Source organism: Devriesea agamarum, from assembly GCF_900070355.1.
Classification (GTDB): Bacteria; Actinomycetota; Actinomycetes; order Actinomycetales; family Dermabacteraceae; genus Devriesea; species Devriesea agamarum.
On sequence record NZ_LN849456.1, the window covers coordinates 2,710,563 to 2,825,905 of the forward strand.

The 115,343-nt window shown below is 58.3% G+C and carries 94 protein-coding genes, 2 tRNA genes, 1 pseudogene and 1 riboswitch (2 of these 98 cut by a window edge); of the genes and pseudogenes, 75 read left to right on the forward strand and 22 right to left on the reverse strand.

The genetic code is table 11. The features are described from left to right. From BN1724_RS11400 to BN1724_RS11415, 4 genes are all read left to right on the forward strand, one after another. Positions 1-527: the 3' portion of an Fpg/Nei family DNA glycosylase gene (locus tag BN1724_RS11400; RefSeq protein ID WP_058235457.1), read on the forward strand. It extends 478 nt beyond the left edge of the window; the window shows 527 of its 1,005 coding nt (coding positions 479-1,005); the start codon falls outside the window, past its left edge; its stop codon occupies positions 525-527. Positions 528-740: 213 nt separating this feature from the next. Continuing rightward, positions 741-1,721, forward strand: coding sequence for an Abi family protein (locus BN1724_RS11405; protein WP_197671797.1), 981 nt, complete (start codon positions 741-743; stop codon positions 1,719-1,721). 48 nt (positions 1,722-1,769) lie between these two features. Then, positions 1,770-2,819, forward strand: coding sequence for an alpha/beta fold hydrolase (locus BN1724_RS11410; protein ID WP_058235459.1), 1,050 nt, complete (start codon positions 1,770-1,772; stop codon positions 2,817-2,819). A 97-nt stretch (positions 2,820-2,916) separates the two neighbouring features. After that, positions 2,917-3,648 carry a GNAT family N-acetyltransferase gene (locus BN1724_RS11415; protein ID WP_172797126.1) on the forward strand — a complete coding sequence of 244 codons (732 nt, stop codon included), beginning with the start codon at positions 2,917-2,919 and terminating at the stop codon, positions 3,646-3,648. Between the two features lie 66 nt (positions 3,649-3,714). On the opposite strand, the gene BN1724_RS11420 is transcribed toward BN1724_RS11415, so the two are convergent. The 6 genes from BN1724_RS11420 to BN1724_RS11445 form a co-directional block, all read right to left on the reverse strand. Further along, positions 3,715-4,191 (reverse strand): ankyrin repeat domain-containing protein, encoded by a 477-nt coding sequence (locus BN1724_RS11420; RefSeq protein WP_058235461.1) that lies wholly within the window; start codon positions 4,189-4,191, stop codon positions 3,715-3,717. 4 nt (positions 4,192-4,195) lie between these two features. Further along, on the reverse strand, positions 4,196-6,742 hold the full coding sequence (locus BN1724_RS11425; protein ID WP_058235462.1) for an ATP-binding cassette domain-containing protein: 2,547 nt from the start codon (positions 6,740-6,742) through the stop codon (positions 4,196-4,198). A gap of 12 nt (positions 6,743-6,754) precedes the next feature. Beyond that, positions 6,755-7,435: an ECF transporter S component gene (locus BN1724_RS11430; protein WP_231928243.1), complete on the reverse strand. Its 681-nt coding sequence runs from the start codon at positions 7,433-7,435 to the stop codon at positions 6,755-6,757. A gap of 50 nt (positions 7,436-7,485) precedes the next feature. Then, positions 7,486-7,591, reverse strand: a riboswitch (TPP riboswitch). 53 nt (positions 7,592-7,644) lie between these two features. Further along, positions 7,645-8,226 (reverse strand): PH domain-containing protein, encoded by a 582-nt coding sequence (locus tag BN1724_RS11435; RefSeq protein ID WP_058235463.1) that lies wholly within the window; start codon positions 8,224-8,226, stop codon positions 7,645-7,647. Beyond that, a complete protein-coding gene (locus tag BN1724_RS11440) occupies positions 8,223-10,202 on the reverse strand; it encodes a M13 family metallopeptidase (RefSeq protein ID WP_058235464.1) in 1,980 nt (659 codons plus the stop codon). Before BN1724_RS11440 ends, BN1724_RS11435 begins: the two co-directional genes overlap by 4 nt. A 193-nt stretch (positions 10,203-10,395) precedes the next feature. Continuing rightward, the gene (locus tag BN1724_RS11445; RefSeq protein WP_058235465.1) at positions 10,396-11,277 is read right to left on the reverse strand and encodes a hypothetical protein; all 882 of its coding nucleotides are present in this window, start codon (positions 11,275-11,277) and stop codon (positions 10,396-10,398) included. Between the two features lie 350 nt (positions 11,278-11,627). Here BN1724_RS11445 and BN1724_RS11450 point away from each other — a divergent pair, with 350 nt between their 5' ends. The 19 genes and pseudogenes from BN1724_RS11450 to BN1724_RS11535 all read left to right on the forward strand — a co-directional run bounded on the left by BN1724_RS11450 (position 11,628) and on the right by BN1724_RS11535 (position 35,523). Then, positions 11,628-12,668: an ADP-ribosylglycohydrolase family protein gene (locus tag BN1724_RS11450; RefSeq protein WP_058235466.1), complete on the forward strand. Its 1,041-nt coding sequence runs from the start codon at positions 11,628-11,630 to the stop codon at positions 12,666-12,668. A 5-nt stretch (positions 12,669-12,673) separates the two neighbouring features. Next, positions 12,674-13,462, forward strand: a complete 789-nt coding sequence (locus BN1724_RS11455; RefSeq protein ID WP_231928296.1) for an endonuclease/exonuclease/phosphatase family protein — start codon at positions 12,674-12,676, stop codon at positions 13,460-13,462. A 253-nt stretch (positions 13,463-13,715) separates the two neighbouring features. Continuing rightward, positions 13,716-14,807: a hypothetical protein gene (locus tag BN1724_RS11460; RefSeq protein ID WP_157085876.1), complete on the forward strand. Its 1,092-nt coding sequence runs from the start codon at positions 13,716-13,718 to the stop codon at positions 14,805-14,807. Between the two features lie 339 nt (positions 14,808-15,146). Next, positions 15,147-15,296, forward strand: coding sequence for a hypothetical protein (locus BN1724_RS13005; RefSeq protein ID WP_157085877.1), 150 nt, complete (start codon positions 15,147-15,149; stop codon positions 15,294-15,296). A gap of 318 nt (positions 15,297-15,614) precedes the next feature. Beyond that, positions 15,615-15,857 (forward strand): hypothetical protein, encoded by a 243-nt coding sequence (locus BN1724_RS11470; protein ID WP_058235470.1) that lies wholly within the window; start codon positions 15,615-15,617, stop codon positions 15,855-15,857. Positions 15,858-15,906: 49 nt separating this feature from the next. Further along, positions 15,907-16,716 carry a hypothetical protein gene (locus tag BN1724_RS11475; RefSeq protein ID WP_157085878.1) on the forward strand — a complete coding sequence of 270 codons (810 nt, stop codon included), beginning with the start codon at positions 15,907-15,909 and terminating at the stop codon, positions 16,714-16,716. A 41-nt stretch (positions 16,717-16,757) separates the two neighbouring features. Next, complete coding sequence (locus tag BN1724_RS11480; RefSeq protein WP_058235472.1) at positions 16,758-17,030, forward strand: hypothetical protein; 273 nt, start codon at positions 16,758-16,760, stop codon at positions 17,028-17,030. Positions 17,031-17,692: 662 nt separating this feature from the next. Beyond that, positions 17,693-18,878: pseudogene (locus BN1724_RS13610) on the forward strand (IS3 family transposase). Between the two features lie 851 nt (positions 18,879-19,729). Then, positions 19,730-20,464, forward strand: a complete 735-nt coding sequence (locus tag BN1724_RS11485; protein WP_157085879.1) for a hypothetical protein — start codon at positions 19,730-19,732, stop codon at positions 20,462-20,464. Between the two features lie 535 nt (positions 20,465-20,999). Beyond that, positions 21,000-22,691, forward strand: a complete 1,692-nt coding sequence (locus BN1724_RS11490) for a hypothetical protein (RefSeq protein ID WP_157085880.1) — start codon at positions 21,000-21,002, stop codon at positions 22,689-22,691. 350 nt (positions 22,692-23,041) lie between these two features. Next, positions 23,042-24,283, forward strand: a complete 1,242-nt coding sequence (locus tag BN1724_RS11495; RefSeq protein ID WP_172797127.1) for a YcaO-like family protein — start codon at positions 23,042-23,044, stop codon at positions 24,281-24,283. 369 nt (positions 24,284-24,652) lie between these two features. Continuing rightward, a complete protein-coding gene (locus BN1724_RS11500; RefSeq protein ID WP_058235476.1) occupies positions 24,653-25,822 on the forward strand; it encodes a nitroreductase family protein in 1,170 nt (389 codons plus the stop codon). Beyond that, entirely contained in the window at positions 25,822-28,416 is a 2,595-nt protein-coding gene (locus BN1724_RS11505; protein WP_058235477.1) for a lantibiotic dehydratase, read from the forward strand. The genes BN1724_RS11500 and BN1724_RS11505 overlap by 1 nt, the downstream gene beginning before the upstream one ends. Further along, positions 28,409-29,470 (forward strand): lantibiotic dehydratase C-terminal domain-containing protein, encoded by a 1,062-nt coding sequence (locus tag BN1724_RS11510; protein WP_058235478.1) that lies wholly within the window; start codon positions 28,409-28,411, stop codon positions 29,468-29,470. Before BN1724_RS11505 ends, BN1724_RS11510 begins: the two co-directional genes overlap by 8 nt. Further along, the gene (locus tag BN1724_RS11515; RefSeq protein WP_058235479.1) at positions 29,463-30,554 is read left to right on the forward strand and encodes a hypothetical protein; all 1,092 of its coding nucleotides are present in this window, start codon (positions 29,463-29,465) and stop codon (positions 30,552-30,554) included. The genes BN1724_RS11510 and BN1724_RS11515 overlap by 8 nt, the downstream gene beginning before the upstream one ends. A 1,056-nt stretch (positions 30,555-31,610) precedes the next feature. Beyond that, positions 31,611-32,483 (forward strand): ABC transporter ATP-binding protein, encoded by an 873-nt coding sequence (locus tag BN1724_RS11520; protein ID WP_197671798.1) that lies wholly within the window; start codon positions 31,611-31,613, stop codon positions 32,481-32,483. Further along, positions 32,480-33,211: an ABC transporter permease gene (locus BN1724_RS11525; protein WP_058235481.1), complete on the forward strand. Its 732-nt coding sequence runs from the start codon at positions 32,480-32,482 to the stop codon at positions 33,209-33,211. The genes BN1724_RS11520 and BN1724_RS11525 overlap by 4 nt, the downstream gene beginning before the upstream one ends. 331 nt (positions 33,212-33,542) lie before the next feature. After that, positions 33,543-34,871, forward strand: a complete 1,329-nt coding sequence (locus tag BN1724_RS12755) for a YcaO-like family protein (protein ID WP_172797128.1) — start codon at positions 33,543-33,545, stop codon at positions 34,869-34,871. Positions 34,872-34,905: 34 nt separating this feature from the next. Further along, on the forward strand, positions 34,906-35,523 hold the full coding sequence (locus tag BN1724_RS11535; protein WP_058235483.1) for a hypothetical protein: 618 nt from the start codon (positions 34,906-34,908) through the stop codon (positions 35,521-35,523). 651 nt (positions 35,524-36,174) lie between these two features. Here BN1724_RS11535 and BN1724_RS11540 read toward each other — a convergent pair. Further along, positions 36,175-36,248 (reverse strand) — tRNA-Gly (locus BN1724_RS11540). A gap of 188 nt (positions 36,249-36,436) precedes the next feature. Here BN1724_RS11540 and BN1724_RS11545 point away from each other — a divergent pair. Then, positions 36,437-36,510, forward strand: a tRNA-Pro gene (locus tag BN1724_RS11545). Positions 36,511-36,644: 134 nt separating this feature from the next. Then, positions 36,645-38,216: a trigger factor gene (gene tig, locus BN1724_RS11550; RefSeq protein WP_058235484.1), complete on the forward strand. Its 1,572-nt coding sequence runs from the start codon at positions 36,645-36,647 to the stop codon at positions 38,214-38,216. A gap of 320 nt (positions 38,217-38,536) precedes the next feature. On the opposite strand, the gene BN1724_RS11555 is transcribed toward tig, so the two are convergent. After that, on the reverse strand, positions 38,537-39,367 hold the full coding sequence (locus tag BN1724_RS11555) for a C40 family peptidase (protein WP_058235485.1): 831 nt from the start codon (positions 39,365-39,367) through the stop codon (positions 38,537-38,539). A 764-nt stretch (positions 39,368-40,131) separates the two neighbouring features. On the opposite strand from BN1724_RS11555, the gene BN1724_RS11560 reads away from it, so the two are divergent. From BN1724_RS11560 to BN1724_RS11585, 6 genes are all read left to right on the forward strand, one after another. Then, positions 40,132-40,740 (forward strand): ATP-dependent Clp protease proteolytic subunit, encoded by a 609-nt coding sequence (locus BN1724_RS11560; RefSeq protein ID WP_058235998.1) that lies wholly within the window; start codon positions 40,132-40,134, stop codon positions 40,738-40,740. Between the two features lie 80 nt (positions 40,741-40,820). Further along, positions 40,821-41,483 (forward strand): ATP-dependent Clp protease proteolytic subunit, encoded by a 663-nt coding sequence (locus BN1724_RS11565; protein ID WP_084253167.1) that lies wholly within the window; start codon positions 40,821-40,823, stop codon positions 41,481-41,483. Positions 41,484-41,739: 256 nt separating this feature from the next. After that, on the forward strand, positions 41,740-43,038 hold the full coding sequence (gene clpX, locus BN1724_RS11570; RefSeq protein ID WP_058235486.1) for an ATP-dependent Clp protease ATP-binding subunit ClpX: 1,299 nt from the start codon (positions 41,740-41,742) through the stop codon (positions 43,036-43,038). Positions 43,039-43,097: 59 nt separating this feature from the next. Beyond that, positions 43,098-43,481 carry a chorismate mutase gene (locus BN1724_RS11575; protein WP_084253026.1) on the forward strand — a complete coding sequence of 128 codons (384 nt, stop codon included), beginning with the start codon at positions 43,098-43,100 and terminating at the stop codon, positions 43,479-43,481. A 1,072-nt stretch (positions 43,482-44,553) separates the two neighbouring features. Beyond that, a complete protein-coding gene (locus BN1724_RS11580) occupies positions 44,554-45,516 on the forward strand; it encodes a methyltransferase (protein ID WP_058235487.1) in 963 nt (320 codons plus the stop codon). After that, positions 45,500-45,718, forward strand: coding sequence for a hypothetical protein (locus BN1724_RS11585; protein WP_058235488.1), 219 nt, complete (start codon positions 45,500-45,502; stop codon positions 45,716-45,718). The genes BN1724_RS11580 and BN1724_RS11585 overlap by 17 nt, the downstream gene beginning before the upstream one ends. A gap of 228 nt (positions 45,719-45,946) precedes the next feature. Here BN1724_RS11585 and BN1724_RS11590 read toward each other — a convergent pair whose 3' ends face one another. The 5 genes from BN1724_RS11590 to BN1724_RS11610 form a co-directional block, all read right to left on the reverse strand. Then, positions 45,947-47,608, reverse strand: a complete 1,662-nt coding sequence (locus BN1724_RS11590) for an ABC-F family ATP-binding cassette domain-containing protein (RefSeq protein ID WP_058235489.1) — start codon at positions 47,606-47,608, stop codon at positions 45,947-45,949. A gap of 332 nt (positions 47,609-47,940) precedes the next feature. Next, the gene (gene valS / locus BN1724_RS11595) at positions 47,941-50,571 is read right to left on the reverse strand and encodes a valine--tRNA ligase (protein ID WP_058235490.1); all 2,631 of its coding nucleotides are present in this window, start codon (positions 50,569-50,571) and stop codon (positions 47,941-47,943) included. Positions 50,572-50,642: 71 nt separating this feature from the next. Further along, complete coding sequence (locus tag BN1724_RS11600) at positions 50,643-51,602, reverse strand: ABC transporter ATP-binding protein (protein ID WP_058236001.1); 960 nt, start codon at positions 51,600-51,602, stop codon at positions 50,643-50,645. A gap of 121 nt (positions 51,603-51,723) precedes the next feature. Beyond that, positions 51,724-52,581, reverse strand: coding sequence for an ABC transporter permease (locus BN1724_RS11605; RefSeq protein ID WP_231928244.1), 858 nt, complete (start codon positions 52,579-52,581; stop codon positions 51,724-51,726). Continuing rightward, the gene (locus BN1724_RS11610; protein ID WP_058235491.1) at positions 52,574-53,368 is read right to left on the reverse strand and encodes an ABC transporter permease; all 795 of its coding nucleotides are present in this window, start codon (positions 53,366-53,368) and stop codon (positions 52,574-52,576) included. The genes BN1724_RS11605 and BN1724_RS11610 overlap by 8 nt, the downstream gene beginning before the upstream one ends. A gap of 320 nt (positions 53,369-53,688) precedes the next feature. Between BN1724_RS11610 and BN1724_RS11615 the strand changes: the two genes are divergently transcribed. Next, positions 53,689-54,486 (forward strand): SDR family oxidoreductase, encoded by a 798-nt coding sequence (locus BN1724_RS11615; protein ID WP_231928297.1) that lies wholly within the window; start codon positions 53,689-53,691, stop codon positions 54,484-54,486. Beyond that, positions 54,486-56,291, forward strand: coding sequence for an ABC transporter ATP-binding protein (locus tag BN1724_RS11620; RefSeq protein ID WP_058235492.1), 1,806 nt, complete (start codon positions 54,486-54,488; stop codon positions 56,289-56,291). The genes BN1724_RS11615 and BN1724_RS11620 overlap by 1 nt, the downstream gene beginning before the upstream one ends. Positions 56,292-56,352: 61 nt before the next feature. On the opposite strand, the gene BN1724_RS11625 is transcribed toward BN1724_RS11620, so the two are convergent. Continuing rightward, the gene (locus BN1724_RS11625) at positions 56,353-58,179 is read right to left on the reverse strand and encodes a carboxylesterase/lipase family protein (RefSeq protein ID WP_058235493.1); all 1,827 of its coding nucleotides are present in this window, start codon (positions 58,177-58,179) and stop codon (positions 56,353-56,355) included. Between the two features lie 394 nt (positions 58,180-58,573). Between BN1724_RS11625 and BN1724_RS11630 the strand changes: the two genes are divergently transcribed. Then, a complete protein-coding gene (locus BN1724_RS11630) occupies positions 58,574-58,819 on the forward strand; it encodes a hypothetical protein (protein WP_157085882.1) in 246 nt (81 codons plus the stop codon). Positions 58,820-59,077: 258 nt separating this feature from the next. Here BN1724_RS11630 and BN1724_RS11635 read toward each other — a convergent pair whose 3' ends face one another. Then, entirely contained in the window at positions 59,078-59,350 is a 273-nt protein-coding gene (locus BN1724_RS11635) for a 2Fe-2S iron-sulfur cluster-binding protein (RefSeq protein WP_058235495.1), read from the reverse strand. Between the two features lie 324 nt (positions 59,351-59,674). On the opposite strand from BN1724_RS11635, the gene BN1724_RS11640 reads away from it, so the two are divergent. Beyond that, a complete protein-coding gene (locus tag BN1724_RS11640) occupies positions 59,675-60,415 on the forward strand; it encodes a response regulator transcription factor (RefSeq protein ID WP_058235496.1) in 741 nt (246 codons plus the stop codon). A gap of 80 nt (positions 60,416-60,495) precedes the next feature. After that, positions 60,496-62,013 (forward strand): sensor histidine kinase, encoded by a 1,518-nt coding sequence (locus BN1724_RS11645; RefSeq protein WP_058235497.1) that lies wholly within the window; start codon positions 60,496-60,498, stop codon positions 62,011-62,013. Positions 62,014-62,821: 808 nt separating this feature from the next. Here BN1724_RS11645 and BN1724_RS11650 read toward each other — a convergent pair. Then, the gene (locus BN1724_RS11650) at positions 62,822-63,355 is read right to left on the reverse strand and encodes a phospholipase A2 family protein (protein WP_058235498.1); all 534 of its coding nucleotides are present in this window, start codon (positions 63,353-63,355) and stop codon (positions 62,822-62,824) included. Positions 63,356-64,637: 1,282 nt separating this feature from the next. Here BN1724_RS11650 and ileS point away from each other — a divergent pair. Next, on the forward strand, positions 64,638-67,925 hold the full coding sequence (gene ileS, locus BN1724_RS11655; RefSeq protein WP_058235499.1) for an isoleucine--tRNA ligase: 3,288 nt from the start codon (positions 64,638-64,640) through the stop codon (positions 67,923-67,925). Between the two features lie 17 nt (positions 67,926-67,942). Here the strand turns inward: ileS and BN1724_RS11660 are convergent, their stop codons facing one another. Beyond that, positions 67,943-69,658: a WXG100 family type VII secretion target gene (locus BN1724_RS11660; protein ID WP_058235500.1), complete on the reverse strand. Its 1,716-nt coding sequence runs from the start codon at positions 69,656-69,658 to the stop codon at positions 67,943-67,945. Positions 69,659-69,894: 236 nt separating this feature from the next. Here BN1724_RS11660 and BN1724_RS11665 point away from each other — a divergent pair, with 236 nt between their 5' ends. The 26 genes from BN1724_RS11665 (at position 69,895) to BN1724_RS13015 (ending at position 94,519) form a co-directional block, all read left to right on the forward strand. Further along, positions 69,895-71,376, forward strand: a complete 1,482-nt coding sequence (locus tag BN1724_RS11665; RefSeq protein WP_231928245.1) for an S-layer homology domain-containing protein — start codon at positions 69,895-69,897, stop codon at positions 71,374-71,376. Positions 71,377-71,555: 179 nt separating this feature from the next. Then, positions 71,556-72,929, forward strand: a complete 1,374-nt coding sequence (locus BN1724_RS11670; protein ID WP_331709464.1) for a bifunctional folylpolyglutamate synthase/dihydrofolate synthase — start codon at positions 71,556-71,558, stop codon at positions 72,927-72,929. Then, positions 72,929-73,339, forward strand: a complete 411-nt coding sequence (locus tag BN1724_RS11675) for a DUF4233 domain-containing protein (RefSeq protein ID WP_058235502.1) — start codon at positions 72,929-72,931, stop codon at positions 73,337-73,339. The genes BN1724_RS11670 and BN1724_RS11675 overlap by 1 nt, the downstream gene beginning before the upstream one ends. A 155-nt stretch (positions 73,340-73,494) precedes the next feature. After that, positions 73,495-73,917 (forward strand): nucleoside-diphosphate kinase, encoded by a 423-nt coding sequence (gene ndk, locus BN1724_RS11680; RefSeq protein ID WP_058235503.1) that lies wholly within the window; start codon positions 73,495-73,497, stop codon positions 73,915-73,917. Between the two features lie 126 nt (positions 73,918-74,043). Next, on the forward strand, positions 74,044-74,274 hold the full coding sequence (locus BN1724_RS11685; RefSeq protein ID WP_058235504.1) for a hypothetical protein: 231 nt from the start codon (positions 74,044-74,046) through the stop codon (positions 74,272-74,274). Between the two features lie 2 nt (positions 74,275-74,276). Then, a complete protein-coding gene (locus BN1724_RS11690) occupies positions 74,277-75,524 on the forward strand; it encodes an Nramp family divalent metal transporter (RefSeq protein WP_058235505.1) in 1,248 nt (415 codons plus the stop codon). A gap of 256 nt (positions 75,525-75,780) precedes the next feature. Continuing rightward, complete coding sequence (gene ftsY, locus BN1724_RS11695) at positions 75,781-77,220, forward strand: signal recognition particle-docking protein FtsY (protein WP_058235506.1); 1,440 nt, start codon at positions 75,781-75,783, stop codon at positions 77,218-77,220. A gap of 141 nt (positions 77,221-77,361) precedes the next feature. Continuing rightward, positions 77,362-78,927 (forward strand): signal recognition particle protein, encoded by a 1,566-nt coding sequence (ffh, locus tag BN1724_RS11700; RefSeq protein WP_058235507.1) that lies wholly within the window; start codon positions 77,362-77,364, stop codon positions 78,925-78,927. 125 nt (positions 78,928-79,052) lie between these two features. After that, the gene (locus BN1724_RS11705; protein WP_197671800.1) at positions 79,053-80,324 is read left to right on the forward strand and encodes an amidohydrolase family protein; all 1,272 of its coding nucleotides are present in this window, start codon (positions 79,053-79,055) and stop codon (positions 80,322-80,324) included. A gap of 252 nt (positions 80,325-80,576) precedes the next feature. Beyond that, the gene (rpsP, locus tag BN1724_RS11710) at positions 80,577-81,032 is read left to right on the forward strand and encodes a 30S ribosomal protein S16 (RefSeq protein ID WP_058235509.1); all 456 of its coding nucleotides are present in this window, start codon (positions 80,577-80,579) and stop codon (positions 81,030-81,032) included. Positions 81,033-81,034: 2 nt separating this feature from the next. Then, positions 81,035-81,277, forward strand: a complete 243-nt coding sequence (locus BN1724_RS11715; RefSeq protein ID WP_058235510.1) for an RNA-binding protein — start codon at positions 81,035-81,037, stop codon at positions 81,275-81,277. A 139-nt stretch (positions 81,278-81,416) separates the two neighbouring features. Further along, positions 81,417-82,142 (forward strand): ribosome maturation factor RimM, encoded by a 726-nt coding sequence (gene rimM, locus BN1724_RS11720; RefSeq protein ID WP_084253029.1) that lies wholly within the window; start codon positions 81,417-81,419, stop codon positions 82,140-82,142. Next, positions 82,139-82,891, forward strand: coding sequence for a tRNA (guanosine(37)-N1)-methyltransferase TrmD (gene trmD, locus BN1724_RS11725; protein WP_058235511.1), 753 nt, complete (start codon positions 82,139-82,141; stop codon positions 82,889-82,891). The genes rimM and trmD overlap by 4 nt, the downstream gene beginning before the upstream one ends. A 303-nt stretch (positions 82,892-83,194) precedes the next feature. Further along, positions 83,195-83,545: a 50S ribosomal protein L19 gene (rplS, locus tag BN1724_RS11730; protein ID WP_058235512.1), complete on the forward strand. Its 351-nt coding sequence runs from the start codon at positions 83,195-83,197 to the stop codon at positions 83,543-83,545. A gap of 47 nt (positions 83,546-83,592) precedes the next feature. Then, positions 83,593-84,168: a signal peptidase I gene (gene lepB / locus BN1724_RS11735; RefSeq protein WP_058235513.1), complete on the forward strand. Its 576-nt coding sequence runs from the start codon at positions 83,593-83,595 to the stop codon at positions 84,166-84,168. Positions 84,169-84,175: 7 nt separating this feature from the next. Continuing rightward, positions 84,176-84,961 (forward strand): signal peptidase I, encoded by a 786-nt coding sequence (gene lepB, locus BN1724_RS11740; protein WP_058235514.1) that lies wholly within the window; start codon positions 84,176-84,178, stop codon positions 84,959-84,961. Between the two features lie 8 nt (positions 84,962-84,969). Further along, positions 84,970-85,776 carry a ribonuclease HII gene (locus tag BN1724_RS11745; RefSeq protein ID WP_172797129.1) on the forward strand — a complete coding sequence of 269 codons (807 nt, stop codon included), beginning with the start codon at positions 84,970-84,972 and terminating at the stop codon, positions 85,774-85,776. Between the two features lie 49 nt (positions 85,777-85,825). After that, the gene (locus BN1724_RS11750; protein ID WP_058235516.1) at positions 85,826-86,131 is read left to right on the forward strand and encodes a DUF2469 domain-containing protein; all 306 of its coding nucleotides are present in this window, start codon (positions 85,826-85,828) and stop codon (positions 86,129-86,131) included. A 157-nt stretch (positions 86,132-86,288) separates the two neighbouring features. Then, a complete protein-coding gene (locus BN1724_RS13510; protein ID WP_331709465.1) occupies positions 86,289-86,927 on the forward strand; it encodes a YraN family protein in 639 nt (212 codons plus the stop codon). After that, entirely contained in the window at positions 86,924-88,531 is a 1,608-nt protein-coding gene (locus tag BN1724_RS11760) for a YifB family Mg chelatase-like AAA ATPase (RefSeq protein ID WP_058235517.1), read from the forward strand. Before BN1724_RS13510 ends, BN1724_RS11760 begins: the two co-directional genes overlap by 4 nt. Then, entirely contained in the window at positions 88,528-89,919 is a 1,392-nt protein-coding gene (locus BN1724_RS11765; RefSeq protein WP_058235518.1) for a DNA-processing protein DprA, read from the forward strand. Before BN1724_RS11760 ends, BN1724_RS11765 begins: the two co-directional genes overlap by 4 nt. Before the next feature lie 176 nt (positions 89,920-90,095). Continuing rightward, positions 90,096-91,226: a tyrosine recombinase XerC gene (locus BN1724_RS11770; protein WP_231928246.1), complete on the forward strand. Its 1,131-nt coding sequence runs from the start codon at positions 90,096-90,098 to the stop codon at positions 91,224-91,226. A 26-nt stretch (positions 91,227-91,252) separates the two neighbouring features. Then, a complete protein-coding gene (locus BN1724_RS11775; protein ID WP_157085883.1) occupies positions 91,253-91,525 on the forward strand; it encodes a hypothetical protein in 273 nt (90 codons plus the stop codon). A gap of 157 nt (positions 91,526-91,682) precedes the next feature. Beyond that, complete coding sequence (locus BN1724_RS11780; protein ID WP_058235520.1) at positions 91,683-92,837, forward strand: acyltransferase family protein; 1,155 nt, start codon at positions 91,683-91,685, stop codon at positions 92,835-92,837. A gap of 175 nt (positions 92,838-93,012) precedes the next feature. Continuing rightward, positions 93,013-93,171 (forward strand): hypothetical protein, encoded by a 159-nt coding sequence (locus BN1724_RS13010; RefSeq protein ID WP_157085884.1) that lies wholly within the window; start codon positions 93,013-93,015, stop codon positions 93,169-93,171. Positions 93,172-94,096: 925 nt separating this feature from the next. Next, positions 94,097-94,519: a hypothetical protein gene (locus BN1724_RS13015; RefSeq protein WP_157085885.1), complete on the forward strand. Its 423-nt coding sequence runs from the start codon at positions 94,097-94,099 to the stop codon at positions 94,517-94,519. 646 nt (positions 94,520-95,165) lie between these two features. On the opposite strand, the gene BN1724_RS13120 is transcribed toward BN1724_RS13015, so the two are convergent. Continuing rightward, positions 95,166-95,813 (reverse strand): M23 family metallopeptidase, encoded by a 648-nt coding sequence (locus BN1724_RS13120; RefSeq protein WP_172797130.1) that lies wholly within the window; start codon positions 95,811-95,813, stop codon positions 95,166-95,168. Between the two features lie 1,162 nt (positions 95,814-96,975). On the opposite strand from BN1724_RS13120, the gene rpsB reads away from it, so the two are divergent. The 11 genes from rpsB to BN1724_RS11840 all read left to right on the forward strand — a co-directional run bounded on the left by rpsB (position 96,976) and on the right by BN1724_RS11840 (position 108,633). Further along, positions 96,976-97,911, forward strand: a complete 936-nt coding sequence (rpsB, locus tag BN1724_RS11790; RefSeq protein ID WP_058235522.1) for a 30S ribosomal protein S2 — start codon at positions 96,976-96,978, stop codon at positions 97,909-97,911. Between the two features lie 69 nt (positions 97,912-97,980). Next, positions 97,981-98,805: a translation elongation factor Ts gene (gene tsf / locus BN1724_RS11795; RefSeq protein ID WP_058235523.1), complete on the forward strand. Its 825-nt coding sequence runs from the start codon at positions 97,981-97,983 to the stop codon at positions 98,803-98,805. 267 nt (positions 98,806-99,072) lie between these two features. Continuing rightward, entirely contained in the window at positions 99,073-99,831 is a 759-nt protein-coding gene (gene pyrH, locus BN1724_RS11800) for a UMP kinase (RefSeq protein WP_058235524.1), read from the forward strand. A gap of 201 nt (positions 99,832-100,032) precedes the next feature. Continuing rightward, positions 100,033-100,590: a ribosome recycling factor gene (gene frr, locus BN1724_RS11805; protein ID WP_058235525.1), complete on the forward strand. Its 558-nt coding sequence runs from the start codon at positions 100,033-100,035 to the stop codon at positions 100,588-100,590. A 181-nt stretch (positions 100,591-100,771) separates the two neighbouring features. Beyond that, a complete protein-coding gene (locus BN1724_RS11810) occupies positions 100,772-101,626 on the forward strand; it encodes a phosphatidate cytidylyltransferase (protein WP_058235526.1) in 855 nt (284 codons plus the stop codon). Further along, positions 101,623-103,080: a 23S rRNA (adenine(2503)-C(2))-methyltransferase RlmN gene (rlmN, locus tag BN1724_RS11815; protein ID WP_084253031.1), complete on the forward strand. Its 1,458-nt coding sequence runs from the start codon at positions 101,623-101,625 to the stop codon at positions 103,078-103,080. Before BN1724_RS11810 ends, rlmN begins: the two co-directional genes overlap by 4 nt. 36 nt (positions 103,081-103,116) lie before the next feature. Next, the gene (locus BN1724_RS11820; RefSeq protein WP_058235527.1) at positions 103,117-103,671 is read left to right on the forward strand and encodes a DivIVA domain-containing protein; all 555 of its coding nucleotides are present in this window, start codon (positions 103,117-103,119) and stop codon (positions 103,669-103,671) included. 26 nt (positions 103,672-103,697) lie between these two features. Then, on the forward strand, positions 103,698-104,987 hold the full coding sequence (gene dxr / locus BN1724_RS11825) for a 1-deoxy-D-xylulose-5-phosphate reductoisomerase (protein WP_084253032.1): 1,290 nt from the start codon (positions 103,698-103,700) through the stop codon (positions 104,985-104,987). A 4-nt stretch (positions 104,988-104,991) separates the two neighbouring features. Beyond that, positions 104,992-106,338: a M50 family metallopeptidase gene (locus BN1724_RS11830; protein ID WP_058235528.1), complete on the forward strand. Its 1,347-nt coding sequence runs from the start codon at positions 104,992-104,994 to the stop codon at positions 106,336-106,338. A 182-nt stretch (positions 106,339-106,520) separates the two neighbouring features. After that, positions 106,521-107,687 carry a flavodoxin-dependent (E)-4-hydroxy-3-methylbut-2-enyl-diphosphate synthase gene (gene ispG, locus BN1724_RS11835; protein ID WP_058236008.1) on the forward strand — a complete coding sequence of 389 codons (1,167 nt, stop codon included), beginning with the start codon at positions 106,521-106,523 and terminating at the stop codon, positions 107,685-107,687. Positions 107,688-107,712: 25 nt separating this feature from the next. Further along, positions 107,713-108,633: a GNAT family N-acetyltransferase gene (locus BN1724_RS11840; protein ID WP_058235529.1), complete on the forward strand. Its 921-nt coding sequence runs from the start codon at positions 107,713-107,715 to the stop codon at positions 108,631-108,633. A 108-nt stretch (positions 108,634-108,741) separates the two neighbouring features. Here BN1724_RS11840 and BN1724_RS11845 read toward each other — a convergent pair whose 3' ends face one another. The 3 genes from BN1724_RS11845 to BN1724_RS11855 form a co-directional block, all read right to left on the reverse strand. Next, positions 108,742-109,701: a carbohydrate ABC transporter permease gene (locus BN1724_RS11845; protein ID WP_231928247.1), complete on the reverse strand. Its 960-nt coding sequence runs from the start codon at positions 109,699-109,701 to the stop codon at positions 108,742-108,744. Between the two features lies 1 nt (position 109,702). Then, a complete protein-coding gene (locus BN1724_RS11850) occupies positions 109,703-110,584 on the reverse strand; it encodes an ABC transporter permease (protein ID WP_231928248.1) in 882 nt (293 codons plus the stop codon). A gap of 140 nt (positions 110,585-110,724) precedes the next feature. Continuing rightward, positions 110,725-112,392, reverse strand: a complete 1,668-nt coding sequence (locus BN1724_RS11855) for a type 2 periplasmic-binding domain-containing protein (protein ID WP_058235531.1) — start codon at positions 112,390-112,392, stop codon at positions 110,725-110,727. A gap of 428 nt (positions 112,393-112,820) precedes the next feature. On the opposite strand from BN1724_RS11855, the gene BN1724_RS11860 reads away from it, so the two are divergent. Continuing rightward, positions 112,821-114,584: a proline--tRNA ligase gene (locus BN1724_RS11860; protein WP_058235532.1), complete on the forward strand. Its 1,764-nt coding sequence runs from the start codon at positions 112,821-112,823 to the stop codon at positions 114,582-114,584. 283 nt (positions 114,585-114,867) lie between these two features. On the opposite strand, the gene BN1724_RS11865 is transcribed toward BN1724_RS11860, so the two are convergent. Further along, positions 114,868-115,343, reverse strand: the 3' end of a protein-coding gene (locus BN1724_RS11865; RefSeq protein ID WP_172797131.1) for a DUF4439 domain-containing protein. Its footprint extends 607 nt past the window's final position; only the last 476 of its 1,083 coding nucleotides appear in the window; its start codon lies off the right edge, out of view; its stop codon occupies positions 114,868-114,870.

The window sequence follows — 115,343 nt, forward strand, 5'->3', positions numbered from 1 at the left end:
CAGATCCTCTGCGCGTGGATGCGGATCCGGCCCGGTTTGTTGACGCGGTGTTGCGTTCCCGTACCTCAATCGGTGTGCAGCTTATGAACCAGCAGGTCATCGCGGGGGTCGGCAATATTTACCGGGCGGAAACCCTATTCCGAGTAGGTCTTGATCCGGAGATTCCGGGGCGCGAACTCAGCCGGTCCGTCGTCACGGCCCTCTGGGATGATCTGGTTCCACTCATGCGGTATGGGGCGCACACCGGCAGAATCGTCACCACCGAACCCGACCATCGCGATATCGCCCCGTTCCTAGTTGAACGCTCCCGCGGCTCTCGGCAAAACGGTGACGAGGACGCCGGGGTGGTGCCGCGCGAAAAGTCGTTCTACGTCTACCATCGGCAGGGATTCCCCTGCCGGGTGTGCGGGGCGATAGTGCTCATGCGGGAGGTAGCGGGACGCACCCTGTTCTGGTGCGGCCGCTGCCAAAAATCGCGGGCGCGCAGGCGCGCCTGGCCGCATGACCCATCCTGGATGCAGGGTTGAGACGGTAGATGTCTGTCTGAGTGGCGATGGCCGGGGCGCTCGCCGATTGTCGGGTCCCCTTGTACTCCCGCTAGCGTTTCCCGGCGGGCGGTGACGGGAAAGCGATGGGCCTTCGTCACAGCGTGGGTGTGGGGGTTGTACGTGGGCAACACCTGACCTACAGTGAAACTGATAGATCCCCGGTCAGGCCTCTTGCCCTTAGGCAATGCACAAATGGCCGGGGCCTTTTATTTTCATGGGAGATGTGAGATGTCGAAAGACTGGCTCAGCTATGAAGATCAAGTAGTGCTCTTGAGCCGGCGAGGCATGCAGGTCGACGATGCGGGTGCTGCAGCCGACTTTCTCTCACGTGTGAGTTACTACCGTCTTGCGGGGTATTTCCGCCATTGGCAACAAGACCCGCAACATGGCGACAATCGGTTTATCGGTGGCATTTCCTTCGACACTCTCCGTGCTCTGTATGAGGCCGAGCTGCAGCTGGTGACCGTTTGTGACGGCTTGCTGCACTCGCTCGAGGTTTTGCTCCGGGCCAGATTCGCGCACGCCTATGGCCGCATCATTGGAGTGACCGGAATGTTTGCGCGAGGCGAGGGCTTCACCCAGCCTCCAAATCCAGGCGAGATGCGGGTCGAAGAACATCCGCTGGCGAATCTCGACCGCAGCAAAGAAGCATTCATTGTGCACTACCGTGACGAGATCAAACAGGGATCCACCTACAAACCAGAAGCGTATGACCGTATGCCGATCTGGGTAGCAGTCGAAGCGTTCTCCTTTGGTAGTCTCTCGCGTTTGATCGAGGCATCAGGACAATCAGGGGTTTTAGATGATATTGCTGACTCGATGAACACCTCTCGAAAGCTCCTGCCGGGGCAAGTCCGTTCGTTCGTGTATTTACGTAACCGAATCGCCCACTGTGCTCAGCTGTGGAACCACTCCGTGCTCGATGTGCCCGGTATACAGCCCAAAATGGTACGACGCGTTCGACAGCGCCATCGTGGATTTTCTAACCACTCGATCTACAAGATCCTTATCGCGCTTGACGACGTCGCTACCAGGTCAGGAATTCGCGCTAGCTGGCTACAGGATGTCGTTGAACCGATTCTCGCTACGCATCCGCTCTTGGCACACGGCATTGCTCAACCTGCCAAGTATGGCGAGATGCCGTGCGATGTACTGTGCCAGTCCTTCATGTAGGAATTGCACTCGGGTTTGTCCTCGCTCAGCACCCGCTAGGCTTATGCGATGGCGGATACGGTAACCCCCTTGGCCCCCTTTTCGACTGGAATGTTGCCAGTCAGCGACGGACATGAACTGTTTTATGAGTTGTCGGGAAATCCCGAGGGCATACCAGCTCTCTATCTGCACGGTGGCCCTGGGAGCGGGCTCGGCACGGGCAAGTACCGGGCAGATTTTGATCCTGACCGCTACTTCATTGTTAGTTTCGACCAGCGCGGATGTGGACGCAGCACCCCGCATGTGACTGATCCACGCCATCGGCTGACGGACAACACCACCCCGCATCTCATCGCTGATATCGAGGCGTTGCGATCCCATCTCGGTGTCAGTTCGTTCCTGGTTGCCGGGGTGTCCTGGGGATCGACCCTCGCCTTGGCATACGCGCAGGCGCATCCCGACCGTGTGGCCGCCCTTATCTTGGTCGCGGTCACCACCACCAGTCGTGAGGAAGTTGACTGGATTACCGAGGGGGTGGGCGCGATATTCCCCGAAATGTGGGATGAACTCGCGGAGTTCGCCCAGGAGCATGGCGGATTTGAGCCGGAGGATCGGTCACCTCAGCGAAAACGTCTGGTCAGCGCCTATGCCGACATGCTGACTGGCTCCGATCTTCAGCTGCGGGACCGGGCAGCTGCGGTCTGGTGCGTCTGGGAGGACGAACATATTCGCATTGGGAAAGCCGGAGTATACGAACGCCGAACGGCCCGGCAGATCACTGCACCCGATGCAACCGACTCGGAATGTGGTCCGGAGGTCTCGGCGGACCTGATCGCGTTTTGTACGCTCGTAACCCACTACTGGTCCCACGACGGGTTCGGACCGGAAGGCGGACTGCTTACCCGGATGGATCGGTTGCACGGTATCCCTGGCACTTTGATCCATGGGCGGCGCGATGTGTCGGGCCCAGCGGTGACGGCATGGAACCTGCATCGGGCGTGGCCGGGAAGCAGGTTGATCATCGTCGAGGAGGAAGGGCATGGCGGGCCGCGGATGATGGAGCATTGGCGGCGCGCCACGGATGCGTACGCCGATACGCACAGCGACTCGGACGCCTGATCCAAGACCTGGCACATACGTGATACCGGATATTGCGCACCGGTGCTCACACGATACCGGAGGCTTCGGAGCTTGTATGGTCCGATATGGTGGCCCCATGAGCGATTCCTTGAAGCCAAGAGACCAGGTGTCTAAGGCGGCGGGTGATTCTTCCTCATCATCAGCTGCCCTTCTCCTCAACCGTGACCAGGTGATCATCGGTGATGGCCCGCTCGCCCAGATGAACCCGCTCACCGTCTACGGCGTCTGCAAGCTTAGGGAGACGGTCTTTTCCATTGAGCAGGGAACAACGGAACCGGATCTCGACGGACGTGATCTCGACCCAGACACCCGGTGGGTGTGGGCTCTAGGCCCGAACGGCCCCGCCGATGTGATCGGTCATGCTCGGATCCTGGTGGATACACCGACCGGCTCACCGGCAGCAGGTGGCAGGGGCGGCGCGCCGACGACGCGATCGGAACCATCCGTTGCCGTGTCGGGATCAGCTGCCGTCGCTAGGTCGGAGCCAGCAGGTGGTATTGCCGAATCAAAACCAGCGGGCGCTGACCCCGAGCGTGCAACCGCAGGTGAAGGACCAGCTGAACGGACCGTGCACATCGGACGCATGGTGATCCACCCGCAGGCCCGCAGACTAAAACTAGGGCAGGCGGTGTTTCTGCGCGCCATGTCCGTTGCCGACAGCATCGGCGGTCCGGTCGAGATCAGCGCCCAAGCGTACTTACAGGATTGGTACACCTCGCTCGGTTTCCGCGCACACGGCGATATCTACATGGAAGCCGGTCTCGAACACATCCATATGACCTGGGAAGACCGCCAACACGTGCGCTGACGCCAAATACTTGCCCGCTAGCCCCAGCCCAGATAGCCCCGGCCCCGGCATTTTAGTGCCCCGTGTTTAGCTTGCGGGGCAGGAATCTTCGATCAGCGCGGCGAGCTCTGTGTGCTGGAAGAAAGCCGCCGTCTCGCGGGCCGAGGGAGTACCGAGATCAGGGTTTGCGCCAAGGTCCAACAGAGTTTTCACGGTCTGGTCGAAACCTTTAAACACGGCACCCGCGAGCGGGGTCTGGCCACGGTCATTCGCAAGATCCACATCGCCACCGCGTTCGGCGAGTTCCCGCACTAACTCCGCGTGATCGTAGTATGCGGCGAGCATGAGCAGCGAGTTGCCTTTTGCGTCCAGCATGTTCACCGGAGCGCCGCGATCCAGCAGCGGAAGAAGATCCTCGGCTTCGCCGTCGCGCGCCATGTTCAGCATCTTTTCGGCGAGGGCAATCGCTTCAGGGCTGGGCTGCGATGCGGTCTTGTCGCCCCCGCCCGGCTCAGAAGATGATGCGTTGACAGCAGCGGCCGAAGAATTGGATAGAGAAGTCACGGAACTAGGGTAGCCACCGCAGGGCCCAAGGGAGGACTAGAAGAACGAGCGCAATTAGGAACCCGATGATGTCGGCGCGAGTACATGGGCTAGGCAGAGCCCAGGTGCGGCGGTGTGCGGTCTGGAAACCGCGGGCATCCATCGCCATGGCTTGTAATTCGCTGCCTCGTAGAACGGACATGAGCAGGGCAAATGTCATTGCCGACAGGTAGCGGCAGATATCTGCGATGCTACGCAGCGGAGACCGCCACGACATGTTCGGCATGAGTCCGCGCAGACGCCGGATCTCTTCCATCGATATCCATTGGCGCCGCAGATGGCCGATGCGGACAATGCCCGCTATTGACGCTGCCACAGCGCGGGCCGGAAGGTGGAGGCGATTGCCCAGTGCATCGCCGAGACTTGTCGGGTTGATTGTTCCAAGTAGCAAAACCCCAGGCCCGACGAAGATAAGAATCCGCAGCCCTTCTTTGAACGCGACCGCCCAACCATGTCCATGGCCAAGACCATGCCCTGATAAAACGAGCGTCGAGTACACCAGTCCCAGTGCACCCAGCCCCAACGGCAGCAGGCGCAGCAGACTGCCGCGCACGGTCGGCATGGAGAGCGGTGCCAGGATGCCGCAGACCAGGAAGGCGATGAGACCTGTCTGCCAGGTGTTGATCCCAAACGATCCGATAGCCGCCCCTAGTCCGATGGCGAGTGCGGTCAGAGGGTTAAGCGCGTGGGCAGGACACGGGTGCACCGGTGGCGCCGGGCGCAGAATGTCCTGACCTTGTAAGGGGTGCTTGTTCGGCTCGGCGAGGGCTTGCATAACGTGGGTCTCGCTCGATCCCTGACATGGCTCATGCGCCTTGGACATTGTGCTGCCGTGGATGTCTGCGGCGGCGGTGCCGTACGCATTCCCGATGTCAGGGATGCAGTTCCCAGAATCAGACTTGGCATCCGTCTCGGCTTCAAGATCGAGCAGATCGTCGCACCAGGTGATCAGGTCGGGGTCGTGGGTGGCTAGGATCAACGCGGTGCCACGGCGGCGCACCTCCTCAAAAATCTCGACGATGGCGTGCCAGGAGATAGCATCCAATCCGACGGTCGGCTCGTCCAGGATGAGAACATCGGGATTCTGTGCGAGCGCGGAGGCTAGGGCGAGCCGTCGCTGTTCACCCCCGGACAGCGCAAACGGGGAGGCCCCGGCCAGGTGGGATAGCCCGCACTGTTCGATGAGCTGGGTTGCGAGGGCGGGGTCGGTGGCATACGGAGATGCCGAGACCTCTTCGCGGACCGTTCGAGCGACAAATGACAGTTCGGGATCTTGGGGGAGCCAGGCAATTCGCGACGGGTCGGGCCTGCGGATTCGTGGGAGCGGATTCGTGCCGCTGCCCGGCACACTGTCTGTGTCTGTGTCTGTGTCTGTGTCTGTGTCTGTGTCTGTGTCTGTGTCTGCGCCTATGCCCGTGCCATTGTCTTTGACTCTTCGCCTGCACGAACCTTCAACCCTGGGCTCGTCCAGGCCCGCAAGAACCCGTAACAGGGTCGATTTTCCAACCCCGCTCGGACCGGTTAATGCCAGCGCCCGACCCGAATATAGGCGCAGACATATCCCGGTGAGCAGCGGCTCGGCCTGGTCGCGGTTACGCGTGGGAATGTCGGCGTCCAGGAGTTCGAGGATGGGCTGAGGATGCGGACAGTCACCATCGCGAGCATGCTCTGGCACCCCCGCCATGCAATCCGGGGCCGATGCTTGGACGGATTTGGATTTTGTCTGCGGTCTCCAGCCCGCCCCGCTATCCGAGAACACTGCTTGTACAGAGTCCACCTGGAGAGGACCCAGGCGAAGCCCCGCGCGTAAACACACTTCTCGCTGTGTCGTCAGGACGGTGTCGATCGGGCCGTCGGCGAGAATCTGAGCCCGGGCCCCAAGCACCACGATGCGATCAACCTGATCGGCCCACATGTCGATCCGATGATCGGCAACCACTAGTGTCTTACCGCTAGTTGCGGCGAGAATCGCATCGCGCACCGCCGCAGCCCGCGCAGGATCCAGCATGGTCAGCGGTTCATCGAGCAGGAACGTGTCGGGGTCCAGCGCGAGAGCGCCCGCGAGAGCGAGACGCTGCTGCTGACCCCCCGAGAGAGCGAACGGTTCCTTATGCGGGGACTCGTCGAAATGTGCTTTGCTAAAGGCGGCGGCGACGCACCCGGGGATGTCATCGCGAGGCTGTGAACGGTTTTCAGGGCCGAAGGCGGTATCGCGGCCCGCCGTAGCGGCGACGATGGTGTGCTGGGGGTTTTGCATGAGCAGCCCGATTGAGGACTGCGCTGCGGCAGCCGAGGTGATCTGCCCAGAGAGGTGACCCACGGATTCGTCGAGCAGACCGGCGAGCGCCCGTAACACGGTTGTTTTCCCGCTGCCGCTCGCACCTGCAATCAAAACCTTCTGGCCGGGTTCGATGCGAAGGGTGAGGTCATCCAGGGTGGGCAGGCGCCGGCCTACTGGGGTCCAGGTCACCCCGAGCAGGCACGGCCCCTGCATGGTGGTCACAGTGGTCATGGAAGCAGCGATCTACACCAGGTTTTTCTCGGCGTGCGCCCGGCCTGCAGGGAAGGACGCGAGGGCACCGACCTTGGCTAGGGCGCGCACGATCAGGTGTCCGAGCAGCCCGCACAAAAACACGGTGCTTACCAAGAAGAATCCCAGCAGCAAAAGTTTCCAGCCGAAAGACCATTCGAGGTAGTACCCGGAACTCTCGTAAATCCACTCCAAGACGGCGGCACCGATTGCTGCGCAGATGGCAACCTCTGGGCGGAAGCGCCGGTACAGGAAGATTGCAAACCCGAGTTCGACCCCGAGGCCTTGAATCAGCCCTGATGCCAAGGTGCTCAGGCCCCATTGACCCCCCAGCAGCATTTCCACGGCGGCTGCAATGAGTTCGGCGAGCAGGGCTGCGCCCGGCCTGCGCACGATCAGGCCTGCGAGCAGGGCGGGTAAGAACCACAGCCCGGCGAGCAGGCCGGAGGCCGGTGGAAACAGCGTCGTCAGCGGTGTGATCAGCGAATACAGCGTTGAATAGCCGAGAAACGCGACCCCAAAGGCGATACCGATCATGACGGTGACCATCAGATCAACCGTGCGGTACTTCATGAGCGGGCCGGATGCCCGCTCGGAGGGGTGGCCTGGCGGAATCGTTGCGGTATCGGTGCTGTCGGACGTGGAGGGTGATCCCGTGGCGGGGGTGAATGTCATCGAACGGTCTCCTTCCGGTGGTGCGGAAGGGACGCAACCTACGGCAGGCTGCGTGAGAAATCCCGACTCCCTACGCCGGTGCTAACCGGATCAGGTTCGAGGGTCTGCGCGTCGTGCGCACTCTCAGCACCAGGCGGTGCTCCCCTGTCATGGATGACGACATCAGTCTAGTTCGTGGCGGTCGGCAAGGGAATTGCAGACCACCGGAGCTATTTACGGGTCCGAATCACTTCGGCAACGGCTTCACCCGTGGCCACCGGATTATCCGGCGAGATCAAGTAGACCCCGCCGTCGGTGGTGATGATCTCCACTTGAGTGCCCGGCCTGGTCACCAGCATACGAGCCTGGTCCTGTTTATTGCCGGTCGTGAAGATCTTGAGTCCGCCGACGGGTCGCAGCTGACTGATCTCGGGGGCCATCACCCGCCCGCGCCGCCAGCCCACTCCGCCAACCGTCACGCCCAGGATGCTAGAGGGAATCTCCCGTAAATGCACCGACCGGAATTGGGAGGCGGGCCAGGTTCTCTGCGGCCAGAACCCGCCCCAGCGCACCGTGATCCCGTGTTTATCGACGGTGAAGGTGGTGACCATGCGGATGTACGACCACATCGCCATGCCGGTGAAGATAGTCAGGGCGATCATGGCCCAGGCCGTTCCAAACTGCTCTGCGCGCAGAAGGCTAATGGCGGCGATGATGATGCCCGCGCCGAAGGTGACCCCGATGCGCGTCCAGCCGACGGCAGCGGGTCGGGTCGTTCCCCGGTAGGGAAGTTTTGAGGGTTCGGTGTTCACCAGATACGCACCCTCTCGTTGACCGGACGGAACAGGTCATCGCCTTCGCGGACATCGAATGCTTCGTAAAACTCGGGCACGAGCGACGCCGTGGTGTTGCATCGGAACTCGTTGGGCGAGTGGGGGTCCATTGCCAGGCGTTGGATGGCGTTTTCGTCCCGGTTTTTTCCTCGCCACACCTGTGCCCAACCCAAAAAGACGCGCTGTAGCGGGGTGTAACCGTCAATGACGGGTTCGGTGCGATCAGACAGGGTTGACAGGTATGCGCGAACAGCGATTGACAAGCCGCCGAGGTCGCCGATGTTCTCTCCGATGGTGAGTGCGCCGTTGACGGTGTGCTCACCGGAAAGATCTCGGGGAACAAGCCCGTCGAATATGTCAATCAGCTGCGCGGCGCGTGCTTCAAAGTTTGTCCGGTCGTCGTCGGTCCACCAGGAGATGAGGTTTCCGTCCCCGTCGTATTTACTGCCTTGGTCATCAAACCCGTGCCCGATTTCATGGGCGATTACCGCGCCAATCCCACCGAAGTTCACGGCATCGTCGGCGTTAGCATCGAAGAACGGAGGCTGCAAAATGGCTGCCGGGAAAACAATCTCGTTGGCGCTCGCGTTGTAGTACGCATTGACCGTCTGGGGCGTCATCAGCCATTCATCACGGTCGACCGGGCCAAGTGCTTTAGTCCACTGATACTGGGCTTCAAAGGCTAAACAGGCTTGGAGCGAGCCCACTAGGTCGCCAGGAATCAGGGTGAGTGCGGAGTAGTCGCGCCAGCGCACCGGATAGCCGATCTTCGGCGTGAACTTATCCAGTTTGGCCAGTGCTTTCTCGCGGGTGGCGTCGCTCATCCAGTCCAGTGAGCTGATCGACTCGCGGTATGCCTCAATAATGCGGGCCACCAGCTCGTCCATGCGCTGTTTGTGGGTGGGCGGGAAATAACGCTTCACATAAATCCGCCCGAGGGCATCCCCAAAGGTTTCTTCCACCAGCGAGATTCCTCGCTTCCAGCGCTCCCGCATAGTTTGGGTTCCGGCGAGCGCCGTTCCGTGGAACGCGAAATGGGCCTCGGCGAAATCGGACGACAGGTACGGTGCATAGTCGTCGATCACGTGCAGCGCAGCCCATAGGCGCCACAGCGGTAGCGGGGTCGCAGAGTACAGTTTCGCTACCCCCGCTACATAGGACGGCTGTTTCACATTGACCCGGGCAAAGACCGCGGGATCAGCGCCGGTGCCTTCAATAAATGCATCCCACGGGAACTCGGGGGCCAAAGTTGCCAGCTCGGAGCGCGTAGTTGGGTTGCGGGTCTTATCGACGTCGCGCGAGGTGACCGCATCCCAATGGAGGGCAGCAATGGAGGTTTCCAACGCCAGGACATCGGAGGCCATTTTGTCAGCGTCACCGGGGTCGCCCAGGCCTGCCAGGCGCGCCAGGTCCGCCAGGTAGGCCAGGTATGCCGCACGCGCCGGGGCGTAGGTGTCCTGGCGGTAGTAGGCCTCGTTGGGTAGACCCAGGCCACTTTGGTTCAGCATCACCTGGTAGCGGGAGGAGTCATCCTGGTCGATCCACACGTAGGGTGCGATGAGCTGCGTCCGGTAAGAAGGGGAGGCCAGGAGCCGCGCGAGATCTGCGTGGTCATGCGCATCGTTGATGGCGTGAACCATCGGCACGATTGGCCCGCAGCCGCGCTCATTGAGGGTCTGCTCGTCCATGAAGGCCGAGAACATGGTGGCGATGCGGTCACCGTCGGGGTTTTGGGGTTCCTCTTCCGTCCAGCGCATCGTGACTTCGTTGACGATTTCATGCACATCGCGTTCTGCCCGGTCGAACAGCTCCTGGAAGGATCCGTGGGAGGACCGATCGGACGGAATGTCAACATCGCGCAGCCAGGTGCCGTTCATGTAGCCGAACAGGTCATCTTGGGGGCGCAGGTTTGAATCGATCCATGAGAGGTTGAGGCCGCTGGGGCGTTGGGGCATTGTCTTGTCCTCAGATCAGTGCGATGTTGGGTGGTTGCAGTAGGTGGTGTGCTGTTGCAGTAGGTGGTGGCGGGATGCGGTGGGTAATAGCGGGCCAGAATACGAATCGTCAGGGTTGGTCCGCGATGAATTGGTTGATTGTGGGGTGAGGTCACGGCGGGGCCGAGGTGTGCGCGGGCATTGCTGTGCGGTGTTATCCGGTGACGGATAGGGGGAGGAGAACAAAAATGATGGCGAGAACCACGGTGAAGACCCCGATCCCGACGGGGGCGAACGCCCAGATGCTGCGCGGCCTGTCAGCGGGGCTGCGCTGCTGCATGATCAGGATCGACAACCCGGTGGCCATCGACAACACGGCAGTTGCCACCACCATCACCCAGCCGCCTGCGATCAGCAGCGATGCGCCGATCTGGAAGGCGAATACCCCGATCAGGTCGATGACGCGCATCCCCATGACCCGGCCCACCCGGCCCCCTTGGTCCAGTACGGTCTGGACCGTTTCACGGGACCACTCTGATGGCGTCTGGATACGACGTCGAGCAGAAACAAATTGTGCGGTGGCAAGAACAGCCCAGACAACGCTGGCTCCGATTCCAATCCAGAGCCCGGTCGCTGCGCGGTTAAGAACCGGGTGGAGGACAAGCACCAGACTGACCGCGCCAAGGCGTGCAAGTTCTTCCAGCACCGATCGCACCGCTGTGCCCGCAGGATGTCCGACAACAGAGATGCTGCGCTGCGTGCCATCGCGGTTGCCGTGCCGTTTGAGATGAATGCGTCCGGCGAGAACGCTGATCCCGACCGCGATAAAGAGCTGCACCCCGCCCAGCGCCAAACCGACGACCGGCGGCATGAATGACAGGGGGGTGTTGGTCAGGCCAATCAACACCAGCACGATAGCCAGCAGGGGAGTCACCAGCGCAAGGACCGCAAATCCTGTGCCGAGGCGTTGCACGATCTCGGCGCCGGTCGGGCCCTGGTGGGCGTGGTCATCACCGCAGTTTGAGCAGCAGCCGCTGTCGTTGTGTGCATCCGATGGTGACGACGTGTGGGGGGCGTGAGGCGCAGGGGTGGTCATTAGGCTCCTTTGTCGAACGCCACCAGGCTACTCGGTGAGGGCCATGAGCGGAGAGGGTGACACCGTAGCGGCGAGAAAACAGACGATGAAAGGGACACCGGACACGATGGTTGCAGAGATGGTGTAACGATGCATCGGTAAGGACAGGGCGAGGTGGCTCTGGGGCGGCGGGCCACGTTGCATCCGCAGATGTGGCGCGGCGCGGTGAGGATATGTCCTGAAGGACTGCGGATACGTGCGGATAATTATTGAGGAAACTGTCAGGTGTATCTCACATGTCCTTCGGATCGTTGTGATGCTCTATGCGAGAATGAAAAATGTAGAAACAAATATCCGGGTGGAGGTGGACAATGGAGCTCACCGAGCAACAACGCGCCCGCGCACAGGGCTGTGTGATTGCCGCCGCTGCGGGAGATGCTCTCGGCGCCCCGTATGAATTTCAACCTCCTATTCCTGAAACCGACGACGTGGCTATGCTCGGCGGGGGAATCCTGGGTTGGGACGAAGGCGAATGGACTGACGACACCTGTATGTCGATCATCGTGCTAGAGGCCGCCGCAGCACTGGCCGTGGGCGCTGATCTCATGCAGACTTCAGCTCAGAACAGCATTGCCCAGCACTGGTACTCGTGGTCCATCGGCACCCCGGATATCGGCTTGATGACGTCTAAGGTGATGCGCGGCGCGGCAGATGTCGCCAGCGCAGCGGGCCGGACCGTCCCGGTGGCCGAAGACTTTCGTCGGGCAGCGGCTCAGGTCCACGCCGATTCCGGAATGAGCGCCGGGAACGCGGCGTTGATGCGGACTCATGCCGTCGTGTTGGCCTACCTCACCCGTAGTGACGATGATCTAGAACAGGCCGTGCGCTCCATCTGTACCCTCACCCATCTTGATGAGGACGTGCAGGAAGCATGTGTGGTGTGGTCCTTTGCGATCCGCCACGCCGTGTTGACTGAGCAGATCGATGCGAGGGTGGGCCTGAGCCGTTTGGGACCGGAGCGCGCACAGGTGTGGGAACAACGCTTGATCGAGGCTGAGTCCGCGCCTCCGTCAGTGTTTTCTCGCAACGGTTGGGTGGTTCAGGCGCTTCAGGCGGCCTGGTCAGCGATCACTTCGGCTGGCCCGGTGCCGGATAACAAGTTTGAACGCCGACAGTATTTGTCCTCGGTTCTCGAACGGGCAGTGCGCGGTGGCTACGACACCGACACCGTGGCATGTATTGCGGGGGCGCTGGTAGGGGCTGCGCTCGGCCGTAAAGCAGTGCCCACCGAATGGCGCCGTGCCCTGTTTGGCTGGCCGGGCTACGAGGTCCAAGACTTGGTCAGGCTCGTAGATCGGGTGCTGGATGTTGCAGCAGCTAGTGACGCAGCGCGGGTGGAGGCCACCGCGTGAAACCCATGCGGGTGGTGTCGTGGAACATTCGTGACCTGCGCGATGACAGCGCAGCCGTTCGGGATGTGATTAACGATTTAGCTCCTGATCTGCTCATGCTGCAGGAAGCACCCCGGCTGCTTGCCCCGCGTGCTCGTCTTCGATGGCTGGCCCGCTCCACGAATCTTGATATTGCGCTCGCCGGAGGTTGGCACTGGGGGCTTGCCATTCTCACCTCAGCGTCACTACGCGATGCCGTCCAGGCACGTTCGCTGACCCCGGAACCGCTGAACTGGGGCGATGTGAGCACGTTGTATCTTCGCGCCACTGCCGCGGTGCGCCTGATGATCCCGGGGGTCGGGCCGCTGGTCGCGGCGACGACGCATTTTTCGCTTCACGAACACGTGCGGCTCGCACATGCGCACCGGATCCGCGGGTGGGCCTCGGGGTGTGGGATGCCGGTGATCCTTGGCGGCGACTTTAATGAAGCGGTCGATGGACCTGCGCTGCGACTCCTCGCGGGTGAGGGCATGCCGCAGACAGACTCTGCTGGGCTCTTCGACCCGGACTGCTCTGGACAAGGTGATCCACTCGCTCCCGCGTGCACGCTGCGAGATCCGCTTGACGGAAACGATCCTAAAATGTGGACCTACCCGGCACTGGGGCCGGTGCGGCGGATCGATGCACTGCTTGTCACGCCGTCTATTCCAGTGGTTCACGCGCAGGTGGTGCGTTCGACACCCTCAGTGACCGTCGAGCGTTTGCAGACAGCATCTGATCACTTGCCGACTTTGCTCGATATTGCCGCCAGTTAGCATATGTGGTCCTGTCTGGGTGCGCTGAATTTGACTCGACCAGGTCTGATACAGCCGGGCTTGGTCTGGCTGCGCCTGATTGAGCTGGGTGCTCGATGAGACCGAACAGGCTGCGAGCTGAGTCAGAAATATGTAGAGCGCGCGATGTGTGACCTGAATGATCCGGCGGGTGTACGCAATATCATTCCCGAGTTGGATATCCACTAGCCGTTTGATGAAGCGGGTAGTAATCGCGCGGTTGGATAATGGTGAGGTGACCAAGCGACAGCGAGCCGGAGGGGTATTGTCCCGACGATCAGTGCTTGCTGTTGCCGGAAGTATCGCCGCCGCAGCAGGCATATACAGTCTCGATGCGTATACCAGGCGTCGTGCGGGGGACGTTCATGATTCGACCCCGGATCGCCCCAGTGCCGAAGGTCACGGCGACCGCAAACCATATGGCGCCGGTAAGAGCCATCTTGCCCTGTGGGGTTCATCGTCCATGGCCGGTGGACTTGCTCACGAAGGCCTGCCGAGGCCAGTGACAATTTCCCATGTCTTAAGCAATACCTTGCCCTCACTCACCGTGAAAAACTATGCGGTGGGCGGCCAATGGTCGCGGCACGCCGCGATGTTGCGAGGGGCCAGCAGCGCACGTTTCCGGTTTCCGCGGGGTCAGGTGCCATCCTTCGGTCGAGTACGCGTGGAACAGGTGGGAGGCGAGCTTCCGTGGGATCACCGTTTCGATGCCCCCGTCACCGTTGCAGGGGTGCGCGGTCGTTTGACCTGCCAGCGACCTCGCCTCTGGATATTTGAACGAACACAGCCCGGTGATCCGGTCCCTGAAGATGCGGTGTGCTGCGATCTTGCCAAGGAAAGCGGGCCGCAATGGGGTCATATTGTGTGGACGGGTAAAAACAACGACTTTGAACCTGACCGGGTTATTTCAGATATTGAATCGATCCGTCGTGTGGGCATGGAGGATAAGCAGGACACGCTGGTGCTCGGAATGTGGCAGACCCGTCGCGATCAACCCGATCGGATCGCCCGTAATCGCGAGATCAATAAATGGCAAGAAAGTCGCTATGGCCGGCGTTTTCTGGACATGCAGGAAGCCCTCACAGAAGGCGTGAGTCAAAGCGCCCGCGTGTACGGGGTTGGCTATTTACTGGACCGCTCCGATGTGCGACGTGATCTCGCAGAAGGTCGGGTTCCTACTCCGCTGATCGGTAGCGACGGTATGCACCTCAATGCGCTCGGCAACTTGGTTGCCGGCCATGCCGTGCGTGAACGCATACATGAGCTGGGTTGGGTCAGTGCCAATACCAGTGCCGTTAGCAGCGTTCATCTCGACGCCATGCAGTAGCGGTCAAATTTTCTCTCTATTGAGCGATGTGTATTCTAATGCCGGTAACTTGAAGATCTTGACGTGCATCCATGAAGGGACGGCAATGATGCGGGCTTTGGGATGGAGCACCGCGGGTGTCCTTGTGGCCGGGGCGGTTATTTTCTCGGCTTTTCCTTTGGTCGTTGTGGTGCTGGTGGCCTGGGCGCTGGGCTCTGAGTATAGGTACGGACCGCCGGAATCTGTTGTCGCCGTGGTGCTCATGTGTGTCATATGTTCTCTAGTGGCACACTTTATTGAGCGGTTCGGCATAAGAATCTTTCCTGGGCACCGCCTTTGACGATTACGATCATAGGTGACGTGCTGGAAACGGTTGTTCTATTCCTCGGATACATCGCGGTTGTCGGCTCATGGTGGCAATCCCTTCTGATGGCTCTATCGACGGTCGTGCTGTATCTGATGATGCTCCCCGGGATTCGGGTGCTGGAACGACGCGCCGATGAGACCTAGCTTGCGGGATTGACCATCTGCGGTGGGGTCGCGATATGGCGTTGCTGATTTATCGAGTGGGGTTTCGGTGCGGCCTTTTAAAAAGAGAGGGCAAGGCGTTGTGTGGGAATGCGTCGAAGAAAATGGCTAGCATCTAGTCATCTACCTCTTATCTAGGTACGCTTGCTAAGGAAAACGGCATAACTGTTATTCAGTGACCACACGCAGGAGTATGGGCATGAAAGTACACGGCACCCGCAGAGGTGGGGTGATCCGCAAGGCCGCAGTTGCGTCATGGCGACCAGCGGCTTTTGGCTCGGAAGGTGCAGGGGATTGGTAATGACCTGGAAGCTGTGCCTTCGCGCCGCCTTAAGTTACGCCTGTGTGTCGGTGTGGCTCATGTGGATGATGACGTTTAACTCGGACCTCAGTGTGTTTGAGGGCTACGCCGATGCCCGACGGCTTACCGCTAATGTGACGGCGAGTTTCTTCCTCACCTTCATGATGATGTATGAGCCCCTTAAAGAGGTGTGGGGTCAGCGCCAGCAAAAATCTCAACGTGCTGATCACGCTGTGCACTGACAGGACGCGGATCATGTCGTTGTTCCGACTAAGCTCTAAGGATGTGGCTTTGAGAGATTTTCGTGTGGCCAGTGTTCTGGTCGCGGTTGGTGTGTTGGTGGCGGGGTGTAGTTCCGCGGATAAGCCGTCGGCAACAACCACGTCGCCAGCGTCAGCTTCGGTCTCGCCGTCAACAGCGGGTTCTCATGGGGTAACCGCATCGTCTGGTCCTCGGGTGGTGATGCCGCAGAGGCTGGCGACTGATCCGGCAGTGTTTGGGGATCAGGTTGCGGTGTCGCAAACCGTCACGGGTGATGATCTCAAGCCGGTGGATTTAGGGCCCTGTCGTGATCAGGCTGCGCAGGGGGCTGATTCCAAGACGATCACGGGGCATGTGCTGGGTGATCGGGCTCGGCAGGCTTATATTGATGCGGGTTTACCGCGTGAAGCGGCCGAGAAGATGCATTGGGCTGCGAGTGGCGCTGGTGCTGACACTGCTAAGCAGCAGTGTGAGGGCCAGATTGGTCGTGATTTTCAGGTCGTGGTTGGGTTGCGGCAGGTGGGCGAGAATATGCACGTGATGATGACCGTGAATCTGAAAGGGTCTCGTGATCAGCCGCCGCTTCGCGTGGATAACGCGCGTCCGATGCTGACCGCGTATGTGGGTGAGAATCATCGGCCGGTTCCTATTTCGGTGGGGGAGTTTCGGGAGGATGCGAATCCTGATGGGTCGCCTCTGTATCAGTGGACGGGTGTGGTCCCGGTCAAGGATTTAGGGCCGGTGAAGGATGTGGTGTTGCGGACGGATACGGGTTTCTTGCCCGAGTGGTTTAACGTGTTCACGTTTTACCGCATTCACGTCACCAACTGGGCATCCTGAACCGATGAGTACTATCGCAGCTGCTGCGGTGAGGATATTTTGTGTCTGAGCGAAAAACTAAATCATCTCCTTCTAAAAAGTTATCCGGGATAAGAGGAAAAGTTCTCGCCTGGTTGCTTATTATTGGTATCGCGCTCCTGGTAGCGATACCGAGCGCAATCCTTTTCGGTGCCGCCGACTTTATCTTCGGAACCCCTGAGAAAGGCCTGATCACCTTCTTTGGTTCGCTCGGCTTGGCTGCGCTTCTGTTCTTGTGGAGCTTTGGCTGGGATTATCTTCGCGATAAGTGGAAAGAGTCAAGAAAGAAAGACTAAACGCCGTCGCTGGTAGCCGGCTCGACTTTTGGCTTGGTGAAAAGTGTTGGCCAACTCTCAGGATTAAAGATCTAGATTCTCTGAAGCGAAGCTTTCGTTAAGTGGGGTTGTGAGACGTCGCGCTCACCTCTAAACTGTTGTGGAGATAATCCAATGTAAGAAGCGTGTCGATGCTATAGGTCGTCGTGTCGGGTCTCGATCCTCACTCACTTCCCGGCCTTAAGCCGGCCGGCGCGATGTGGAAGAAAAATTTGGAGCTGATCCAGAGGCGTGTACCCAAAAAACATGTACACACTGCGTGCATCGTATAGCCTTTCGATGTTGATTATGGCATTGTAAAAGGCTAGCGATCGATTTCGGTATCGATTCCCTAAAAGGGTGTTTCCGTGGTAGGAGTTTTACGAGGTTATGATTGTCAACGCCTTTGCCTATCTATCGCGCCTGGGAATCTGAGTAGCACGGTGTTCAAGCGTTCCAGGTCACCGCAAAAGGGCTGTCTCTGTGTTCTATATCAAGCTGCGAGGGTGGTTAACTTGGTTGTGGGAGCGGGTTGGGGTGGTGGGTGCCGTCGTGCAGCGTGGTGTAGACGATGTTGCAGCGGCGTCGGGTTGAAGCGTAGTGGGTTTAGTTTCGGCCTCACCTGTCAAAGGGAGAATCGGATTATGTCCAAGAAGTACTCAGAGGACGTCCGTGGCAACGCGATCCGGATGGTCTTTGACTGCCGCGTCCGAAGGTGGCTCGAAGATCAACTTGATCCGCGTTGTTGCGCACAGCCTCGGCGTCGGCGCTGAAACGCTGTGGATGTGGGTCTCGCGCCACCAACCCGGCCCGGGCTTTAGGCCTCATGAGAATCCGGAAGCAGACAATAAACGCCTGCGCCGGGACAACGCGGAACGATGTTGTGCGCACGAGATTTTGAAGAAAGCCTCAGCTTTTTTCGCCGCGGAACTCGACCTCCCCACCACGATATGATCCGGTTCATCGACATCTACTGGGCTCAGTTCGGGGTCGAGGCCATCTGCCGGGTGTGAGGCCAGGCAGAGTGTGGGTTCTTTACCTCGCGTGGCTACCGCGCCGCGAAAACCCGCCCGCGCTGTGCCAGGGCGGTGCGTGATGAGGTCAAGCGGGTTCACGCGCATAACTATGGCGTGTACGGGCACCGCAAGATGTGGCACACCCTTGCAGCGTGAAAGCTGGCAGACCGGGCCGGTCACACCGCCCGGATGATGCGTCAAGCCGGCCTGTAAGGTGTTCGAGAAGGACGTAAGCCCTTCACGATAGTGCCGACGAACCAGCCTGATCATCGCCGAGATGTGGTGACGCGTGAATTCACCGTGCCAGGCCCGAACCGGTTGTGGGTCGCTGACATCACCTACGTGCGGACCGTGTCCGGGTGGGCGTACACGGTGTTCATGACCGATGCCTGCCACGGAAGATCCTCGGTTGGTCGGTCGCCTCGTCGCTGAGCACGACAGCGTTGCCGATGTTAGCGTCAGAGCAGGCGTTGGCCTCCACGCTAGCCCATCTGGTCAATGGTCATTTGGTGTATCCACAACGACCGGGGCACCCAATAAGTCATCCTGGCCTACTCTGACGCGTTGGCAGAACAGGGTGTGAGGGCCTATGTGGGCACGAGGGATGATTCGTATGACAACGCCCTGGCTGAGACGGTCAACGGTTTGTACAAGACTGAGCTGATCTACGCGCGCGGTCGAACTCGCGACATCATTGGAGTGGGTGAGCTGGTGGAATCATCGGCGCCTTCCCGAGAATCTGGGCTATCACACCCCGGTCGAGGTGGAGGCCTCGTATGCTCAAGACGTGACAAAGGAGCTCATCCCGTTATGACACACGTGTCGGAACTACACCCAGAGCGCTTCAGTCTAGGATCACCTCAAGGTCGTTGCTACTGGTTTGACGCAGAGTATCAACAAGGCGATTCTAGTTGCCCACGTCTACACAGGACCATCCTGTTTCTCGGAGATAGCATTGTGGATGACCGGCACCTCGTGTTCAATTTCATCTTTAGCTGTGGCTGAGCGGTATCGGATGTTGTCTAGGTGTAGTTGGAACCACCCCGTTGAGCTTGGCCATGGGCTACTCGACACTACAACGCTCCATGGTTTTGGCTGGCCCAATGTCGCGGCGAGGCGGTGGAAGGTTGCCCTCGTCCATGACTATCGCCTCGTCAACGACTACGAAGTAGGTCGTTTGTGTTGCGCGATAGCGCTTGCTACCTCGTGAATGTATGTGTGTTTGGACATGAACCTGATATGTCTTGTCACCGCACCATCAGATATACTAATTCACATAAAGTGCTATCTGGAAATAACGGGATATTCGATACTTTTGTAGGCTGATAGGACTCAAAGCGAGGACTAGCAGAGAGCGCGTTCGTCAGATGCGGCTCCCGTAGCGGACGGGACATGTCGATGGGGTCCAAGCTAGAGGCACAATTTGCGTTACCGCTGCAAAGGAGACGGCGATGACGTAGACTGATTTCCTAGGAATTGATGGGAAACAGCCTGGACACCTTGTCCTATGCCATTGGAGGCACTTTGTGTATCTCGACTTATCGCATGGAATTCGTGAGAGTAGGTCGCCAGGGTATCCAAGGTTCGTAAGGTTTACAGTTTGAAATGAGGGCTATGACGTTGCAAAAGGGGCCTGACTGCCTCGGGGCTGGTACCTTACTTGTGATGAGCCAGGTGCCGCGATCCCGGTTGAAGGCGCCTGATATGGTGCCAGCCGCATTCGATGGGCTCAACGTATCTAATCTGCTCTCGAGTCTGATTCGAGCCGCTCAATCTGGTGTCTGGGCACTGACAGCGGCCAAGGCGGCGTGCCTGAAAATCGCCCAACTCTGGGTCTGTAAAATTATAGAACTAGCAGCCTGTCTGCCCAGTGGTGAGCATGATTCCACTGGCAGTCGCGACCGTGTAGTAGAAAAATGCCTTGCGAGGCTAACCTTTAAGTTATTGGAGATCTTGAGCCGAACAACTTCGACCATCGTTAGCCCCACCATCATCGTCACTGTAGACCATCCATTTGCATTCGGTGAGGACCGTCAAGGATTAACTCAAAGTGGGTTGCGGGTTAGCGAGCAGTTTTGCGTTGAGACACTGGTCTTGGCGGTCTGGAACTTCGACCATGGCCCCTTTATAATTCGGGAGGCGTGGAGCCCCACTTTCATTTCCTGCAGCTACAATTCCGTGACATGCAAGGCAGCCGCCGAAGAATATAATAGCAAGGGCATTTTGCAGGCGGAAGTCCTCGACGGCGGCGACTACGTTTGGAGGTGGCAGTGTGAATGCGAAGGGATTGAAAGGTCAGTAGAAGCTCAATCTGTAAACTGCAGCGTTATCACCAGCATCTATGGCGAGTTTGCCGCCATCAAATTCGGAAATTGCATGCTGAACGAGGTGGTTCAATAAAGAATCAACCAGATGTTTTGACGAACTGCCACTCCGGGTAAACAGCGCGGCGACGCCGACTTTATTTGGTGGATCCTGGTGGGTTTAGATTTGGCAACAGAAAACTGGATTAGCCTCGACGATATAGTCGACAGTAAAGACATCGTCCGCAGTGAATTGAGGAGAGGATGTGGCCTGCTTGTAAGGCTTAGAGTGTATGTGAGCATAAGCGGCCCCAAGTCGGTCAGTGGCTCCGTGACTGCAAACTAGGTAAAGGTGAATTATGCTCCAAACAGTGTATGCGAGGATCGCCTATGTATCTAATTCTACCTCAACCATTCGATGGAGCCGACCTAAAAGCAATGGACGTATCATGATTTCATATTATATGGCCTAATTAAATCAAAATATTGTGAGATGAGTTGGCGTCAAAAACGTTGAGCATGTAGAAAGTGAGCTGGACAACTTAAAGGAAATATCTCTGCCCTTGTTGATGTGATTTCGTGGTATTGAGCAGTCCGTAATTTGGAGTGCTAGTAGTCAAATAATTTGAAAGATGATAATCATGCGCGATACTGACCGTCCCTGGCTCCGACGGGACACAATTTTTGCTTCCACGCCTGGAGGGTTGCTCATCTCCAATGCAACTTCCGGATTTGAAATTACCGGACAGTCGGCGTATGAACTTTTCTCGAGAATCTATCCATTGTTTAACGGTGAATTGACAGTGGCCCAGATTAAGACAGCGGTTTCGGAGCGTAACTGGAAACTTGTCGAAGCCATGGCTCGCCCTCTGGAAGATCACGGTTTCTTACGCTGGATACCTACTGCCGATTTTGAGCTCATCAGTGAGGATTTGCGGACTCGGTTTCCAGATCAGATCGCATTTCTTGCTCAGTTCACCGATGCTCCAAATGAAGCGTTTCTAGCTTTCAACCACGCGAAGATCCTCGTGGTTGGTGATGATCAAGTTGTGGATTCGCTGAGTGCGAATCTTGACGATAATGGTGCTGAGCAGCTCATGAGGGTTGCAAACTTTGAGGAAGTTGATTATGAAGGCCTGTCGCCCGATTTGATCGTTCTGGGACCGTCGGCGCTAGCCGCAGTGGTGGATGCACAGAAGGTGGATATACCATTCCTTGGGATATGTCCTGCGGGAGACTATCTGTGGGCCTTGCCGGTGAAATGGGATGAAGGTAGTGCCAATTGGGATCTTGCGAATGACTCTATGAAGCGCGGATCGATAAGCGCTGAATGGACTGCGAGTATTGAGGCTGCGTACGCTGGTCATCCGATGTGGACGACGGCAACGTCTTCGCAGGCCGTTCAGCGGTTGTTTGGAGCCTTACTCGCTTACGATATCTTCAAAGGAATTACCGGTGCGATAGTTCCGGAAACAAGTAAGAGCATCCTAGGTTTCAATGCTCTCACTGGAGATACTTCAACCCACGATATAACACCGTTGTACGCCGAAATTAGTCGTGAAATGTCGGCCGGGTTGGAGGGTAATCTCATTGAGGTTACGGATTCGGAGAAACCGTCAGGCATGGACGAATCCAATGCGGATGAATATGACACTATATGGGCACCGATGGTTGATGCGTTTACGATGCCTGCTTTTAGTTTTGATGATATGGATCTCGATCAGGTGCCGGTCAAGGTATCACAGATCAAAACATCATTTGGAAGCGTCTTCGGAGCCAGCCCGTGGACTACTGCCGATGCGCGTATCGAGGCAATTGCTAAAGCCTATGGGAATAGCTTGAGTCAGCATTGCTCGAGGGACTCCCGGATGCCGCGGGTTGTTGGTGTTGGCACCTCACGCGCTGACGCGATTCGTCGAGCTGTCGAAATGGTAGTCAGGGGCGAAATTTCCACCGGCGAGGTCGAAGCCAAGGCTGTACCGAGTATCATTAATGGCCGACTGGGAGACTTCATCGCCGAAATCTCCAAAGGGAAAATCGTTTTCTACGACCATGAGCCAATGGCAGGTCAGTGCGTGGCGAGTGCTGAAATGGAGGGGCTTCGCATTGTAGGAGCGGGAGCCAACCGGAAGGATGCGCAGGCACGTGCAGCGATTGAGTTACTAGGGCGGCGCCAAGTTGGAATCGACGACGTGGACGTGAGTCTAAAAATAGGTACGGATATCTCTGCGGCAATTGTTCAGATAGGCCATTGGTACGTGGCCGTATGTAGCCCAGCATCAAAGGACGCTCCATTGCACAATCACGTAGCTGAGGTGCATTGATGACTGCCCGAATTCGAGGTTGGAGGCATATTGTGTTGCCAGGCAGTCGCACATGCATCCCATGCGTAAAGGAGCAGGTATCCCTGACAGACTCCTTCTTTATGCGTACTGGACGGCCGTTGAATGCCACTTCGCAACAGCGGTACAATCCCTTTCTTGAACGATGTCTCGCTACGGGCGCTAGTGATTACTTTCCTGATGGAATATCAATCGACTATTCCACATTGCAGGTGCGGAGTGCGGCAACAGTATGTCGACATTTGCCGGGTAAATTATCGGCTAGCTCAGGGCCTGGGTATCGGGCCCGTGAACTCTCCTCCTATTTTAAATCAATCCCGGTCGAACTGTTTGTGAGCCCAGTTCACGCAGTTATCGGCTCAGAAATTGATGTTGACGTTACAGGTTTAGTGACTGCCAAGGTGTCAGGTTATCTCGTCCTATATTTTGACGATGATTACTACACACGTCCCTGGGGAGGCCATTGCGCGAACCTGGGTGATGCTCTGTATCTCGGTATTCTCGAAGGCGTTGAACGGTTGAGCTGTGAGAGTCCGCCAGATGCTGCGGTCGTTCGGGAACCTCCGCCCGGCATCCGCGTGGTGGGCCTCGATGAATACGGTGTTCCAGCGGAGCATTGGAAGATCGCAAACCCCAATGTGGGAGCTTGGGCGTACGCCCACGTAATCGAAGCAGCCGCCCCCCAGTTGCTAGGTGAAAAAGTGCTTACCCCCGAGCGGTTGGTTTTTACTCGACCTAGCTTAGATCACATTCCATGGGTTCAAGATTCCTCAAATGGTTGCGCTGTCGGAGGTTCGGATGTAGAAGCTATTCTCTTTGGAATGCTGGAAGCAATTGAGCGTGATGCTTTCATGATTGCCTGGTATGGAAAGCTTAGCTTAGCTCCAATTGACCCCTCTTCTATTAAAGATGAGGAATCGCGCGCCTATTTGCAGAGAATGGCATTGTGTGATGTCAATGTTGTCTTCCTCGATGCAACTGTCGGAGTTAGTGTTCCCACGGTCATTGCCGTGTGCTCGGAACCGTCAGGCGCGACGTGCGTGGGAGCTGGTTCCCATCCGGATCCGGAGCGGGCCTTAAAGAGTGCTCTCGTGGAAGTGGCGTCAGACTTTCAAATTGTCGCTGAGCGGGGCCGCTCGCGCGCAGAAGAGATTGACTCCATGCTTGCAGATTACTCCAAAGTGCGGGCAATGGAGGATCACGCCGATCTCTTTGCTACTATTGAGTCGCAGCCGCTTATTGCTCATTGGCGAAACCCGCGACTTAAGCCTGTTTCTCTTGATTCTCTGCGGCTAGAATATGGTGGTGGGAGTAACGTTGGTTCTGATCTCAGCTCCACTATACAGGCCTGCCATGACGCAGGATTTCAACCACTTGCTGTGGATATGCGTTCAGAACTGCTCGATCGGATGGGGTTGTCGTGCTGGAAAGTTGTCATTCCAGGACTCATTCCGATCGACTTCGGTCCCTATCAACGAGCGACGCGCATGCCACGACTTGCTGAGCGCATTGCTCGCGTCACGGGCGATTCGTCCTCGTTTCGTGCAAACCCCGTACCGCACCCATTTCCATAGAGGTGACTGATGACTAATTGGTGTAAACCTGGAACTGCAGCGGTTGCGTATGCGAACCTTATTTATCACCGTGTACGTGACGGCATGTTAATTAATGACTGGAAAGTCGATTGGGACAGGGAACCATATACACATTCTTTTTACCCAGGCGCCCCTGCCTTTAATCTGTCTTTACCGGGAGATGGATCTGATGTCATGAATGGCATAGTAGCGTGTGACCCAGATTATTTAGCATCGTTGCTCCATATAGCCTACGGGATTACGGGAATGCGTTTAACGATAAATCGCAATGACCATTCACATGTCTACCGTAGAAGCCGGAGTGTGAAATGGGGCCGAAATACCGCCTCAGGCGGTGGACGATACTGCGTGGACTTCTACTTGGTGGAGAGCGGACATCGTCAAGTTCAACTTGAGCCTGGTCTTTATCACTACACCCCGATACGCCATGCCTGGGAGAAGCTTAGCTCGGGTGATAAGACGCATCGCGTAGCACAGGCGCAGGGGTATGCGGATTGCTCCGACCGCTATTTGATCATGACTATCAACTACTGGCGGAGCGGATTCAAATACAATGATTTTGCCTATCAGGCTACTGCCATGGATGTGGGAACAACTATGGCGTCGATGGCTGAAGCGGTCGGAGACGGCATTGAGGCCAGCTGGGACATGTGGACTAATGAGGACGAGCTGGCGCCCCTTTTGGGGTTAGATCCCATGAAAGACGGTGTCTATGCGGTTCAAGCCTGGGGACAAACTCACAGAATGACTGAACAGCCCGACGGGCTGGATACTCCGATATCGCGTAGGGTTTTATCGAAGCACCGGGAAACCAGAGATTTTGAAACAACCCTGGCGTTGCAAAGAGACATGCGGGGATTTCCTCTCCGCCCCAAACAAATCCGACCCAAAGCCGTGACGGCCGGTACTTCGATAAACCGGCACGCGCATTGGTTAGATAACATGCTCCGTCGACGGACAAGTTTTGGCCGATTCACTGGTCAAGGATATCCTGTAGATGACCTCTTGGGATTGCTCCAACGTGCTGATCAAGTCAGCAATCTTGTGGCTCCTAACTCCTTTGTGGAGTGGCAGTACCTTGTTTATGCAGCTAAGATTGAGGGCCTTAAGCCGGGGCTCTACCGATACCGTTCATTCAGTAACTATTTCGAGCCTCTAAGTTTCGACACTCAGCAAGAATTCTTAGCGAGTACCTACTTCTTGAAAAATTATGACGGTAGGAAGGCTGCGGCTACCGTTATTCCGTGCGCTAATGTATACCGGTGCGCTCACGAATGGGGTGTGCGTGGGTATAGGCTTATCAATGCCGTGATTGGTGCGGGATGCCAGGCGTTGTCAGTCGAAGCGGCACGCCGCGGACTAGGTTCGGGAACAGCACTTGGATTCGATGCTGAAGCCCATGCTCAGCACTCGGATATGGATAAAGAGGTGATGACCCCTATGCTCATGATCATGACCGGGGTAGACGACGCGCGTTCAGGCCAGTTCCATTCCAATACAACTGTGCGGAGGGTTTGATGATTATTCTTGACCCTTATTGTCAAGTTCGTATTGGGGGACTTTCCTTCGATGTCATCAACAAGCTTACGAACTCTAGAGTCGTCGATATTTTGACGAAAACTCGCCGTGCATATTCGAGTCTCCAAAGCAATGTCGAGGAGATAAGCGGTCTGCTTTATAGTCTTATCAGTATAAGCAAAGGTCATACTAAGAAAAATCTTATTGTATTTAGGCGCCATATGTTCAACGGAGAATATCGCTTTGCATGGGACATACTTGCAAGTATAGATGATGTGACCCGAGTCGATGTGATAAAAGCATTGGGACGGTTTGCGGAAGACCTACGCCAATTCATTTTCGGAATTAAATATATCTGTTCTGGTTTTGACGAAGCCTTGACCATTGAGCGTGAAAAACTTATTGCCTATATCGAAGATTCGCATTTCATGGCCGGAGTAGCAGTGTCGGCGCCTGCACTGCTACCTGCTGTGCGGCGCTTAAGCGACCATGTGCGGCAGGGGATGGTGGATAAGAAAGACAAGAAGGCAGAACGCTCTTTCCAATCATATGTCCTGCGCGCATCGACAAAGACCAGCCCCTTCTCAACACTCGGACCGATTGCTATTGGTTCTACGCGCTCCCGTCCGATAAAGCAATCGCAAAGGTGGGCATCACTGCCTTCGGTGTATCCGATTGTGCGGGTCCTCCACACCCTCGCCGATTTGCCAGAGAACCTTGTCGGGTTTAAAGTTCGAGTTTCCGATTATGTGAGTGAGACACAGGGAGTCATCTCCGTTGACCGCACCCGTTGGGATTTCAAAGATATCTTAGCCCGGACAGATTATGCCAAGGCGACTGAATCAAGTGTTATCATTGGTCAGCGTTCCCTCATCGAGGCCGTGCTTCATATCCTAGGTGCCAACTCGATGAAACTAGGGGAGCTTAGTGCTGAGCTTTCTAAGCGGAGCGGAATCGCACCACAAGTCACGATCACTCTTTTAGCGGACCTGATCAGATTAGGATATTTGTGTGTGCCCGCGCTAAGCGTCCACCCGTATGATGCGCTGCGAATGGATTCCTTAGTTGCACAAGTGCGCGCAGCGAACCTGGAACTTGGCGAGGTTATGGATGAATTTGTTCAACGCGGTAGGGTATTTAGCAACTTTCGGGATGTGCAGAAGCGGATAGAAGAGCTTGGCATTGCCCGTAATCTTGTAGCCCGGATGTATGAGATTGCTGGAGTCGATGGCGATATGCCTCGGTCTGTCCTCTACGAGGATGTCGTTGCGGGCTCATTTGAGGGAGTCCAGCTTAAGGAAGGCGATCTGAGCGAAGCTGAGGTCGATAACTTGTTCCGATTTCTGGATGTTCTTAGCGACTCTAACGTAAAAATAGCTCTTATGACCGGTTACTTCGATAGCCAGCACCGGGACGAGGTGCCGGCAGATGAATTCGTACTCGGCTTCATTGAGGAACTCTTCGACTCTTTTGAGTCGTATGATGTAAGTGGTGTTGCCGAAAGTGATCTCGCAAAGGATCCGTGGTTGCGCTGGGGAGGAGCGTGGCGATGGGTACGTGCTCGTCGTAGATTAGTGGAGCGGCTTAATGAAATGGTGTTAGAGTACCCACTGGGAACTCGCGCTGCGAATAATCTCTACGGGGCGGAGTTTGATATTAGCGAAGTGCTTGAGTGGGCAACTGCCGATCTAGATTTACCTCAAAGACCATTCCGGCATGCCAATGTTTTACTTCAATACGTTCCCGAAAGCGACGAATATGTTCTCAACGACGCTTTTGGAGGTGTCGGATTTCAGATTTCGCGCTTCACGCATTTGCTCAATTTTCCTCCACAATATTATCTTAGTGAGATCGAGGCCGTTGCTTTGTCTGTTGGAGTACAGCTTGTTGAGCTCAGTGGCGGGGCATTGTTTTCGAACCTTAATATCCATGAGCCGCTATTCGCGACGAGTTTAGTGCTTCCGGGCGAGCCAAGGCCATTGAGGGCGATCGACTCAATTAATCTCAGCGACCTTAAGGTACGAAGAAAAAATGACGTCGTAGTTTTAACCAATGGGGACAAGGAGATACACCCCGTCTACGCCGGGTATCTTGTTCCCGCCGCAACCCCGCGGCGGAACCGGGTGGTTAGTCTTTTTGATCCCACCGTGGAAATGAGTAGGAAGTTGACGTCGCATGTGACTGCTTCCCCGAACGAGAACTCGATAGTGGTAATACCCCGCTTTAAGATGGGGCGCTTTATCGTGGCAAGAGCACGCGCGCTAATTGGTTCCAAGGCGATGCCGGATGCTAACCCACTTGAGATAAATGGTTACCTCGAATGGTTGAAGTTTTGGGCGGATAACGAGCTCCCAGAGTGTTGCTTTATCAAAATTTCTGACGAAGCCAGTCAGGCGAAGAAACCAAACTACTTTGACGTGCGTCTTGTGTTATCGTGCTCTTCTCTTTATAGCGATTTAAGAAAGGTTGAAGGGGAAGCTATTGTAGAAATCTCTGAGTTTCTCCCCAATGCTGCATCGGCCTATTTGGGTGGTCGCAAGGTTGTGACTGAATACATGCTTGGCATAAGCCGGATTGGATCGAACAATGAATAGTTCCGTTTTTATTCCAAAAGCACTTGGCGAAGAGGCTGAGCTACGTAAGTCTCACGTCTGGCGTTCCTACCATGTTTTCTACGGTGGGAATCCGTTGATTTTGCTTCGCGACTGTATCATACCTTTAGTTGAAGCCCTACAAAGTGAGTCCGTGATTAGAGACTACTTTTTCATCAACTACTGGCTTGAAGGTTCTCACGTTCGCCTGAGGCTTCGCGTCAAACCCGAGATGCTTGACGATTTAGATAAGCGTGTACTTGGTGAGGTAAGAGATTATCTTGCAATTTCACCCTCGTACCATCCGATGGCAGAGCTTATGAATAATAGCTTTTATGAAAATCTATTTAAAGGAGAATACCCCGAAACGGATCGATGGAAGTATTTTGATTCTGATGGAGCTCCAATATTTGCTAATAATAACTCAATCGAAATTCGCGAATATGAGCCTGAATGGTTGCGATATGGTGGCGAGGTTGGTATTCTGATATCTGAACGCCAGTTTGTTGAATCCACCCAACTGGTTGTTCAACTCATGCATCTTGGAAATTTAGGCGTTCGCACTATATTACTGGGGATTGCTTCACAAATTACATATATTACGGCCGTTTGTCTGCTTGATGACCTTGATTTAGTTGAGAAGTTTTTATTGGCTTATCATCGCAGGTGGTCTGAAGGCTATGAGACGCATGCTAGTTATCTTACAGAAGCCGGACTCAATGAACACCGGGTGACGGTAGAGAATCTGAGAAAAAAAATAGTTCCGTTGGCGGATGCTATCCGCCGTGGTGAAACGACTGGTTTCCCTAAAATTCTTGGCGAGTGGGTTCGGCTGTGCCAGAAAACTCGTCACCAGATTAAAGAGGCTTGTAAATATTCGACGCTTGTTTTTGAGTATAATGACGGCGTTAGAGTTGCCACTAAAGTCGAAGAAGCGGCGTGGTCATTGTGCCACTCCTTCATACATATGACTAATAATAGAATGATGGTTTCTGTAACAGACGAAGGCTTTTTGGCCTATCAACTTGTTGAAGCAATGAGGGGCAAATTTGACTGATAATAATATTGATTGGGTTCCGAAGTGTAATCCCCGTTTGGAAGTTGGGCCGTCAAGATGGACCGGAACCAAGATCGTTGCCACCGTCGGCATCACAGGCGAGGAGCGGCTCATTGAAATAGGTTTGCTTGAACGTTGCGTTCTTGATGAAATCGATGGTGCAAGAAATGTTTCTGCGATTACATCGGAGCTTTCTAACAAGGGATTACCTGTCGATGATACCCGGGTGATGGCTATCCTTAATAGATTTGCTTTCGTGGGTGCCGTTGAACGGCCGTTTAAAATCAGGTCTGGCACTACCGATGTGGATCGTGCAGCGCACGATAGGATGCGAATACAATCAGATCAGATTGCAGCTATTAAAGATTCCGGTAAAGGTCTCGATTTATGGAGAAAGCTTCAGTTTCTTGCTTCGCCGATTTTCTTCAGAGTGCTGATCGCAGCAGGAATCGCGGCTAGTGTATTCTTAGCAGTTAATATTCCTCGAGCTTTGTTGCTGCTAATGGAGTCGAGCACTTCTCGTCTCGTGCCTGCGGTTTTGGTCGCTCTCACGTGGACGGTGACCGTGACCATGATTCATGAGAGCGGGCATGGAGCTCTGTTCTATTACCATTCAAAGAGGTTCCCCTTTTTTTCTTTGGTGCGATTTGGCCCTATTCCTATGCCGAATACCTATATGCCAGGAATTTCCTTGTTGGAAACTGTTCAACGTGTGCGGGTAATTGCGGCAGGTCCTCTAGTGTCCATGGTTCTGGCGGCCATTCCTGTGGGTGTGTTTATTGGAGTTAATCAACCTATAATCCAGACGGTCGCCGCTATGTGCATGATGTTCGATGCTGTCGTCATCGCTTTGGGAATTTCGCTATTTCCTAATACCGATGCTACTCGTCTTTTAGAGGCATTGGGGGGTGTCGATCAAATTCAAGTGGTTTCATTCCGAACTCTTATTGGAAAATATCGTTTGCCGACTGCTCTTCCGGTGCGTAGCAGGGTTGCCATCCGCTTCTATCCTTTCTTGCTGATGGTTTCGACTCTTGGGTGGATCTTGATGATAGTCTCGGTTGTTATGTTTATGTGGAATTAGGTGGCCGCCTTGGGCTTAATCTAAAGTGAATCTACAGAATTGTTTCAATGAGCTAAATAGCTTTGCGGATAGAATATTTGACGATAAGGATTGCGCCTACCTTGCAAATTTCTCGATGAGTTTGATCCGCCGCTTAATGTCCCTTCTCTTCTTTTTCGCGGTAGGATTAAATTTTTATTAATGTTTAGAGGGGCATCCGGCCGAATTGGTCTGACGGTGATGAGTATTTGTGAAGTACTAGCTTCTTAATGCTGTCAAGCTGCGGCAAAATTTGATGTAACTGCTTTGCTGGTGTGTCAGGTTGCTATTGCTTGGAATCGGCGAGAAATATTCAGGCCTGCACCCGAAGCATATCGCTGCCGACTAAATTTAGTTGGTTGCATGCCGGGCCCTGACCGGACGATATTGCTTGCCGAATCATCCATATGTAGTACGCCTACCACCTACCTCTAACCGGTCCTACCTGCTTGCTATAGTACTGATATGGACTATAATACTGGTATGGGTCGTCTGACTCATGTGGGAAATGGAGCCCTCATCTGGGTTGCAATTTGAAAGGAGATCATTATGGATTTGCAGAATCTTGCCGCTGAGCTCGACAGCTTTACGGCTGAGACATTTGAGGTTAAGGATTACGTCGACTTCGCCGACATGGCTTTTGGTTCGACCTGCTCGTCATCGTCCTCCTGTTCTTCGACTTGCAGTTCGTGCTGTTCCTCAACTTGCACCTCGTGTTCCTCATGTGCTACCGCCTAGGATTTATGGTTATAGCTGGTTGGCTACTTAGTTCATAGCTGAACTGGCTTCGGGAGGTTAGGATACTCAAAAAACGAGTTCCTTACACACCTGTGGCGAGTTAGATGTAACTGTTCCTCGTTGTGCCCGATGCAGCAAGTTTGATATCGGTTTCGTTTGGATTTTGTTAAGTTGCTTTAAATGGCTCGCTTTGGCATAAAAGTGGGTGGGATGCGTGCTTAGGCTCGCGTCCCACCCGTAGCTAGTTTCTAAGAGAGGCTACTTGTGGCAGTATACGCAGTTGATGTTCGAGGTCTTAGTGTGATCATTAAACGTAAGACGATCCTCTCACATCTCGATCTTCAGGTCGAAGAAGGAACTTTTCACGGGATTATTGGGCCGAACGGAGCAGGTAAAACTACTCTTTTCAATGCTATTCAGGGTTTTCGGGAACCAACCGAAGGTTCGATAAAGGTTCTTGGACAATCACCCTATCCGCGAAACATTAGTCTTCTTGCGAAAGTCGGAATTCAGCCGCAACGATCAGCATTTTTCCCACGCGTAACGTTGCGGGAACACCTTTCAGCTGTAGCTGCTATTCATTGCACTGATTTAGGGCGAGTTGACAACCTGATTGAAGTGTTAGATCTCGTCAAAGTGGCGGATACCAAAGTGGAGGGCCTCTCTGGTGGTGAACGCCAGCGTTTGGCTGTGGCCACGGCTATTGTTCACCGGCCTTTGGTTCTGTTTCTCGATGAACCGACAGCCGGGTTGGACGCGAAAGCTCGGAGCGCTCTAGTGGGGCTTCTACAATCGACTGACCTGTTGGACATGACTACCTTATACACTACCCACTACCTCGATGAAGCGGAGCGGCTGTGCGATACGGTGTCCATCGTCGAGGAGGGGCGAATCCTGACGACGTCTAGTCCTAGCCGACTTATCGTTGAAGCAAACCTTGGCTCAACGGTTATCCTTCCGAACGCTCTGTACCAGGCTGACGCCATCGCGGCAATACTCGGAAGGGATTCCTTGCGGGTTACCCGGGATGGTGTAGAGGTGAGATCGCATGACATCGCCGCGCTTTTTGCTATTCTCTCCGAAAACGGTATTGATACAAGGCAGGCGCAAGTACACGATGGCCGCCTCGAAGATGTTTATCTTCAGCTTACCGGAAAGGATTATGTGGAATGAGTAGATTCGGGGCCCTAACAAGAGTCCTTCTTCGCTATGATATTCGAGACTGGTCGAACATGATTTTTACATTCCTCGTTCCGGCTGGGTTACTTGTTGTACTTGTTTTAGCTTTCCATGAGCCTGTCAAGGGTGTTGATCTCACCGGGCCAATTAGCGCCAATGTTTTAGCTTTTGGTGCCGCTTTTGTTGGCGTGTTTGCTGGAGCAACCCATCTCGCGCTTTGGCGCGAAAATGGTATGCTTACCGTACTCAGAAGCTTTCCCATTTCTTCCAATACGGTGATTTCCGCTCAAGCGATAGCTGGGGTTGTCATGCTTTTGATGCAGGCTGCCATGCTTTTTATCGTCGCAATTGTGATGGGAATGAGGCCGGACCATACGGCACCCCTGGCGCTGCTCCCAATGGCTTTCGGATACCTGCTTTTCTTTGTGTTTGGTGTGATTATAGGCGTTGTCATACCTTCGATGGCCGCAGTTTCCATGGGTGCGATGCTTGTGGTCATTCCACTGGGCTATGTTGGAGGTGCGACGATACCTGTCGAAGCGCTTCCTTTATGGGTCCAGATGGTCGCTCCATACACTCCGATTTATCATATCCGGGAAGCCGTTACAATGTTGTTGATCGGCGAAGGTTCTTGGCTCAAGGTTGGCATCGGGATTGCATACCTTGTAGTGATGACCGCTGTGCTCAGTTTATTCGCGCAACGTTTAATGAAATGGAAGTAATGTCATTGTGATATTGGTGCCAAGACTCGACGGTGACGGATCTATCGTTATTCCAGGTGGATTCTTGGCCGCTGCCAACCATGACTTGTCGGTACAGGAACTCATGGACCGATGGCTTCGTACGAGATCGAAGATTGTTACACGGGCACTACAATCACCGGGTGCGGTTGTCGTGGGTAGCATCAACAGGTTTTTCTCAGGTATTAAACGCGAGATGGCTTGTTTTGGAATCAAATCAGGCAGGTCAGCTGCTTGGGAGTTTAGCTTTGAGAGTGGCACTACTCGATCCGGTTGGCTAAGCCAACCCTTCCGGTCCCTAGGTAAGTCTCAGGTGGACTCTGAATCTTCAAGTGTTCTCGGGTTACGTCGGTGTTCTATCGACGAATTAGAAGTTCCACTGGATGTTCTTGTCAACCCAGTGGCGGGTTATCTCGGTAGCTGTCTTAATTGTGAGGTAGGATGGCAGACCGCTGCCCCTGCTACGGGGAATACCTTTAATTGGAATGGGAAAGAAGTCCGGCAGCTCTCATGGTCTGGTCATTCTGGTCGTTTTGGTTGTAGCCAAAAAATGGCTCTACTTGAGGGAATTGAACGGCGTGTGGGAGCCCTGCAAAGCTCAGGTGAAGCGCGAATTGCTAGTGCTAACGAGCTAGAGGGCAAAGTGATTACCCCAGAGGATTTTCCCATGTATCCTGCGAGTTTTTATGGCCGCCGTGGTGCAGCATTTGATCCGAATGAAAAGCATGAATGGGTTCGAGTCACCAGTATAGTATCTGGTGAGCTGGCATGGATCCCCAGGGAGTACATCTATTACGGAGAGAAGACAAGATATCGGTTATGGGCCTTCGCTACCTCCTCTGGGTGTGCAACGGGATCTAGTATCGATGAAGCGAGACTCTTTGGATTGCTCGAACTTATTGAGCGCGATGCTTTTGTTGCCTCTTGGTATGGGAAGATTCAGCCCCAGATTCTCGATATTTCAGATGTGCACGAGCTAAAAGATATTTGTCACCGTGCGCGGTTACTAGGAATTAAATTCGAGGTAGGACTTATCAAAAGCGCACTTCAGATCCCTGTCGTTATCGCAACCGCTACAAAACAATTATCAATGGGGCCAGTTTCTGCGGTAGGTACTGCATGTCATCCGACTCTTTTGGGTGCCATTAATGGCGCGATCAAAGAGGCGTGGACATTTGTTGCGGAACGCGTGCGTGCCGCGCAGAGGAAGATTGAAAGGATTCAAGAACTCGCAATCAACCCGACAGTCGTGAATGACATCGAGGACCACATGCTACTTCTTGCCGGTGCGTCTCAAGAAGAGTACAAAAATTTGTGCGGTACGGGAGACCCGATACGCCCGAAGGACCTTGAAAGGTCGGTATGGGAAATCTATGCGGACCATCCGCCGGAAAAAATGCTTCGGGCCGTCACATCAGCTCTTTTGCGGGAAGGAATTGATGTGTGGTCGCATACGCAGACGTCTGAGATCGAACGTAATATGCGACTTGAGACGGTTATGGTCGTTGCGCCGCGACTCCTTCCTGTTGATTTTGGCTGGGATCTGCAAAGAGCTTTGCAGGCCCCGAGGCTTCGTGAACTGATGGAGGTGCATCATGGGCATGTCATCCAACCAAGGCTCTTACCACACCCATTCTCATAGAGACCCCGTGCCTTTAACCCCTCAGGATGAATCAGTGAATCTATCGGACTCGTTAGAGAGGCGCCATGCTTTGGAGGGCCAGGCAGGCGATTTCGACCTATGGCGGATGCGGCGCGGGGTCAAGAATAATGCAATTTTTTTAATTATTTTCACCTTAATCTATCTTGCCCCCCTCATCATTGCCGACTGTTGGGTGGCGCGAATTAGTGGGATGTGTGCGGCCGTGATGGTCTTCCTGATTGGGGTGTTAATTGTCAGGAAACGCCCTGGCGTGACCCGGCGACTCTCGAAAACGCAAGGGTTGGCAGTTGGGATGACCTCTATCGCGGAGTTTTTTGCCGTGGTGGTGGGATTGTTGGCTGGTTTCACCATGGATAAATGGTGGTGGTTTGGTGTGTTGACCCTCGGCGCAGTTACCGTGCATTTTGTTGCGCTCACTGTGGCGTTTCGTCGCCCGATTGATGGAGCACTGCTTCCGGTAATGGTGATAGCTTCCGCTATCGTTATATTGGCTGAGCCGCACGATCTTTGGAATTATTGGTCGGTTGCGGGAAGCCTTGCTGCGGGCTGCACGGCCACATACGCGTTCGCGATGGTTACATTTCTTCGAAGAATGCCGACTTTAGCTGTCGCTAAACGATCGGAGTTATGAGGGATCGTCCGCAGCTCGTCGAGTATTAATTTGAAATAATCTTTTAGGTTCCCACTTTTCATATATGCCTGAGAAATGTTTTCCCAAGTGCGCATATTTTTCTCGAGTGATCAAGCCTCGCCACTAGTTCATCTCTGGCATGTGCGAAGTCTTGGATTAGGCTGATGGTTGGTAAGGGAGTGGGGGAATTCTCTTCTTTGGGAGTTCAGTATCTGGGTCTCACCCAATATGTGGCGTACGTGGTACAGGAATTACCTTAAAGTTTACTAAAAACTGCATATATCCTATATATTGACACGGTTGTGGCGTTTTGGCTGCCCGGTGACGCGCCGTCATCGAAGTGCTGCTGCCGCTCGGCTAGGTCGAACGAATTATGCTCCACGTCTATGCGTCTAGCTGGCGATAGAATGATACCTATCGACGCATTGATGCCCCTTGGGACGAATGTTCGCATTCTCTGACGTGCGGTAGCTCCAGGTTTTAAGGGTGTAGCCAAGCAAACTTTCAGATCAGGGCGGGGGCGACCACTGACGCCCTAGAAAACCCAAGCTGTATGGCCTCAAGAATCAGGCCCCAAGGTTGACAGATAAATACCCAGTGGACCACAGCGACCTGGCATATTGAGGCTGCCCATCTCATGGGTATCCATCGTGGAGCGGATGACGGGAATCGAACCCGCGTAATCAGTTTGGAAGACTGAGGCTCTACCATTGAGCTACATCCGCATGTCGCATCTGCGAACTCTCACCCGGTTAGGGTGGGATGGTCTCGCGTGAAGCTGACGTGACTATTCAAGCAGATGTGCGGCTGATCGTCATGTCGAGGTTCCATTTCGCGCTGTAGTTCACACCGCATCGGGCCTTCAGGGGCGGCGGTGCGCGGCAGGACCAGCTAAACTTGGACGGGTTGCCCACGGGGTGTAGCTCAGCTTGGTAGAGCATCCGCTTTGGGAGCGGAAGGTCGCAGGTTCAAATCCTGTCACCCCGACTCGCGCGTCACGAGTCGTGTCCCACACGGGGTGGGGCACGATCTGGCGAGGCGTGTGGCCTGCATAGAGGCCGCCGCCACTGCGACCGGGACAATCGAATACACATCACCGACATCGTTTGGGAGACCCTCTAGTGAAGACCGCTGCTGATCAGCTCAACCCGACTCGGGTCAAGCTCACCGTCGAGGTTCCCTTCGACGAGCTGAAGCCGAGTGTCGACAAGGCCGTCAAGGACATCTCCGAAAAGGTTCAGATTCCAGGTTTTCGTAAGGGCAAGGTTCCTGTTCGCATTCTCGAACAGCGCGTCGGTCGTGCCGCCATCATGCAGGAAGCCATCAACGAGGCTCTACCCGGTTTCTACCAGCAGGCTGTCGCCGAGTCAGATATTCGTCCCGCCGGTCGCCCCGAGGTTGAGGTGCAGGAGATTCCGGGTCTGGACGGCAAAGAGGACGGCAATTTCGTCTTCACCGCTGAACTCGATGTTCGCCCCGAGATCACCCTGCCCGAGTTCGCTGGCTACGAGATTGAGATCGAGGAACCGGCTGTCGATGACGACGCCGTGCAGGCACGCCTGACCCAGCTGCAGGAACGTTTCGGCACCCTGGTTGGCGTGGACCGCCCCGCAGAAGACGGCGACTTTGTGTCGCTGGATATGACCGCGAAGATCGGTGACGAAGAAATCGAATCTGTCGAGGGTGTCTCCTACCGCGTCGGCGAAGGAAACATGCTCGAGGGTCTGGACGAGGCTCTGATCGGTCTGTCCGCTGGCGAGTCGACCACCTTCACCTCGAAGCTGGTCGGTGGCGACCATGCGGGTGAAGAGGCCGACGTGACGGTGACGGCGCAGTCGGTGAAGGTCCGCGAGCTGCCCGAGGTAAACGACGAGTTCGCCGAGATGGCCTCCGAGTTTGACACCGTTGACGAGCTGATGGCTGATCTGCGCACGCAGGTTGAAAAGTCGGTCGCCGGTAGCCGAGTCGCTCGTGCCCGCACTGCGCTGCTGGACAAGCTCATTGCTGACCTCGAGATTCCGGTTCCCCAGGGGATCGTCGATGAAGAGGTCAAGAACCACCTGCAGAACGAAGGTAAGTCTGAGGACGACTCGCACGCCGAGGAAATTCGTTCGCAGACCGAGGAGGCGTTGCGCGCTCAGTTCATCCTGGACGTGATCGCTGAGGAGAACGAGGTGAACGTCAGCCAGGAGGATCTCATGAGCCACCTGATGCAGATGTCCGCCCAGTACGGCATGGACCCGAATACCTTCATCCAGGCTGTTGCCCAGTCGGGCCAGATCGAAATGATGGTGCGCGAGGTCGCTCAGTCCAAGGCTCTGGATGTTGCGCTCGGCAAGGTGACCGTCAAGAACGCCGACGGCGAGGTGCTTGACCTCGACCTGCCCAAGGCAGAGGACGCGAAATCCGACAGCGCAGAATCCGAAAACGCGGAATCTGAGGACTTGGAATCGTCGGATCAGTCCGAGGACGCCGAAGCTGCCGAGGAGAAGCCCGTCGAGAAGAAGCCTGCTGCTAAGAAGGCACCGGCGAAGAAGGCGAGCGCCAAGAAGGCTAAGGCATCTGACGAGGATGCGTCGGAAGAAGCAGCCGGGGAGAAAAAGCCCGCTGCTAAGAAAGCTCCGGCCAAGAAAGCGCCGGCAAAGAAGCCTGCGGCCAAGAAGGCGGCTAGCAAGGACGAAACTGAGAAGTAATACCCCGGTGAGCTCACGCGGATAGTGAGCTGACCGTCAGCTTCCGGTGGATTTGTTGCGGAGGCTAGGTGTAAGGGCCGCCCCGGTCTTGCGACTGGGGCGGCCCTTCGCATGAGGTCACAGTAGGTGCGGCTGGTGTGGGATCCGGGAGGCCTGGGTTACCGAGGGACCGCGAACTTTGGCTTACACACAGGCAACAGAAAACCCCGGTCCTGGCGCGAAAACCAGGACCGGGGCCTACAGCTGGGCAGCTGACGCGCTTGCGACGCATCTAAAGCGACGCTGTGTAGCTCACCCTACAAAAGACGCTTCTTTGATGATCAGCGGAAAGTGAGGAACGTCGGGTTACCCCAAATATGGCGCTCAACAACTCGGCCCTGTGACAGGGACGCGTCGATGACTTTGCCATTGCCGAGATAGATCCCGACATGGCCCGGGTAGGCCACAAGGTCACCGGGGCGTGCCTCAGATTGAGAAATCCGTGTGCCGGTGGCGCGCTGCTGGTACGAGGTGCGGGGAACATCAATTCCTGCCTGAGCATAGGCGAATCGCACCAAGCCGGAGCAGTCGAAACCGTTGGGGGTATTGCCGCCGTAGCGATAGGTGGTTCCGATCTGGCTGCGGGCCGCGCGGACAATCGTGTTTGACGAGGTTGAACGCTGGGGCGCCGAATACGACGCCTCGACCGTGTCACCGCCGTTGCCCGCCAGCGATGCCCGAGTCTGAGGGCCGACAATACCGTCCACCCGCAAACCGTTCTCGGATTGGTAGTTGATCACCGCGCGATGTGTACGGGGGCCGAAGATGCCGTCTTCTGCAAGGTTCGCATCGTTATCGTTAAGCGCCTTTTGCAGGTCGCGCACCGAATCGCCGCGGGAACCCCAGAGCATACGAGGACCGGCCGGGGCCACCAGAGGCTTAGCGTTCGCATAGGCGGGGGCGGCTGCTGCGACGGGCGCGGAGGCCGCCACATTCACCTGCGGCGCGGCGGGGACGGACGTGGTCTGCGCCTGGGCGGCAACGCCTGAGCCCGCGGCAATTAAACCGCCGAGAACTGCCGCCCCACCGAAACCTTTAGCGGCTGTGCCAGCAACCCCGCTGACCGGGGTGAGGGCGCGACCTGCGGCGCGGTGCGTATTGTGCTTCGACATGTGACGATGTTTCCTTCCGGTGTCGGCGGCCTGACTGGTCGCCCGGACGGGTCGTACCCGACACGTGGTTGTTCGTTTCTAGTCAGCTGCGCTGGGCCGGACTCGCACTGTTCTTCGGACAAAATGCCCTGGTGAACGACGAGGCCATCAAGCTGGTCTCTGGCGGCTACATGTTTCACCTTAGGGAGCGAGCCATGCCCAGTTGAAGAAATTTGAATCACCCGGTCAGGCGACTTGACCAAACTTTTGGTTTTGGTGGCTGGTGTGTCATATCTAGGGCTTGGATACCTGTGTGGCTTTGCCGAGCCTTGAGGTCCGGTACACGATCCACAATCTGCATAGGATCTATTTCGTAAATAGGTCGAAATGTTGTTTGATGCAAGGTGGAAGCCCCGGCCAAGACCCACGAGGCTGGGCTTGAGGCGACGTAGGGCGCCCAGAGGCTGAATCAAAGAGGTAGTGAGGGGCCAGGTCTGGATCTCGGGGTGCTCGGAAGGCTTGTTGAAGGCTGCGTGAAAGGAGGCCCGAAGAATGGGTGGGAGCAACGCCGCGAACCAAGCGGGAGGCTCAACGTTGGGTAAAACCGGCAAGACACTGCGCCGATGGCGAACAGGGGGCATTCTCATTGCTGAAATGTCGGTGCCACCGCATAGAGTCGTGATCAACGTTGCAGCGGGTCGATCGGCCGACTCGCCCGGACCGCCCCGATCAAGGAGTATGCAGTGACCACACAGCAGCCCTCAGCCGCTCATGGTGATGCGCCCATGGGTCTCGACGACAACGTCTACCAGCGCCTACTGAAAGAGCGCATCGTCTGGCTCGGATCAGAGGTGCGGGACGAAAACGCGAACGCCATCTGCGCCAAGATGCTTCTGCTCGCAGCGGAAGACCCGGATAAGGACATTTACCTCTATATCAATAGCCCTGGCGGCTCGATCACCGCAGGTATGGCCATTTACGACACCATGCAGTACATCAAACCCGACGTCGTCACGGTTGCGATGGGTATGGCTGCTTCGATGGGGCAGTTCCTACTGTCCTCGGGAACTAAGGGCAAGCGATACGCGACCCCGCACACCAGGATTTTGATGCACCAGCCGTTAGGTGGGCTCGGGGGCACCGCCTCGGAGATCAAAATCCAGGCTGATCTGATCTTGTCGATGAAGAAGCAAATGGCTGAGCTGACCGCCGAACAGACCGGCAAGAGCGTCGAGCAGATCATCGCTGACGGGGATCGCGACCACTGGTTTACCGCGACCGAAGCTTTGGAATACGGCTTTATTGACCGCATCGTCAACGCCTCGCAGGATGTCTCCGGTGGTGGCGGGGCCGAAGGATCGGCGGCTGCTGGTCGTAAGCACGGCGAGAACTGACGGACGACGCGAAAAGCGAGGAGAGCAACGTGACTATTGATCCCCGTTCCACCTACGGGTCATTCAGCGGTGCCCAGGGCATGTACGGCCCGGGTGTAGGGATGCCAGCGCAGGCTGCGCCGTCGTCCCGCTACATCCTTCCCCAGTACGAAGAGCGCACGGCCTACGGTTTTAAGCGCCAGGACCCTTACACCAAGCTTTTTGAGGACCGCATTATTTTCCTCGGGGTGCAGGTTGATGACGCCAGCGCTGACGACATCATGGCCCAGCTGCTGGTCTTGGAATCTATGGACCCAGATCGCGACATTACGCTGTACATCAACAGCCCCGGTGGTTCATTTACCGCCTTGACCGCAATCTACGACACCATGCAGTACATCAAGCCTGATGTCACCACGGTCTGCCTAGGGCAAGCCGCTTCCGCTGCTGCGGTGTTGCTTGCTGCGGGAACCCCGGGTAAGCGTCTAGCTCTTCCGAACGCGCGGATCTTGATCCACCAGCCCGCCATGGGCGGCCAGGGCGGCGGCCAAGCCTCCGATATCGAGATCCAGGCCAACGAAATTATGCGGATGCGGGACTGGCTGGAACTCACCTTGGCGCGGCACACTGGCCGGGCAAAAGAAGAGATCAACCGCGATATCGAACGCGACAAGATCCTCACCGCCCAGGCTGCTTTGGATTACGGAATGGTGGATCAGGTCCTGGAGTCGCGCAAAGCGCAGACTCCGCAGATCCGCCGCTAACTATGTGCTGCCGCTGTACCGCGCGAGGTGATCGCCGGTGCAGCGGCAGGCGTCGTATATGACGGCATGCGTCTACTGCCGCGCATCCCACGCACTACGTCCCTACGATTCCAAGAACAGCTGCCGACAATGCCGAGAACACTTGCGGTGGGCATGTCGTGAGCGGGTATCAGCCAGCTTGGTGCGATAGGTTGGCGGTCTAAGACGTGGCCGCAGTGACGGCTGGGCACGTCGACGAGATGAAGGGATCTTGCGCATGACACGGGCAGGGGACAGCGCTGACGTGTTCAAGTGCTCGTTTTGCGGCAAATCGCAAAAACAGGTCGAGAAGTTGATCTCTGGCCCGATGGTGTACATCTGTGATGAGTGCATCGAGCTGTGCAATGAAATTCTCGAAGAAGAGATGCAAGCTCAGGCTCCGGCGCAGGAGCCGCTGGCTGAACTGCCTCGCCCACGCGAAATCTACGACTTCCTCGAGCAGTACATCGTCGCTCAGGAGAGCGCTAAAAAGGCGCTCGCCGTCGCCGTGTACAACCATTACAAACGGGTGCGTGCGGCCACGAAACCGACCGGGCCGGTCAGCGAGAAGCAGCAAGCTGAGCGTGGCGAAGATGTCGATGTTGCTAAGTCCAATGTGCTGATCGTCGGCCCGACGGGGTGTGGTAAAACCTATCTCGCCCAGACCCTGGCCCGAATGCTAGATGTGCCGTTCGCGATGGCCGATGCTACCGCGCTGACCGAAGCTGGCTATGTCGGTGAAGACGTCGAGAATATTCTGCTTAAGCTTCTGCAAGCTGCCGATTACGACGTGAAAAAAGCCGAACAAGGCATTATTTACATCGACGAAGTCGACAAAATAGGTAGGAAGAGCGAAAACCCGTCCATTACCCGCGATGTGTCAGGCGAAGGGGTTCAGCAGGCGCTTTTGAAGATCCTTGAAGGGACGGTTGCTGCGGTGCCGCCGCAGGGCGGGCGCAAACATCCGCATCAAGAGTTCATCCAAATCGACACCACCAACGTCCTGTTCATTGTCGCCGGTGCCTTTGCGGGAATTGAAGACATTATTTCCGCGCGCACCGGGAAAACTGGTATCGGGTTCGGCGCCCAATTGCAGTCTCCCGTGGATGAGCAGGAAATATATGATCAGCTCGTGCCGGAAGACCTCCTGAAGTTCGGGTTGATCCCAGAATTTATTGGACGCCTCCCGGTCATCACCAGCGTCACCAATCTGGATCGGCCAGCGTTAGTGCGCATCCTGACCGAGCCGCGCAACGCGCTCACCAAGCAGTACCGCAAAATGTTTGAGCTAGATGGGGTCGAGCTCGATTTCGACCAGGCCGCGTTGCGGGCGATTGCTGATCGAGCCATTGAACGCGGGACGGGTGCTCGCGGACTGCGCGCTATTTTGGAAGAGACGCTCCAGCCTGTCATGTTTGAGGTACCATCCCGAGACGACGTCGCGAAGGTGATCATTACCGAAGGCGTGGTCACCGATGGGCGGGCGCCACTGATGCTGACTCAAAAGGATGTTGAGCGTCACGACAAAACCGCGTGAGCACGCCGCCGGCGTCTCATAGCTAGGTCATGGGATCCGTCGGATCAGAGGATAAACACATGAACGCTCACAGCGAGGCCACCTCTCAACGGCCGACATCTACGCATGAAACTATCCAGCCGCGTGCCGATACTCATGAGGCAGCACTGGCGGAACTGTGGGAGCTGCGCGCGAGCATCGACAATATTGATTCGGCGCTCGTCAATATTCTGGCGGAACGGTTCAAATGCACGCAGCGGGTCGGCAGACTCAAAGCGAAACATGGGATGCCGCCCGCTGATCCGGCTCGGGAAGAACAGCAAGTGGCAAGGCTCAGGGCCTTAGCGGAAGAATCAGGTCTTGACCCTGTGTTCGCCGAGCATTTCCTAAAGTTCATCGTCACCGAAGTGATTCGGCACCACGAAGCAATTCGTGACGACAGGGACAGAGCGCAGGACGGGTGACCGCGCGTAGAGCAGGTGATGAGGCGCCTTGACCGCGCCGCAGTCTCGCGTCTTTAGTACATCTGTAGTTATTTTAAAAACACTAAGACGATTATCGCTAGTATCCCCTCATGCGGAGGTGTCTGTTGATACGTGACATAGCTTTTGGTTGGGACTACACCGACTGGCCAATATTTAGGTCAACTGTCCCCGGAAAAGATGATCCGGATGTACGCCAGCTCGTCTCTAGAGAGCTGGAACATGAGCTGCTTTCCTGGGGAAAAGATATGGGGAAAGCGTACAGCGATGAAACCGGAAGGGTTTTGCCACCTCGTAGCGTTGCAAATTCGTTAGACGCTCGATTTGACGACCTGGCAATGCGCCTTAGGTCGGAAGGCATCCACGTAATACAAGAAGATAAATGGTGGCGAAGGCCGGATACTGACCCTGTATAAACTGTATTTCCTGAAGTTCATCGTCACCGAGGTGACTCGGTGCCACGACGCTATCCGTCAGGACAGGTGATGAGGCGCGATGACTGCACCATAGTCTCGCGTATGTGGTATTTATGTGTCATATGGGTAGCTCGGGGTTATTTGTTTTTGAGGCGCCACAATTTGACCAATAAAGACGCGACCGCAGGAGAAGCAATCATGGCAAACACTGCGATGCCCCAGAGAACAGTCGCCATGTGAGCCAGCGCAGCATACGCCTTGTGCTCCACGCGTACGTCATATTGAGCTGCGAATTGACCTTCGTCGGCGGCCGCGTGATGACGACTAGTGGATGACGATAACTAGTACGTGTCAAGGACTAACGGGTGACGATAACTAGCGCGTGATCGCAACTAGCGTGTGTCAAGAACTAACGGGTCACGTAATCTAGCCAGGCCAATGTCCCTACCGTGGCATAGTCCGTTCTGGAGGGCGGTGTGTTCGCGCTGCACTCAGCGCGTTTCCTCGATTCATCCACGCGATATGGTGATATGCTCGCCGCTGGCGCTGGGCTATGTCGCCGTTGGCGTCGGGATATGTAGCGTAGATATGGCTCCTATAGCCGCGAGAGATTTGGCGAACAGTATTAGGGTGTGGACATGGAGCTGATTGCGCGTACAGTGCGCGGGCTCGAATGGGTATCCGCCGCCGAGATCGAAAAATACCTCCCAGGTGCCCGCCGTATCTGGATGGACAACCGCGACGTGAAATTCGAGTATGACGGCTCGCCATCAGATCTGCTTCACTTACGGAGTGTCGATGACATCTTCATGGTGGTCTCCACGATCCAGAATATTGGAGCCACCAAGGATGCCGTAGCCGGATTCGCCCAGCAGGTCCGTCAACTCAACTGGGGCAAAGCACTGCGCCAGGTCAAGAACGTGCGGCCGGTTCCCGATGACTTCTTTTTTGACGTGGTCGCCAGCATCGAGGGTGAACACCGATACAGCCGATTCGACATTGAAAACGCTGTCGGTGAACTGCTTCAACCTCTACTAGGCGGAACGCATCTAGCGCGAACAGCTGAGAACACCTCCCTTTCTGAGCGCCCCCACCTCACTGTGCGCCTATTCATCAAACACGGAACAGCGAAGGTGGCGATGCGGCTGAGCGCTGCCCCGCTGCATCGACGCCCCTATAAACTCAACACCGGCCCCGGGAGCTTGCACCCACCGGCGGCGGCCGCCCTCGCCATGATCTCAGGTCTCACCGCGGACACCCGTGTGATCGACCCATTCTGTGGTGACGGCACCATCGCCATTGAGGCGAGTCTCCAGCACCCCGGAATATCGTGTCGAGCAAGTGACCTTGACCCGGCGCGGGTAGAGAACACCCGACACAACGCGGAACGCGCCGGGGTCCGGATCAAGGTTGAAGTGCGCGACGCATCCCGCATCCGGTGGGACCGGCTGGATGTCGGGTCGGTGATCGTCACGAATCCGCCGTGGAACAACGCTGCCCGTGCTCGCGGCGGGGTCTCTGACTCACTGGACGTCGTCTGGCGGTCCGCGCGCCCGGCACTCCGATCGGGGGGGGGGGAGCCGATTGTGCGTCCTTGCTGATGCGAAGCTCGACGTTCCATCCCGGATGGAGCGACTCGGCTACCGATGCGGATTTACCACTCGCATCCGTCTTGCCGGTCGGGTGACCTCAATTATTCTCGCTGGGGTACAGGGCGCCGAGCGGCCCGAACTTCCGCGCGACCTGGACATTTGGTATCGACGAGCCATCAGCGCAGGTGTTATCGGTCCCGACGGGCTTTGACATGGGGGGCTTTGACTACGGGTCGGCACAGATAGGCCGGTACGGATAGACCGACACAGATGGGTCGACACAGATAGGTCGGCACAGATAGACCGGTGCGGTCCTTGGCCTATCCGTACCGGTCTGTCGGAGCGTCGCCCCTGAGGCCGACGGCACCAACAACAGCCACGCACGCCGGTACCAACAACCGCAGGAACACTTACACCCGCCACGAGCACAATGCCAGCCTCACCACGCCGGTTCCGACAGTTCCGTGACACTGCCGTCCTCACCGATCTCGAGGTAGCGGTCGAACGATCGGGCGAACCACCTGTCATGGGTCACCGCGATGATGCTTCCTTGGAAACGCTCCAACCCTTCTTCCAGGGCCTCGCAGGATTGGATATCCAGATTGTCGGTCGGCTCGTCAAGCAGCAACATGGTTGCACCGGCCAATTCCAGGAGTAGGACTTGGAATCGAGCTTGCTGACCACCCGATAGGGACTCGAAATGCTGCTCCGCGGCAGACACCAGACTGTATCGGTTCAGAGCAGAGGACGCTTGACCACGATCCAACCCGGTACGGTGACGATCACCCCGATGCAAAATATCCAGCAGCGTGCGCCCCATGAGCTCCGGATGCGCATGGGTTTGAACAAAGAGACCGGGCCGAACCCGGGCACCGAGCTTCGCAACGCCAGAATGCTGAACCGGTTCTAACACGAAATCGCCGACGGGCTCGTGCTGCGGTTCCGGGTCAGATCCTCCGGCGGCGATCAGCCGCAGAAAGTGGCTCTTACCGGTGCCGTTGCGCCCGAGCAGGGCGACCCTTTCGCCATACCACACTTCGACATCGAACGGCTTAGTTAGACCGGTCAGGGTGAGCTTTTTACACACCAGCGCACGTTTGGCCGTGCGTCCACCGGTCAGTCTCATTGCAACCCGCTGCTGTTTGGGCTGTTCCGTCGGCGGTCCAGCGTCCTCAAACTTGCGGAGCCTGGTCACGGCGGCTTGGTACCGGCTAGCCATCCCCGCGTTGTAGGCCGCTTTCTGCTTGTACATGAGCATCTGCGCCCGCAGTTTCTCATGCTCCTCGTCCCACCGTTTGCGCTGTTCTAGCAGGCGTGAAAAACGTTCCGTGCGGGCTTGATGAAATGTGGCAAAACCGCCGGGGTGGGTCCATGACAGATTGCCGCTGGACCCGAGTTCCACACTGACGATCTTATTGGCAGTGTTCGTGAGCAGTTCGCGATCGTGAGAAATAAAAAGAACCGTTTTCTCACTGGCTTTGATTTGGTTCTCTAGCCATATCTTTCCCGGAACATCCAAAAAGTTGTCCGGCTCATCGAGTAAAAGAACGGGTTCGGGGCAGGTGAAAAGATATTCCAAGACCAGCCGCTTCTGCTCACCGCCCGACAGTGTGCTGAGCAGGCGATGCTTCGTTCTGTCGTAGCCCAATGACAGGGCAGCGGTTGAACACTTATCCCACAACACCTCCAGCTCATAGCCGCCTGCATCTGAGAAGTCGCTGAGCAAGGCCGCATACTTTATTTGCAGCGCGTCGGACTCGCCGTTCTCCATCAGTTCGAGTTCGCAGGCGTCGATGGCGTGAGAAAGGCGCTGGATTCTGGCCGGTGCGAGTGAGAGGAAGAGATCGGTCACTGTTGCATCCGGTTGCAGGTGAGTGCCAACCATCTGCCGCATAAACAGCACGTTTCCCGACCGGGTAATTGTTCCCTGGTTCGGTGAGAGATCGCCCGCCACGAGCCTTAGCAGGGTTGTTTTACCGGAGCCGTTCGCGCCAACCAGAGCTACCTTGTCTCCGCTACCCACCCGGAAGGAGACATCGCGAAGAAGGACCCTGCCGTCGGGTAGCGTGAAATACACGCCTGATACGTCAATGTGTCCCATGCGAAATGCGCTCCAAGATCGTGAGATGACGGTGTTCTAGCAACACAGCTGTCGCCTTCGACCACACTCAACCATTTTTCGCATGCAAAACCCACTGATTTTTTGGTGGGCTGGGAGCGACACTGATCCGTGATGTCGGCGCGCACCAGGCAGTGCCGTCGGGAGGCAGCGCCCTCGGGTTTAAGCAGCAGGCTCGCAGTCGACCACAACCGGCCATAGATGCCATCTGTTGGCGATAGAAGCCATCCGTCGGTGCGAGTCATTCGCACGCCCATGACAGGACTGGCCCGCACCATCGCGGTGCGGGCCAGTCCAACTCGATAAATGCGCGATTACCGTGCTGGTTTAGCGGGCGGTTCGCCGAGCTCAACTTCAGCCAGAGCTATGGTTTCACCCGCAACAATCCGCAGATCCTCCATCCGCCCAAGCGACATCACGTCTGACCGCGCAGACTCAACGGCGGGCACCAGGTCCGTGGGAACAGTCATCTGGGCGTGCAGAATCGGGGTCTTCTGAGAGACCTTGGCGTCCGACTTTACTTTGCGCACGTGCACCACAGCATCGGACAGGGTGGACAGAAGAGTCTCAGACTGTCCGGCCGCAGCCGCAGCCAAAGGTTCCGCATGCGGCCACGCCTGGGTATGGACGCTGCCCTCGCGCCACCACGACCACACCTCGTCGGTCACGAACGGCTGGAACGGTGCGAACAGTCGCAGTTGAACATCCAGTGCAATCGCCAGAGCAGCCCGGGCCGACGCAGCGCCGTCCTCATCGTGCTGCCCGTGTGCGCGTTCCTTAACGAGTTCGATGTAGTCATCGCAGAACGTCCAGAAGAAAGGCTCAATAATTTCGAGCGCCCGCGCGTAATCCATCGCGTCAAACGCGGTGGTCGCCGACGCCACCACCGTGCCGAGAGCCGCAAGCATAGAGCGGTCAGTCGCTTCGGTGACATGGGCGGGGTCGGCGGCAAGGACCCCAGCGGGATCTGGCGACGCACTGCCGAATCCCAGCGCGAATTTAGAGGCGTTCAGTAACTTAATGGCGAGGCGACGACCGATCTTCATCTGCGCCTCGTTGAACGCGGTATCCACACCCTGGCGGGCGCGGCCTGCCCAGTAGCGCACGCCATCCGAGCCGTACTGTTCAAGCAGGCCGAGCGGGGTGACCACATTGCCCTTGGACTTCGACATCTTCTTGCGGTCGGGGTCGAGGATCCACCCGTTAATAGAAGCGGCAGTCCACGGCAAGCGGCCGAAAAGCAACTCGGACCGGGCAATGGTCGAAAACAGCCAGGTACGGATGATGTCGTGGCCCTGAGGTCGCAGATCCATCGGGAAAATCTTGTCGAACAGATCCGAATCATCTAGCCAGCCGCCGACCAGCTCCGGGGTGAGTGAACTCGTCGCCCAGGTGTCGAGGATGTCAGGGTCGGCCACGAATCCACCGGCCTGGCCGCGCTGGTCTTCGGTGTAACCCGCCGGCACATCAATGGTCGGGTCGATGGGGAGATCCTCGAACGCGGGAGTGAGCAACCGGTCGTAATCGACAGCGCCGCTCTCATCGACCGCATACCAGATGGGGATCGGTACACCGAAGAATCGCTGACGCGAAACCAGCCAGTCCCCAGACAGGCCTTCAACCCAGTTGCGATACCGCGACTCCATAAACGGCGGGTACCAGGTGAGTTCCTGACCGCGTTGAATAAGAGTGGAACGCAGCCCGTTCTCAGAATTGTCCCGGCCCCCATTGGCAACATACCACTGGCGGCTGGTGACGTATTCGAGCGGCTTATCGCCGTTTTCATAGAACTTCACCGGGTGGGAAATCCGGCGTGGTTCCCCGACCAGATCGCCCGACTCGGTCACCATCTCCACGACCCGCTTTTGGGCACTGAATACGGTGAGGCCAGCCAGCTCCGCGTAACGGGCCTGCCCTTCATCTGACGTGATCCATGGCGCCTCGGGCACGAAACGGCCATCACGGCCAATTACGCACCGGGTCGGCAGGTTCAGCTCGCGCCACCAGATCACGTCCGTGGCATCACCGAAAGTGCAGATCATGGCGATGCCAGCACCCTTATCGGCCTGCGCCAAAGGGTGAGGATGAACCGGAACCTCAACCCCGAATAACGGTGAGGTGACGGTCGTCCCGAACAGGCTCTGGTACCGCTCATCGTCGGGGTGGGCTACCAGGGCCACACACGCCGGAAGTAACTCTGGGCGAGTGGTTTCAATAAACACCTTCTCGCCGTCAGGACGGGTAAAGCCGATCCGATGATAGGCGCCGTCGCGATCACGGTCTTCCTGCTCAGCCTGCGCTACCGCGGTCCGATAGGTGACATCCCACTGCGTAGGGGCTTCGGCCTGATAGGCGTGCCCGTCACGCAGATGCTGAAGGAAGGCTTTTTGGCTCGTGGCCCGGGCGCGGTCATTAATCGTCTGGTAGGTCTGATGCCAGTCGACCGACAATCCGAGGGTGCGAAAGACGTGTTCAAAAACCTTTTCATCCTCGGCGGTGAGGCGTTCGCACAGCTCAATGAAGTTGCGGCGGGAAATTGGTTTCTGGTTGGCGGCTTTAGCTGACTTGGCGTCGCCCCCTTCATGCGGGGGAACGAAGTTCTCTTCATACGGCAGTGAAGGATCGCACCGCACCCCGAAATAGTTTTGCACGCGCCGCTCAGTTGGCAGACCGTTGTCATCCCACCCCAGAGGATAAAAAACATTCTGGCCGCGCATCCGCTGGTAGCGGGCGATCATGTCGACCTGCGAATAGGCGAACACATGGCCGATATGCAAGGAACCTGACGCGGTTGGCGGGGGAGTATCAATCGAGAACACCTGCTCACGGGTGGTCTCACGATTAAAGGCGTAGATCTGGGAGCTCTCCCATGCCCCACCCCACTTGGCCTCAAGTCCGTCGAGGCTGGGCTTGTCGGGGATGGAGGTCGGCGCGGTATCGGTCATGGGCTCCATTCTTCCATTCCAAGGGGTACGCATTGAAGTCGACGAGGCGTGACGTTCAGTGCAAGCTCACGCTAGGACCGGGCCTTCGTGAGGTATATGTCCCGCACCAAATCTTCAATGTCGGGCTCACTCATTGCGAGGTCAGCAATCTGTGCTTGGGCGCTGATCACTTCGAGTAAGGCCGGGGCCGTGATCTCGGTGGCGGAAAACCGGATGCGATGGCGGCGTCCGTCGGCCTCTACCGACGCACTGTGCGCCTGTGGCGGTAAGTCGAGTTGCGCACGAGCATCCACCAGGTCCAGTACAAGCTCGCGGGGCATACCTAGCGAAAGACGGAAAGAACTGAGGGCGCCGTCGTAGGCCATCGTTCCGGAACTGACCACCACTAAACGCTCGCAGACGCGCTCAATATCGGACATGTCGTGGGTGGTGAGAAACAGTGTGGTGCCGCGTTCTTTACGGTCTGTGGAAAGAAACTGGCGCAAATTCTCTTTGGAGATCATGTCCAGTCCGATGGTCGGTTCATCGAGAATGACCAGGCGCGGTGAATGTAACAAGGCGGCGGCCACTTCACCGCGCATCCGCTGGCCGAGTGAAAGCTGGCGCACGGGACGTTGAAGAAAAGGCCCCAGATCCAGATGGTCGATTAAAGAATCCAGGCGAGTGGTGCGTTCGCGTTCGGTGAGCCGATGCATCGCGCCGAGGATACGAAACGAGTCAGATAAGGGAAGGTCCCAGAACAGGTTGGAACGCTGGCCGAACACAACTCCGATGTCGCGGGCTAAATGTTTTCGCTCGGGAACAGGCTGACGTCCCAGTGTGCGGACCTGCCCGGAGGAGGGCACGAGAATGCCGGTCATCATTTTGATGGTGGTGGATTTTCCCGCCCCATTTGCGCCGACAAAACCAACTGATTCGCCGTGCTCAACAGTTAATGACACATCGCGCACCGCATGCACAATATGTTTTGTGCGGTGTCTACGGCCCTTCTGTGGCGAACGGACTATAAAGTCGCGCCGAAGGTCACGCATGGAGATAGCGGGCTGGTGGTTGTGGTCAGTGGTCAAAGCTTCTCCCTGGGGCTGGGCTGTGGTGGGGCGGGGCCGTCACGGGGTGGGGCGGGGCTGTCATGGGGCTGGAGTGTCGCCTCATTTACCCTCCGGCACCGGTGTAGCGCCGAATCCCCGCCCTCCACGCGAGAAGCGCGAGGGTCCAAAACACGACGGCGGCGGGCAGACCCATCCATCCGCTCCACTGAGGTATGAGCTGCGGACCCGGTAAATCCAAGATGACTAGTATGGGTGCGTATGCGGTCAAGGTTGACGGAATCACGAAGGTGAATAGAGCCCGCAGAGGAAGCGAGAACACGCTGCCGGGGTTCTGGGCGGCGTAATGTCCGCCGTAGGTGAAAGCGGCGGTGAACTCACTGCCATTGACCAGCCAAAATTGCGCCGCACCTGCGACGACGAAGAGTGCCCCAAAAAGGGCGGCGCCTATAAAAGGAGCGGCCACTGCTAAGGCTAGGGTGGCTGGGGTGGGTGAAAAATCGGCGAGCACAAGCGCGGTCACATACAAGGTGGCGCTCGTCAACAACCGTCCGATCTTTTTTAGAGAAAGATCGATGGTCGCCATTTGTAGTAATAGCGGGAATGGGCGGATAAGAAGTGTTTCCAGCTGACCGCTGTGAATGTACTGATCGAGGCGGCTAGTTTGGCCCACGGCGAGATCGGCAATCGCCATGGCGGTGGTCGCCAGCGCGAAGACGGCGGTCACCTGAATAAATGTCATGCCGCCAAGGGTGTGCGAGCGGCCCAGAATAATCCACAGTTCCAAGAACTCCACCGCGGTGAGAAGAATTTGCGCCAAGGAATCGGCGGCAAAACTTGCGCGATACGAGGTTTGAGCGCGAAGCCTCGCGGCGTAGATCATCATCACCGCCCGGACCGAAGAAATGGGGCGATCATGTGATGGACGCGGATCGCGACGGCGGCGCAGGTTGAGCTCAACCACCTTGGACCTCCAAAGACCGGGTACCGAGGCGGAGCATCCAGTGGGCGGCACCTGCCAGGACCAGAACCCATAGCGCCTGAATCCCGAGGCCGGTCAGGCTGTCGATCGGGCTGACTCGGCCGGACAGTGTGTCGATGGGAATTTGCACCATTGATGGAAACGGCGTGAAGGATGCGATGGTGTACATCCACGTCGGAAACCAAGCAATCGGTACGAGGTGGCCCGACAATAGATTCATTACTGTGATGTACAGGCGGCTAAGACCCCTGGTTTCGACCACCCAAAATGCCGCCATGTTCACCATCGCATCGGCGAGGAAGGTGACTGTCACCGCGAGCAGGATGGATAAAAGGCCGAGCGGATAGGACCACGGTGATTCTGGTAGGGCGATGCCCGTGAGGATCATGCCGACCAGCATCGGCGGTAGTCCGCGGCTGATCAGCAGGAACGCCGAGCGGCCAAGCTTTTGCGCGTAAAACATGCCGAGGAAATGCACTGGACGCAGTAAGTCCATTGCGACCTCACCGGATTTGACCCGGGTTGCCAGATGATTGGTTCCAAAAACTTCCAGTGGGGCGATCAGCCCCTGTCCGAGCCAGACATAGGTCATGGCCTGGGCAGCGTTATACCCGTTTATTTCCCCTCCGGCTGTTCCGAGAGCGGCGAGCAGAATGGAGGCGCGAATGAACCCGAAGACGATATTTGTGGTGGCCCCCGCGGCGGTTGCGAGGCGATATGTGGAGTGCTGACGGAAGGACGCGGAGGCTAGATGCCAGTACGCAGACACTCGCTCAAACTTAGTGGACTAACCCGGATAAAACAAGGGGTGCGACAAAATTGGTGGGATGGATTTCGAGCTGGGACATATCCATCGGGATGTCAGAGGGCGGCCATAAAGTAAGGGGTATGAATGAGAGCAGCCACTCTGAATCCCGCCAGCAGGTCCCGTCTGATCAACGAAACGCCGCTGATCGGCCCGGTTCCACTCCCCGCCTCAGAACGGCCCCCGAATTGGGGACGCGATCAGATCGCCGCGACCATCCGGTGTCCTCGATCCGCAACCACCAGGCGTCGTCGGCTCGCGACCACCACACGGCGACGCTGTCAGTGGTTGGATCTGCGAAGACGGCCCCGGGAGACGACAGCGACCAGCTGACCGCCGTAGTCACCGGCGCATCCTCAGGTATCGGACGCGCGAGCGCGGTACGGCTGGTGAAAGACGGGTGGAGGGTGCTCGCGGTGGCGCGCCGTGAAGACCGCCTTGCAACGCTCGCCCGCGAGACGGGATGCGAGGTTCAGGTCGTTGACGTCACCGATGACGCCTCGGTTGAGGCCCTGGCTCATCGCGTGAGTGACCTCTTCGGCGGACGTTTGAATGCGCTGGTTAACATCGCAGGCGGCGCACTTGGGATGGATCCGGTTGAACACGGTGACTTAAACCAGTGGCGCACCATGTATGAAACCAACGTTCTCGGTGCCACCCGGGTGACCCAGGCGTTGCTCCCTGCCTTGCGGGCGAGTGAGCGCGGCGACATCGTGGTTTTGTCCTCCACGGCGGGTCAGCTCGCCTATGAGGGTGGTGGCGGGTATTGCGCCGCTAAAGCGGGAGAACATATGCTCGCCGGCGCTCTTCGGCTAGAGCTTGCGGGGGAACCGATCCGGGTGATTGAAATTGCCCCCGGAATGGTGCGCACTGAGGAGTTTTCTCTGGTCCGCCTCGGTGGCGACCATGCTGCGGCCGATAAGGTGTACGACGGTGTGGAGAAACCGCTGACGGCTGACGATTGCGCCGACGTGATCTCCTACAGCGTGAACCTGCCGCATCACATCAACCTGGACCTGGTGACCATCCGACCCATCGCGCAAGCCGCGCAACATAAAGTGGCCCGCCACCGGGGCCTGTAATGCGACCAACCCTCCAACTTCCAGATACGCCGCTGGAAGAAGGGCAGATTCCCGATCACCGGCGGATATTGCGGCTGTTTGCTCCCTACCGTGCACGACTACTCCTCGTGGTCGGTCTGATCGCGGTGGGTGCGGCAGCTGGAGTTCTGTCACCGTTTCTGATCCGGGAAATTGTGGACGACGCCCTACCGCACCAGAACCTGCACCTGCTGCTGTGGTGCGTGCTCGGACTGATCGGGGTCGCGGTGATTGCGCAAGCGCTCACCGTGGTGCAGTCGATGCTGTCCACAACCGTGGGACAGGCCGTGATGCACGATCTGCGGGTGTCGGTGTATGCCCATTTACAGCGGCTCAGCCTGGCATTTTTCACGCGCACGCGCACAGGCGAGGTGCAATCCCGCATCTCCAACGACATTGGTGGCATGCAGGCGGTTGTCACCAATGTGATGACCCAGGTGGTGTCCGCTGTTGCGGGCATTGTGGTGGCGATTGTGGCGATGCTGGCGTTGGACTGGCGTCTGACAATTTTCTCGCTGATCACGGTTCCGATCGCGGTGTTTATCAATCGCAGAATTGGCAAAAGGCGCCGGAGCATTACCAAACGTCGGCAAGAGAAAATGGCGGAGATGACCTCCGGTGTGCAGGAGTCGCTGTCGGTGTCCGGCATTCTTTTGGGTCGCACGATGGGCCGCACCGAACCGCTAATTAATGACTTCGCGGGCCGTTCGCACGCACTCGCCACGTTAGAAATTGCCTCGGAAATGTCGGGCCGATGGATGATGGCGGCGGCTGGTTTGTCGCTATCGTTGATTCCTGCCCTGACCTATTTGCTGGGCGGATATTTGCTGGTCGGCGGTGATAAACACGTCACGATCGGAACCCTAGTCGCATTTGTTGCCCTGCAAATGTCATTTTTTAGCCCGATGAATAACCTGATGCGGGTTGGGGTGCAGATTAATGCTTCGCTCGCGCTCTTCACGAGGGTTTTTGAGTATCTGGATGTGCCTATCTCCCTGCGGGAAAAGCCCGACGCCCTGGCCCTGGATGCGCGTCAGGTCCGCGGCGATCTGCGGTGCGAGGGGGTGGGATTTACCTACCCTGGAAGCGCAACCCCCACGCTGAGCGGACTGGATCTCCACGTGCCCCCGGGTGGCAGCATCGCGCTGGTGGGTGCAACCGGCTCCGGCAAAACCACGACCGGATATTTGCTGGCCCGCATGTATGACCCCACCCAGGGCCGCATCATGATCGATGGCCACGACGTGCGCGATCTGACCTTTGCCTCACTCGCGGACTGTATTGGCGTGGTCTCACAGGAAACTTATCTTTTGCACGACACCATCGCGGCTAATCTACGGTTCGCACGCCCCGACGCCACTGACGAAGATCTGGAGAGGGCATGCCGCATCGCCCAGATCCACGACTACATTGCATCTCTTCCAGACGGATACAACACGGTGGTCGGTGAACGAGGGTATCGGTTCTCCGGTGGTGAGAAACAGCGCCTGGCGATTGCCCGCACCGTGCTGCGCGATCCGCCCATTCTCCTGCTCGACGAAGCAACCAGTTCCTTGGATGTTGCCACGGAACGGGCTATGAGCAGCGCTATTGCCGCGCTGTCCGAGGGGCGCACGACGGTCACCATCGCGCACCGGCTATCCACCGTCCGCGACGCTGACGAAATTCTGGTACTCGATAAAGGCCGGGTTGCTGAACGTGGCACGTACGATCACCTGCTCGCGGCCGGAGGTATTTTTACGGCACTTGTGCATGCTGATCGCGCCGACGCCGAAACCTCGCCATGACCGGCAGGTATGTGTGGATGGGGCGCTGACTGTGCCGCGATGGGCTAGCTGACCAGCTGGGTTAGCTGACCAGCTGGGCGCTCGCCTCAGACGACAGGTGCGTTCCGAGCAGGGTTTCCATCTCGTAACCAGGCGCAGCTTCGCTCACCCGGTCATACACCATGCATGCGCGGTCCTGGGTATTCCAGGGATCCCAGGTGCCGCGATGCTGCGTAATGAAGTGGACCCAGTCGCCGTGCATCCGGTCAGCAAGGGCCTGCGGTGGATTGGCACCCAATACGGCATCGACCCCGGGAGCATTGAGAAGATCGAACACAAATGGCAGTTCCACGCAGTGCGTCGCCGCGCCGGTAACCCCGGGATACCGCATGTCATACATCCAGGTCGATTGTGATCCTCGTGCCGTGGCATATGCGAGGGTGGGCAATCGGAACCCGGCGTCGGTCGCAATCTGTCCAAGCATGGCCCCAACGGCTGCCTGCACCTCGGCGGTTCTTTGGGCAGATCCCACCGCAGGCTCTGTCAAGGACGTGTCTGACGTCTCGGCGTTCCATGTCTGTCCCATGGGGGCGGTCGTCCTCCGGTGTGCGGACAGCTGTGCTGTACGCAGGCAATGAGCCACATACGGTTCGGCATACGGTCCGAACGGGGTCTCCCGCAGCATGGAGCACATCAATGCAAAAAGGTCTGGTTCGGCTGCGGCAGCTGGGGGCACTGCGCCGGCGGATGACACTGCGGCCTTGGGGGACGCCGCGCCGCTGGGGGATGCTGCGCTACTGGGGAATCCCGCTCCTTGAGGGAACGCGGAACCATGCATGAGCTTGTCGACGATCTGCTGACCCAGTGGCATCAGTTCCCCGGATGTTGTCCCCATCAACAGAGGAATACCTTGTTGGCGCTGCGCGAGCGCGCTTTCGATCGGACGATCCAAAACCTTCCCGTCGAGAACCGGCTGCATGATCAGCCCCAGTAACCCATCACCGTGAAACAGCGAACTGACCAGGGATGACACGGAAGACACCGGTGATGCTCCGGGACGAGCAAGGAACTGTTCTTGCTGGCGCATAGCAGCGGCCCCGATCTCATCCACGGCCGTGAGCAGAACCTCGTCATCGACAGAGCTCATCGCCTCAGAGGTGGCGGGAACACCACATCGTGTGGCCACCTCTTGACCGATCTCGCGGGCACGGTCTGCGCTGATCGGTTTGATCGCCCCGGACTGGCAGATCGCGGCATGAAACAAACCGTTCGCAGCAGGCGAAGAGAGCAACCCCAGCACGCTGCCTCCACCTGCCGATTGCCCGGCCACAGTGACCCGGTTCGGGTCCCCACCGAAGCACCTGATGTGTCGCTGCACCCAACGCAGGGCTTCAATCTGATCGAGCAGACCGCGGTTAGCGGGTGCATCATCCAGCCACCCGAAACCCTCGAACCCCAGACGATATGACACCGAGACGGTGACGATGCCGTCGCGGGCGAACGATATGCCGTCGTACCAAGGGCTCGACGAACACCCGGCGGTGTAACCGCCTCCATGGATCCAGACCAGAACCGGTAGCTTCTTCTCGCCAAAGCTGGGCATTGACTGGACTAATGGCGTCGTGACCGTCAGGTTTAACGTGTCCTCACCGGGGACACACGGCTCTGGCACAATGCTCACTGGCTGAGCACGCCGCTGAGGTGTGGCGCCGGGTGTCGTGCAGTCGCGCACCCCGCTCCACGGGGAACGCGCTACTGGGGCGGCAAAACGCCGAGAGCCTACCGGTTCTTGAGCGTAGGGAATGCCGTGGAACGTGGCGATTCGGCAGCCGTCGGTGTCAGTGCGCCACAAGCCACGGACAGCGCCTAGGGGAGTGCTGATGATAGGGGCTTCGTCGAGTCCGGTCATATGAACCTCCCGGGAACATTGCGCCATCCATTGGCACGTAGCGTCATCATGCCCTTCGTGGCGGGGTGGAGTCTGGATAGCGATTGGGTTGGTCTAGATACGAGGAGTTAACGGCCGGGCCGCATCGCGCGGCGAATTGCGTCGTTGCGAGAAATACCCATGAGGCCAGTGATGACCGGCCAATGTCATCCCTGAGTCGTAGATGGTTAGACCCTCAGACGGATGCTTTAACGCGTCGAACTCGGCCACGATAGATGTCATCAAGAAGGAACCGAACCCGGTGGCCAAACCCTACGGGACAATGAGCCCCGTGCCTATGGGATCTCACAATGCTGAGATTGGCACCGTGAACGCCCAGACGATCACATCGTTTTTGGGATCGCAGGAGGAAACCATGAGCATCCAGACCGTGTCGCACAGCACCGTTGAACGCGTGTCTCGATACCCGGGTGCCTCATCGCGCCGCGCGGTGTCGGGCCGCCCCATTCTTTTTGGTCTCTGCTTGATCACCGCGACCGTTCTGGCGCTCGCCGTCTTAATTGGCGGGCCGACCATGCCACTGGTGCTCAGCGTGCTGGACAGCATCGCATCGGTGGGCGTGCTTATCGCCGGATGGGTGTTCGGAGCCCCACGGGGATAGGTTCCGCATGGTGGTCTCGCAACGTCGTTCACGATGCATGAACGGCGGTAACCGCGAACTCGACCACAGTGACGACAACCAATCACCACCGCAAGTAATTACCACGACGAGCAATGCCGCGCAGGCTCACCTGCGCGGCATTGCTCTGTCTGGGTGTTCTTAGTTCACCGAGATGGTAACGACTTACCTCGGCGTTGTTCGTCTATCGAGCTCCCTTATACGGGCGACGGCGCGTTCAGTTGCCAGACTGTGGGCTGCTCAGATATCGATCTCGATTGTGCCGTTACCTCGGGATACACACGTGATGATGTTGTTTTCGCGCTCATCGTCCATCAGGAACTCGTCAGCGTGCTCAACATCGCCCGATACCAACGGCACCATACAGGTTCCGCATAGGCCGCCCTCGCATGAGTAGTCCATGGGGATGCCCGCGTCTAACAGCGCTTGGAGAAGTGACTGACCTTCCTGCACCTCAACGGTGATCCCGGACTTCAGACATTTCGCGGTGAAAGGCTGGCCGAACAAGGACATCGGGTGGTCTCCTCGGATGGGATATCCCGGTCGTAGCCGGGCTGAATCCAGAATGACATAACCCCCGCCGCAGCGCCGCGAGGCGTCACCCGGATCACATGCGGCAGTCACGAGGATCGGAGGCCGATTCGATAGTCCAGGTCAATAATCCGGCCAGGTATATAGGCCGACCGAATCTCGGAAGGTGATCGCCGCCCACAGATCCTATGCGTAGGCTGTGCATCCGGGCGTAAAGGGCTATGACCTGCCGTATCGAGGCTGATGCACCTCGTGTCCGGGATTACTCTGAAGACATCCGCCGTCGACATGAGGACAGGACCCGGTATGAGTTCGCAACCGTCTGCACCGCTTAGTTCCCTTCCATATCTCGAACACCCCGATGGTGCGCCGGTGCGTGCCCTGATCGTCGAAGATGAGCCGACTCTGGCGGACCTGATCACGTTTCCCCTTCGCATGGCAGGGTGGGATGCCCGCAGCGTGGGCGATGGTCTGGAAGCAGTTCGCATGGCCCGGGAGTTCCGGCCCGACGTGTTGGTGCTGGATCGAATGCTCCCGGGTATTGACGGCATGGAGGTTCTGGCCCGTACCCGTACCTTCCTTCCCGAGGTACCGGCACTGTTCTTAACCGCGAAGGATGCCAGTGCGGACCGTATCGAAGGGTTAGCCGCTGGGGCTGATGATTACGTGACCAAGCCCTTTGTCATGGAAGAGGTGTTGCTGAGACTCCACCGCCTGGTGGTCCGCTCAGGGGTGGTGAGTCAGGCCGGAAACGAGCTGGTCGTCGGCGACTTAGTGATGAACTTGGATACCCGGGAAGTGACCCGTGGGGGAGATCTGATCCACCTGACCGCCACCCAGTTTGATCTTCTGCGCTACCTGATGGAAAACCCGCAGCGGGTGCTGTCCAAAGCGCAGATCCTCGACCGGGTCTGGGACTACGACTTTGGAGGGCAGGCCAATATCGTGGAACTGTACATTTCCTACCTGCGCAAGAAAATTGATGTGGGTCGTGAGCCCATGATTCATACGGTGCGCGGCGCAGGATATGTCTTAAAGCCCGTATGACAGTAACTCCCGACCCTGGCCGCGTCACATCTGCCAGTTGTTCTCGCGCTACGCCCGCGGATCCTGCGAGGATGACCCACATGGGTGAGGGTGGCATCGTCGTGGCGCACCGGCGTGCACCATTGCGGCGGAACTTGGTCATGCTTCTGTTGGTGATGGTGGCACTGGTGTGTGTGCTCGTGGGGTCGATTACCCACGCGTCCATGAATGAACAGCTGACTCGCCAGGTGGATGACCAATTGTCGCGGGCTGCGGTGCGGGCGGGGGACAACCTCACCCGCATTGGGTTCCCGTTGCAGATTATTCCTGGCTCTGGCCAAGATGAACTGGCCTCGCCCCGGTTTGCCGCCGGTCAAGCGGAATTCACCTTGGTTGCGCGCGCGGTGGACGGCCACGTCACCGAATGCATTTGGATTGATCGGTCGGGAGGCCGGCGAATCCTTACTCTCAGCCAGGTCAGTCCGCTGGCGACCGCCACCCCGGGGGATGCACCGGTCAGCGTGTCCTTGCCGATTGGTGACTACCGAGTGATGGCCCAGTCGTTGCCTGACGGCAGTTCGCTCGTGACGGGCTTACCGCTGGCACCTATTCAACGTTCATTGGCGCGGCTGGATATTACATTGCTGCTGGTGTCCGCGCTCGCCCTGATCGTGATCGGGGTGGTTGGCACAGTGGTGATCAGGCGGACGCTGCGCCCGCTCGAAGAGGTGTCGCTGCTGGCTTCCCGGGTGGCCGATGCCCGCCTGGACGAGGGGGATGTGGAGTTGAACTCTCGGGTTCCCGACGAGTGGGCACAGCCTGGAACAGAGGTCGGCGATGTGGGTCGGGCTCTGAACCGGATGCTGGATAACGTCGAGAATGCGCTCACTGTGCGGCAGCGTTCGGAAGAAAAAATGCGTCGCTTCGTGGGCGATGCTTCGCATGAGCTGAGGACTCCGCTGACTGCGATCCGTGGCTATACCGACATGCTGCGGCTGACCGAACGGTTATCGGACCAAGGCGCGCAGGCTCTGTCGCGGGTGGATACTCAGTCGCGGCGCATGACGGCCCTGGTGGAGGACTTATTGCTGTTGGCCCGTTTGGATGAGGGGCGGGCGCCACGGCTTGAACCGATCGACTTGGGCGAGATTCTGGTGGAAAACGCGTGCGATATTCAGGTTTCGGGGCAGGACCACGTGTGGAAGCTTGCGGTTCCGGATGATCCGGTGATGGTGCTGGGTGATGCGAGTCAGTTGGCGCAGGTCGTCATGAATTTGCTGTCTAATGCCCGCAAGCACACCCCGGCGGGCACATTGGTCTCGAGCAGCCTTGGGATTTCCGATGATGGGCGCAGCGCGGTGCTGCGCGTGGTGGATAACGGTCCCGGCATCGATCCTGACTTCTTGGGGACCGTGTTCGACCGGTTCTCCCGAGCCGATAAGGCTCGCTCTGGCTTGGAAGGTACCTCAGGGCTCGGCCTGTCCATTGTCGAGGCGATTGTGCGCGCTCATAACGGCACGATTGAGGTCACCAGCAAACCGGGGGATACGGTATTTGAGGTGCGTCTTCCTCTGGCAGATCTGGTTGATAATGGTGAGGTGCCGGGGGAGGGTGCATAACCTGCGCAGAGTTTTAATGCGATCTAAGCATAAGACCGTTATAACAGCTAGATGGAAATCATTAATCTTTGCGCAAGGTGAATATGGCACCTCGAAGGTAAGATATCTTCAGTTGTCCGATGAAGCTAAATCAAGTCATTTGTAGAAGTTGCTTTGGTTTAATGTTTGCTCACATCAACTCGATTTGTATACAAATTTAAGGTTGAAATGACTAAAATTTTGAAATCAGAAGCGCAGATTCGGTGGCGCATTCTCGTTAAGTAGATTTTTAATGCAGTCGAGAGATGCGAGACAATTAAATTTCTGTTATTAAACAAATTCTCGCCTGGAACAAAAGCTCCAGGCGAGACGACTTTTTCGTCGTTACGAAATCAACCCAGACCCTTAGGGAAAAATCCTCGTAATCACATGAAATATACGGGGATTTAGGGTGACTTATTTTAATATTATGTGGCCACGAAAACCTAGGCAATTCCGGAAAATCCCCAGTATACTAATAGCGCTGGAATAAATAGCGATATTAGCAAAGAAATTACTAGGGTTGCCCACGATTTAGAAATTATCGAAAAGATGATTCCGAGAATTCCGAATGGCAGAGTGGCTTGATTAAACCCGGCTTGGGCTTGCGAATCGAAAGGCGGCTGTTGAAGTAGATTGGGCAGTATGAATCCCATTATAATACACACAAGCCCAGCTACACAAAATACGGATGATACAGCCGTGCAAATGGGATGACCAGAAAACCCAAAAGGCTTCCAGTTGGGGCGCAGCTTCAAAGCGCTAGCGCCCGTAGCTTCACCAGCGTTGTTTACTTTTTGAACCATCGAGCTAACTCCTCTGCGCCGTACTTACTAGCGAAAACAGCTGTCATGGCAAGAGCCCTTGCCTTGTTGGTGAGAGAGAACTTTTTAAAATTTATTTTAAGCTGATGCATTAACTCAACATCACATTTGTGCTGTTCGGTCCTAGCGTAGCATTCATCATGGCGTTTGCATAGTTCATCCAAATTGTCGACAGGAGCACCTGGTCCACTGTGCCCCGGCCCGCACCAGTTTCCGTGGAAAGCAAATGCTAAGCGTGTTGCGATTGCGTTCTCCGGGCTATAAATCCTGTTAACCTCCTGTCCGATTTGGATACTCTCTTCAGAGAGCCCGTCAGCCTTTGCGGTTTCCGTGTCGAACTTTGCGGTACCTGTGGACTCATCTACTTCAATGTATTTCGTAAGGGTTATCATATACTCACCAACGTCGTCATTGCTAACGTTGGCGGCTAAAGCTGAGGGCGCTCCAGACATTAAGAACATTGCGGCAAATAGGGCTGCAAGTAACTTTTTAAGTCGCACTTAAACTCCTATTGTTTAATATCGTGAATATTTAATTCTTGCTTAAATCTTCTGCTTAAGATCTAAACGCTGTCCATTTAGGATTAAATACACCAAAATTGACTTCAATGCCAATTGGCTATGGTATTATACCACATGCGACAAGGATGTCAAGCACCTAAAAGGCATCAAATAACCTATTCGTGCTGCGTGAAATAATTTTGCGAATCTAAGGATTTGATATCTGGTTGCTAATTTTATGTCATTTACGCAATGAAACATTGTGTTACGTTTTGTGAAGCTTGATAGCTTCATTCAATGTGTTCGCTGATCGTGACATGTAGGGCTTCGGTCAATGTGTGGGCTCGGTTGCAAATTCCGATATGCTCTCGGTTTTAATGTGGATGACTTGATTTTTGGATGTTTAATAACTTTAACCGCTATTGATATGAAGTAGGTGAGGTATTGGAATGTGTTAAACGAATTCTGTATGGGCCAGTAGAACTTCCTTGACGGGCGTTGCGAAAACCAATCTGGTTCACATGCATGTGATGAACTTTCTGACTTATTTGCAGACGGCCTGAAGGATCTTTTGTTAGACTGACCGTAGTTCATCCAAACCATTAGTTTGGAGTGGTAGGTTAAGTGGCCTCAAGAGTTGACTGATGGTAGGGATTGGCTAGCTGTTCTAGAGATTAACCTATTTTGATATCGATAACTTGTTGGGTCCCAACCAATTATTAGAGGTTGTATGTGGTATAGAAATGGAGGTTGCTGTTGGTGGGTTTGTTCTAACCGTTGGTTGACTGTAGCCGATTTGTTGGCGATATGTGGTAAGTGTGTTTCAGGCTTATCGTGTTGCAAATAGGCCTCGCATATGAATATTTTGAACTATCTCTGATGCCTGGTGGCATGGACTAAGAGTTGCGTTCTTAGGGTTAGTTGGCGCGGAAGGTGGGGGTCTGCTGTGGGGAATGTCAATGCGCCGCGCCTGTGCCCGATGCCACCGCATATGAGATAGCCGGGCTCGGACTGGGTTGCTATGATCGCACCACAGGCGTTGACCCGGCTATCACCGGTTAGCTGCGGGAAGAACAGGTTGCAGCGCATCACACCGCGTGAAAACCCCAGTAGAACCCGCCGGGACCAGCCCGTTATAGCTGATGAACGAGCGGATACCGTTCGCATAACGTCCTTACGGGCATTGTGCGTCGGTGTCAATCGAGGTGGTACCGCGTCTAGCGAGTGTGCTCGGCGTCCTCGGGAAGCATGCAATCCCCGTCGATGCCCAAGGAGCCCCATCATGGTCTATCCGGTAACCGGAGGTCCGCTCGTCCCATCGCCGAACTTCCCTGAGATCGAGACCGATGTGCTCGATTTTTGGAGGCAGGACGACACATTCCGGGCGTCGATTCAGCAGCGCGACGGCGCAGAAGAATTCGTGTTCTACGACGGCCCGCCCTTTGCTAACGGTCTGCCTCACTACGGGCATCTGCTGACCGGATTCGTTAAAGACGTCGTCCCGAGATTTCGCACCATGTGCGGCTACAAGGTGGATCGCCGATTCGGATGGGACACCCACGGTCTGCCCGCTGAACTTGAGGCAATGCGCGAACTCGGCATGACCGAGAAGTCCGAGATCGAGACTATGGGGATCGAAAAGTTCAACGCCGCCTCACAGCGCAGCGTGCTGAAATATACCGCCGAGTGGGAAGATTACGTCACGCGCCAAGCACGCTGGGTGGACTTCGACAACGACTACAAGACGCTCGACCTGCCCTACATGGAATCCGTGATGTGGGCATTTAAGACCCTGTGGGAAAAGGGTCTCGCCTACGAGGGGTACAGCGTCCTTCCCTACTGCTGGAACGACCAGACCCCGCTGTCCAATCACGAGCTGCGGATGGACGAGGACGTCTACCAGGACCGTCAGGATCTCTCCGTGACCGTGACGTTCCCGCTATGCGGAGACAAAGCCGAAGAACTCGGTTTAGCGGGAGTGCGTGCGCTCGCCTGGACCACCACCCCCTGGACGCTACCCACAAACTTCTCGCTCGCGGTCGGCCCAGAAATCCGCTATGTCACCGTACCCGCCGGACCCAACGGGGCCGCCGACGCCCAGGATGACGGGGTCTACCTCCTCGCCGAAGACCTAGTCGGCGCCTACGCCAAAGAACTCGGATACGAAGACGCCGCCGCCGCACAGGCAGCAGTGGGTGAGCGCGTCTACCTGGGTGCCGATCTGGAATATGTGCGCTACCAGCGGCTGTGGGACATCTACACCGATGCCGACACCTACGGCACCGAAAACGCCTGGATCATCACCGTTGCCGACTACGTCTCCACTACCGACGGTACCGGTGTCGTCCACCAGGCCACCGCCTACGGTGAAGAGGACCAGAAAATCAACGCGGCATACGGCATCCCCGTGATCGTGTCGGTGGATGATGCGGCTGCATTCCTGCCGCTCTTTAGCGGAACTGCACTCGATGCCATCGCCGGCATGCACGTGTTCGAGGCGAATAAACCCATCGTGCGGATCCTGCGCGAGTCGAACCGGTTATTCCGCCAGGCCACCTACGTTCACTCCTACCCGCATTGCTGGCGTTGCCGCAAACCCCTGATCTACAAAGCGGTATCCAGCTGGTTCGTCAAAGTCACCCAGTTCCGTGACCGCATGATCGAACTGAACGAAAACATCACCTGGATCCCCGACAACGTCAAACACGGCCAGTTCGGCAAATGGCTGGAAGGCGCCCGGGACTGGGCGATCTCGCGCAACCGCTACTGGGGCAGCCCCATCCCGGTCTGGAAGAGCGATGACCCGGCCTACCCGCGTATCGACGTCTACGGTTCCCTGGCAGAACTCGAACGCGACTTCGGCACGCTGCCGCTGGACCGCGACGGGAACGTGAACCTGCACCGGCCATTCATCGACGAACTCACCCGCCCCAACCCGGACGACCCCACCGGGCGCTCCACCATGCGCCGCGTCACCGACGTGCTGGATTGCTGGTTTGAGTCCGGAGCCATGCCGTTTGCTCAGGTTCACTACCCGTTTGAAAACCGCGAATGGTTCGACACCCATTACCCGGCGGACTTTATCGTCGAATACATCGGCCAAACCCGCGGATGGTTCTACCTCATGCATGTTTTGGCTACCGCACTGTTTGACTCCAACGCGTTTAGTCGCGTGGTCTGCCACGGCATTGTGCTCGGCGATGACGGCTTCAAAGCATCCAAATCGCGTCGCAACTACCCGGATGTCGAAGAATCATTTAAGACCTACGGGGCCGACGCAGTGCGCTGGTACCTCATGTCGACCACTATTTTGCGCGGCGGAAACCTCGTGGTGACCGAGCAGGGAATCCGTGACGCAGTGCGCCAGCTGCTGATCCCGCTGTGGAACGTCTACTACTTCCTCGGGCTGTACGCCAATGCGGCTGGTGCCAAGGATGACGACGGTAAACCCGCGGGCTATCGGGCGCAGACGCGGTATGTCGCCGAGGATCTGATGGATCGGTACGTGCTCGCAAAGACCGGTGACCTGGTTCGGTCCGTGCGCCAGTCCATGGACGACTGCGATATTCCCGGTGCTACCGAGACCATCCGCTCCTATCTCGACACCATGACCAACTGGTATGTGCGCCGTTCCCGGGAACGGTTCTGGCAGGGGCGCGAAGAAGCCCTCGACGTGCTCTACACGTGCCTGGAAACCCTGCTGCGCGTGACCGCACCACTGGCGCCCATGGTGACGGAGAAAACCTGGCAAAACCTTACGGGTGGCCGGTCCGTGCACCTGACGGACTTCCCCGACCCGGACCTCTTCCCGTGTGATCCGGAGTTGGTCACCCGCATGGACCGGGTGCGCGATGTGTGCTCGGTCGCCAATGGTCTGCGCAAAACCAATGGCCTGCGGGCGCGTCTGCCGCTGTCTGAACTGATTGTGGTTGCCGCCGGGGCCGAGGAGCTGTCCCCGCTAGCCGCACTGGTCGCAGACGAACTCAATGTGAAAGCCGTTCGGTTTATCGACGTGGCCAGTGAAGAAGCGGATGCGCTCGGTGTCGAACAACGCCTGGTGGTTAATGCGCGGACCGCTGGACCACGGCTCGGCAAACAGGTGCAGCAGGCGATCAAGGGATCCAAGACCGGCGACTGGTCGCAGGCAGATGACGGCACCGTAACCTCGGGCGGCATCCAGCTCGTGTCCGGCGAATACACGCTGGACTTGGTTGCGGGCTCGGGTGAGGGTGCCGACGGGCGGGCCATTGGGGTGCTGCGCGGCGGCGACTTCGTGGCGCTTGATCTGCGGATCACCCCGGATCTGGAGGCTGAAGGCTGCGCCCGGGATGTTATTCGCACCGTGCAGGCGGCACGCCGCGACGCCGGTTTCGACGTCTCTGACCGTATCCGGCTCACCGTCACCGGTGATCCGGCTGTGGTCGATGCGGTTCGGGAACACCAGGAACTCCTCGCCGGTGAAGTGCTCGCCTCTAAGGTGTGCCTCGATGCCGATCCGCAAACGGATGGACATACGGTGACCGAGAAACTGCCCAGTGGCACGGTCACGATTTCAGTGGCGAAAAACTAGGCGGATGTGTAGCGTCGTCACGGTTGGCCCCGTCCAACCGTGACGACGCTATCCCTGGTCACCACGGTTCCAGATCCGATATAGCGCCCCGTGAGATCCCGTTGCAGAGCTGAAAGCGTCGGGTCGCTGCCGGTGTGGGCTTCCACGCTCCGGTAGTACCCCTTCTTTTCGGGATTCCCGGCGGAATCGCGGGGGATTGAATCATGGTTGTCGACCAGGTATTTCGACGACGGGGCATCCCGGTATCCCGGAAGTTCCACCTCATGCACATGAGGGTGGTTGAGGTGAGTACCGTCAAAGCGAAGGCCCTGAAGGTCCAGGTAAGGGATCGGATCCCCGCTCAATGAGCCGTCAGAGGTCAGGTCGCCCAGCTGATGCGCAACATTGACAATTTCGGTATCCGCAAGCGCAGGCGTCACTGTTTGGACGGGGGATCCCACCGAAAACGAATGCGTGACCCGATAGGTTCCCGGTGCGCCAGAGGTCGCATTTACCGCCGGATCAGCGGCGAGTCGGGCACCGATGAGACCGCCTTGTGAGTGCCCGACGAAAAGCACCTCAGCTCCGTCGGGAACCAGCGGTTGACCGTGCTCATCCGGGTGACGCATCGCTGCTAAAACATCGTCCATCGCCGCCGAGTGCTCTCCAGCGGCTAGTCGCAGATTTGACGCCCAGTCACGCGAATTTTCCTGGGTGCCCCATGAACGAGCATCGGTGATGCCATGCCCTTCGGTGGGCGGGATCTGCACGATATAGACCGGACGGGTATGAGCAGAGCTTTCAATGCGCTGAATCTGAATATGCCCGGGTGAACCAGCCGGGGCCTCATCAGGAACTCTCAAGGCATCGTTTGCCCGCACCAGATCGGCGAGATTTTGTGCAGAGTGGTGTGGAGCGGTGTCCGTACGTACGCAACTTACCTTCCCACCTGGTCGATCATTAAAAAGGGAGGTTCTGATTCCGCCCAGCGATGCAATCGCCCCGGCGACGGAGGCCGTTGCAACCGTCCCGGAAGCCACCACTTCCGTGACCGTCGGGGCGCGGTCACCAGTGGCGATATCGGTGAGAACCGAGCGGAAATGCTCACCGTCGCGATGTGCCTGATCGAGGGCGTCGGATCCCAGTCCCACGGAGTGGGCCCACGCCACACCGCTATCGGCAACCAATCCGATGCCATCAGAGCCTGCGTGAATAGTTCGAGCCCAGGACCGCTCAAGATTTACTCCGAGGAGGTGATCGAGGTCTTGACGGGCCCGGTGGGCTAGAACTGAGGTGGTGATTGCGGACAAGTTCGCCACATCATCGAGCGGGGATTCAATCCCGTCGGGGATCAACGGATTATTTACGCGCCCGCTCGACTGTGCTGCTGGGATTGATGATGCGTGCGTTGGGATTGGTGATGTGTGCGTTCGGTTCGACGATGCGCCCGCTGGGATCGGTGATGCGCCGGTCCAGTGCCCATCCACGGCACCAGAGACGGCATCTTGGGCTTGCGCCTGAGCCTCCACCGTCGCGCCGAGCACCGTTAAACGAGCGCAGACCCCGGCTATACGGGCCGCGACCTGGCATCGCCACACTTCGCGAAAAGCATCCGCGTCGGCTCCAATCCACCGGGCAGAGGACAAACTCTGTTCCACATGCTTGCTGAGATCTTCCAAAGTACGCGCGGCCTGGCCCGCGTCCTGTCCGAACTGGTGAGCCGCAGCGGTGTTCATCCCGAGAAAACCCGTCACGACTGGCCTCCGTGTGCGCACATCGTGGGACGAGTGATGTCGACATATAAAGATCTGCTCATATCGTCCCCGAGTGAAAACGCGACCAGCTGTCGCAGGTGGGTGAGGCTGCCCGTTCACAGTAGATTTCGGACGGCAAACTGGTCGATGGGCAGGACTATCCCCGCCTGACTGTCAGGCGGATTGTCAGGTGGACACCTCTTACATCTCGGCCAGGCCCCCTCTAGGATGAGGCCGTGTTCACTCCCTCCTCACGACACGCACATTTCCCCATCTCTTCCCCTCGCCGTCAGACACATAGGACCAGATCAGGTGGTACATCGCCCCGCTTCGCCGGGCGCCTTGCCTCGGTCCTGATCGTGGTAGCGGCGTTTATCATCCCCGGGCAAATCCCCGCCCGCGCGGACGACCCATTGGGGGGATTTGATGCGGGAAACCTGATCACAGACGGCGAATTCTTCGACGGGGGCCGACTCGATACCGCCGGGGTCAGCAACGCTCTCCATCGACTCGGTGCCCGTTGCACCACCCGCCCCAATAACGGGGATCCGAACTGGGCGCCATGCCTCAAAGATGCAACGTTCGATGTGCCCGCCCGCGAGGCCACCAAATACTGTCAGGCCCTTCCCGCCGGAACCAAACAGTCCGCGGCCCAGATTCTCGCCGACGTGGGCCGAGCCTGCTCCATCAACCAGCAAGTTCTTTTGGTGATGCTGCAAAAAGAACAGAGCCTCGTCGCAACTACTGAACCGAATGCGCGTCGGTACCGCAACGCGCTCGGCTTCGGATGCCCTGATTTCGCAGGCTGCGATCCCCGCTATGACGGGTTCGTGAACCAGGTCTACAGTGCCGCGAACCGTCTGCACCAGTACGGTGACCCCGCCTACCACAACTCGTTCAATTACCATCCCGGTAAAGAATTGATCCAGTACAGTCCATACGCCTTCTGCGGATCAGCCCGGGTCGAGATTAAAAACGAAGCCACCGCAGCCCTGTACAACTACACGCCCTACACCCCAACTCAAGCCGCACTCAACGCGGGCGGAGGCGCAGTGCGCGACGACGTCTGTGCGACCTATGGAAACCGTGACTTCTACCGGATCTACCGGTCGTGGTTTGGTATCCCCAATGGGAGCGACGGCACTGCAGCACCGGTGGCAGCACCGTTTGGAAAGAACGGAAAGTCAGGGTTTAGCGACGTCAAGCCGGACACCATGTTCTTCATCGAGATTTCCTGGCTGCGGCACAAAGGCATCACCACCGGATTCCCGGACGGGACCTACCGGCCATGGGAACCGATTAACCGCGATGCGATGGCTGCCTTCCTGTACCGCGCCGCAGGTTCACCCTCCTTCAACCCGCCGTCGGCCTCGCCCTTTAAAGACATCGACCTCTCCACCCCGTACTACAAAGAAATTACCTGGGCGCGAGCCCAGGGCATCACCACCGGGTTCCCAGATGGGACCTACCGGCCATGGGAACCGATTAACCGCGATGCGATGGCTGCCTTCCTGTATCGGGCCGAGGGATCACCGGCCATAAAGCCTCCGTCACGCTCGCCTTTTACAGATATGACCTCGCGAACCATGTTCTATCGGGAAGTGTCGTGGGCGGCAAACAGCGGTATCACCACCGGATATCCCGACGGAACCTACCGTCCGACACAGCCCATTGACCGCGATGCGATGGCCGCCTTCATCTACCGGGTGAAGAACTAGCCCGGGCTGAAGGAGCGGCGGACGCTCCGGCTATGACCGGCTTGGGACCGCATCTGGCATCACGGCGGCAGTGATATCGTCCGTGATCTTCCATTGACGCCCCGGTGTGTCCGATCAGGGTTCTAGGATGTATGTGGCCCGCGAGGCCGCCCCGTTAGCAGGCCCAAGGAGGATCACCCGTGCCCCGTCCCACCGTTCAGAGCATGGGAGAAGAATTGCGTGAGGTCTACACCGCGCTTCTCGCCCGGGCGCCGGAAAACAAGATTGAACCGGACCTCACCCGAATCCGCCGCATTCTCGATCTGATGGGAAACCCGGAGCGCGCATACCGCACCGTGCATATCGCCGGGACCAACGGTAAAACCTCGACAGCACGGATCACCGAACGTATTTTGCGTCAGGCGGGTCTGCGCACCGGTCGTATGACCAGCCCTCACCTGCACTCGGTCACCGAGCGGGTAGCTGTTGACGGTAAACCGTTGCCTGAGGACGAGTTCGTGCAGGCCTACCGCGATATCGAACCATTCCTTGAGATCGTGGATGCGCAGTCCCTGCGTGAGGGCGGTCCGCGCATGACCTTTTTTGAGGTGCTGACCGCGCTGTCATTCCAAGCGCTGGCAAGTGCCCCCGTGGATGTCGCGGTGGTTGAGACTGGGCTCGGTGGCAGTTGGGACGCTACCAACGTCATTTCGCCCGACGCCGCAGTCATCACCTCGATCGGCTACGACCATCAGGAATATCTCGGCCACGACATCACCGATATCGCCGGTGAGAAAGCCGGCATCCTCACCGCCGACGCCCTGGGGATCATCGCTCATCAGGAACGTTCCGAAGCGCGCGAGGTGATCTTGGAACGGGCCGAAGAGATCGGTGCGACGCTCGCGCTCGAAGGCGACCAGATCGTGGTGCTCTCTCGCGTTCCAGGTGTCGGAGGTCAGCAGATATCGGTCCAAGCGGTTGCAGGACGCTACGAAGACCTCTTCCTATCTCTGCTCGGTGAACACCAAGCGCACAACGCGCTGCTTGCCATTGCGGCGGCTGAGGCGGTGCTGACCGGCGGGGAACGGGAACTGGACCACGATCTATTGCGCGAGGCGCTCGCCGATGTCAGTTCGCCGGGCCGGGCCGAGGTGGTTCGGCAGTCGCCGACGATCCTGGTGGACGCCGCGCACAACCCCGACGGTGCCGCGGCACTGGTCGAGACCGTCCGGGAGAGTTTTCGATTCACCCACGTGGTGGGCGTGGTAGGCGTGCTCGAAGATAAAGACGCTGAGCAGATCCTCGCTGCGCTTGAGCCGCTGTGTGACGAGGTAGTGGTCACTCGCTCCTCATCGCCACGCGCGCTGCCCGCGGATGAACTGGCAGATATAGCCCGCGATGTGTTCGATGATGATGACCGGGTGGTCGAACGCCCGAGGTTGGACGATGCGATTCAAGCAGCTGTTGATCTCGCTGAGAGCCGCGCCGATGCTTTCGGTGGGGTGGTGTGCTGCGGTTCGGTGACGATCGCCGCTGAGGCGAGGGCGCTGCTGCGGCGGGAAGGAGACGAGTAATGGGCAGAGTGCAGGAGCTTTTAACGCCGTCGCCGCGCAAGGGCGGTGCCCAGCGCATGTTCAGCGCGACGACCCTCATCTTGGAAGCATTCGTCGTCTTTTTTGCGATGCTGGTCGCCCACGGGTTGGATGAGGGAACCCGTCTGCTGTCCTGGACCCTCGGTGGAGTGCTGGCGGTGGCGCTACTGGTCGTCGCGGGCAGCTTGCGGGCCTGGTCGGGTTATCTCGCAGGGATTGTATTGCAGGTCGGAATCATTTCCATGGGAGCCTTTGTACCGATGATGTGGTGGATTGGCCTCGGGTTTGCAGTCCTTTATGTGTTCGGTTTGTTGAAAGGCCATCAGCTAGATCGCGAAAAGGACGAGGTTGACCGCAAGATCCTGGCTGAGCACGGCGCGGATGCCGGCTAAGTCGGTGCGGACGTGAGCTAGGGGCTCGGGACGCCAGCTAGTGTGCTGCGCGATCCCGGTAGAGGTTCTCAACACGACCTGACAGGTTCTGGATGCGACGTCCGGCAGCAGGGGTAGCACTCTTAAAAGTCATAGTCAGCGGATAGGCTCTCGCCATGAGTATTGAACGAACACTTGTCCTGGTTAAGCCCGACGGCGTGCAGCGCGGCCTCACCGGGGAGATCCTGCGCCGAATTGAAGCCAAGGGGTATCGACTTATTGCGTTGCAGCAGCGCACGGCGACCGAAGAAGAACTGCGCGCCCATTATGCCGAGCACGACGGTAAATCGTTTTTCCCATCGATGCTGGCCTTTATGTCCAGCGGTCCGGTGGTTGCAGCGGTTCTCGAGGGGGAGCGAGTGATCGCCGGGTTTAGGTCTTTGGCAGGGGCAACCGATCCCACCGTCGCCGCCCCGGGAACAATTCGAGGTGATTTAGGGCGCGATTGGGGAACCGTTGAGATGCGCAATCTTGTGCACGGATCGGACGCCCCGGAATCTGCCGCGCGTGAGATCAAGATTTGGTTTCCCGGGCTATGAGCCGGTCCCCGATCACGGCGAGTAGTCACCCAGTACTGAGCTGGTTCATGCCGGCGCGGTGCGCGGTGCGCCCCACCTCCACAGCGGTGGCTTGGGTATTAGCGCATACCCACGGAGAATAGAGCTATGGGTGCCGCAATTATCTTCGCCATCTTCTCGTTTATTCTGGCGCTAGCCGTGATGGCCTTTGTCGCTGTTCCGCATCTGAATAGTCCGCAGGCGCAGGAACGTCGGCGTCTTAAGCGTCAGCAGCAACTCCAAGTCAGCCGCACCCGGAGGACGAAACTGACAGCAGGCGATACCCCGCCTGCTTCAGATGCCACCCCACCCAATGGCCGGTCTCCCGAGGCCACCTGAGGATGACCGAAACCGCAGCCCAGTCAGCGGTGGGCCGACGCCCCCTGCCGTTTCTCCTGGGCCCTGCGTTTGTTGCCGCGATCGCCTATGTCGATCCGGGAAACGTCGCAGCAAATATCACAGCAGGTGCCCTGTACGGTTATCTGCTGGTGTGGGTTTTAGTGGCCGCCAACCTGATGGCCGTGCTAGTCCAATATTTATCAGCCAGTCTCGGCCTGGTGACAGGGCATTCGTTGCCGGAGTTGTTGGGGCAACGTTTATCTAAACCCTCGCGACTGCTGTTTTGGGGACAGGCCGAAAGTGTGGCGGCCGCGACCGACCTCGCAGAAATCATCGGCGGCGCGATCGCATTACAGATCCTGTTCGGCCTTCCGCTCGTGGTGGGAGGCGTGATTGTCGGTCTGGTATCGATGGCCCTGCTCGTGGTGCAGACCCGGCACGGACAGCGGTGGTTTGAACTGGTTATTGGTGCACTGCTCGTGGTGATTACGCTGGGATTCCTGTCGGCGCTGCTGGTCAGCAACGTGTCATGGGGAGCAGCTGCTCACGGCATGATTCCGCGCTTCAGTGGATCTGAGACGGTGCTCCTGGCGGCCAGTATGCTCGGCGCTACCGTGATGCCCCATGCGATATACGCGCATTCAGCACTGGTGACCGACCGGCACGGCAGGCGGCGCAGCGCAGGGCTTACGCGCAGGTTGCTGCGCGCGACCCGCTGGGATGTCGGAGTATCCCTGCTGATCGCAGGCAGCGTGAACGTGGCGATGCTGCTCGTGGCAGCGGGAAGCCTCGCAGGAACGCCCGGCACGGACTCAATTGAGGGTGCCCATCGAGCGATCACCGCGGCGCTCGGCCCAGGTATCGGCATCGCATTCGGGGTCGGACTGCTGGCGTCGGGCCTGGCATCAACCTCGGTGGGATGCTACGCCGGCTCGGCCATTATGGGTGGTTTGCTGCATCGGCGCATTCCGATTGTGCTGCGTCGAGCCATCACCTTGGTGCCCGCCCTGGTTTTGCTCGGCATCGGTATTGATCCCACCTGGGCGCTGGTGGTCTCGCAGGTGGTGCTCAGCCTGGGGATACCCTTCGCCCTGATTCCCCTGGTGCGGATGCATTCTTCGCCTGAGCTGATGGGGGAGCACGTGGCAGGGCTTGGCCTGCGCACGGTGGCATGGATTGTGACTGGCCTTATCGTGGCACTGAATATCGCCCTGGTGGTACTGACGTTTTGGCCTGGTGCGGGTTCGTGAATGTGCGCTGCACTTGTGCGGTCATAATCAGGCGCCTAGCCGTGCACGGTCATGATTAGGCGTCTAGCCCGTGCACGGTCATGATCAGGCGCCAGCCCTTATGCGCGTGATCGAGCCCGAGCTCGGCACAGGTTCGTCAGCACATCCCACACCGGGAAAGGATCTAAATTCGGTTCAGCCCCGTACACTGTCCGGGTGGTGCGGCTGACGACCGCCTGCCCGACTTTGCCCCCATTCTTGTGCCCGGAGGTACGACGTGGATCCTAATGACATCCTCACTATCGTGGCTGCCGTCGGCGGCAGCTTGGTGGTTCTCGGCGGTGGTGCGTGGGCCCTTCTGCGCCCCCGACGCCGTCAGGACGAGGATCACAGCACCGACGCTGACACACAGGAGACACCACGGCCAGCACGTGCTGACCGTCCGGCCAAACCAACCTGGGGCGACACGCTCACTGCCGCGAAGACGCCCCCCGAAGCGCCAGCGCCATCGGCGCCCACCACGTCGGACGATAACCAGCCGGTAGACGAGCCCGCGGCTGAACAGACTGAGGATGTAGACGGCACGGATGCCGCAGCCGAGGCCCCCACGCAGGTAGCCGATGAGGCCGCAACCCCGGCTCCTGAACGCTCCACGACTCCAGCGGGCGAAGCCGCACCCGCCCACATCGAACAGGTTGATGACACACCGAGCCCCGCAACCCCGCAGGCAGAGGACACGGTTGACCACGCCGCACCGGAGACCGAAACCCCTGAACCGGCGGCCGACCGCATGGTTCGACTGCGCTCGCGCCTGGCACGGTCGGGCACTATCGGACGCGGTCTGCTGAATCTTCTGTCTCGCGGAAAAATTGATGAGAACACGTGGGACGAGGTGGAAGAAACACTGCTGCTGGCAGACCTCGGCCCCGACGCCACCGACGAGTTAATGGGTAATCTGCGTCAGCGTTTGAAGATCATCGGCGGCGACAGCCCAGAAGCTGTGCGCGAAGTTCTCCGTGACGAACTAGTTAAGCTCGTCGATCCCAACCTCGATCGGCGACTGGCCGCCACCCGGCTCACCTTAGATGACGGCAGCACCGTGCCATCGGTTGCGTTGATGGTCGGAGTCAACGGCACCGGCAAAACGACAACGGTTGGCAAACTGGCGCGAGTTCTGGTCTCCGAAGGGCGCACGGTCGTACTGGGCGCTGCCGATACGTTCCGGGCCGCTGCTGCTGATCAGCTCGCCACCTGGGGTGCGCGAGTCGGTGTCGAGACGGTCCGGTCTGACCGGGACGGCGCCGACCCGGCTGCGGTCGCCTTTGACGCGGTACGTCGAGGCGTCGAATCTGAGGTCGATGTGGTTTTGATCGACACTGCGGGTCGTCTGCAAAACAAAAAGGGCCTGATGGATGAGCTCGGCAAGGTGCGCCGTGTCGCAGGGAAAGCCCTCGGCGCCGGGGATATTCAAGAAGTTCTGCTCGTACTCGATGCGACGACCGGCCAGAACGGTATGCAGCAGGCCCGGGTTTTCTCCGAGGTTGTGGACGTCACCGGCATTGTGCTGACCAAACTCGATGGGACAGCTAAAGGCGGCATCGTGGTCAATGTGCAGCGTGAACTCGGAGTTCCAGTCAAAATGGTGGGCCTTGGGGAAGGCGTTGATGACTTAGCGCCGTTTGATCCCTACGGCTTCGTTGACGCTCTGCTCGACTAAATCCCACCAGCTGAGGCCGCGCCTGGTGAATCGGCACCGCATTGCAGGGCCCGAACAGCCCCGGTGATATGCCGCTGACAAGGCGGGTAAGCTGATAAAGCGCTCTGGCCTGCTGCCACCGACCCGAAGGACCATTGACTCGTGTTCAATAACCTCTCCGACCGTATTACCGCTTCGCTCAAAGGCCTACGCGGGCACGGCCGACTTTCTGAAGCTGACGTCGATAAGACAATCCGTGAGATTCGGCGGGCGTTGCTCGATGCTGACGTTGCCGTATCTGTCGTCCGTGACTTCGCCGGGCGCGTACGTGAACGAGCCCTGTCCGAAGAGGTCTCGAAGGCGCTGAACCCAGCCCAGCAGGTTGTCAAGATCGTGCACGCGGAGCTGGTGGATGTGCTCGGCGGAGCGACAGGCCAGTTGACGTTCGCGAAGAACCCCCCGACGGTGATTATGCTGGCGGGTCTTCAGGGCGCGGGTAAAACCACGTTGGCGGGCAAGCTCGCCAAGTGGATGAAAGACGAGGGGCATACCCCGCTGCTGGTCGCATCCGACCTTCAACGCCCGAACGCCGTCAACCAGCTGCAAATCGTTGGGGAACGGGCAGGTGTCCCGGTCTATGCACCCGAGCCCGGAAATGGCGTCGGCGACCCGGTCGCGGTGGCGATGAACGGTGTGACCACTGCTAAGTCCCAGCAGCACGACGTGGTGATCGTCGATACTGCTGGTCGCCTCGGTATTGATGAAGCGATGATGCAGCAGGCGCGAGACATTCGCGATGCGGTGAACCCGGACGAAACCCTGTTCGTGGTCGATGCGATGATCGGCCAGGACGCCGCCCGAGTGGCTGAGGCGTTTCGCGACGGAGTCGGCTTCACCGGGGTCGTGCTATCTAAGCTCGACGGCGACGCCAGAGGTGGTGCTGCGCTGTCCATCACCGGGGTGACGCAGCGGCCGATCCTGTTTGCGTCGACTGGTGAACAGCTCACCGACTTTGAACGTTTCCACCCTGACCGGATGGCAAACCGCATCCTGGATATGGGTGACGTCCTGACCCTGATCGAACAGGCCGAAAAGGCTTTCGATCAGCGTGAAGCCGAGAAGATGGCCAAAAAGCTGGCCAGCGATGAAGACTTCACACTCGACGATTTCCTGGCTCAGATGCAGCAGCTGAAGAACATGGGATCGTTGAAAAAGATGCTCGGGATGCTGCCGGGCGCTGCCCAATTCCGCGATCAGCTCGATAATTTCGATGAACGCGAGATCACCCGAATCGAAGCGATTATCCGGTCGATGACTCCTGCTGAACGGCAGGATCCGAAGCTGATTAATGGTTCCCGCAGGGCCAGGATTGCTAAGGGGTCAGGCACGACCGTTCCTGAAATTAACCAGCTCTTGGAACGCTTTAAACAGGCTCAGCAGATGATGCGGTCGATGAAGCGAGGCATGGGCGGCGGAATGCCTGCGCTGCCGGGGATGCCTGGTATGGGGATGGGGAAGAAGTCGCGTGGAAAATCCGCTGCGGCGAAGAAAGGCAAGAAGTCCAAGTCGGGTAACCCTGCGAAGCGTGCAGCTGAAGAACGGGCAGCCCGTGAGAAAGCGGCGCAGGCCCCTGCCGGTGCCGCCTTTGGACTCGGCCAGGTTCCTCCGAACGGCACCGAGGACATCGAAATTCCCGAGGAACTACAGAAGATGTTCGGGAAGAAATAAACCGATCGCCGAGAGTCGTGCCCGACGACGCCTCGCTGACACGAGCACGGCACGGGTACTCCAACGGTAGGGCACATCCAGATGGCTGAGCAGGTGGGAAGAGAGCAGTGACCACGGCTGATTCAATGAGTCGGATCGATGATCCCATCTGGCATCTGACCGGACCTATTTTGGTAGCTCGCGACCGAATCGAATCCGAGGCATGGGTCGTTAATGGTCGCATCACCTACCGCAAGCCCGAGCAGGAACTGCACGGCCGCGACCCGGTCGATCTCGACGGGTTCGTTCTTCCGGGCCTGGCTGATCTGCACTGCCACATTGGAATTGGCGACGCGGGCGGCGTGGTCAGTCTGGAGGAAGCCCGGGCGCAGGCCATTACGGACCGCGATACCGGGGTTCTTTTGATCCGTGACGCGGGCTCTCTGTTGGATACCAGGTCGTTACAGGACCGCGGCGGGCAGGGCGCCGGCCTGCCCCGGATTGTGCGGTGTGGCCGCCATATTGCGCGCACTCGCCGTTATTTAATCGGGTACGCCGATGAAGTGGAACCGGATGCTCTGGCCGATACTTGCGCCCGTGAATTGCAGCGGTCGGATGGATGGGTGAAGGTTGTGGCGGACTGGATTGACCGGGACCTAGGTGACCTCGCGCCGACATTTGAAGCCGACGATTTTGCGGCCGCCGCCGCTCGTGTCCATGCGGCGGGCGGGCACATCACGGCCCACACCTTTGCTGAGGACACGCTGCCGATGCTGTTAGATGCCGGGTTTGACTGTCTGGAACACGCGAGTGGACTGAACGATGACACCATCGACCGGGTAGCTGCCGCCCGGGTTCCTGTGGTCACGACTTTGGTTAACGTCGGTGAGTTCACCACGTATGCGGCACAAGGTGAACGGAAGTTTCCCGCTTACGCCGCCCATATGCGAGCTCTTCACGCTGCCCGATATGAACGCACCGCTGCCGCACATGAAGCGGGTATTCAGTTGCTGCTTGGAACCGATTCGGGTGGGGTGCTTGGACACGGGATTGTGCACGACGAGATGGCGGAGCTAAAAAAGGTGGGTCTGAGCGACGTTGACGTGCTTCAAGCTGCATGTTGGGGGCCCGCACAGTTTCTCGGGGCGGATACGGGCACGGCTGAGCGCAAGGTCCAGCCGGATCGCGAGGTCCAGGACCACGGCGAGCAGCCGGATTGGGGCATCAATACGGCAGGCTGCAGCGTCCAGCCGGGTAGTGATGCCGCTGCTCGCTGGAATGCAGAACCGTTCGGACTCGGTGAAGGCGCTATCGCTGACCTTTTGGTGATGGACCAGGACCCGCGCAGCGACGTGCGGGCGTTGAAAGATCTGAGTGCTGTTCTCATCGGTGGACGCAGGGTAAGCCCCGGCTCATGAGGCCGCTCGCCGTGGGGATAGCGGCGCTGGCTAAGGGGGATAGCAGAGTAAGGTCTGCCACATCGAGGTGGTGAGCCGATTCAGCTCTGGTCGCAGCCCGGACGCTCTGGCATAATTTCCCATTGTCTGCGCCCATCACGGCCCTCTACCTTCGATGCGGCGCAACCCCGTCGAGGAGCGCACCCCCGGCATCACCCCACAGGGTGGCGTGGCACCTCACCGACAAGACGCATATAAGGAGAGTCCACACCCGTGGCCGTTAAGATTCGCCTGAAGCGCATGGGCAAGATCCGTGCACCGTTCTACCGCATCGTCGTCGCCGATTCCCGCAAGAAGCGCGATGGCGCCGTGATCGAAGAGATCGGCAAGTACCATCCCACCGAAGAGCCCTCGTTCATCGAGGTGAAGTCTGAGCGCGCTCAGTACTGGCTCGGCGTGGGCGCCCAGCCCACCGAGCAGGTTGCCGCGATCCTGAAGATCACCGGTGACTGGCAGAAGTTCAAGGGCGAGGAGGGCACCGAAGGTTCCCTGAAGACCAAGGCACCTAAGCAGGACGTCAAGGAACTTATCGCAGAAGCTGACAAGGCTGCCGCTGAGAAGCGCGCGGGTGCTCAGAAGGCCAAGTCCGCCTCGGAGGTCGGTGAAGAAGCTCCGGCTGAGGGCGAGACCACCGCGGAGGCCGAGGAGTCGGCCTCGAGCGAGTCCTGACCATGAGTGCCTGCGCCGAAGCCCTCGAACATCTCGTGCGAGGCATCGTCGATCATCCGGATGATGTTCGCGTCAAGGAAAAGAACCCGCGACGTGGGCCCTTGCTGGAAGTCCGGGTGCATCCTGAGGATCTCGGCCGGGTCATCGGCCGTGCCGGTCGCACAGCTCGCGCATTGCGCACTGTGACCACCGCTCTGTCCGATGAGGACGTGCGGGTCGATATCGTCGACGTCGACCGGCGCTGATATAGGCATCCCGGTTTGGGACCGTGCCACATGTGGTCGTCCCGGACCCATTGAAGGCGGCATCGTGCACGAGTGCGGTGCCGCCTTTGACGTTCTCTGACAGATAGACCAGATACCCGCATCCCGGACGAGGAACACCATGAACACACTTGAGGTCATCGTCGCCACCATTGGAAAGGCCCACGGTTTGCGCGGTGAGGTCGCGCTGATCTTGCGCACGGATCAGCCGGAGGTACGCCTCGCACCCGGAATGACGTTCCCGCTTCCGGGAGGGGCCGATATCGCCTCTGCCGGGTCCGGGTCTGTTCACCGTCGTGACCTTACGGAGCTCACGATCGCTTCAACGCGAGTGCAGGCCGGGCGCTGGTACGCAAAATTTGAGGAGGTCACTGACAGGACCACCGCAGAGAGCTTGAGAGGGGTCGAGCTCGTCATCGAGGTGGATCCCGATGAGGAGACAGAAGACGACCCTGAAGCCTGGTATCCCACGCAGCTGAAGGGGCTTGCGGTCGAGGATATGGCCGGTCGCGCATTGGGGCGCGTGGCTGACCTGGAGCACTATCCTGCGCAAGACGTTCTGATCGTGGCGACACCGTCGGGTGAGCGGGTCATGCTTCCTTTCGTTTCCCAGCTGGTTCCCGAGGTAGACGTGGAGCAGGGCAAGGTGATTGCTGACCCGCCCGGCGGGCTCTTCCCGCACCTGGAGATGGGTGATAGCGCCGCTGAGTCGGGGGGCGCGCCCGAGTCGGATGCCCTTGAGCCGGGCCGCGCTGCCGAGTCGGTCGGTCCCGATGAATCGGACGCCCCAGAACTGGACGGTGACGCCTTTACCAGTCACATCACGAACGAGGGCAAAGCGTCGTGAGGATCGATGTCATCACGATTTTCCCCGACTATATGGCGCCGCTGGAGTTGTCTCTGATCGGCAAAGCGCGGCAGCGGGGCCTGATCGACGTTCACGTCACCAACCTGCGCGACTACACGCATGACCGGCATCGCACTGTGGACGATACCCCGATGGGCGGCGGCGCGGGCATGGTTATGAAACCGGAGCCCTGGGCGGAAGCTCTCACCGCAGTGATTGCCCGCGGGCAGGAGACATTGGGGTCGACGGCACGGCCCCTGGTGGTGTTTCCCAATCCCGCCGGTCAGCCCTTCCGCCAAGCCACCGCACAGGAATGGTCATCCCGGCCATGGCTGATCTTTGCATGCGGTCGATACGAAGGTATTGACGAGCGTCTATACGAATACCTTGCCGATCAGGATCTCGATGTGGCGCTGGCCTCGCTCGGTGATTACGTGCTGAACGGCGGTGAAGTTGCCGTGCTCGCGATCACTGAGGCAGTGGTCCGGTTAATCCCGGGGGTGCTCGGTAATCCCGATAGCGCGGTTGAGGAATCCCATGCGTCGGGGCTGCTGGAATACCCGTTGTACACGCGGCCTGCGTCCTGGATAGATCCCGACGGGGCGGTGCGCAATGTCCCGGAGATTCTTCTCAGCGGGCATCATGCTGAGATCACGCGGTGGCAGCGCGAACGGTCCCTTGAACGGACCCGGGAGCGTCGCCCTGATTTATTGGCGAACCGTGACCAAACCGACAGGGAACGGAGCTGATCGACCGCGATCTTGCATTGCAGGTGTATGACTGCTGATGGCACAATGAACCGGCATGCGTGTTCCGCGCGTTCATCTGCCTCGGGGGAGTGAACGCATTGAGCGGACGGCTGCTCCGTTGTCGGATAGCACCCGGTGAAATGGGTCCGGCGGCCAGAGGGCCACGCATGTGACCGCGTGCTCTGAGGGCTTGCGCTGCGTCGCAGGCTCGGTGAGTTCGCGGCATACACAGAACACTTTGCGACCGGGAACTACCGGTCACGACCAAGTTCGCCGACCCGGGGCGACGAATGGAGCTGACAGATGCATAATCTCGATCACCTCGACGCCGCATCCCTGCGCGATGACGTTCCGGACTTCCGTCCCGGCGACAACGTGAAGGTTCACGTGCGCGTGGTTGAAGGTAACCGCTCTCGTATCCAGGTTTTCCAGGGCTACGTCATCGCCCGTCAGGGCCGTGGCGTGGGGGAGACTTTCCGTGTTCGCAAGATCTCCTTCGGTGTGGGTGTTGAGCGTGTGTTCCCGGTGCACGCCCCCACCATCGACAAGATCGAGGTCGTCACCCGCGGTGATGTCCGTCGCGCCAAGCTGTACTACCTGCGTGGCCTGACCGGTAAGAAGGCCCGTATCAAGGAGAAGCGCGACCACAGCTGACGCGAGGGCATCGACCTCCGCACGGTGGCGATGCCGACCCGCAGATAATGATGCGCACAGCAACTCAGCGACGGCGGCGACCAGTTTTTCTGGCCGTCGCCGTTTGCGTTGTCGTGATGGTGGTGGTGCTGCGCCTCGCGGTGGTGCAGGTTTTTCACATCCCCTCAGATTCGATGGCTCCCACACTCAACCGAGGCGAGCTGGTGGTGGTCAACAAACTGGATCGGCAACCGTTTTCCCGAGGCGAAGTGGTGGTGTTCGATGGTCGTGACTATTTTGCGCCGGGCACAGATGGCGGACGCTACTGGGTAAAACGCATTATCGGATTGCCCGGCGACCGTGTGGCCTGCTGTGATCAGCAGGGACGAATCACCGTGAACGGTTCTCCCCTTGATGAGCCGTATCTATTCCCCGGGGATGCTCCCAGCAGTTTCCCGTTCACCGTGAAGGTCCCTGCCGAGCGGTTGTTTCTGCTTGGGGACCATCGGTCAGTCTCAGCGGACTCGCGCAGCCACCTCGGCGCGCCGGGCGGGGGAATGATCCCGACGGAGCGGGTGGTGGGATCGGCCTGGCGCATTCTGTGGCCCCCGGAACGGTTTCTTCAGCGGGTGCAGTTAAGATGACTGTGCGATGAGTGAGATCACCCCCCGGGCCGAGGGCCAAGCAGATGAGGAGAACGCCTCTGGAGAGGCTGTATCTGCCTCCCCTTCTCGTAAGCGTTCTGACCGTAAACGCCGAAGGAAACGCAGCACGTTCTGGGACTATGTGGCCACGATCGTCGTCGCGCTGCTCATCTCGGTGCTGATCAAGACGTTTTTATTCCAGCCGTTTTTCATCCCCTCCGGTTCGATGATTCCGACTCTGAGGGTTGACGACAAAATTGTGGTCTCGAAGCTCACCCCGAGTGTGTTTGATCTGCATCGAGGCGATGTGATTGTGTTCAGCGATCCCGCCAACTGGCTGGAGAACGAGCACCGTGAGCCGACGTTTGGGCAGAAGGTCTCGAAGGTTTTGTCTTATGTTGGGCTTGCTGCGGATCCCGCTGATAATCATCTCGTCAAGCGTCTGATTGGTATGCCGGGTGACCACCTCGTGTGCGCGAGCCGTGGTGCGCAGCTTCAGATCAATGGTGTCACCGTGCATGAGCCGTACATTAATCCTTCGGGTGGCGCATGCCAGGAAGCCTTCGACGTGAAGGTTCCGCCCAAGCATGTCTGGGTGATGGGCGATAACCGTTATGCCTCGGCTGACTCCGCCTACCACTACATCTATAGCCAGGGATTGAGCCCTGACCGGGCGTTTGTGCCGGAGAGCGCTATTACGGGGAAGGCGAAATTCATCATGTGGCCGATTTCCCGCTGGCGTACGCTGAGCGCCGGTGAGGATACCTTCGCTCACGTTCCTGCGCACCCGTGACTCGTTCTGTGCAAGACCCTGATCTGAGTATTGAGTGTGAGCTCGCGGCTGCTATCGCACGTCAAAACCCTTTGATCGACGAGGCTTCTGAGCTGTTGATTGTCGGTGTCGATGAGGTGGGGAGGGGCGCTCTTGCTGGGCCTGTGGTGGTGGGTGCGGTTGCGGCGCGTTTTCGGGTTGATCCTCAGACGGGGCAGGTGTGGCCGGTTGCTGAGCGGGCTGGTTTGCCGGAGGGTATCCGCGATTCTAAGCTTTTAACGCCTGCGCGTCGGGTGCGTTTGGCCCCGCAGATTCGTCAGAGTGCGACGGCTTGGGGGATCGGGCTAGCTAGTCCTGCCGAGATTGATGCCTTTGGGATTGTGGGTGCGCTGAGCCGGGCGGGGCATCGGGCTCTGTCCGAAATTGGGCTCACGGTCGACGCGATCATTCTCGACGGTTCTCATAATTGGCTTCACGCAGTCTACGAGCACGGGGAACCTCTGCCGTTTGATGCGGCGGACGGCGGATTGATAACGTCTATCGGTTGGCGAGATGGGACGGCTCGCGGGGTCGGTGGGACCGCTGGGGTGTCGGGTGTGGTCGCTCCGGTTAGGATGCGGGTTGGGGCGGATCGTTGCTGTCTGAGTGTGGCGGCGGCTAGTGTGATCGCGAAGGTTTTTCGGGATGATCTCATGGTTGGGTTGTCTTCCCAGGCTCCCAGTTATGCATGGGATCGCAATAAGGGGTATGGATCTGTCGTGCATCGTGCGGCTATTGCTGAGCTTGGTCTGCATGAGCAGCATCGGCGTAGTTGGCGATTGGTGGGTGAGTGTTGAGTCTGGTGGTGTCGTACTGTGGGGGAGCAGACCACAGGAGGGCAACGAGTTGAGCGCGCAGGATCTCGAAAATTACGAATCCGATATGGAACTCCAGCTGTATCGCGAGTACCGTGACGTGGTGTCTTTGTTTACCTATGTGGTGGAGACGGAAAGACGCTTTTATCTGGCTAATCAGGTTGATCTTCAGGTGCGGGCTGCTGGTGGTGAAGTGTTTTATGAGTTGACGTTGGCTGATGCGTGGGTGTGGGATGTCTATCGCGCGTCGCGTTTTGTGCGGTCGGTGCGGGTGGTGACGTTTAAGGATGTCAATATCGAAGAATTGGCGAAGTCGGATCTTCGTATACCTGATTAGTGGGCAGGTGGCTGGAGTAGGGACTGGTTTGGTGGACGAGGGTGAATCGGTTCCGAGGGCGGATGCGCAGTTTCCCACAGGTACAGCTGGTTAGCGCTTATCCACGGCATCGTGGCCGTGCCTCTCGCAGTGAGCAGAGGCGCCCACAGTGGGTGGTATGAACAATGCCCTTGACTCATCGCCTCGACGGTCCGTCGCCCAGCTAGACGGGGGTGCGGCGTCGCACCGCGACCCGATCTCCATGAGCAGCCACGCTCCGCCCGATGCTAAAGCAGCGGTAGCGGATGCTGGAGTGGCGGTAGCGAGTGCTGGACTGGCGCTGGGGAATCCAGGACTGACGCCGTCGAACGCTAGTGCGGTGATGTCGGGTGTCGTGGTGCCGGGTGTGGTGATGCCGGATCTTGCGGGGCTGGACGGGATGAGACCGGTGCCGACCGGGCACATGACTAGGGGCGAGGTGGGGCGCTACGGGGAGGAATTCGCGGCCAGGTACCTCGAAAAGATCGGGTGGAACGTACTGGATCGCAACTATCGGGTTGCCCGAGGGGAGCTAGACATTGTTGCCTTAGACGGCACCACGTTGGTGTTTGTCGAAGTGAAAACCCGTCGCAGTGTCGCAGCTGGATCCCCGCAAGCCGCAGTCAATGTCTCGAAGCTGGCGCGGCTTCGACGTCTCGCAGGTTACTACCTCATGGATAACGCTCCGCCGCACCGCGATTTGCGCATTGACGTGCTCGGAATTGTTCTTCTGCCAGGTCAGCCGGTCGTGGAACATGTGCGTGGGGTCGGGCAATGAGCATAGGGCGCACCCGATCTGTCTCGCTCAGCGGAATCGAGGGGACTCTCGTAGAGGTCGAAGCCGAGGCAAGCGCCGGACTTCCGGCATTTCATCTCGTGGGGTTACCAGATTCGTCCATGTTGCAGGCGCGCGACCGCGTACGCAGCGCTCTTCAACAAATCGGTCATCGGTTGCCGGAACGTCGGCTCACGGTCAACATGACCCCCGCCTATCTGCCGAAACAAGGGTCCATGCATGACCTGGGGATAGCGGTGGCTATCCTGTGCGCAACGGGCGCGGTGGCATCAAACCAGGCAGCCGCGACAGTTCATCTCGGTGAGCTCGGTCTGGATGGGCGACTGCGACCGGTGCCGGGCATTCTCCCGGCGGTGTTAGCGGCATCCCGGCTCGGTATCGCCCGCTGCGTGGTGGCGAGGGAGAACGCGAGTGAAGCTGGGCTCGTGCCGGGGATTGACGTTGTCGCCGCCGATGATCTCGGCGAAGTCGTGCGCTCATACGGGGGACACGCACGTCAGCTGACCATTCCGCGACACCAGGTCATGAGGTCATCCGCAGCGCAATCAGCCCCTGCCGGCAGACACGACACCAGACGTGAGGAGGGAAGCGAGGGCGGAAGCAAAGCGGGTGCACCTCAGGGAGGAGCTGAACCTGATTTCGGCGATGTTCTTGGACAGCACCACGCGCGACGAGCCGCTGAAGTGGCAGCAGCCGGAGGTCATCCGCTTGTGCTGTGCGGGTCGCCAGGGACCGGAAAAACCATGATTGCATCCCGACTCCCAGGGATATTGCCGGACCTAGGGCACGAGGATGCCGTTCAAGTCAGTGCCGTGCATTCGCTGAGCGGACAATTCAACGCCGAACGCGGCCTTTTACGCAGACCGCAGTTTGAAGCGCCGCATCACACGGCCACCGTGGCCGCGATCATCGGCGGAGGATCGGGAATGCCGCGGCCCGGAGCTATCTCGCGGGCACACGCGGGGGTGTTGTTCCTCGATGAGGCACCTGAGTTTTCTCCCCGAGTCCTCGATGCTCTGCGCGAACCGCTTGAGACCGGCGATATTACGGTCCACCGGGCACATAGAGTGACCCGCTATCCTGCCCGTTTCCAACTCGTGATGGCGCACAACCCCTGTCCCTGCGGTTATGCAAGCGGACACGGCACCCGCTGCACCTGCACGCCCATGGCCAGACGGCGATACACCTCGAGAATCTCCGGTCCGATCCTCGATCGAATCGACATTCGATGCGAACTTCCACCGGTTCAACCCGGAGCTGTGACAGGTGCGACGGCGGGTGAACCGAGTGTGAGAATCGCTGAGCGGGTTCGGGATGCCCGAGCGCGCCAGGCCGCTCGCCTGCGCTCCTATCCGTATTCATTAAATGCTCAGGTGCCCGGGCCGGTGCTGCGCCGAGACTTCCCGCTCGATTCCCGAGCCATCAATCTTTTAGAACGGGCACTGGCAGAATGCCGTCTAACAATGCGGGGATACGCGCGCGTGCTGCGCCTGGCATGGACCCTAGCCGATCTGGATGGGGCAGCGTATCCCTCGCTGGATCATGTGGGTCTCGCCCTAACCTTGCGAGGAACTGATCGGCGATGACCACGACCACCGATCAGACGGACCTCAGACACGCCGCGGTGAGCTGGTCACTCATCGCAGAACCGCACGACGCGCTCGCCCATCTTGTGTGCTCACGGGTAGGGCCGGTCGGTGCCTTGACGATACTGCGCACCGGCACTCCCACACAGCTGCACGACGCTATCTGCGATGCGATGACCTCCGACAGTTTATCTTCTCCGTCGTCACCGGCCTCGAAAGCGCGGCTGCTCACAGCCTGGAAACGCTGGAGCCAGCGAGACCGTACTACCAATCTCGATGCCGCGTTTGCAGAACACACCCGGCTCGGCGGACGAGTTCTGGTCCCCGGTGACGAAGAGTGGCCACATGAAGCGTTTTCTGTTCTTGCAGAAAGCGCCCCGCACTGTTTATGGGTGCGAGGACGAGGACACCTACGCCGGTCCGTAGGAACATCGTTAGCGATGGTTGGTGCCCGGGCTTCGAGCCCGTACGGAGAAGACGTTGCATCCTCGTTTGCCGCGGCCCTCGTGCGCCGTGGGGTGTGCATCATTTCCGGAGGGGCTTACGGGATAGACGGCGCAGCGCACAGGTCAGCGCTTGCCGCTGAGCGCGCTGCATCGTCGCGTGATGCGGCGTTAGATCGCGCGGCCTCGATATGCGGGCCGGCTGGCGGTGATGGCTACCAGGTCGGGGATAACAGTCAGGTTAGGGATAGCCAGCTGGGGGATGGCAATCAGTCCGCGATGGGTGCGGCCTATGGCAGTTATTTGGCAACTCAGTCAGGTTCAACGGTTGCGGTGCTCGCAGGAGGTCTTGACCGGCTCTACCCCCGCGGACATCATGAGCTGCTACACCGGATTATCGACACCTCGGTGATCATTTCGGAGGCTCCGCCGGGAACAACGCCGACCCGGTGGCGGTTTCTCGCTCGCAACCGGCTGATTTCGGCGCTTGGGTGCGGGACGGTGGTGGTAGAGGCCGGTATGCGTTCGGGTGCCCTTGCGACGGCGCGGCGTGCTCTGGATCAGGGGCGGCCTGTTGGGGTTGTTCCTGGTCCGATCACCAGTGCATCATCCGCAGGATGTCATGATCTTGTGCGGACCTATCCGAACGTGTTGCTAGTGACCTCGGCAGAGGAATGTTTGGCAATGCTTCCGGGTGGGATGGGTTGGGGTGTGCCCCAGGGGACGTGTGAGGACGGAAAAAGCGGTGGTACGGATGGTTTGAGTGGGGTAGATCGCCAGGTGCTCGATGCGCTTCCTCCGTGTGGGTATCTTTCACGGCAGGGTCTTGTGCGGGAAACTGGGTTTACGACTGGTGAGGTGGATGCGTCTTTGGCTCGATTAGAGCTGTTGGGGTATGTGCGGTCTACACCGTCGGGGGCGTGGGTCCGTGCTCGTCGTGGATAGGGGGCTAGGTGATGGCGGGATGGGCATCTAGTGGGTAGCGTTGGATTCTGTGGGTAGCGTTGGATTTTGTGAGTAGCGTTGGGTCTTGTTTGATGCGGTTGGTGCTGGGTCCCGCTTGAGATCGTCCGGTAGCGGAGGATCGTTACTGCTGGTGCTATCGGTGAGGGAGGGTGCGCGTGGCAATTGTCGATGAGGGATCCTTAGGTACTGCCGAATCTGCCGGATTATCCTTGCGCGGGGATTCGAGTGGTTCCGAAGACGACGCGGTGCTCACCGCCTATACCCGCCACCTAGAGCTGGAGCGTGGTCGCTCTCCACACACAGTCCGCGCCTATCGTCGGGAAGCGGCGAGTTTGCTAAACCATCTGAAAACTGAGGAACACCTCGCGCTCACCGATCTTGATCTCATCGGCTTGCGCTCGTGGCTCGCGACTCGGGCTGAGACCGGCGCTAGTGCGTCAACCCTTGCTCGATCAGCCGCGTCCATCCGAACGTTCACCCGATATCTTGCGCGAGCCGGCTACATTCCAACCGATGTCGGAGCGCGATTACGAGTTCCTCGGCGAGGGACCCATCTGCCGAGTGTTCTCAGCGTGCGACAAGCAACGGCTCTGATCGACGCGACCAATCGGTCAGCTCAGGGCCAGCCGGGCTCACCACAAGGCGGGCTGCGGCGTCATATGGCACAAGATGGCGAACAAGGTGCAAAGCGTGTATCGGGAGTTTTGGAAGCTGGGGCCGTAGAACCATCCGCATCCACGTCACCGCGGACGGCCGCTACGGCGCTGCGTGATCGCGCGATTATCGAGCTTCTGTACTCGTCTGCTTTACGCGTCGGGGAGCTATGCGCTTTGGACCTGGGATCGGTTGATGCCGCGCAAGCCACTGTGCGGGTGATGGGTAAAGGCTCCAAAGAACGCGTGGTTCCGGTGGGCAACCCAGCGTTGCGAGCTATGCGGGACTATGTGGCACAAGGGCGGCCTGTTCTAGCCCATGCCCGTTCAGGGTTGGCGCTTTTCCTCGGGGTGCGCGGTGGTCGCATTGGTGACCGGGCTGTTCGCACTCTGATAGATAAGGCGTCGTTGAACATGCCGGGCGTTCAGGGGGATGGTTCGGGGCGCACCACTCATATCACGCCCCATACGCTGCGCCATAGCGCGGCAACTCATATGGTGGAAGGCGGAGCAGACCTGCGAAGTGTGCAGGAAATGCTCGGCCATTCCTCACTGGGAACCACCCAGATCTACACCCATGTATCGGCGTCGCGGCTCCGCCAAACCTTGGAGCAGGCGCACCCGAGGGCGTAAATGGCACCGCCTACCTCGCGACCGAGTTGAAGACATTCCGCCCCGCATCTGTGACGGTCTGCGGGCCTTGGCGCTCCCGCCTGGGTCGGGATGGGCAGGCCATCGACGTTCACGACGACGGCCTGGTTCTGGTGACGGGCGCTGAGTCGAGTTCTGGTGGCCTGCCAGTGGGCATGTTCGTCTACGACCTCACCGCCGGCACCTACACCCCGCTTCCGGTCTCTGAGGTGGCAAACCTGCTGCAAATCTCGAAACCTGCGTCTACGGGCGAATCAGGGAAGGCGAGCTGCCACCGATAGAGCTGGGGATCAACATCCGCTCAAAACTCCGAATACGCTGCAGTGATCTAGCCACTTTTAGCGATGCCAGGATGCAAAATCCATGAGGACGACTCGGGCCAATCGTTCTGGTCCTTCCATCGTATAACCGGATTTATCCGCCAGGTACTATCGCGGTATGACTATAGGGGAAGTTGCCGCGAATGCGCGCACCTCTGAATCCGTTTCCGCGTCCGTTATCGGGCTTGACGTGCTGCGCGGCTTGGCCGCGATCCTTGTCGTCCTTGGACACTCGCGGAGCATGCTTGCTGATGCGCTAGGCACCAGCCTGACAGGTGCGGCATGGCAGAAGGTGATCCTCCTACCAACGTCCTTCGCGCAGGAGTCCGTGGCTGTTTTCTTCGTGCTCAGCGGCTACCTTGTAGGCGGGCAGGTTTTGCGCGAAGTGGCCGCAGGCCGTTTCTCGTGGCGCGTATATCTGGCCAAGCGTCTTTCACGGCTATGGACAGTGCTTATCCCTGGCCTGGTCCTTACGCTGGCTATCGGAATCCTTGGTGGCGCTATGGGTGGCGTCTGGCCGAAGCTTGATAGGTACGGCGGCGGGCTGGGCATTTATCCTGCCGTGTGCAACGCTGCGTTCCTTCAAGAGCCCCGCTGCGGAACGTATGGATCCAATGATTCCCTGTGGTCCCTTGCATTCGAGTTCTGGTTTTACATGATCTTCGCAGCGGCGACGGTCTTCATCGTGGCCCTGACCCGTAGGGTATGGGCAAGGGCCGCTGTTGGCGGAGTGATTGCCGTTGGGTGCCTCGCCCTGTTTGGCCATAGCTTGCTCCTGCTGATTCCGAGCTGGCTGTTTGGGGTGGTTCTCGCATCGGTTCATGCGCGGTGGAAGGCGGCGGGCTTTCCCGCGTGGGCGACAGTGCGTGGCAGGGGCTGGACGGCCCTTTTAGTTGCACTCCTCGCGGTAGGCATGCTGGCTTCCAACGTCGTCAATCCTTCGCGTGAAGTCAGGTTTGTGCTGCTGGGCCTGTGCGCAGCGCCCCTAGTGCTGTATCTGGCGCTCAGTGCGGGAGCGGTGCGGAACCGCTGTGCCCTGGCCGTGGCCCGCTCAGGTAAAGTCTCGTTCTCCGTCTACGTTTACCATCTTCCCATTGTGAAGTTGCTGGTTACCGGGTTGGTCGCTGCGTGGCATCCTCCGCTTCCCGCTGCCGTCGTACTGGTGTACGTAGTGGCTGCAGTCGCCTACGTTTTGTGCCTACCGCTGTGGGCAGTCTCGGAGCGCAACACACATCACGTTCGCGTTGCGCTCCGCAGGCTGCTTAGGGCTTAGCCCACGACTACAGCGCGGGCTGTCTCGTACGACGTGGACGTGCTGTTGTCGTACCAGAAGCGCACGCTGGTCTGCTTGCTGGCTGTCGTGTCAGTAGCGGCAGCCCTACCGGTAAAGGCGCAGTTAGCCGGCCAAGCATAGGTCCGCCCCTGTAGAGTCCTGAATTCACGTAATTGTGAGTTCCTGGTGCAGCGTCGGGTTGCTGATTGTGGATGATGTGGCAGTGGCAGTGGCAGTGGCAGTGGCAGTGGCAGTGAGCGTGATGACCGCGCTGTTGCGCTTCGCTGCATCGACTGAAACGGCGCCGGCGCTCCAAGTGTCGGACTTCATCTGAATCGCTAAATATTGATTGGGTGTGAAAATGAGAACGAAAACTCCGTCAACAGGTAAACGAACCTGGCCCCCAATGCTAGGGGACTGGTTTGTTTTGGTTCCGCGTTTCTTCCTGCTGCAATTGCGATTCCGGGTATCTTTAATCTATATTTTGATAGTTTCGGTCTTAAACCGTGGCATTGTGAAGTGATTTCTGCTGAACCGAGAACTGTTAGGTCGGTGGGTAGGGGCAAGTTAGTACGGCTGGCATCATAATTCACGCTACATACTGTGGCCGCATCACATATTCTAAAGGGATAAACTATTGACAATAGCGAAGAAGTGGCCTAGTCTTTTGGGTTGGGGAAAATTTATATTTTTGAAGTCAGATAAATTTCGCGTCTTTTTATGAAGCACGTTATACCTTATGGGATCCCGTCGGCGCGGTCATATCGGTTAGTTGAGTAGATATCCTGCGGGCTCTGTGCAGTGTGCTCAATTTTTATGGGATTCCCAAAGTTTAAAATGTATTTGTTGCAAAATATATGTGACCAAATTTATAGCTTCTTAATAAGTTTCTATCATGTAATGGGCGCAAATGGATGCCGTTAGACCATAGACGAAAATGAGAGGGTTGAAATCTTTGATTTCATTGCGGTGCGCAAGTCGTCCAATTGGCCTACATGTCGTTCGCAAATGGTAATTATCTGCCAAGAGAAATCATTTAGAAAATGGTTTATTTTGGTTTGCATACCGCCAGGGCGAATTTTGTAGTAACTTTACCTAAATATCCTGTCGTCAGAATTAATGATACTTTAGTCTGAGTGCTAGGTGCTCATTCAGGGTGCGGTGGCCAGAGTTTTATGAAGTGGCGAACTTTTTGGTTTCTAGCGAGGCCCTATTGTTGATGCCGGGTATAGGCATTAGATGTGAGGTTCATTGTAAATATGAAAGCGGGTAAGCATAGGAAGGATGTCCCGTCGCGGAGAAAGGTGGTGGGGGAGTGGTTGGCTTGTGGCACGGCATTTTTAATTGCGGTTGCTGCGGCACTGGGTATTGCTAGCCCATATTTGGATACTTTGGGTATTGAACGGTGGAGATGCGAAGTTTTATCTGCGGAAGCTACTGTCAATCGAGCAGTTGGAAATAGGGGCCAAGTTTCAACCACTGGGGTGCTGATCCACACCAAAAACTGCGGCGATATTTCCTTAACAAATGGTGTTAACTATAAAAATAGCGAAGAGGTAGCTGCATCATTTGTCCCTGGACGAATCTACGTGTTTGAGGTGGGTTGGTTTTCGCGGGTAATTATGATGAATGTATTCCCGGATGGTATTCCTGCGGCTCAATCCTACCGTTTGGTTAAATGATTTTCGGGCATTGGCGTCGATGTTGCATAGGTCTTTTTTAATGTCCATAGCCAGTTTGTGCTAAAAGTCTTTATTGATGCTGATATTAGTTTGGATTGCTGCGGCGACGAGGTTTGATATTGGCCAAAAATAATGGCGTGTACAACTTTCTTTAAGTGTTAATTAGAGTGTGGAGATAACTATGATCGGATCTGCCTCCACCGAGAGGAGTGAAAAGCAACCGGACGTGTTGTCTGATTGGCTCATATCTGGGCTGTCATTTATTCTGGTCGGTCTTGTTATGTTCATGTTTTGGCCAGATATTTAGACACTCTGGTAATTGAGTAGTGGCGCTGTGTCGTTATATCCGCACAGCCGAAAACGAATCGTGCGACGGGTCTGAGAAGCCAGACCTCGACAGGTGGGGTGTTGATCCATACCGCAAATTGTGTTGTGATTGTCTACTTTAAAGGCGTCAATTTTGACAATGATGAGGAGATTGCGAGGTTGTTCATATCGGGTAAGGATTATATTTTTTAGGTTGGCTGGTTCTCCCGGGTCATCATGAAAAAATTGATTACCTACGGCATCCCCTCGGTTGAGTCTTATCGCCTAGTTACGTAATATTTGATTCTGCCTGCAGAAACCAATGAATTGACCCGTATAATCAATCGAGCATCTCGGCAATAACATATCTGCCCGTCACCACTCCTTTTCGCGTGATCTTGACGGTCGGGGATGTTGAGCTGGCGTTATTGGTTGGCACGCTCTCAGGTTGGTTCAATGGGCGGTCCGCTAACCGGTCACTCCAATGAGGGAGGTTGTACCCGTAGCCGAAGCCCAGATTAAATAAGTCTTGGGAGCTGTCGTACCCACGGTCTATACCTCCAGGAGGAACGGGAATAGGGGCGTGCCCTTCTAGAGGTAAGAGCACGCTGGGTTGTAATGCCGCAAGAAGCGTAAGTGGGTCGATGTAGGTCTTCTCCCCAATGCGCGCACCGAGGTGCAGACACCATCCGTCCGGGCAGCGGGCGGGTCCAGCTTCTGGTCCGAGGGTGCCGATCTGCTCGCCCGCGGACACGACTTGACCTGGAATTACCGAGGCCGACACAGGTTCATATGTCGAGATCAGACCGTCGCGGTGCATGATGCTGATGACCCGTCGACCTGCTACTTGACCGGCAAAGCGCACAGTGCCATTTTCCACCGCTTTCACGGCGAGACCGTGACCTTCAATATCCACACCACGATGTCCAGCAGCATAAACATGGTCTGGTGCGTCGAACCTGCGGATAATGCGTCGGGGAGGGTCCACGGGCCAATGCCATCGAGGCTTGGCGTAACGGGAGGCGCGTCCAAAGGGAAAAGCCACAGCAGGGGAGCTTCTATCAAATGGTTTGCGATCTGCAGGAGTGGCTCTAGCCAAGGCTGCGGGGCGGGCGGATAGAGAAGAGCTACCGGCGAAGGCCACGTCCCTATAAGGCAGGCCGTTGTGCCAAGTGGAAGGGTTCACATGCGGATAAAAACTCTCCACCGAGGTCAGCCCATCATCCGTGCTTCGCTTAAACCCCTCGGCACTCCTATAGCTGCCGGATAAGCGATCAATGCCGTTGAGTCCCTGACTCATGGCGCCGAGTACATGGTCCATGTCGTCGCTTGCGTTAATCCGGCCGCCGGACGCGTGATCGGTAGGCCCTAGTATCACCACGCCGATGATGACAAGGAACAGCGCAATATATCGACCTAAATGAGAAGAACGCCGACTTGTGTGAGGGATGCATCGACCTGTGCGGGGTTCATCCCGAGGTGCAGTTGGCATGGAAGCCGCAGCGTATAGACGCGAGATAGAGGGCATATGGTGTCGCATCAGCTCATGCTCATCTGACGCTGGACAGCGCGCCAGGGGATACCTCGTGCTGGTGATAACTCTGCCGACGCGGTTGTGGTGATAACGTCCCCGACCGACGGTTGGACTACCCTTCCGGCCAGGTATCGGTTTAGCTGGCTGCCGGACTATCGGAGAGATACCTGCCATACTCCGGCACACCTCGTCCGGTCGGATACCGCGCATGCCCCTACATGTACATGCCCCTACAGTGCAGCAGGCAATGTATACAGCACGGCAGGCAATGGCCCGGCCCCGTCCCCCACCATCGACCAGGACACATTTCCCACACCAGCGCGCTATAGCCCTCGCAGGTATCCCTGAGATCAGGTAGGGTAGCCGTGCATCCGGAAGTGTCCGGATGACTTCGCGCGCCCACGCAGGGCGTCGTTCCTTCGGTCCTATGCGATCTGACGCTAGCAGGCTGTCATGCTTGCGCCTGGCGCCCGAGTATCGCTGGGCGGAACGACAACCGGGCGCCAGGCTTTGGGTCAACCGGCCCGAAGAACGAACCGATATATCGGTCCGGCCATGACTGAGGCGGCCTTGCGAGGCGGTTTCACGAGCTTGGACCACAGAAAGAGGACTCATCATGGCAGTCGTCACGATGCGCCAGCTCCTTGAGAGCGGCGTGCACTTCGGACACCAGACCCGTCGCTGGAACCCGAAGATGAAGCGTTTCATTTTCACTGAGCGCAATGGCATTTACATCATCGACCTCATGCAGTCGTTGACCTACATTGACCAGGCCTACGACTTCGTGAAGCAGACCGTTGCTCACGGTGGCACCATCCTGTTCGTTGGCACCAAGAAGCAGGCTCAGGAGTCCATTCAGGAGCAGGCCACCCGCGTGGGTATGCCGTACGTCAACCAGCGCTGGCTCGGTGGCATGCTCACCAACCTGCAGACCGTCTCCTCGCGCGTGAACCGCCTCAAGGAGCTCGAGCAGATCGACTTCGAGGATGTCGCCTCCTCCGGGCGCACCAAGAAAGAACTGCTGATGATGCGCCGCGAGAAGGAGAAGCTGGAGAAGACCCTCGGCGGCATCCGCGACATGTCCCGTACCCCCAGCGCTGTCTGGATCGTGGACACCAAGAAGGAGCACCTGGCGGTTGACGAAGCGAAGAAGCTGGGTATCCCGGTGGTCGCCATTCTCGACACCAACTGCGACCCAGACGAAGTGTCCTACCCGATTCCGGGCAACGACGACGCCATTCGCTCCGTGACCCTGCTGACCCGGGTTATCGCCGACGCGGTTGCCGCGGGCCTTAAGGCTCGGTACGAGAACAAGCCCGCTGGTGAGAAGAACGTGTCAGCGGTTGATGCGGAACCGCTCGCCGAGTGGGAGCAGGAGCTCTTGAAGCAGTCCGAGGTGCAGCAGGCTGAGGCGGAAACCTCCAAGGACTCTGCCGACAAGGCTGAGGCCGCTGCTGAGAACACCGAGACCCCTGCCGAGAAGGCCACGGAAGCCGCTGATGAGCAGCCGGCTGTCGAGGAGTCCGCGGCGCAGACCACCGAGCAGAACTGACGCTCCTAACAGCTCCTTATTCGGATGGCATCCGTAGCCGGATGGCATCTGTTGAGTGGAAGAGAGATCATGGCGAATTACACCGCAGCAGACATTAAGGAAATCCGCGAGAAGACTGGCGCGGGCATGCTCGACGTCAAGAAGGCGCTCGACGAGGCCGCTGGCGACAAGGAGAAGGCTGTTGAGCTGATCCGCGTCAAGGGTCTGAAAGGCATCGCCAAGCGCGAAGGCCGTAGCGCCTCCGAAGGCCTGATCGCGGCCGATATCCGTGAAGGCGAGGACGGCCAGGTCGGAACCCTGGTGGAAATCAACTGCGAAACCGACTTCGTGGCCAAGAACGACAAGTTCGTGGCACTCGGAGACGAAGCCGTGGCCGCCGCGGTTGAGTCCGGGGCAAACGAACCGGCTGACCTGTCGCAGACCCCGTTTGGTGAAGCTCTGACCACCGCCGGCGCCACCATGGGTGAGAAGATCGTGGTGCGCCGCATCGGACGCGTCAGCGGCGAGCATGTCGAGAACTACATGCACCGCACCAACAAGGACCTGCCCCCGCAGGTCGGCGTTCTGGTCGCAACCGACAAGGCTGCAGCAGACGTAGCCCGCGATATTGCCATGCACATCGCGGCATACTCCCCGCTGTACCTGTCGCGCGAAGACGTCCCGGCGGAGACCGTTGAGAACGAGCGTCGCATCGCTGAAGAGACCGCGAAGAACGAGGGCAAGCCCGAGCAGGCGCTGCCCCGCATCGTCGAGGGTCGTCTGAACGGATTCTTCAAGGAGAACTGCCTGCTGGATCAGGCATTCGCGAAGGACCCGAAGCAGAGCGTCGGCAAGATCGTGGAGGCAACCGGCGGCAAGGTGACCGGCTTTGTTCGGTTCCGCGTCGGCAACTGACACCTATCCGGAATCTATGTAGCGGATTTCACGACGGCGAAACGGTCGATCAACGATCGGCCTCGTTTATCCAGATATGCGTGAAAGTGGGGTAAGCCTCACTCCGGTGTGAAGACCCCGTTCCCCCTGAGGGAGCGGGGTCTTCGCTGTATTATCGCTGGTGACTCGGCCACGTCTAGGTGTCCTCGTCCTACCCTCACGTCGGTCCCGCTTCGCTGCGAGCTGTGCGGGGAGGGATGCTGCACCGGGCTCCAGGAAAGGAAGACTATGACCACCTCATCCCTCACCTCCCAGATCCCGGTTCTCACAAAAAATAAGGATTCGCGGCGGGTTCTGTTAAAGCTGTCCGGTGAAGCATTCGGCGGGGGACAGGTGGGGGTTGATCCCGATGTCGTGTCCCGAATCGCAGGGGAAATTGCCGAAGGCGTAGCTGAAGGTATCGAATGCGCCATCGTGGTGGGTGGCGGAAACTTCTTCCGCGGCGCTGAACTATCGGCCCGCGGCATGGATCGGCGTCGAGCCGACTACATGGGGATGCTCGGCACAGTCATGAACTGCCTCGCGCTGCAGGATTTCCTGGAGCAAAAAGGCGTCACCACCCGAGTGCAGACGGCGATCACCATGGGGCAGGTCGCAGAACCCTATCTGCCGCTGAGGGCAGTACGCCACCTCGAAAAGGGTCGCGTTGTGGTCTTCGGGGCGGGGGCCGGGATGCCTTACTTCTCCACCGACACGGTGGCGGTGCAGCGAGCCCTGGAAATTGGATGCCATGAAGTTTTGATGGCGAAGAACGGGGTCAACGGGGTCTACACCGACGATCCGCGAACCAACCCGCAGGCCCGCAAACTTGACCACGTCACCTACACCCAGGCCCTCACAGAAGGTCTCAAAGTGGTTGACGCCACGGCCTTTAGTCTGTGCATGGATAATTCACAGCCCATGCTGGTGTTCGGCTTAGACACCCCCGGTAACATTACGCGGGCTATGCGCGGCGAACGCATCGGAACCATGGTGATGGGAGGCTGATGACCCGCCATCACACCGGTCGCGATCCGGTATAGACCAGGCCAGTTGGCCCCTCAGGACAATCTGCAGGGAACCAACGGCAACCCCGAATGGGAAAACTCGCGCTGTCGGGGGAGAATAGCCACGGACGAGGCACACAACTGGGCGCGTCCCGGAAAGGCGAGGGGCGCACAGGGCGGCCCCACTGAACGAGGAGATGCGATGATCGACGAGATCCTGCTGGAAGCCGAAGAAAAAATGGGCAAGTCTGTCGAGGTCACGAAGGAGGAGTTCTCGGCGATCCGTACGGGACGAGCCAACGCGGCCATGTTTCAGGGCATCACCGTGGACTACTACGGTGCACCCACCCCGCTGAACCAGTTGGCTTCCCTGCAGATACCAGAGGCCCGTACCGTCGTGGTGACCCCATACGACAAATCTGCAATGTCTGTCATCGAGACCGCTCTGCGCGAATCGGACTTGGGCGTTAACCCCACCAACAATGGCGATACTTTGCGCATTGTTCTGCCGGTGCTCACCGAGGAACGCCGTAAGGAATACGTGAAGCTTGCCAAGTCGAAGGCGGAGGATGGACGCGTAGCGATCCGCGGATCTCGTGGGCACGCGAAGAAAGCCATCGAGCGTCTGGTCAAGGACGGCGAGATCGGTGAGGATGAAGGCGCACGCGCCGAAAAGGAACTTGAGGCTCTGACCAAGAAGTATGTCGAGCAGGTCGAGGTAGCGTTCTCCGCCAAGGAAACTGAGCTCGCCACTGTCTGATTCCGCGAGCTAAATCGTTGTGAGATCTGAACCTGGCCGGCGCCGTTCTCGCAGGGGACCCGAAGAATCGGCTACGAAGCCGATGCCGGTGGTTACTGCTGAGGACAGCGTGCCGCCTCCCGAGACGGGAAGCGCCCCGCCTGCCACTGCCGACCGTGCGTGGCCCGAGGAGTCGGCCCCTATGCCGCCTCCGCCTGCGGTGACGCCGCCGGAACGTGTGCGTCGCAAAGTGAGCGCGGGGCGAGACTTACCGGCAGCCATCGGGGTCGGCGTGGCGCTCGGCGCTGCCCTGCTGATCGGTCTGTTCTGGTGGCCGCCACTGTTCTACATCTTGGTGGTTCTCGCCCTGGGACTCGGCGTGCTCGAGGTAACCGGAGCGCTCTCCAGCCGGGGACTGCGGGTTCCGCTTACCCCTGTGCTGGTCGGAAGTCTCGGCATTGCCGTATCCACCCTGGTGTGGCGCGCCCCCGGACTCGTGATCGCTATGGCGGTAGCGGTGGCAGTGGTGATGATTTGGCGCGTGGTGGAAACCACGGGTCTAGCAGCGGTTCGGGATGTGGTGGCCGGGATCTTTACCCTCGCCTGGGTCCCGTTTCTCGGAAGCTTCATTCTCTTGCTCTTCGCCCAGGACGACGGCGCAATGCGGGTGTTGCTCGCGATTGCGGTCCCCGCGGCGAACGACACCGGCGGCTACATCGCGGGAGTGTTAGCGGGAAGGCACCCCATGGTGCCCACCATCAGCCCGAAAAAGAGCTGGGAAGGTTTCGTCGGTTCGCTGATCTGCGGAACCACCACAGCCGCGGTGATCGTCACTGAAGGGCTAGGCGGGCCTTGGTGGGCGGGTCTAATCATCGGCCCCGTGATGGTGGTCATCGCGACAGTCGGCGATCTGTGCGAGTCTCTTCTTAAACGCGACCTCGGCCTGAAAGACATGGGGAGTCTGCTCCCGGGCCACGGTGGTGTTCTCGACCGGATCGATTCCATGCTTCTCAGCGCCCCCACCGCCTTTCTCCTGCTCGGAGTGCTTCTCATATGACCACACCCTCCCGTTTCTCTGCGCCCGCCGACGGCCCTTGCGTACCTGCCGACGGTCCGGGTACGCCGACCGGCGGCACCTCTGCCTCTGTCAACGGCACCTCTACCACCGTCGACGGTACTTTTCCGGCAGACAGTACCTCTGCTCCCGGTAATGCTCCTACTGAATCTGCCGCACCCACGACGGACCCCGTGAAGCCGTCTGCTGAACGCGAGGCAGCCCCGTCGAGGTCACGGGATCTATCGCGCGAAGTCATTCCGGGCCAGCCTGTGGCTCTCGCAGCTGGGCAACTGCAATTGCGGCCAGCCCGCCGCGGTAAACCGCCCGCTCATCTTGCCGACCTCACCCTCGCCGAGCGACAAGAAGCCGTGGTTAAACTCGGGTTGCCGCGTTTTCGGGCCGCGCAGCTTTCCGCGCATTACTTCACTCACCACACGGTGGATCCGCAGGAGATGACCGACCTGCCGAAAAATGCGCGCGAACGCTTAGTCGAGCATTTCTTCCCGAGGTTACTCACCGCCGTCACCACTCAGCTGGCTGATCGCGGCCAGACCGTAAAAACCCTGTGGCGCCTGTTCGACGGGTCCCTGGTCGAATCGGTTCTCATGCGGTACCCCGGACGGGTTACCCTATGCATCTCCTCCCAGGCCGGATGCGGGATGAACTGCCCGTTCTGTGCTACGGGTCAGCAAGGGTTGACCCGCAACATGTCTGTCGCCGAAATTCTGGATCAGGTGCGGGAAGCTAACCGTATGCTGGCCCGCGGTGAGGTTGCCGGCGGACCGGGGAGGGTTACCAATATCGTCTTCATGGGGATGGGTGAACCGTTGGCGAACTATCGCGCTGTCGCCACCGCCTGCCGCCGATTGAACGCGGAATCCCCCGAGGGATTCGGAATGTCGGCGCGGCACCTGACAGTCTCCACCGTGGGCCTGGAACCAGCCATTCGCAAGCTGATTGCCGAGCAGATACCGGTGACGCTCGCCGTGTCTCTCCACGCCCCCGACGATGACTTGCGTAACGAATTAGTTCCGATTAATACGCGCTACAGCGTTGGGGCAGTGGTCAGTGCCGCACACGACTACTTTCTCGCAACCGGACGCCGCGTGAGCATCGAATATGCGCTGATCAGGGATATTAATGACCAGGCGTGGAGGGCAGACCTGCTCGGAAAGATCCTGGTGGACAAGGGAGGAACCGGCTGGGTTCACGTCAATCCCATTCCGCTAAACCCCGTTCCCGGTTCAAAATGGACCGCATCAGACCCAGATGTTGAGCACGAGTTCGTAGAGACCTTGCGTTCCCACGGGATCCGCACCACCGTGCGCGATACCAGAGGCAGCGATATCGACGGCGCCTGCGGTCAGCTGGCCGCGAAAGTGGAAGAGGACCCCGATCACCGTGCCGACCGGGAAGCGCGAGTTGAGCGGATCGAAAAGATCGTGGCGGGTTAGAATCGGCCCGACTAAAGGCCCCATGGAGGACAGACGATGAGCACTGCGTTCGAGCTAGTGTCCAGGTTCAGGATCGGCTACGACGTCGCCGAAGTCGACGCATTTCTCAGCCGAGCCCGGGCCGCATATGAGGGCGTGGACGGAACCGACGACTTCGATCCCGCCTCGATCATCACCACCACATTTGCCACCCAGCGTGGCGGCTACGACATGTCCATCGTGGACGAAGCACTGGATCGGCTCGCGGATGCTTTCGCCTTAAAGCAACGTGATCAGGCAATTGCCGTCGGCGGTGAAGAAGCGTGGGTGAGGGAATTGACACTGCGCGCCGAAAAACTCACCGAACGTCTCCGTCGACCTGCGGGACAGCGGTTTGCCCCGGCCCGGGAAGGCAGGCGTGCCTATGACCGCACCGACGTCGATACGCTGTGCGACCAACTCGCTGAATACTTCGGTGCGGGACTGGCCATGAGCGTTGACGATGTGCGCCGGGCAGCATTTCGTCGCCGTAAAGGCCCAGACGGATATGACGAAGCCGTGGTTGACGTCTACCTAGACCATGTTGCCGATGTGATGGCGTCGGTGCCGTGAGGATGACCAGGGGGAATACAGAAACTATGCGGTCGCTGGTGGTGCTCGGATCCACCGGGTCCATCGGCACCCAGACCCTCGATGTCATCTCTCGGTATCCGGGGCTAGCCCGGGTTCGTGGGCTGGCCGCAAGCGGGTCACGGCCCGAGTTATTAGCGCAGCAAGCTGCCCAGTTCGCCGTGGAACGAGTTGCAATCAGCTCTGAGCAGGCAGCGGATGCGGTGCACGAGGCGTTAGTGCGGCACTCACGTGACCTAGGGGTGCGCCCGGCCCGTGTAGAGGTCGGCCTCGATGCGGTCGAGAATCTCGCTGGATCGCTGACGGGGACAGCGGACGGTCACGGCGATGTGGTGCTGAACGCTATGACTGGCTCGGTGGGGTTGCGTCCAACGCTTGCGGCCCTCGCCAGTGGGGCAAGGCTTGCCCTTGCCAACAAAGAATCTTTGATTTCCGGGGGCGCCCTAGTCACGGCCGCAGCAGGCGACGGACAGCTATTACCCGTGGACTCCGAGCACACCGCGATCGCCCAATGTGTGGCAGGAGTGCCAAGAGATTCCATCGGACGCTTGGTCATCACGGCATCCGGTGGCCCGTTCCGGGGGCGTACCCGCGAGGAGCTGACCGAGGTAACTCCCGCTGAAGCTTTGGCTCACCCGACCTGGGCGATGGGCCGAACCATCACAACCAATTCGGCAACGTTGATCAACAAAGCGCTTGAGGTGATCGAGGCGTGCTGGCTTTTCGGCATGCCGGAAGATCGCGTCAGCGTGGTGGTTCATCCGCAATCCATCGTCCATTCCATGGTTGAACTCGTGGATGGAGCCACGATTGCGCTCGCCAGTCCGCCGGACATGCGTCACGCTATCGGCTGGGCACTCGGCTATCCCGATCATCTGCCGGGGCTTGCTCGGCCCTGCGATTGGACCCAGGCTGCAACCTGGACGTTTGAACCACTGGACGAGGGCACATTCCGAGCGGTTGCCCTCGCGCGTCAGGCGCATCGGCAGGCAGGGGTGCGTATGGCCGTGCTCAACGCCGTCAACGAGGAAGCCGTCGATGCCTTCCACAATGTGCAGCTCAGCTTCCTTGGAATCTGCGATCTGGTGGAAGCAGTTCTTATGCGACCCGATATTCCTGAACCTGCGCAGCCGCTGACCGTAAATACTGTGCTCGCCGCGGAAGAGTGGGCCCGGGCAACCGCAAGGACGGCCATTGCCACGGCGGTGGCAACCGGATCAGACCCGGTCGCGCTCGCGCGGACACTGCATATGTCCACAGGTTACGGACTGGACCAGATACAGGGGAGGCGCAGCTAGCGGTATGAGCGGAACGACGCTGTTGTATATCGCGGGCATTGTCATCCTTGCGCTGGGCCTTGGACTATCGATTGCTTTGCACGAGATTGGCCATCTGGTTCCCGCAAAACGGTTCGGAGTGCGCGTCACCCAATACATGATCGGGTTCGGGCCAACCATATGGTCGCGCCGACGCGGAGAAACTGAATACGGAGTGAAGGCGATCCCGCTCGGCGGATACATTCGCATGATCGGCATGTATCCGCCGCATAAGGGTGATCCACCAGATACGATCCGCGAGGACTCCACCGGGTTTTTCCGGCAGATGTCTGAGGACGCGAAGGCTTTTGAGTCTGAGCAGTATGGCCCGGAAGATCAGCACCGCACCTTCGTGGCGTTACCGGTGTGGAAAAAGCTCATGGTGATGCTCGGCGGACCATGCATGAATCTGCTGCTCTCGATTATTTTCTTCACGGTGGTCGTGAGCGGGCTAGGGCTACCAGCGCTCACGACAAAGGTGTCATCGGTCTCCCGGTGCGTGGTGGCAGCGGACGCCCCTGCGGGCACTAATTGCGAGGGGAAACCGGCTGCTCCGGCATTCGCGGCGGGGGTCCGTCCGGGCGATAAAATCGTTTCCCTTGCGGGTAAACCCATGTCGAGCTGGCAGGACGTGTCCACCACGGCGCGCGCTCTTCCGCCTGCTCCGGTCCCGATGGTGGTCGAGCGAGACGGCAAGGAGCTCACGTTATCGGTCACCCCGGTGGTGGATGCCCGACCCGTCATGGATTCCTCAGGGCGACCCGTGAAAGCCGCGGATGGCAAGCTATTGACGGAAAAAGTTGGTTTCCTTGGGATCGCGGGGACCCCGGAGCTGATTGCCCGTCCAATCACTGAGGTGCCCCAGGTGGTGTGGAATACGTTCACCCAAACCGGGGCCCTGGTGCTGACCTTGCCCCAACGCATGGTGGATATTGCACAGGCCGCGTTCGGCAGCGGCACCCGCGATCCGAACGGTCCGGTCGGTGTGGTTGGAGTATCGCGTCTGGCTGGGGAAGTGGTCTCCACGGAGGCTACCGGTTTTGATTTTGCTGACAAGGCGCAGGTTCTGTTGTCGATGCTGGCTTCGCTGAACATGGCGCTGTTTGTCTTCAACTTAATTCCCTTACCCCCTTTGGATGGCGGACACGTCGCGGGAGCCTTGGTGGAAGGCGCACGGCGGATGATTGCCCGCTGGCGAGGCCGGCCAGATCCGGGGCCGGTGGACATGTCGCGGTTGCTGCCGCTGACCAACGTGGTTGCGTTGATTCTGATCGGGATGTCGGTACTGCTGGTCTACGCCGACCTCGTGCGACCAGTGACGCTATCGGGCTAGTCGCTGCTGTACCCCTACATTTTCTGTATCCATGTCGGCTCGAGCGGAGCGCTTGTGTGAGGGGTCACGTTGGAGGAGCGCGCTCATCGTGAACGTCTGATGGAGATCGCGCGGACATTGCGCCGAGGTGACATGGCTGACGGCTGGGTATAGCCTCGGTGGGCGATAATGGACGGGTGAGTATCCCCATCAGTCTCGGTATCCCATCCGTTAAAGAGGCCCCGCCCGTTCTGGCACCGCGGCGCCGCTCGCGCAAGATCAAGGTGGGTTCAACCTTTGTCGGTGGTGACGCCCCGGTCAGCGTCCAGTCCATGACGACGACGCCGACGAACAACATCAACGCGACTTTGCAGCAGATCGCGGAATTGACCGCTGCCGGTTGCGATATTGTGCGCGTGGCGTGCCCTCGGCAAGAAGACGCCGATGCGTTGCCCGCCATTGCCGCAAAGTCTCAGATTCCGGTGATTGCGGATATTCACTTCCAACCCAAGTACGTTTTTGCCGCTATCGAGGCGGGCTGCGCTGCGGTGCGCGTGAACCCGGGAAATATTCGGCGCTTTGACGACCAGGTCAAAGAGATCGCTCAGGCCGCGAAGGATCACGGCACGTCCCTGCGCATCGGGGTGAATGCCGGCAGTCTCGATAAACGTCTGCTCGACAAGTACGGGAAAGTCTGCGCTGAAGCACTCGTGGAATCTGCCGTGTGGGAAGCTTCGCTCTTTGAAGAGCACGACTTCCACGACTTTAAGATTTCGGTGAAGCACAACGACCCGGTGGTTATGGTGCGCGCCTACGAAATGCTTGCGGAACGTGGGGACTGGCCGTTACACCTTGGGGTGACCGAGGCGGGTCCTGCCTTCCAGGGCACCATCAAGTCCTCAGTCGCATTTGGACATCTTCTGGCTCAGGGTATTGGCGACACCATCCGGGTCTCGCTGTCGGCTCCTCCGGTCGAAGAAGTCAAAGTGGGCAACCAGATCTTGCAGGCTTTAAACCTCAAGCCTCGCAAGCTTGATATCGTGTCCTGCCCCTCATGCGGACGCGCCCAGGTTGACGTCTACACGCTCGCGGAGAAAGTGACGGAGGGGCTCAAAGGCCTTGAGGTTCCGCTGCGAGTGGCCGTGATGGGCTGCGTTGTGAACGGTCCGGGGGAGGCACGAGAAGCTGATCTTGGGGTGGCGTCCGGTAACGGTAAAGGTCAGATCTTCGTGAAGGGTGAGGTCATTAAGACCGTCATGGAAGATCAGATTGTCGACACGCTGTTGGAAGAGGCCCACCGCATTGCCGCAGAGATGGAGCGAGAAGGAGCCGGTGGCGAGGGAGCCTCACCCCAAGTAGTGGTCCGCTGACCGGTTACCTGCTGCATAGGGAGTCATGAACGTGTTCGGGCGCAGTTACCGTGGGATGCGTCCCCTGCGCCCGACGGACGTTGACCCGGCCCTAGAGATCGCGGCCTATGACCCGGCGACCACGGTGCTGGCTGCATCGCGGCTACGCGATATGCGCCGTTCGTTAGCGCTGGGTCAGGAATTCACGGTCTGGACGGGGGCGGGGCTGATGACCTCAGCCCGGGACATCTTGGCGTACGCATCTCGGTCAGCTGCCTCACGCACATCGGGGCGCGGAATTGGTGCGTGGCTATGGCATGGGGCTAACGCCATGCCGGTCGGCGCTGATCGTGAAGCAATGGCCGCCTTCGGCGAGTGCTTGGCCGCGCGGGGACGGCACTGTAGCTCGCTGGTTGGCAACAGTTCCGATGTGCGGGAGTTATTCGGGCACCTTGAGAGTGTCTGGGATAGGCCGCGGGAGTTTCGCTGGTCCCAGCCTCTGCTAGAAGCGCTACAGCCGCCGTCTGTTCTCCCGGATCCGCGGCTTCGACCTGCGCGTCCGGAAGAAACCGATGTGGTGATGGCGGCCTCCGTGGCGATGTTTCGCGAAGAAGTCGGGAGTGATCCGACTGAGTTTGACGGAGGTCGTTCGTATCGGGCGCGGGTTCGCTCACTGATTGCTGCCCGTCGTACCTACGTGATTATGGACGGTAACCGGGTTGCGTTTAAAGCGGATGTCGGCGCGCTCATTCCCGGTCTCGCTCAGTTGCACGGGATCTGGGTGGCGCCGCGACTGCGGGGGCGCCATATTGCCAGGACCGGGGTAGCAGCGGTGATTGACTGGGTTCGCCGTGACCATGCGCGGCGGGTCACGCTGTATGTGAATGACTTCAATCTTCCTGCGCGGCGGGCGTATGACGCGGCGGGTCTGCGCCAGATTGGTGAGCTCGCCACGATCTTGTTTTAATCGCTGGCTCTCGGGCGGGCTCGGACCGGTCGTAGCGGGGCCTAATGCACGAAGCCGCACCAGACCGTGCGGGTCTGGTGCGGCTGGTGTGACTCGTTTCCCGAGATCTCAGGTCTTAATGGCCCCGGTCAAAACGCCCTTGGTGAAGTAGCGCTGGAGGAACGGGTAGATGATCAGGATCGGCAGGGTAGCCAACACGATCACAGCCATTTGAACAGCCTGGGCCGGTGGCGGGGGTCGGTCGGGGTTTTGAAGAACGTTCAGGTCGGAGTTTTGCACGACGAACTGGTTCAGCACGACCTGGATCGGCCACTTCTCCGTGTCGTTGAGGTAAATCATGGCGTTGAAGAAGACGTTCCAGTAGCCGACCGCGTAGAACAAGGCGATCACCGCGATGACCGCTTTGGACAGAGGTAGCACAATCTGGAAGAAGATGCGGAAGTGTCCTGCACCGTCGACTCGGGCGGCTTCAAATAGTTCGTTGGGAAGATTCATGAAGAAGTTGCGCATCACGATCATGTTGAACGCGCCGATCATGCCTGGCAGCACAATCGCCCAGATCGAGTTGAGTAGCCCGAGGCCTTTGACCAGCAGGTACATGGGGATCATGCCGGCCCCAAAGAGCATGGTCAGCAGCACTAGAACCAGGACGAACTTGGCTCCGGGAACCTCTCGCACCCGCGTTAAGCCGTAGGCCAGCATCGCCGTCATCAACACCGACAGGGTGGTTCCTACCAAGGTGATGAGGGCTGAACTCAGCAGGGCTCGGGTGACGACACCGCCGGCGAGCACCGACTCGTAGGCGTCCAGTGAGAATTCTGTGGGGAACAGCTGACCGGACTGAATGCTCTCGGCGGTGCCGAAGCTCATGGCGATCACGTAAATCAGCGGATATAGCATGATCACGCAGATGAAGGCGATCACCAGGCCCTTGAGGACCTGTAGAACAGGCCCGGGTTTTTCCATCCAGATTGGACGCACTGAGCGGGATCGAGAACGCCGGGTGGATTTTTTCCCTTTGACCTTCTTCTGGCTGTCAGCGGGTCTTGGCATGAGATCCGTGGTCATATCAGATCACTCCCTCTCCACCCATTCGTTTGGCGAGCCAGTTGGCTCCTAACACCAATATCGTGGCGATCACTCCCTTGAGTAAGCCGGCGGCGGTTGAGATTCCCCAGTCCCCGCCGGCTATGCCTCTGAAGTAGACGAAGGTATCCAACACTTGAGCTGCGGCTGCACCAACAGCTGGTTGCTGAAGTAGCAGCTGCTCGAAGCCCACTGAAAGCGTGTTGCCGACGGTGAGGATCAGCAGGATCGAGATCACTGGCAACATGCCGGGCAGGGTAATGCTCCACATGCGGCGCCATGCGCCTGCTCCATCAACCGCAGCTGCTTCGTATAGTTCGGTGGGGATCGCGGCGATTGCTGCGAAGAAGATGATCGTTCCCCAGCCGATGTCTTTCCAAATGATCTGGGCAGTTACCAGAATCTTGAACGTATCGGGGTTCGCCATAATGTTGACGGAATCCAGACCGATGCGTTCAAAGACCTGGGAGACCAGACCTGCGCCGCCCAAGATCTTTTGCCAGATGGAGATGACAACCACCCAGGAGATGAAGTGCGGCAGATAGACGATGGTCTGAATGGCGCGTTTGACTCGATCTGAAAGCAGCGAGTTGAGGAACAGGGCCAACAGGATCGGGGCGGGGAACGCGAAGACAATCTGCAGCGCAGAAATGATCAACGTGTTGACTAGTGCGTTGATAACTTCCGGATCGTTGAAGATTGCCACGAAGTTGTCGAAACCTACGAACCGCGACCCGGTGATGCCGAGGTATGGCGAATAATCTTGGAAGGCGACGATGTTGCCGAGCATCGGCACGTAGGCGAACACCAGGAAGAATATTAGCCCCGGGACGATGAAGAAGTACGTGCCGCGCTCGCGGTACATTCGCCTCCATAGGGAGCGCTTGCGCCGGATGAGGGGTTGTCCTGATGAGAGAGTGATCACTCCCTCTTCTTTGCGGCCAGACGTGGGTGCTTTATCCGCGGTCACCGCGGAGTAGGTGTCGCCCGATGTGTTTGAGGCGCTCATTTACCGGCCTTGTCGAGCTGTTTTTGGTACTCGTCGATAACCGCTTGCCCGCCGCTGCTGCGGTAGGTTTCGCGGAACTTCTTGATATCCGTGAGCGGACGCCGTCCCGATATCATGCCGTTGAAGAAATCCTTTTGAATCTCATCCAACCGGGTCTTGTTTTTGGTGAGCTGCTCGTTTAGGATCCTGCCGAGCTTGTCTGGTTCGCTCGCTTTGACCATGCCTTCAATCGTTGACCGGACATTGTCCGAGAGATCTTTATTGATGACGGGCAGTGAATTGACTGGGTTCTGAAGCAGACCTGAGTAGGTGATATGGCCTTCAGCAGGCGCATTTTCAATCGGCTCAATTTCATTATGAGGGCCGACTTTATATTGGCGTCCCTCAATACCGTATTGAAGGAACTTGGCTTCTTCGGAGCCAAACGGTGAACGGTAGTAGTTCGCGATGCGCAGCAGTTCTTCGATGCGGTCCTTGCTCTTCGCCTTGTCCCGTGAGAACCCGACGATGGCGCCGTAACCCTTGTTGCGCACGAAGGTTCCGGGTCCACCGTCCAGAGCAGGAATGACAAAGTGTACGACCTCCGCGCTGGGGACGGCCCTCTTCACGAGGTTGATGCGTCCCTGGTCCGGAAGCCAGTAGTAGCCGGCGAATGATGCGGAGTAGAACAGCTGTTGCCCTTGGGCGAACAGTTCTGGATCGACGTGGCCTAGCGCGTCCGGATGGAATACTTTATTGGTCCACAGGTCAGCCACGTATTTTAGGTGTTCTTCATACTCGGGGAGGTCGAACTTGGTGATGACCTTGCCGTCTTTCACCTGGAAGGTGGGGCCGATCTTATGGATGGGTTCAAAAATTGAGGGGTCCACTCCGCCGACGGCCCAGACTTGGCGTCCGCCTAATGTTCCAAGTTTGGCGAACTCAACCAGCATGTCGCGCAATTCGTGCCCATTGTGAGGCACGTCGTTCATGCCGATCTGTTTCATCGCGTCCTTGCGGATCACGGGGAACCAATCGATGGCCGCCGCCGGCTGAGGAATGCCGTAGATCGTTCCGTTTTTATGGGAATTTACCCAGGCCTCTTGAGGAGTGGTGGCCAGATTTGGGTACTTCTTAATCAGGTCGCCTTCTAGATACTGGTTGAGGGCAACGAAGGCTCCGTCGCTGATGGCGCGAGCGGCATTGGCGTTGGTGTCGTCGAGATAGATCATGTCTGGCAAGTCGCCACTGGCTAGCGTCGTAGCGAGCTTGTCGTTAAAGGAGGCGTAGGGAACCATAGTGGCTTTGAGCTCGTTGACGCCAAGCTGCTTTTCGAGTTCCTGCCACACTTTGTTCTTTGATCGCTCGGGGACGGGCGCTCCCCAGAGGATCTGGAAGGTGGACAGCGTGCCGCCTTTGGCGGGTGGTTCGGACACCGCTTTGTAGTAGGTTCTCGGAGACCCAATCATCATGGGTGCAACACCGGCTACATCGCTGGTGATGAGCCCTTCGACGGGCTTGGGCTCAATTGTCTTGGGCGGTACGAACTCGGTCGCGTCGCGCTTAGGCTGCGAGACGTCGTCCCCGCCGCAGCTTGCCAAGGCTACGGTGGCGGCGGAGGCGCCGGCTGCAGCAAAAAGATTGCGGCGGCTGAGGTGTGGGGTGGGTAGGGATGTCGCGTCCATCGGATGACCTCTATGTCGAAGCGAACAACTTGTAATGACGGTCGGCTCCCGTGGCGCATCCATCGGGAAGGTTGCTGACACGAACCGAGTGTTAGCGACGCGAGCGACGACCTTGTGCGGTTATGTCCCTTGACAGTAATCGGGTGGAACGCTGGGAAAGGTAGACTGCTCGTAAAAATTTGGTCATGATTGTTTCTGGTGTTTCAAGGGCTCCAATGCGCAATCATGAGCATCCTGGTCGAGTGGGGGAGATGCGTCGCTCCACGGAGATGCGAGCCGGCATGGGAGCGGCGGGTGGGTGGTACCGGGCCCATCCATGCGCCCCGAGGCAGTCACCGTGCCAGGTGGAAGAACAATCGATGCGACGCCATGCAGCGGCGATGTATAGCATGAGCGTGTCTATTCGTATAACCCAGGAGGCCAGCCCGATGCTCCGTATGTCCACGTACTTCCTGCGCACTCTGCGCGAGGATCCGGCCGATGCCGAGGTGGCGAGCCACAGGCTGCTGCTGCGAGCGGGTTATATTCGCCGTGCCGCGCCCGGTATTTACACGTGGCTTCCGCTCGGTCTGCGCGTGCTGCGCCGCATTGAAGCCATTGTGCGCGAAGAAATGGACACCATCGCTTCGGAGCTCCAGTTCCCGACTCTGCTTCCGCGGGAACCGTATGAACGCACCGGGAGGTGGACTGAATACGGGGCGAACCTGTTCCGCCTGGCTGATCGCAAGGGCGCGGACATGCTGCTCGGCCCAACCCACGAAGAAATGTTCACCCTGACGGTGAAAGATCTATATTCCTCCTATAAGGATCTGCCGCTGTCGATTTACCAGATCCAGACCAAGTACCGCGACGAGGCCCGCCCGCGCGCGGGCCTGCTGCGCGGCCGTGAATTCGTGATGAAGGATTCATATTCCTTCGACATTGACGACGAGGGGCTTAAAGCCTCGTATGAAGCGCATCGCATCGTGTATCAGCGGATCTTTAAGCGGCTCGGCCTCGATTTCGTGATCTGTGCCGCGACCTCAGGCGCGATGGGTGGCTCCCGCTCAGAAGAATTTCTGCACCCGATTGAGATCGGAGAGGACACGTTCGTGCGGTCAGCCGGTGGGTATGCGGCCAATGTGGAAGCGGTCACGACCGTCCCGCCGGAGCCGTTGAGTCCGGAGGAGATCGCCGCTCTTCCGGCTGCCCATGTCGAAGCAACACCTGGAGCATCGACCATTCAGGCGCTGGTGGACTTTTCCAACCAGAATTTTGTGCGCGAGAGCAAGCCGTGGACCCGCTACGAGATGCTTAAGCACCTTGTCTACATGCTGCATTACCCGGATGGGCGAAAAGAACCGCTGGTGATCGCGATTCCGGGTGATCGTGAAGTTGACGAAAAGCGTCTGGCGGCGTCTGTGGAACCAGCCGAGGCGCTGCCGTTTACCGACGAAGATTTCGACGCCACTGACACGCTCGCCAAGGGGTACATCGGCCCGGCTGGACTCGGTGAGAAAGGGGAAAGCGGCATTCGCTATCTCGTTGACCCCCGGGTGGTGCCGGGCACCGTGTGGGTTGCGGGCGCGGGCGAGAAAGACAAGCACGTCTATGACCTGGTGTACGGGCGTGACTTCGTGGCAGATGGCACCATCGAGGCGGCGGAGGTCCGAGCAGGTGATCCGGCCCCAGACGGGTCCGGCCCGCTTGAACTCGCCCGAGGCATCGAGATCGGGCATATCTTCCAGCTCGGTCGGAAGTATGCCGATGCGCTTGATCTGAAAGTCTTGAACCAGAACGGCCAGCAGGTCACAGTGACGATGGGTTCCTACGGTATCGGTATCTCCCGGGCGCTGGCCGCCATTGCTGAAAGCCAGCACGATGAGCGGGGGTTGATGTGGCCCAGGAGCCTGGCTCCTGCCGACGTTCACATTGTGGCCACCGGCAAAGATTCCGAGGTGTTCCGCACAGCTGAGGACCTTGCGGGCAAGCTCGAAGCCCAGGGCTTCACCGTGCTGTACGACGATCGGCTGAAAGTGTCGCCGGGTGTGAAGTTCAAGGATGCTGAACTAATCGGTGTGCCGACCCTGCTGATCGTCGGGAAGGGATTGGCCGACGGGATGGTTGAGATTAAAGACCGCCGCACCTTGGAGTCGCGGCAGGTTCCGGTTGACCAGGCACTTGCCGAGGTTCGGGCCGATATTGAAGGCTGAATCCTGACTGCCCGGGCGTCGGCATTTCGGGGCCGGGTAACCAGTGCGTCGACACTTCGGGCCCGGGCAACCAGTGCGGCGGCACTTCGGGCCCGGGTAGCCAGTCCGTCGGCACTTCGGGCCCGGGCAGTTACTGCGTTGGCACCGGGTTTAGCCCCAGATTGATCGTGCAGATTTGAGCACACAGTAAGTTTCCGCTAAAAAATCTAATTTGGGTGTAAAGCGCCGTAACTTGATGCTGCCTGGATGGCGATGCTCCAACGAAGTAGGAGCATCGCCCCAGCTACACCGTCACGCCGGGCAGAGGCGCCAAAGTGTCGGTGAGTGAACCGAGTTTCTCACCCTGCGCGAGAGCGGTCGCCGTGGGAACGGCGCGCGCCGAAAGCGGAGCAGCTGCGGCCAATTCCACATAACCGGAAAGCAAATTCTCTGCGATTAACCGGGGAAGGGCCGCTTCATCAGCCGCATTTAATGGCTGCGACGGCAGACGGTACGCCGGCTCTTGGGTAACCGGCGCCTGCCCCAACCCAGCGAGCTGTTTCCCAAGTTCGACAGCTTGGGTGCGATGTTCAGCCGCAGCGCGCACCCAGGCTCCACGTGATGGTGCCTGCGAGGGGCGCGCGGCAAGAACTTCCATCGCATAGGCCGCTTCCCATCGGGAACGCTGCACGGTGCGCAATGCCGCAGCGTACTGCTCTTGGGTGCCGATGCTCACGACATCGTGAGCTTTGACCGGCTCGGTCGGGCGCAGCGCTGACG

Coding starts and splice junctions, on each gene's coding strand:
- BN1724_RS11405 (WP_197671797.1), top strand. CDS start 741: ATGGCCGGGGCCTTTTATTTTCATGGGAGATGTGAGATGTCGAAAGAC.
- BN1724_RS11410 (WP_058235459.1), top strand. CDS start 1,770: ATGGCGGATACGGTAACCCCCTTGGCCCCCTTTTCGACTGGAATGTTG.
- BN1724_RS11415 (WP_172797126.1), top strand. CDS start 2,917: ATGAGCGATTCCTTGAAGCCAAGAGACCAGGTGTCTAAGGCGGCGGGT.
- BN1724_RS11425 (WP_058235462.1), bottom strand. CDS start 6,742: ATGACCACTGTGACCACCATGCAGGGGCCGTGCCTGCTCGGGGTGACC.
- BN1724_RS11430 (WP_231928243.1), bottom strand. CDS start 7,435: ATGACATTCACCCCCGCCACGGGATCACCCTCCACGTCCGACAGCACC.
- BN1724_RS11440 (WP_058235464.1), bottom strand. CDS start 10,202: ATGCCCCAACGCCCCAGCGGCCTCAACCTCTCATGGATCGATTCAAAC.
- BN1724_RS11445 (WP_058235465.1), bottom strand. CDS start 11,277: ATGACCACCCCTGCGCCTCACGCCCCCCACACGTCGTCACCATCGGAT.
- BN1724_RS11450 (WP_058235466.1), top strand. CDS start 11,628: ATGGAGCTCACCGAGCAACAACGCGCCCGCGCACAGGGCTGTGTGATT.
- BN1724_RS11455 (WP_231928296.1), top strand. CDS start 12,674: ATGCGGGTGGTGTCGTGGAACATTCGTGACCTGCGCGATGACAGCGCA.
- BN1724_RS11470 (WP_058235470.1), top strand. CDS start 15,615: ATGACCTGGAAGCTGTGCCTTCGCGCCGCCTTAAGTTACGCCTGTGTG.
- BN1724_RS11485 (WP_157085879.1), top strand. CDS start 19,730: ATGAGCCAGGTGCCGCGATCCCGGTTGAAGGCGCCTGATATGGTGCCA.
- BN1724_RS11490 (WP_157085880.1), top strand. CDS start 21,000: ATGATAATCATGCGCGATACTGACCGTCCCTGGCTCCGACGGGACACA.
- BN1724_RS11505 (WP_058235477.1), top strand. CDS start 25,822: ATGATTATTCTTGACCCTTATTGTCAAGTTCGTATTGGGGGACTTTCC.
- BN1724_RS11510 (WP_058235478.1), top strand. CDS start 28,409: ATGAATAGTTCCGTTTTTATTCCAAAAGCACTTGGCGAAGAGGCTGAG.
- BN1724_RS11525 (WP_058235481.1), top strand. CDS start 32,480: ATGAGTAGATTCGGGGCCCTAACAAGAGTCCTTCTTCGCTATGATATT.
- BN1724_RS11555 (WP_058235485.1), bottom strand. CDS start 39,367: ATGTCGAAGCACAATACGCACCGCGCCGCAGGTCGCGCCCTCACCCCG.
- BN1724_RS11560 (WP_058235998.1), top strand. CDS start 40,132: ATGGGTCTCGACGACAACGTCTACCAGCGCCTACTGAAAGAGCGCATC.
- BN1724_RS11565 (WP_084253167.1), top strand. CDS start 40,821: ATGTACGGCCCGGGTGTAGGGATGCCAGCGCAGGCTGCGCCGTCGTCC.
- clpX (WP_058235486.1), top strand. CDS start 41,740: ATGACACGGGCAGGGGACAGCGCTGACGTGTTCAAGTGCTCGTTTTGC.
- BN1724_RS11575 (WP_084253026.1), top strand. CDS start 43,098: ATGAACGCTCACAGCGAGGCCACCTCTCAACGGCCGACATCTACGCAT.
- BN1724_RS11580 (WP_058235487.1), top strand. CDS start 44,554: ATGGAGCTGATTGCGCGTACAGTGCGCGGGCTCGAATGGGTATCCGCC.
- BN1724_RS11590 (WP_058235489.1), bottom strand. CDS start 47,608: ATGGGACACATTGACGTATCAGGCGTGTATTTCACGCTACCCGACGGC.
- valS (WP_058235490.1), bottom strand. CDS start 50,571: ATGACCGATACCGCGCCGACCTCCATCCCCGACAAGCCCAGCCTCGAC.
- BN1724_RS11600 (WP_058236001.1), bottom strand. CDS start 51,602: ATGCGTGACCTTCGGCGCGACTTTATAGTCCGTTCGCCACAGAAGGGC.
- BN1724_RS11620 (WP_058235492.1), top strand. CDS start 54,486: ATGCGACCAACCCTCCAACTTCCAGATACGCCGCTGGAAGAAGGGCAG.
- BN1724_RS11625 (WP_058235493.1), bottom strand. CDS start 58,179: ATGACCGGACTCGACGAAGCCCCTATCATCAGCACTCCCCTAGGCGCT.
- BN1724_RS11630 (WP_157085882.1), top strand. CDS start 58,574: ATGAGCATCCAGACCGTGTCGCACAGCACCGTTGAACGCGTGTCTCGA.
- BN1724_RS11635 (WP_058235495.1), bottom strand. CDS start 59,350: ATGTCCTTGTTCGGCCAGCCTTTCACCGCGAAATGTCTGAAGTCCGGG.
- BN1724_RS11640 (WP_058235496.1), top strand. CDS start 59,675: ATGAGTTCGCAACCGTCTGCACCGCTTAGTTCCCTTCCATATCTCGAA.
- BN1724_RS11645 (WP_058235497.1), top strand. CDS start 60,496: ATGGGTGAGGGTGGCATCGTCGTGGCGCACCGGCGTGCACCATTGCGG.
- ileS (WP_058235499.1), top strand. CDS start 64,638: ATGGTCTATCCGGTAACCGGAGGTCCGCTCGTCCCATCGCCGAACTTC.
- BN1724_RS11675 (WP_058235502.1), top strand. CDS start 72,929: ATGGGCAGAGTGCAGGAGCTTTTAACGCCGTCGCCGCGCAAGGGCGGT.
- ndk (WP_058235503.1), top strand. CDS start 73,495: ATGAGTATTGAACGAACACTTGTCCTGGTTAAGCCCGACGGCGTGCAG.
- BN1724_RS11685 (WP_058235504.1), top strand. CDS start 74,044: ATGGGTGCCGCAATTATCTTCGCCATCTTCTCGTTTATTCTGGCGCTA.
- BN1724_RS11690 (WP_058235505.1), top strand. CDS start 74,277: ATGACCGAAACCGCAGCCCAGTCAGCGGTGGGCCGACGCCCCCTGCCG.
- BN1724_RS11705 (WP_197671800.1), top strand. CDS start 79,053: ATGAGTCGGATCGATGATCCCATCTGGCATCTGACCGGACCTATTTTG.
- BN1724_RS11715 (WP_058235510.1), top strand. CDS start 81,035: ATGAGTGCCTGCGCCGAAGCCCTCGAACATCTCGTGCGAGGCATCGTC.
- rimM (WP_084253029.1), top strand. CDS start 81,417: ATGAACACACTTGAGGTCATCGTCGCCACCATTGGAAAGGCCCACGGT.
- rplS (WP_058235512.1), top strand. CDS start 83,195: ATGCATAATCTCGATCACCTCGACGCCGCATCCCTGCGCGATGACGTT.
- lepB (WP_058235513.1), top strand. CDS start 83,593: ATGATGCGCACAGCAACTCAGCGACGGCGGCGACCAGTTTTTCTGGCC.
- lepB (WP_058235514.1), top strand. CDS start 84,176: ATGAGTGAGATCACCCCCCGGGCCGAGGGCCAAGCAGATGAGGAGAAC.
- BN1724_RS13510 (WP_331709465.1), top strand. CDS start 86,289: ATGAACAATGCCCTTGACTCATCGCCTCGACGGTCCGTCGCCCAGCTA.
- BN1724_RS11760 (WP_058235517.1), top strand. CDS start 86,924: ATGAGCATAGGGCGCACCCGATCTGTCTCGCTCAGCGGAATCGAGGGG.
- BN1724_RS11765 (WP_058235518.1), top strand. CDS start 88,528: ATGACCACGACCACCGATCAGACGGACCTCAGACACGCCGCGGTGAGC.
- BN1724_RS11780 (WP_058235520.1), top strand. CDS start 91,683: ATGACTATAGGGGAAGTTGCCGCGAATGCGCGCACCTCTGAATCCGTT.
- BN1724_RS13015 (WP_157085885.1), top strand. CDS start 94,097: ATGAAAGCGGGTAAGCATAGGAAGGATGTCCCGTCGCGGAGAAAGGTG.
- rpsB (WP_058235522.1), top strand. CDS start 96,976: ATGGCAGTCGTCACGATGCGCCAGCTCCTTGAGAGCGGCGTGCACTTC.
- tsf (WP_058235523.1), top strand. CDS start 97,981: ATGGCGAATTACACCGCAGCAGACATTAAGGAAATCCGCGAGAAGACT.
- pyrH (WP_058235524.1), top strand. CDS start 99,073: ATGACCACCTCATCCCTCACCTCCCAGATCCCGGTTCTCACAAAAAAT.
- frr (WP_058235525.1), top strand. CDS start 100,033: ATGATCGACGAGATCCTGCTGGAAGCCGAAGAAAAAATGGGCAAGTCT.
- BN1724_RS11810 (WP_058235526.1), top strand. CDS start 100,772: ATGCCGCCTCCGCCTGCGGTGACGCCGCCGGAACGTGTGCGTCGCAAA.
- rlmN (WP_084253031.1), top strand. CDS start 101,623: ATGACCACACCCTCCCGTTTCTCTGCGCCCGCCGACGGCCCTTGCGTA.
- BN1724_RS11820 (WP_058235527.1), top strand. CDS start 103,117: ATGAGCACTGCGTTCGAGCTAGTGTCCAGGTTCAGGATCGGCTACGAC.
- dxr (WP_084253032.1), top strand. CDS start 103,698: ATGCGGTCGCTGGTGGTGCTCGGATCCACCGGGTCCATCGGCACCCAG.
- BN1724_RS11830 (WP_058235528.1), top strand. CDS start 104,992: ATGAGCGGAACGACGCTGTTGTATATCGCGGGCATTGTCATCCTTGCG.
- BN1724_RS11840 (WP_058235529.1), top strand. CDS start 107,713: ATGAACGTGTTCGGGCGCAGTTACCGTGGGATGCGTCCCCTGCGCCCG.
- BN1724_RS11845 (WP_231928247.1), bottom strand. CDS start 109,701: ATGACCACGGATCTCATGCCAAGACCCGCTGACAGCCAGAAGAAGGTC.
- BN1724_RS11850 (WP_231928248.1), bottom strand. CDS start 110,584: ATGTACCGCGAGCGCGGCACGTACTTCTTCATCGTCCCGGGGCTAATA.
- BN1724_RS11855 (WP_058235531.1), bottom strand. CDS start 112,392: ATGGACGCGACATCCCTACCCACCCCACACCTCAGCCGCCGCAATCTT.
- BN1724_RS11860 (WP_058235532.1), top strand. CDS start 112,821: ATGCTCCGTATGTCCACGTACTTCCTGCGCACTCTGCGCGAGGATCCG.